At 60.6% G+C, this 85,035-nt stretch carries 58 protein-coding genes and 1 pseudogene (1 of these 59 running past the window's edge); 36 read left to right on the forward strand and 23 right to left on the reverse strand.

Annotated elements, in window-relative coordinates:
- Positions 1-721, forward strand: the 3' portion of a protein-coding gene (gene hemC / locus ACOERD_RS22360; protein ID WP_419740504.1) for a hydroxymethylbilane synthase. It extends 257 nt beyond the left edge of the window; only the last 721 of its 978 coding nucleotides appear in the window; the start codon falls outside the window, past its left edge; the stop codon is at positions 719-721.
- Between the two features lie 250 nt (positions 722-971).
- On the opposite strand, the gene ACOERD_RS22365 is transcribed toward hemC, so the two are convergent.
- From ACOERD_RS22365 to ACOERD_RS22390, 6 genes are read right to left on the reverse strand one after another with little or no spacing between them, the layout of a single operon-like run.
- Complete coding sequence (locus ACOERD_RS22365) at positions 972-2,243, reverse strand: aspartate aminotransferase family protein (protein ID WP_419740505.1); 1,272 nt, start codon at positions 2,241-2,243, stop codon at positions 972-974.
- A gap of 27 nt (positions 2,244-2,270) precedes the next feature.
- The gene (locus tag ACOERD_RS22370) at positions 2,271-3,380 is read right to left on the reverse strand and encodes a mandelate racemase/muconate lactonizing enzyme family protein (protein WP_419740506.1); all 1,110 of its coding nucleotides are present in this window, start codon (positions 3,378-3,380) and stop codon (positions 2,271-2,273) included.
- Positions 3,377-3,634, reverse strand: a complete 258-nt coding sequence (locus ACOERD_RS22375) for a cupin domain-containing protein (RefSeq protein ID WP_419740507.1) — start codon at positions 3,632-3,634, stop codon at positions 3,377-3,379. The genes ACOERD_RS22370 and ACOERD_RS22375 overlap by 4 nt, the downstream gene beginning before the upstream one ends.
- A 23-nt stretch (positions 3,635-3,657) precedes the next feature.
- Positions 3,658-4,764, reverse strand: coding sequence for a mandelate racemase/muconate lactonizing enzyme family protein (locus ACOERD_RS22380; protein ID WP_419740508.1), 1,107 nt, complete (start codon positions 4,762-4,764; stop codon positions 3,658-3,660).
- A complete protein-coding gene (locus ACOERD_RS22385; protein ID WP_419740509.1) occupies positions 4,761-5,339 on the reverse strand; it encodes a dimethylsulfonioproprionate lyase family protein in 579 nt (192 codons plus the stop codon). The genes ACOERD_RS22380 and ACOERD_RS22385 overlap by 4 nt, the downstream gene beginning before the upstream one ends.
- Positions 5,336-6,418, reverse strand: coding sequence for an alcohol dehydrogenase family protein (locus tag ACOERD_RS22390; protein WP_419740510.1), 1,083 nt, complete (start codon positions 6,416-6,418; stop codon positions 5,336-5,338). Before ACOERD_RS22390 ends, ACOERD_RS22385 begins: the two co-directional genes overlap by 4 nt.
- A gap of 137 nt (positions 6,419-6,555) precedes the next feature.
- On the opposite strand from ACOERD_RS22390, the gene ACOERD_RS22395 reads away from it, so the two are divergent.
- From ACOERD_RS22395 to ACOERD_RS22445, 11 genes are all read left to right on the forward strand, one after another.
- Complete coding sequence (locus ACOERD_RS22395; RefSeq protein ID WP_170379200.1) at positions 6,556-7,443, forward strand: MurR/RpiR family transcriptional regulator; 888 nt, start codon at positions 6,556-6,558, stop codon at positions 7,441-7,443.
- Positions 7,444-7,643: 200 nt separating this feature from the next.
- Complete coding sequence (locus tag ACOERD_RS22400) at positions 7,644-8,288, forward strand: DUF4129 domain-containing protein (RefSeq protein ID WP_419740511.1); 645 nt, start codon at positions 7,644-7,646, stop codon at positions 8,286-8,288.
- Positions 8,285-9,595 carry a hypothetical protein gene (locus tag ACOERD_RS22405; protein ID WP_419740512.1) on the forward strand — a complete coding sequence of 437 codons (1,311 nt, stop codon included), beginning with the start codon at positions 8,285-8,287 and terminating at the stop codon, positions 9,593-9,595. Before ACOERD_RS22400 ends, ACOERD_RS22405 begins: the two co-directional genes overlap by 4 nt.
- On the forward strand, positions 9,585-10,541 hold the full coding sequence (locus ACOERD_RS22410) for an AAA family ATPase (RefSeq protein WP_419740513.1): 957 nt from the start codon (positions 9,585-9,587) through the stop codon (positions 10,539-10,541). Before ACOERD_RS22405 ends, ACOERD_RS22410 begins: the two co-directional genes overlap by 11 nt.
- A 35-nt stretch (positions 10,542-10,576) precedes the next feature.
- A complete protein-coding gene (locus tag ACOERD_RS22415; protein WP_419740514.1) occupies positions 10,577-11,821 on the forward strand; it encodes a DUF58 domain-containing protein in 1,245 nt (414 codons plus the stop codon).
- The gene (locus ACOERD_RS22420) at positions 11,821-12,816 is read left to right on the forward strand and encodes a stage II sporulation protein M (protein WP_419740515.1); all 996 of its coding nucleotides are present in this window, start codon (positions 11,821-11,823) and stop codon (positions 12,814-12,816) included. The genes ACOERD_RS22415 and ACOERD_RS22420 overlap by 1 nt, the downstream gene beginning before the upstream one ends.
- The gene (locus ACOERD_RS22425; protein WP_419740516.1) at positions 12,813-13,706 is read left to right on the forward strand and encodes an RDD family protein; all 894 of its coding nucleotides are present in this window, start codon (positions 12,813-12,815) and stop codon (positions 13,704-13,706) included. The genes ACOERD_RS22420 and ACOERD_RS22425 overlap by 4 nt, the downstream gene beginning before the upstream one ends.
- Before the next feature lie 117 nt (positions 13,707-13,823).
- The gene (locus ACOERD_RS22430) at positions 13,824-14,627 is read left to right on the forward strand and encodes a hypothetical protein (protein ID WP_419740517.1); all 804 of its coding nucleotides are present in this window, start codon (positions 13,824-13,826) and stop codon (positions 14,625-14,627) included.
- 145 nt (positions 14,628-14,772) lie between these two features.
- Positions 14,773-17,958, forward strand: a complete 3,186-nt coding sequence (locus ACOERD_RS22435; protein ID WP_419740518.1) for an ATP-binding protein — start codon at positions 14,773-14,775, stop codon at positions 17,956-17,958.
- A gap of 376 nt (positions 17,959-18,334) precedes the next feature.
- A complete protein-coding gene (locus ACOERD_RS22440) occupies positions 18,335-20,074 on the forward strand; it encodes a sigma-54-dependent Fis family transcriptional regulator (protein WP_419740519.1) in 1,740 nt (579 codons plus the stop codon).
- 148 nt (positions 20,075-20,222) lie between these two features.
- The gene (locus ACOERD_RS22445) at positions 20,223-22,022 is read left to right on the forward strand and encodes an NAD(P)/FAD-dependent oxidoreductase (RefSeq protein WP_170553900.1); all 1,800 of its coding nucleotides are present in this window, start codon (positions 20,223-20,225) and stop codon (positions 22,020-22,022) included.
- Between the two features lie 101 nt (positions 22,023-22,123).
- Here ACOERD_RS22445 and ACOERD_RS22450 read toward each other — a convergent pair.
- A pseudogene (locus ACOERD_RS22450) lies at positions 22,124-24,070 on the reverse strand (cation:proton antiporter); the annotation flags it as partial.
- A 116-nt stretch (positions 24,071-24,186) separates the two neighbouring features.
- Between ACOERD_RS22450 and istA the strand changes: the two are divergent.
- Both istA and istB read left to right on the forward strand, forming a co-directional pair.
- Positions 24,187-25,695 carry an IS21 family transposase gene (istA, locus tag ACOERD_RS22455; protein WP_419737605.1) on the forward strand — a complete coding sequence of 503 codons (1,509 nt, stop codon included), beginning with the start codon at positions 24,187-24,189 and terminating at the stop codon, positions 25,693-25,695.
- A complete protein-coding gene (istB, locus tag ACOERD_RS22460; RefSeq protein WP_419737606.1) occupies positions 25,682-26,413 on the forward strand; it encodes an IS21-like element helper ATPase IstB in 732 nt (243 codons plus the stop codon). Before istA ends, istB begins: the two co-directional genes overlap by 14 nt.
- A gap of 179 nt (positions 26,414-26,592) precedes the next feature.
- Here istB and ACOERD_RS22465 read toward each other — a convergent pair whose 3' ends face one another.
- From ACOERD_RS22465 to ACOERD_RS22475, 3 genes are read right to left on the reverse strand one after another with little or no spacing between them, the layout of a single operon-like run.
- Positions 26,593-27,027 carry a hypothetical protein gene (locus tag ACOERD_RS22465; RefSeq protein WP_419740520.1) on the reverse strand — a complete coding sequence of 145 codons (435 nt, stop codon included), beginning with the start codon at positions 27,025-27,027 and terminating at the stop codon, positions 26,593-26,595.
- Complete coding sequence (locus ACOERD_RS22470) at positions 27,024-28,775, reverse strand: type I secretion system permease/ATPase (protein WP_419740521.1); 1,752 nt, start codon at positions 28,773-28,775, stop codon at positions 27,024-27,026. The genes ACOERD_RS22465 and ACOERD_RS22470 overlap by 4 nt, the downstream gene beginning before the upstream one ends.
- A gap of 60 nt (positions 28,776-28,835) precedes the next feature.
- Complete coding sequence (locus ACOERD_RS22475) at positions 28,836-32,573, reverse strand: beta strand repeat-containing protein (protein WP_419740522.1); 3,738 nt, start codon at positions 32,571-32,573, stop codon at positions 28,836-28,838.
- A 358-nt stretch (positions 32,574-32,931) separates the two neighbouring features.
- Between ACOERD_RS22475 and ACOERD_RS22480 the strand changes: the two genes are divergently transcribed.
- On the forward strand, positions 32,932-33,888 hold the full coding sequence (locus ACOERD_RS22480) for a LysR family transcriptional regulator (protein ID WP_419740523.1): 957 nt from the start codon (positions 32,932-32,934) through the stop codon (positions 33,886-33,888).
- An 18-nt stretch (positions 33,889-33,906) separates the two neighbouring features.
- Here the strand turns inward: ACOERD_RS22480 and ACOERD_RS22485 are convergent, their stop codons facing one another.
- Both ACOERD_RS22485 and ACOERD_RS22490 read right to left on the reverse strand, forming a co-directional pair.
- On the reverse strand, positions 33,907-34,608 hold the full coding sequence (locus ACOERD_RS22485) for a GntR family transcriptional regulator (RefSeq protein WP_419740524.1): 702 nt from the start codon (positions 34,606-34,608) through the stop codon (positions 33,907-33,909).
- A 78-nt stretch (positions 34,609-34,686) separates the two neighbouring features.
- The gene (locus ACOERD_RS22490) at positions 34,687-36,045 is read right to left on the reverse strand and encodes a formimidoylglutamate deiminase (RefSeq protein WP_419740525.1); all 1,359 of its coding nucleotides are present in this window, start codon (positions 36,043-36,045) and stop codon (positions 34,687-34,689) included.
- 82 nt (positions 36,046-36,127) lie between these two features.
- On the opposite strand from ACOERD_RS22490, the gene hutI reads away from it, so the two are divergent.
- From hutI to ACOERD_RS22555, 13 genes are all read left to right on the forward strand, one after another.
- Positions 36,128-37,336: an imidazolonepropionase gene (gene hutI, locus ACOERD_RS22495; protein WP_419740526.1), complete on the forward strand. Its 1,209-nt coding sequence runs from the start codon at positions 36,128-36,130 to the stop codon at positions 37,334-37,336.
- On the forward strand, positions 37,333-38,871 hold the full coding sequence (gene hutH / locus ACOERD_RS22500) for a histidine ammonia-lyase (protein ID WP_419740527.1): 1,539 nt from the start codon (positions 37,333-37,335) through the stop codon (positions 38,869-38,871). The genes hutI and hutH overlap by 4 nt, the downstream gene beginning before the upstream one ends.
- On the forward strand, positions 38,868-39,662 hold the full coding sequence (hutG, locus tag ACOERD_RS22505) for an N-formylglutamate deformylase (RefSeq protein WP_419740528.1): 795 nt from the start codon (positions 38,868-38,870) through the stop codon (positions 39,660-39,662). The genes hutH and hutG overlap by 4 nt, the downstream gene beginning before the upstream one ends.
- A complete protein-coding gene (hutU, locus tag ACOERD_RS22510; RefSeq protein WP_419740529.1) occupies positions 39,659-41,341 on the forward strand; it encodes a urocanate hydratase in 1,683 nt (560 codons plus the stop codon). The genes hutG and hutU overlap by 4 nt, the downstream gene beginning before the upstream one ends.
- A 126-nt stretch (positions 41,342-41,467) precedes the next feature.
- On the forward strand, positions 41,468-42,448 hold the full coding sequence (gene bioB, locus ACOERD_RS22515; RefSeq protein ID WP_419740530.1) for a biotin synthase BioB: 981 nt from the start codon (positions 41,468-41,470) through the stop codon (positions 42,446-42,448).
- Positions 42,445-43,578, forward strand: coding sequence for an 8-amino-7-oxononanoate synthase (locus ACOERD_RS22520; RefSeq protein ID WP_419740531.1), 1,134 nt, complete (start codon positions 42,445-42,447; stop codon positions 43,576-43,578). The genes bioB and ACOERD_RS22520 overlap by 4 nt, the downstream gene beginning before the upstream one ends.
- On the forward strand, positions 43,575-44,195 hold the full coding sequence (gene bioD, locus ACOERD_RS22525) for a dethiobiotin synthase (RefSeq protein ID WP_419740532.1): 621 nt from the start codon (positions 43,575-43,577) through the stop codon (positions 44,193-44,195). The genes ACOERD_RS22520 and bioD overlap by 4 nt, the downstream gene beginning before the upstream one ends.
- Positions 44,192-45,478 carry an adenosylmethionine--8-amino-7-oxononanoate transaminase gene (gene bioA, locus ACOERD_RS22530; protein WP_419740533.1) on the forward strand — a complete coding sequence of 429 codons (1,287 nt, stop codon included), beginning with the start codon at positions 44,192-44,194 and terminating at the stop codon, positions 45,476-45,478. The genes bioD and bioA overlap by 4 nt, the downstream gene beginning before the upstream one ends.
- The gene (locus ACOERD_RS22535; RefSeq protein ID WP_419740534.1) at positions 45,475-46,095 is read left to right on the forward strand and encodes a pimeloyl-ACP methyl esterase BioG family protein; all 621 of its coding nucleotides are present in this window, start codon (positions 45,475-45,477) and stop codon (positions 46,093-46,095) included. Before bioA ends, ACOERD_RS22535 begins: the two co-directional genes overlap by 4 nt.
- Positions 46,092-46,853 (forward strand): methyltransferase domain-containing protein, encoded by a 762-nt coding sequence (locus ACOERD_RS22540; protein WP_419740535.1) that lies wholly within the window; start codon positions 46,092-46,094, stop codon positions 46,851-46,853. The genes ACOERD_RS22535 and ACOERD_RS22540 overlap by 4 nt, the downstream gene beginning before the upstream one ends.
- 186 nt (positions 46,854-47,039) lie before the next feature.
- Positions 47,040-48,401: a glutamine synthetase family protein gene (locus ACOERD_RS22545; RefSeq protein WP_419740536.1), complete on the forward strand. Its 1,362-nt coding sequence runs from the start codon at positions 47,040-47,042 to the stop codon at positions 48,399-48,401.
- Between the two features lie 94 nt (positions 48,402-48,495).
- Positions 48,496-49,878: an aldehyde dehydrogenase family protein gene (locus ACOERD_RS22550; RefSeq protein WP_419740537.1), complete on the forward strand. Its 1,383-nt coding sequence runs from the start codon at positions 48,496-48,498 to the stop codon at positions 49,876-49,878.
- Positions 49,875-51,020: an iron-containing alcohol dehydrogenase gene (locus ACOERD_RS22555; RefSeq protein ID WP_419740538.1), complete on the forward strand. Its 1,146-nt coding sequence runs from the start codon at positions 49,875-49,877 to the stop codon at positions 51,018-51,020. Before ACOERD_RS22550 ends, ACOERD_RS22555 begins: the two co-directional genes overlap by 4 nt.
- 41 nt (positions 51,021-51,061) lie before the next feature.
- Here ACOERD_RS22555 and ACOERD_RS22560 read toward each other — a convergent pair whose 3' ends face one another.
- Both ACOERD_RS22560 and ACOERD_RS22565 read right to left on the reverse strand, forming a co-directional pair.
- Complete coding sequence (locus ACOERD_RS22560) at positions 51,062-53,467, reverse strand: YbcC family protein (protein ID WP_419740539.1); 2,406 nt, start codon at positions 53,465-53,467, stop codon at positions 51,062-51,064.
- 15 nt (positions 53,468-53,482) lie between these two features.
- Complete coding sequence (locus ACOERD_RS22565) at positions 53,483-55,033, reverse strand: proton-conducting transporter membrane subunit (protein WP_419740540.1); 1,551 nt, start codon at positions 55,031-55,033, stop codon at positions 53,483-53,485.
- Between the two features lie 116 nt (positions 55,034-55,149).
- Between ACOERD_RS22565 and ACOERD_RS22570 the strand changes: the two genes are divergently transcribed.
- The gene (locus ACOERD_RS22570) at positions 55,150-56,028 is read left to right on the forward strand and encodes a LysR family transcriptional regulator (protein ID WP_419740541.1); all 879 of its coding nucleotides are present in this window, start codon (positions 55,150-55,152) and stop codon (positions 56,026-56,028) included.
- Here the strand turns inward: ACOERD_RS22570 and ACOERD_RS22575 are convergent.
- From ACOERD_RS22575 to ACOERD_RS22600, 6 genes are all read right to left on the reverse strand, one after another.
- A complete protein-coding gene (locus ACOERD_RS22575; protein ID WP_419740542.1) occupies positions 56,022-57,755 on the reverse strand; it encodes a thiamine pyrophosphate-binding protein in 1,734 nt (577 codons plus the stop codon). The genes ACOERD_RS22570 and ACOERD_RS22575 overlap by 7 nt on opposite strands.
- A gap of 102 nt (positions 57,756-57,857) precedes the next feature.
- Positions 57,858-58,769 (reverse strand): SMP-30/gluconolactonase/LRE family protein, encoded by a 912-nt coding sequence (locus ACOERD_RS22580; protein WP_419740543.1) that lies wholly within the window; start codon positions 58,767-58,769, stop codon positions 57,858-57,860.
- Complete coding sequence (locus ACOERD_RS22585; protein WP_419740544.1) at positions 58,766-59,740, reverse strand: ABC transporter permease; 975 nt, start codon at positions 59,738-59,740, stop codon at positions 58,766-58,768. Before ACOERD_RS22585 ends, ACOERD_RS22580 begins: the two co-directional genes overlap by 4 nt.
- The gene (locus ACOERD_RS22590) at positions 59,737-60,663 is read right to left on the reverse strand and encodes an ABC transporter permease (protein WP_419740545.1); all 927 of its coding nucleotides are present in this window, start codon (positions 60,661-60,663) and stop codon (positions 59,737-59,739) included. The genes ACOERD_RS22585 and ACOERD_RS22590 overlap by 4 nt, the downstream gene beginning before the upstream one ends.
- Before the next feature lies 1 nt (position 60,664).
- Positions 60,665-62,134 (reverse strand): sugar ABC transporter ATP-binding protein, encoded by a 1,470-nt coding sequence (locus ACOERD_RS22595; protein ID WP_419740546.1) that lies wholly within the window; start codon positions 62,132-62,134, stop codon positions 60,665-60,667.
- Positions 62,135-62,138: 4 nt separating this feature from the next.
- Positions 62,139-63,152, reverse strand: a complete 1,014-nt coding sequence (locus ACOERD_RS22600; protein WP_419740547.1) for a substrate-binding domain-containing protein — start codon at positions 63,150-63,152, stop codon at positions 62,139-62,141.
- A gap of 224 nt (positions 63,153-63,376) precedes the next feature.
- Between ACOERD_RS22600 and ACOERD_RS22605 the strand changes: the two genes are divergently transcribed.
- Positions 63,377-64,567, forward strand: coding sequence for an ATP-binding protein (locus tag ACOERD_RS22605; RefSeq protein ID WP_170679929.1), 1,191 nt, complete (start codon positions 63,377-63,379; stop codon positions 64,565-64,567).
- A complete protein-coding gene (locus ACOERD_RS22610; protein WP_419740548.1) occupies positions 64,540-65,295 on the forward strand; it encodes a response regulator in 756 nt (251 codons plus the stop codon). The genes ACOERD_RS22605 and ACOERD_RS22610 overlap by 28 nt, the downstream gene beginning before the upstream one ends.
- 8 nt (positions 65,296-65,303) lie before the next feature.
- Here ACOERD_RS22610 and ACOERD_RS22615 read toward each other — a convergent pair whose 3' ends face one another.
- A complete protein-coding gene (locus ACOERD_RS22615; protein ID WP_419740549.1) occupies positions 65,304-66,314 on the reverse strand; it encodes a FecCD family ABC transporter permease in 1,011 nt (336 codons plus the stop codon).
- A 1-nt stretch (position 66,315) separates the two neighbouring features.
- Complete coding sequence (locus ACOERD_RS22620; RefSeq protein WP_419740550.1) at positions 66,316-67,266, reverse strand: ABC transporter substrate-binding protein; 951 nt, start codon at positions 67,264-67,266, stop codon at positions 66,316-66,318.
- Positions 67,267-67,480: 214 nt separating this feature from the next.
- On the opposite strand from ACOERD_RS22620, the gene ACOERD_RS22625 reads away from it, so the two are divergent.
- Both ACOERD_RS22625 and ACOERD_RS22630 read left to right on the forward strand, forming a co-directional pair.
- Complete coding sequence (locus ACOERD_RS22625; protein WP_419740329.1) at positions 67,481-68,611, forward strand: tyrosine-type recombinase/integrase; 1,131 nt, start codon at positions 67,481-67,483, stop codon at positions 68,609-68,611.
- Between the two features lie 62 nt (positions 68,612-68,673).
- Complete coding sequence (locus tag ACOERD_RS22630) at positions 68,674-69,720, forward strand: tyrosine-type recombinase/integrase (RefSeq protein WP_419740133.1); 1,047 nt, start codon at positions 68,674-68,676, stop codon at positions 69,718-69,720.
- 432 nt (positions 69,721-70,152) lie between these two features.
- Here ACOERD_RS22630 and ACOERD_RS22635 read toward each other — a convergent pair whose 3' ends face one another.
- A complete protein-coding gene (locus ACOERD_RS22635; protein WP_419737631.1) occupies positions 70,153-71,334 on the reverse strand; it encodes an ISNCY family transposase in 1,182 nt (393 codons plus the stop codon).
- A gap of 750 nt (positions 71,335-72,084) precedes the next feature.
- On the opposite strand from ACOERD_RS22635, the gene ACOERD_RS22640 reads away from it, so the two are divergent.
- The 3 genes from ACOERD_RS22640 to mobF all read left to right on the forward strand — a co-directional run.
- Complete coding sequence (locus ACOERD_RS22640) at positions 72,085-75,459, forward strand: hypothetical protein (protein ID WP_419740551.1); 3,375 nt, start codon at positions 72,085-72,087, stop codon at positions 75,457-75,459.
- A gap of 1,607 nt (positions 75,460-77,066) precedes the next feature.
- Positions 77,067-80,117 (forward strand): hypothetical protein, encoded by a 3,051-nt coding sequence (locus tag ACOERD_RS22645; protein WP_419740570.1) that lies wholly within the window; start codon positions 77,067-77,069, stop codon positions 80,115-80,117.
- 811 nt (positions 80,118-80,928) lie between these two features.
- On the forward strand, positions 80,929-85,035 hold a 4,107-nt coding region (gene mobF / locus ACOERD_RS22650; RefSeq protein ID WP_419740552.1), incomplete at its 3' end, for a MobF family relaxase.

The following is an 85,035-nucleotide window of genomic DNA, read 5'->3' on the forward strand; positions in this document are numbered from 1 at the left end:
TATCGACATCGCCGTCCATTCGACCAAGGATATGCCCGTCGAACAGCCCGCTGGGCTGGTGCTGGATACATTCCTGCCGCGCGAGGATGTGCGCGATGCGTTCATTTCCCCGCAATTCACCTCGATCCACGACCTGCCCGAGGGCGCCGTTGTCGGCACATCGTCCCTGCGGCGTCGGGCACAATTGCTGAACCGCCGCCCAGACCTGAATGTGGTCGAATTTCGCGGCAACGTGCAGACCCGCCTGAAGAAACTGGCGGACGGCGTGGCTGATTGCACCTTTCTGGCCATGGCCGGCATCCGTAGACTGGGGATGGAGGACGTCCCTGCCACCGCGATTTCGACGGACGATATGCTGCCCGCCATCGCGCAAGGCGCGATCGGCATTGAACGCCGCGAAACAGACAGCCGGGCCGCCGAACTGCTTGAAGCGATTCATCACGCTGAAACCGGTCAACGTCTGACAGCGGAGCGTGCGTTACTGGCCGGGTTGGACGGGTCTTGCGAGACCCCGATCGCCGGGCTTTGCGAAATCGAGAACGGCCAAATGCAACTGCGGGGCGAGGTTCTGCGCCCCGACGGATCCGAGGCTATTGCGGAAAATACAACAGGCGCAATCGAAGACGCCACCGAGATGGGCCGGGCAATGGCCGACACTCTGCTACGTCAGGCAGGTCCCGGTTTCTTCGATTGGAAAAAAAATATGATAAATTTACCTTAAGTGAAGTTCTTCACTGTGGCCTTTGCAAAGATGTGGCAGTAATAGGCCATACCGGTTGCAAGACTGGACAGCCTCGAAAGTATCGAAAGTATCGAAAGTATCGAAAGTATCGAAAGTATCGAAAGTTTTCAGATTGTTGGTGTTTTAACAAGTATTCGAGGGGGCGAGGCTACGCCCGGACTGCAATAGGTGAACGGGTCGCTGTCAATTTCGACAGCGGCCCGTTTTCTTTTGATCAGCACACCTTTTATCAACCCAGTGCCGCAACGGCCCGTTTCACCGCTTCGCGCGTTTGCTCCAGATCAGCCTCGGTCACCGCCAAAGACGGGTAGAGTTTGCCCGGAGATTTGAAAATCCAATTCTCCCGCAGGACATCATTGTAGAGCGTGTTCCGTTTGGGGTCGTCATGCCGTGCGCTGCGGTAGTCGCGGCAGGGGTTTGCCGTGAAATAGACATCAAACAGCGTTTCATCGCCGCAGATCTGATGGGGAATGCCCGCTTTGGTCAGCTCATCCACTTGCATCTGCTGCAAGGCCGCGCCTGTTGCGCGCAACTGGTCATATGTCCCCTCGCGCTGCAAAATCTCCATAGTTTTCAACCCGGCGACCGAGGCCACTGGGTTACCTGACAGAGTGCCCAACTGCATCAGCCATCCGGCCTCACCCACCTGCGATTTATCGAAATGCTTCATGATGTCAGCGCTTGCGCCCAGTGCTGCCAGAGGGAAGCCGCCGCCGGTGATTTTGCCCAGCGTGCAGATATCGGGCGTCACACCATACCGTTCCTGCGCTCCGCCATAGGCCAGGCGGAATCCGGTGACGATCTCATCAAAGACCAACAGCACATTGTATTTGTCGCACAGCGCGCGCAGACCCTGCAGATATCCCGGCATCGGGGGAATGATACGCTGCAACGGCTCGGCCATGATCGCGGCGATATCGTCATGTTCGTTCAGCAGAGTCTCAACGGCCTCAAGGTCATTGAAAGGCGCGATCAGCATCTGTTCGGCGACGCCTGACGGAATACCAGCACTGTCAGGCACGGCTTGCGGGAAATTCACCTCGCGACTGGGGGCGAGGCTCATCTGCGCCTCGGCGCTCATGCCGTGATAGCCGCCTTCGAATTTCAGGATCTTGTCCCGCCCGGTATAAGCGCGCGCCAGACGGATCGCGTACATATCCGCCTCGCCGCCCGAAGCGACAAAGCGCACCTGTTCACAGCAGGGCACGGCGTCAATGATCGCCTCGGCTAGTTCGACACCTTTGCTGTTATTTGCAAAGAAGGTCATGCCCTTGGGCAGTTGTTCCAGTACGGCCTCGAGCACTTCGGGGTGGCCATGACCCAAAAGCATCGGACCCGAGCCGATCAGGTAGTCGATATATTCGTTCCCATCCTCATCCCAGACGCGGCTGCCTTCGCCGCGTGAGATCATGATGCCGGGGTCGAAATTGCCGAACCCACCCGCCGGCAGAGCCGCCTTGGCTCGGTCGATCCATTCGGATTGAGTGTTGATCTTGAGCATATCACGCGATCTCCATCGTCAAGAAAATCAGAGTCTGTAAACGGCCGCCGGGGCGCCCAGAGCGTCTTCGTCGGGATGCACACCAAGGCCGGGCGTGTCGGGCAGATGCAGATGGCCGTCCACGTTGCGCGGGCCGCGCCCGCCTGCGATGTCGACGGTGATCATGTCCTGACAGGCCCAGACGGCGTGGCAATTGTCATCGGGGATGGTGGCGGCCAGATGCAGCGCTTCAGTATCGGCCAGCACGGACCCTCCGGTCGCCATGACGAACATGTCGATCCCATGGGCCAGCGCAATGTCCCGCATCCGCGCAGCCTTGGTCAGCCCACCGACCCGGTTCAGCTTGATCCCGAATATCTCGGCCAGACCATCCCGCGCAATCCGGGTGGCGTCCTGCAAGGTGACAAGAGACTCGTCCACCGAAACAGGTGACGCATGTTTCGACGAAATCGCCGCGATGTCGTCCAGCGTCTCGCCCGGCTGCTCGAACATCACGTTCAAGTCCTCACAGGCGCTCATCACCCTCAGGGCCTGTTGCCGGGTCCAGCCTCGATTGACGTCATAAAGGACAATCTCACCCGGTCGGCGGATGCTTTCCACATCCCGAACACGGGCGATGTCGCGTTCGACATTGCCGCCGATCTTGACCGAATGCGCGATATAGCCCCGGCTGCGATAGCGTTCGATGACTTCGCGCGTTTCTTCAACGGTCTTCGCCCCGACGGACGAGGCAATCGGGCGCGGCGTTCGGGAGCCTCCGCCCATCAGATCGGCGAAGGGCAGGCCCGCCGCCTGACCGGCGATATCCCAGCAAGCCATATCGATCGGGCTTTTGGCATAGAGGTGACCGGGCAGCGCGAGGTCCATCGCACGCTCAACCTCCAGCACCTTGCGGGGATCAAGACCCAGAATGAACGGAGCCATGGTTTCGATCCCGGCCCGGATACCCGGCCCGTGCGCAGGAACATAGGTGTGGCCCCAAGGGGTGCCTTCACCCCATCCCGTCAGGCCCACATCCGTTTCCACCTTCACAATCGTTGCGTCGAGATTTTCAAACTTCAGCCGTCCACCAGACAGCCAATATGAATGCTCCAGCGGCAGATCGACCTGAAAAACCGTTAGTCGAGTGATCTTCATTTCAGTTCCACTTCGACAAAGGACATGGAGTGGTCCCCCGCGTTGATCACATTGTGCTCGACCCCTTGGTCCCGGCGGTAGGATGTTCCGGCAGGCACTGTCACCTCATTGACCGTTCCATCAGGCAATTCCAAACGCATGTGGCAATCGGTAATGGCGGTGATCACATAGTCCATCGCATGGCGGTGCCAGCCGGTTTCAGCGCCGGGGGCAAAGTCAAACCGAGTTACTCGTACGCGCGCGTCGTCGATCATCTGGGTTGCTTTGGCTTGGTCTCTCAAAGGCAGAACTCCTCTACCGGTGCGCCGAGGCTTTCGAAATCCGGCACGACCCCCAACCCAAGCGTATCCGAGGCATAAAGCTTGCCATTCCGCGACTCCGGGCCGCCAATTCCGGTCGACCGGGTGTTGTAGTTCATCAGGTCAGTGGTGTTCTGAAGATACTCGGGCGGAGTCGAAGCCGCAAAATGCGCCACAACCGCGCTTGTGATCTCACCTCCCCAGGTGTCTTCACTGACCACAGGAATGCGGTTTTCGACCAGATAGTCCCGCACCCGCCGCGCCTTGCTGAGCCCACCGAGGTTCGAGATTTTCAGACAGCAGATCTCGGCCCCTCGATCGGCGACAATGCGTTGTGCCATTTGGATACCAGTCACGCATTCGTCCAGCTTCATCGGCTGTTCTGCGACACGGCGGACCTGCTGGCATTCCTCATAGGTGCGGCAGGGCTGTTCGAGGATGAAATCCAGATCTCGCGTGGCCCTCGCCACCCGGATCGCATTGTCGACCCGCCAACCCTGATTGGCATCCGCCATCGCCTTTTCGCCCGGCTGCAGCAAGGGAACCGTGCTGCGGATACGGTCAATATCGGTGGCCCAGTCACCACCAACCTTGATCTGAAACTGCCGGTAGCCTTGATCGCGATAGGCATTCATCTCGGCCACGGTCTCATCTACCGCCTTTTGCGGCGCGACCCGGTACATGGGTGCGCCATCCGTCAGCTTTCCACCCAGTAGCATCCAGACTGGCTGATCGCAGGCCTGCCCGAGGATATCCCAGCACGCCGCATCGAACGGAGCCTTCGCGTAGCCATGCCCCTGCACCAGATGGTCCATCAACTGCTCGATCCGGCCAACCTGACGCGGATCTTCTCCCAGCAAGTGCGGCGCGACCAGCCGCGCCAGCGCCACAACGCCTTCGGAATGCGCGACCATGTAGTTCTCGCCGCAGGGTGTGAACTCACCACAGCCTTGCAAGCCTGCATCCGTGTCGATGACCACGACCGAGGCCGTGGCCGTCTCGATGGCATTCCCCGCGCCCCAGACATAGGCGCCGCCGACATAGGGCAGCCCGGTCTGAAACACGCGGATCCGGGTAATCTTCATGCTGCGTCCATTCTGGGCAGATCGCCCATCCCTTCGCCACGCCAAAGCACGAAGGTCAGGATCGGCTGATCCGTCGTGGTCATCGCATGACTTTGCCAGCTTTCATGGCTGCGCGTCTGACCCTCGGCAACAAACGCCTCCTCCCCATCGACCTTGAACAGAGCACCCCCAGCCAGCGTCAGGTAAAGCTCCTCCGCCTGATGGCTGTGCCAGTCATAAGCAAGACCCGGCCCCCAATAGCCGACATAACCGCGCAGCTGGGTTGAATGAAAATGGCCGGTCGGGCCGAACAATTCGTAGTAGCCATAGCGACTTAGAAACTCGGCACCGACCTCCTCTTCCTTGTAGGTGTGTTTCCACTGGGCCAAATAGGCGGTCGCCTTGATCGCCTCGACCAAAGCCTGCGTCCCGGCACTTCCTGAGAGGGTCAGTTCGCGCACCTGATCCGCAGCAGGGATATGGTTCGGTTCCAGTTCCGACGCCGACAGGTCCGACGGCCACGCACCAAAGGCGGACAGATCGGGATGCGTTTGATGCACCAAACGCGCGGCCCGCAGCACATCATCCAAAGTCATGGGATCACCACGATATTGCCGGTGTGTTGCTTGGCGATGAACGCAGCTTGCGCTTCCCGAAGCTCCTCAAGCGGATAGGTGGCTGCCAAGGCCGGTTTGATCTCACCCGCTTCAATGTACTTCACAAGGTTCTTCATGACCTGCGGGTCAATCACAGTTGAGCCTGTGAAGGTCAGATCGCGCAGGTAGAACGTACGCAGGTCAAATTCGACCATCGGGCCAGCGATGGCACCCGAACAGGTGTAGCGCCCACCTCGTTCCAGAATGTCGATCAGCTTCGCCCAGTAGGGACCACCGACTACGTCGGCCACCACGGTGATCTTCTGATCGCCCAGCGCAGCACGCAGATTTTCCGGCGCACGCGGCAGGATCATGTCTGGACCCAGAGCGGCAACATCGGCGTGTTTCGCCTCGGACGCCAACGCGATCACCCGCGCACCACGCCGCTTGGCCAGCTGCACAAGTGCGCCACCAACACCACCCGAGGCCCCCGGCACCAGAACCGTGTCTTTGTCCGTGACATTTGCCCGGGTCAGCATGCCCTCGGCCGTGGAATAGGAACACGAGAAGGTCGCAAGCTCGGCATCCGACAGGTTTGATGTGATCGGCACCGCGTTGACGGCCAGCGTCGTTGCGTATTCAGCAAAACCGCCATCCCGTTCGGACCCATAGTAGCCCGTTTTGTCCATGTTGCTGGGATCATCCGGATCGCGCAGCCAGCCATCGGTGATCACCCTTTGGCCAATCCGCGCCACATCCACTCCCTCTCCTACGGCAGCAATTTCACCGCAGATATCGGCACCCTGAATGCGAGGAAAGGTAATCGGCGCGCCGCCCCAGGTCGGGTCATCCTCGCCCACCTCTTCAAACGCACCGCCCGTGGTCGCATCTGTGACGGTCTTCGAGTACCAGCCCGAGCGCGTGTTCACGTCCGTGTTGTTCAACCCGCAAGCGGCAACCTTGATCAACACCTCACCCGCAGCCGGCTCCGGGCGGGGCCAGTTTTCATGAAGCACCATCTGCTCCAACCCGCCGTGACCCATGGTCACCATCGCCTTCATTGTGTCAGGCAAACTCATCCAGTAGTCTCCTCAAATGCGCCGCAGGTCGGCAGAGGTGTTTCGGGGGCCACATACCGGCGTTTTAGATCATCTTGGTGCGCCCGGTGTGCGAATCTGCTCGACAGGCTAATTTCACAAGTGTACCACGATCAACAATGAATGACACAAATGTATCATCAATCGTTCTCGACCGTCTGGCCGAGGAATGGGAGGCCCTGACACCCGAGGCCCAAAAGGCCGCGCGCTATGTGTTGGAAAACCCCACAGATGTCGGCGTTTCGACCGTGCGTGAAATTGCCGAAGCTGCCAATGTCAAACCAAACACCTTTGTCCGCATGGCCCGGCAAGTCGGCTTTGAAGGCTATGAGGATTTTCGCGCGCCGTTCCGGCAGGCGATCCGGCAAGGGTCAGTCTCATTTCCTGACCGCGCCCGGTGGCTTCAGGACATCGGTAAGTCCGGCGAACTGGGCGGGCTCTACGCTGACATGATCGGCGCGGCGATCCGCAATATCGAAGAGACCTTTGCCAGGATCGACGCCAAACAACTGCAGGCCGCCGCCGAGGATATCTGGAACTGTCGCCAGATCTTTACGCTGGGCGTCGGGGTAAACAACTCGAACGCCCGCAACTTCACCTATCTCGCCTCGACCGGCATGAAGCAGTTTCACGCCATCCCCCGTTCCGGCTCGACCCCGGTTGATGATCTGGCTTGGGCGGATGAACAGGACGTACTCATTGCGATCACCTGCCACCCCTATCGGACCGAAGTGATCGAGGCGATCAAGCTGGCGCGCCAGCAAGGTATGACGGTCGTTGGCATCTCGGACAGCCCGGCCAGCCCGGTGATCCTGAACGCGCAGCACGGGTTTGTTCTGTCTGCGGACACGCCGCAGTTCTTCCCTTCGTCAGTATCGACCATTGCATTGCTTGAGACGCTTTTGTCCTTCGTGATCGCTGTTTCCAGCGATGAGATTGTCGATCGCGTCGCGCGGTTCCACCAGCGCAGGCATGAGCTTGGTCTCTATGCGGAAGAGCCCGAATAGTCACACCCGACCCCGCTCTAAAAACCTGTCATGAAATCGCCACATGGGCGCGACAAACACGGGTCGCGTGCCCGCCGTGGTCAATCCATGCGCGAGGCGCATTCTACCGATTGCGTGCCTGACGAGAGTGAACTAACGATAGCTCAATGCGTTTTTTGACGGCCTTATTTATATCGTTTCTTTTCTGCGCTCCCACACTGGTGACAGCGCAAGAAAAAGCGCTTTCCCCAACCGAGCTTAGCCCCTCGGGGCAGGACTATCTAAAGGCCGTTCGCTATCGCGGGATCGACACGGATGTAGTGTATTTTGACCCCACCCAACCGGCACCTCCGCTGGACACCAAATTCTCACCCACACCTGACGAAGAGTCTCAAACCGTCTCGCTTGATACCAACTGGACGATGGGGATCGTCTCGACCCTGGTTCTGGCCGTGTTGGCGTGGATCCTGTACCTCAGCGTGGGCCGAACGGCGGTTTCTTTCCGGTCAGGGGCGGGCAACGCAAAGCGCGACGGAAAGCCGTCAGTGGACACGCCCGAGACAGACGAGGAATTGCCCGATCTGGACACCATTCTAAGGCAGGAGGATCGCAACCAGGCCGTCGTTGGACTGGCGCAACTGGTCTTGATCCGCTGCCTCAGCGCCAATGAGGTGCTATTCAAGCGCAGCTGGACCCACCGCGAGGCGCTGCGCAGCCTGCCGCAGAGCCTCTGGTACATCCCCGACTTGCGCGCGCTGGTGCTGGAAAGTGAACGGGTGCATTTCGGCCACCGCTCTATCAGCGACCCCGACTTCAACGCGCTGCTGACGCGCATCCGCCCCATCCTGCGCGAGGTCCGCGCATGAGCGATACGGCCAACATTGCAGCGACCGAGCGGGTCCGGGTCGACTGGATCATCTTTGGTATCATCGGCGCGCTGTGCATCGGCATATTCCTCTATGTGATGGCCGGCCGGCAATATGCGCTGCGCGACTCCTCGACCGGGTTCGACGGGCTAGAGCTGTGGCTGCGCGATCAAGGCCACACCGCGCAAACCTTTACCGGAGGCTGGCCGCTGGACCGCAGCACCATCGGCCTGCTGATCCAACCCATCTACGACACCCACCCGGACGAGGACCGCGCGCGCGTGCAGACCAAGGAAGAGCTGCTGCTGCAAACGGATGAGTTCGATCAGACTTTGGACGTGATCCGCGAAAAGGCGCTCTCGACCCCCAGCCTTGTGATCTTGCCCAAATGGCGCTCGGGTCTGAGGTTGACCGGGTTGGGGCATCCTATCTTGTTGTCCCCCGAACAAGGGATCGAGGGCGTTCTACATGGGATTATTGGTTCGGATGTCGGCACAATCCGCTCGGCCCGCGTTCCGTTCACCGACTTTGACGTAGTCTCCGACGATACGCTGACCGCCCGCCTCTACGCGGCGCAGGTCTTTGACGGGCAAGGCTGCGAGCCGCTGGTGGGCCGTCAGGGCGCTATGGTTCTGGGCCTTTGCCCGCTGCCCGGCGACGGCGAGCAGAAAAAGGTCCATGTTCTGTCCGACCCGGATTTGTTGAACAACCATGGGCTGGCTCTGGGCGACAATGCCCGGATCGCGGCGCAGGTGCTGCTCGAGATTGCAGGCGAGAAGCGGATCATCATCGACTATAGCGACCGCAACTGGCTGACCGACCCGCAACAGCATGTCGCGCGCGAACGCACCTGGGACGATCTGAAACGCCTGTTCGAACCGCCGTTCCTGACCCTGTGGATCGGCGCGGGGCTTCTGCTGGCCCTCGCGGTCTGGCGCGGTGGTGTGCGCAGCGGGCCGGTTGCGGATCTGTCGCTGGGTCTCGGTTCAGGCAAACGAACTGCCAATCGGGTCCGTGCGCGGCTGATGCGGATGACCGATCAGGACGGTGCGCTGCTGTCGGATTTCATCGACACCCGCCTGCGCGCCCGCGCGGCGTCGGTGTTCGGCACCTCGCACGCCCTGCGTGGCACGCCCGAGGAAGCGTACCTCACCTATATTCGCGCCCGAAAACCGGACCTGACCGCAAAACTGGAAGATCTGATCGCATCTATCCGCGCCCTTCCCCCGCATCTGGGGCCGGAACATGCCATTCCCTATGTGGACCAATTTGAGTTGATACTGGAGCAACTTGCCGATGACGCTTGATGAATTGTTTTCCCATGCCGAAAGCCTCAGGGCTGAGATCGGCAAAGTTGTGCAAGGCCAGGAAGAGGCAGTTGACCTGCTGCTGACAGCGCTGTTTGCGCGCGGCCACGTGCTGCTTGAGGGGCCTCCGGGCACCGCCAAGACACTGCTGGCGCGCAGCTTTGCAGGGGCACTGAACCTTGAGTTCGGGCGCATTCAGTTCACACCTGACCTGATGCCGGGTGATGTTCTGGGCACCTCGATCTACAATTTCCAGACCAGCGAGTTTGTTCTGACCAAGGGCCCCGTCTTCAGCCAGATCCTGCTGGCGGATGAGATCAACCGCGCGCCGCCCAAGACCCAGGCCGCCTTGCTGCAGGCGATGAACGAACGCATGGTGACTATCGACGGCACCGACCATTCGCTGGGGTCCGAATTCATCGTCGTCGCCACCCAGAACCCGATCGAACAACAGGGCACCTACCCGCTGCCCGAAGCGCAGTTGGACCGTTTCCTATTCAAGGTAAACCTCAGCTTCCCGCCCGAAGACGTGGAACTGTCGATCCTTCGTCAGCACGCCAATGCACCGCTGGATCCCCTAGGCGCAACGCAAACGGTGCGCCCTCTGCTCGACGCTCCGACGATGGCAGCGGCCCGGCAGTTGATTGATGAGATCGTGCTGGATGACGACATTCTGGCCTATATCCTGCGTCTGGTGCGCGCCACACGGGAAAGCGCGGATATCGCCTTTGGCGCTTCGACCCGCGCCGCAGATGCAATCGCCGGGGCGACCCGCGCAACGGCGGCCTTGAACGGGCGCGATTTTGCCATTCCTGACGACGTCAAAACCCTGATCATCCACGCGCTGCAACACCGCATCGTTCTGTCCCCCGCGGCCGAGATCGAAGGGCGCGGGCCGCAGCAGGTGTTGGAGAACATCCTCAACCAGATCGAGGCCCCCCGCTGATCCGTCCCTCGCGCATATTGCTGGTGGCGGCCTGCGTGGCGCTTGGCCTGTCGCTGGTCGCCGTTGTCATGGGCGACGCAACTCGCACCGTTGCCGGGGTGCCGTGGGTGGTTCTGTGCGCGCTGGCCATAGGTGACCTGCTGCTGTCCTGGCCGCGCCGCCGTTCGGTCTCGGTCGAGCCGCCGGGTGATATCTTCGTGGGCGAACAGGATGAGGTCACCTTGACCGTCACTCCTGCGACCTCGGGCATGACCGGGCAGGTACACTGGCCCGAAGGGATCGAAGTACCGGCCCGGTTCGACCTGTCCAGCGGTCAGGCGCGTATTCCGTTTCGCGCCATTCGCCGGGGGACATGGCGCCTCTCGCATCTATGGCTCAGCTGGTCTTCTCGGTTCAAACTGTTCGAATTCGTCCCGAAAATCGCCTTTGGTCTTGAACTGGCGGTCGTACCCAACATCCGCCGTGTTCAATCGGGTGAGATCTCGACAACGGTTCAATCCCGCCTGTTCGGCGTAAAGGAAAACCGCGCCATTGGTGAGGGCACCGAGTTTCACCAATTGCGGGATTTCGTACCCGGCATGGATGCGAACTCAATCGACTGGAAGCGGTCGGCGCGACATTGGTCTTTGGTCGCCAAAGAGGTCCGGGCCGAGCGCAACCACCACGTGATCATCGCCTTGGACAACGGCTATCAGATGCGCGAGGAGATCGCGGGCCTGCCCAAGATCGACCATGCCATCACCGCAGCCCTTGCCACCGCTTGGGCCGCAGCCATCGGGGGGGATCTGGTCGGGCTCTATGCCTATGACGCCAAGCCGCGCATGTTCCTGCCCCCCGAACCGGGCCGCGCCGCGTTCACCCGACTGCGCAGCCGCACGGCCGAGCTGCAATATGAAAGCGTCGAGACGAACCACACCCTCGCCATGACCGAGCTGAACGGGCGCACTCCGAAACGCAGCCTGATCATTGTGTTTTCGGATTTCGTCGACACCACCTCGGCCGAGTTGATGGTCGAGAACATAAACGCGCTGGCCAAGCGGCACCTGATCGTTTTCGTCACCCTGAGCGATCCGATCCTCGAGGCGCAGGTCAACACGGCCCCGCAGGACATGAACGACGTGGCCGAGACCGTCTCGACCGGGCAGCTTCTGCGCGAACGCCGCCTTGTACTGGAACGGCTGCAACAGATCGGCGTGACCGTGATTGACGCCGAACCGGGCGAGATCTCGGCGCGGCTGATCTCAACCTATCTGGAAATCAAAGCGCGAGAGATGATCTGATGTCTGATGCTGATCTGATCCGCTCGGCCCGGTTCCGGCAGGAACGCGAAAGCGACTGGAGACGCTTGTCCGATCTCGTTGACAAGGCCGAAGGTCAGGGCCTGCACCGCATGAGCTTTCAAGAGGCGCGTGATCTGGCCGACCTCTACCGGCAGGCCACAACATCACTATCCATCGCGCGCGAAATCTCATTGGACCGTGGGCTGCTGGAATATCTCGAGGCGCTGACAAGCCGCGCCTATCTGAGTGTCTACGCCCCGCAACAGAGGCTGGGCGGGATCATACGCAAGTTCCTGACCAGAGGCGGGCCGCAAGCGATGCGGTCCTCCTGGCGCGTCACCTTTCTGGGGTTTCTGTGCATGGCGGCGGGTGCCATCGCCGGGTATTTCTTCTACTTCGACAATCCCGAATGGTTCTTTGTCTTCATGCCCACCGAACTGGCCGGGGGGCGCGGGCCGGATGCCAGTACGGACTATCTGCGCTCGGTGATCTACGGAGAGGAAGACGGGTCCGGGCTGGGGGCTTTTGCCACCTATCTGTTCTCACACAACACACGCATCGCAATCTTTGTGTTTGGGCTAGGGGCATTCCTCTGCGCGCCGACGGTTCTTTTGCTGTTCTATAACGGCTTGATTTTGGGCGTTTTTTACGCGCTACACATTGATCGGGGCTTGGGCTGGGACCTGTTTGGCTGGCTGTCGATCCACGGCGTGACCGAGCTGTCAGCGATCTGCATCGCAGGCGCGGGCGGGTTGAAACTGGGCCTCGCCGTACTGTTCCCCGGCCAGCTCACACGCCGCGCGGCATTGCGGGCCGCCGGGCATGACGCAGTGAAACTGGCGCTGATCGCCGCCATGATGCTGGTGGTTGCTGCGCTGCTGGAAGGCTTCGGCCGGCAGTTGGTACAGGACCGCACCACGCGCATCGCCATCGGCTGGGGGATCGGCGCGCTGTGGTTGCTGTGGTTCTGCATGGGCGGAAGGAAGCGGTCATGACGCAACCCAAGCTCGACCGCCTACTGCCCCCCGAAGGTGTGCCGCTCTATTTCCGGGTTGCGGGTGTGGGCGCGCGTATGGCCGCCCAATTCGCTGATATCTTGATCACCGGGGTCGGCGCCGTCGCCCTCTTCCTGCTTTTGCTGGCCATCGACGTTGTCCCGCCCGAGGCGCTGATAGCCGTTGCTGCCATGCTGTTCTTTGTCATCCGCATCCCCTACTACGCCGCGTCCGAGCTGGTGTGGAACGGCCAGACCATCGGTAAGCGCATGATGAAGATCAAGGTTGTCTCGGCAGATGGTCAAGCGCTGACGACGCAATCGCTTGTCGTTCGCAACCTGATGAAAGAGGCCGAGATTTTCCTGCCTGGCACGCTGGTTCTGACCCTGAATGCCGAGGCTCTGATCCCGTCTCTGATCTCGCTGGCCTGGATACTGGGCGTGGTTGCGGTGCCGGTGTTCAACAAGCGCAGCCAGCGGTTGGGGGACATTGTCGCAGGCACCTATGTGATCCACCTGCCTAAGCCGATCCTGCTGCCCGATATGTCCAAGGCGATCAAACCCGCAACTGCCACTCAGCCACGGTTCCAGTTTCTGACCCATCAGCTTGAGCACTACGGCACGTTCGAGTTACAGACACTCGAAGGGTTTCTGCGCGGCGCAGCACGCGCGACCGGGCCCGAGGCACACAAACGGAAAAAGGAAACCATGGCCGCAATTGTCGAACAGGTCCGGCGCAAGATCGACTATGCCGATGCGGTACGACCAGAAGACCAGCTTGCCTTTCTCGAGGCCTTCTACAAAGCACAACGCGCCTTTCTGGAACAGCGCCAGTTGTTTGGCGACAAACGCGCCGATAAATTCCACGCCGAGGCAGACAAACAAGGCTAACCACGCCTGTTGCAGATTTACCCAAGCGAGAAGCAGAAAAACGAAACTCGTCTTGAGGATGAACCCGTTCTAAAGGCTCTATCAGAGACAGAACACAAAAGTAGTTTGGAACAAAAAATGACAGATACAGCCAACTCCGAATACCCCGAGGCTCACATGCCTCTTGGCGTCGGCACCATTGTCGGCGAGACGTTTTCGATCTTTTTCAAAAAGATCCACCTTGTGCTTCTGCTGGGATTCATTCCGGCGCTGATCGAAGTCATAGTGAACAACTATGCGGTGGGGCAGTCTCTCGATGACATTGGCACCGCCGGTTTCGACAATACCGCCTTCTATTCTGGTGTGATCGTGTCGGCTCTGATCACATTGCTCGCATATGCCGTCACCACGGCCGTCATAATACAGTTCGCCTATGACGCAAAATTGGGGCGCGCGGCGCGTATTGGCAGTTATTTCTCGGCGGCTGTCGTCAACCTGCCTGCAATTGCAGTTCTGTCGATCGTAACCACGATCTTGTATTTTATCGGACTTGTTTTTCTGGTCGTGCCGGGTATCTGGATCTACGCCGTATTCTCCGTCATCGTACCGGCCATCGTGATCGACAGGGCCGGGTTCGGCGCGATGGGACGCAGCGCGACTCTGACCAAGAACTACCGTTGGCCCATCATCGGCGCGCTGATCCTGATGGGTCTATGTATTGTGCTGGTCGTAATGGTAGTCACATTTGCCTTTGCAGCCGCGTTCGGGTTCTCCGGAATTGCTGATCCAACGGCATCTTTGGGTCCCTGGGTCTTTTTTGAGGCCGCGCTTAACGCGATTGCCTATGGTTGGCTCAGCATCACCATCGCCTTGATCTTTGCCCGACTGAAAGAGATCAAAGAAGGCGTCAGCGTCTCGGATCTGGTGGACGTGTTCAAGTAAGTCCACGCCCGCAGTCCGGTCACAGGGCTGCGGGCATCCGCGCGTCTCTGCGTGACATTTTCGCGTACATTTCACAGGCCAATCACACCAACATGTCCGCAACGGCTGGCGGCGCGTGCTTTGCTGCTGTATCACTCCGGTGGTAATGCAGGATGGCGGGGTCATATCTACACAACAACAGGGCGATCTGGGGCAGCGGCGTCAGGTCTCGGTCCTGTTTGCGGATATGGTTGGCTATACGTCGATCGTCTCGAAACTGGACGAAGAACAAGCGTTGGAGTTTGTGCGCCTGGTCTATGACACCCTGTCGGGCGCTGTATCTCAGCATGGCGGCACGGTCCGCGATTTTGCCGGGGACAGCATCATGGCGCTGTTCGGCATCCCTGACGCGCTAGAGGACCCGGCCGAACGGGCCTGCCGCGCCGCCGACGCCATTCATCACGCTTTCCGCGCATCCGCCCAAAAGATTGAGGCCCGCTTTGGTGTGCGCCCTCAGATGCGGGTCGGCATCAGTTCCGGCACGGTTCTGATGGCCGCCGTACAGGGCGCGGACGGGCCGGCCACTGCGGTGGGCAGCACGGTCAACATGGCCTCACGGATCGAAAACCTGGCCCCATCGGGTGGTACGCTGATCTGCGACAAGACCCGCAGCCTTGTCGAATGGGTAACTGAGCTGCGCTTTGATGGGGAACATCAGCTCAAAGGTCTCGCTGCCCCTCAGAAACTGTGGCAACTACAATCCGTACGGGCCGATGCCTCGCGATTTGATGCCTCGGTAGCGCGTGGTCTCAGCACCTATGTGGGGCGTGACAGCGAGCTGACCCAATTGGCCGATGCGATGGCTCAGGCGCGCAACGGCGTTTCGGTGGTGGATCTGGTGGCGGAACCAGGCTTGGGCAAAACCCGGCTTGTGTTCGAGTTCCTCAACCGCCTGCCCCGCGATCAGATTGACGTCCTGACTGGCTATTGTTTTGCGGATCGGCAGCAGGTTCCCTTCCTACCAATCATCGAGATTGTCCGAACCGGTTTCCGCATCAAGGAGCAGGACAACCCAACCCGCATCGCCTACAAGATCGAAACCGGCCTGAAGGCTTGGGAGTGCTTTTCTCAACAGAACCTGGGCCTTCTGATGAACCTGCTTGGCCTGACGCCCCCTCCGGACGCATTGGACGGGCTTGACGGCGTTCTCATTGGCCTACGCACCCGTGAATTGCTGCCGGAACTGCTGAAAGCGCGATGCGCCAAGCAGCCCGTGATCCTGTTCATCGAAGACAGCCACTGGATCGATAGCGCCTCGGAAGAGTTGCTGCAGGGCATCGTCAACCGGTCGGACCTGACCAACCTGCTGCTGATCCAGACGCACCGCCCGGAATACACACCTGCGTGGCGCGACGACGACAAGGTTCGGACCATCGCACTGAAACCGTTGGTGACCGAAGATTTCGCCAACCTGGCGCGCAACCGACTGGGCGTAACCACTCTGCCTGCGGGGCTGGACAAGCAACTGGCTGAACGTGCCGGTGGTAACCCTCTGTTTGGCGAAGAAATCCTGACCTACTTGTTGGAGCAAGGCAGCCTTCGGGTCGACGCGGCGGAGGCGCATCTGGATATCGACATGGCGCAGGCCGACCTGCCGGCCAGCATGCTGAACCTGCTGACCGCCCGCGTTGACCGCCTGTCAACCAAGGATCGGGACCTGCTGCAAGCCGCCGCCGTAATTGGGCGACGGTTTGATCCGGGTCTGCTTTCACAATTGGCCAAAGACCCCGCTGAAACCGGTGACGCTCTGCAGCGACTTCAGGCTCAGGACGTGTTGTATCGCGACGAAAACTCGTCGGACTACGTGTTCAAGCATGTTCTGCTGCGCGATGCCGTGTATCAGAGCCTTGTGGCCACTCGCCGCGCGGGCCTGCATCTGGAAGTGGCCGAGTGTCTGGTCTTGCGCAACGCAAACCGCCTGCAGGAAGTGGCCGAAATGTTGGCCTACCACTACGGCCAGACGGACAAGACCGACAAAGCGTTTCGATATACGGCGATGGCCGGGGACAAGTCTCTGGGCGTCTATTCGCTGGACGAGGCCAACAACTACTACACGGCAGCCTACGCCCTTTATGAAAGCGATCCAGACTGCGCCTCAAAGCCCGAGTTCGCTGAGTTTCTGGCCAGCTTTGCGCTGTGTTCGAACATCTCGCTCAGGGTCAAAACGATCATTGACCTTGCCGGGTCCGTGCGCCCCATCCTTGAACAGGTGGGCGACAGCTCTCATCACGCGCTGTTCCTGCACCACTACGTGTCCTGTCTTGTCTGTAATGGCAAATACCGTGAGGCGCACTGGGTGCAACAGGATCTGACCGCCATGGCCGAACGTCTGGGCGATCCGGCCTCACGGGCCTATGCCATGGTGAATGAGCTTTCGGTGTCGATCTATTTCTCGCCGATTTCAAACGCCGAGTTCGAAGCCAAAGCGCGCGTGATCGAGGCCGAGTTGGAAAAGATCGACGACGCCTATATTCAGAACTTTTGCCTTGCCACCATCGGTTGGAATGAGCTGACACGCGGACGGGTGGCCCGCGCGCACGCCACTGCAGACAAGATGATTGCGCTGGGCAAAAAGACCAACGACCCGCGGGCTCTGGGTTATGGCACGGCGATGAAAGCCCTGATCGCCATGGTCGCCGATGACCACGAAAAGGCGCTGGCCATCGCGGAAGAGGCGCACAGGGCTTCAAAGGTCGAGTTCGAGCGCGCCATCGCCGAGGCCGCCCGCGTATCCGCCATGGTACCCACGGAAACACCAGGCGCGATCGAGATCATTGAGGCCCATATCGACAATTGCAATGAACACGGCTGGACGCTGTTCACCATGGGCCCGGCAACGATGCTGGGGGTTGCCTATGCCCTGAAAGGACGCATCGCAGACGGGCTACGGCAGATCGAACGAGCCGTTCAAAAGCGCACGGACGAAGGCACCAAAGTCTCGGCCGATTGGGCGCGTCTGTTCCTATGCGAAATGTACCTTGCAATCCTGACCGGTGAGGGCGGAGCGTCGGCTGGCGTCTTTCTCCGGAATTTCCGCTCGATCCTTTGGGTGCTGTTCTTTGGCGAAAAGAAACTGGTTGCTATGCTGGACGAGGTGCGCAGCAACCCCCAATTCGACGACAAAGGGCACTATATAGCCCGCTGCGACATGATCCTTGGGTTGCTCTACAAAGCCCGCAAGAAAAAGCAATTGGCCGTGCAACACCTGAGCAAAGCCCGTGTAATCGTTGAGACCGCTGGCCAATCCCCGATGCTGTCCAGGATCGACACGGCTCTGGCCGAGTTGGCCTAGAAGTTTATCCGAAATGTGCCAATATTTAAGGTCGCGGCGGACTGGAAGTGCGGAACTATGCCTGCAAGTTATTCAAAGGTATGTATCAAATGTGAAAAACAGTGCGTTAAACTATGAAAGTACCGAACTGAACTTGGTGTCTAGCGGAGCAAAGCCCAAGGTTAGAATGGTAGAATTCTCGTTTTGAAACACATCGCTGCAACTCATACAAATTTCAGAGAATGACAACTCTGAGCCCGAAGGGCCCAATGCTGCGCATTCAACGCAGGTCAGCTTGACGAGGCAAAGCGCCAAACGTTTCCCGGACGATATTTGAACATAGGCGCGAAGCCAACCTCATGCTATTTTTAAGAAGGATTTGTAGGACGGGAAGCTGTTGGATCGCCAGCACTCAAAAGAGATTGACCGTGTCTTAAGCGGGTTCGATACGGGGCGGGACCGACTTGTCGCGGATAGCTGGCAGCGATGTGTTGAAACCTACGGTATGGATCCCTCACGACAGGAACCCGCGCACATCCTCCCTGACACCAAATTCCGAGAACACCTGGAACAATCCGAACGTCTGATCGCAACCGCGCGTTCGGGGCTGCAATCGCTGTTTGCGCAGGTGGCAGGGCAGAACTACGTCCTGCTGCTTGCGGATGCAGATGGCGTCAGCGTCGATTTCTTTGGCGACCGGAACTTCGAGGACGAGCTTAGAATTGCGGGTCTTCATCTAGGTTTCAAGTGGACGGAAGAGTTGGCAGGAACGAACGGAGTGGGGTCGTGTATCGTTACGGGTCAGCCGGTGACGATCCATCAGAGTGATCATTTTTCTATCACGCATACGCCGCTGTCTTGCACGGCAGCGCCTATTTTTGACACCAAAGGAGCTCTTGCGGCTGTTCTGGATGTGTCATTGTTGCGTGGACCCTCACCAAAGGCGTCGCAAAATCTGGCCATGACATTGGTGACGAACTCCGCCCGTCGCGTCGAGATGGCAAACCTGATGGCATCGACGCGGCGTGATTGGGTCCTGCGCTTTTCAGCCAGCCCTGAATTTCTTGAGGTCGATCCCGAAGCGGCGGTTGCAGTGGACGGAAGCGGCAAGATCATCGGTATGACCTCGGGGGCCCGACGTGCGCTGGACCCTGACGGTTCGGGCCACCTGATTGGGTCGCAATTGCAGGACTGGCTTGAAATCAGCGTTGATGACATGCCCGAATTCATGCGCGGCAGACCGTCTGAAGACCGCGTTTTACACCTCAAGGATGGGCGCGCGCTCTATGGTCATGCCGTTGCTCCACAGACGCCGCAGATGACGGCAGCTCTGCGCAAACGGGAAAAGGCTCTGCCTGGCGCCCTTGGTAGCTTTGCAGGGCCGGATGCGGGCCTTCAGCAACTTTTGAACAAAGCGGCCCGTCTTGCGCCGACCAATCTGCCGCTTTTGCTGACCGGTGAAAGCGGGACGGGCAAGACCAAGCTGGCGCGCGCGATCCATATGGCTGATCCTGCGACACAGGATTTCCACACCGTGATCTGTTGCGATACGCCAACATTCAATTTCTGCCATGGTATCGAACCCGGCACACTGTTCCTGCGTGGCGTTGAAGACCTGAGCGAGCCTGCTCAGGCCTCTCTTTTGGCAGTGCTTGAGCGGCGGGCTGATCTGAGGATCATCGCCTCATGTCGGCAGCCCCCGGCGGGATTGCAGGGCAGTCTGCGCGAAGATCTGCTGCACCGGATTGCGGGGGCCACATTGTCTCTACCGCCTTTGCGCCACCGTGCGGATCTGGATTGGCTGATTGATCGTCTGCTCCGACGGTTTGCCAACCACGATATTCGCCTGTCGACCGCTGCCCGCGCGGACCTGAAATCACGGTTGTGGCGCGGCAATATTCGTGAACTGGAACATCTGCTGCACAGTTCGGTCGCCCTGTGTCAGGACAACATCATCGACTTAACGGATTTGCCCAGCCCGGCACTAGCCCCTACGCAAAAGCAGGACTCAGATGATCTGGAAACACTTCTGCGTGCTTGCGATTGGAACATGTCCCAACTGGCAAGGCGCCTTGGTGTGAACCGATCGACGATCCTGCGCCGTATGCGAAAAGCCGGGCTTAGACCGCCCGCTTAAACGCATATGTACCCGTGTTGCGCCCTTGTTGCGCGCGCAACAAGCAATGGCGTTTTTGGACCGCACCAAGTGTTTATGCGCCAAATCCGCTTGCCCGAAGGGTTTCGGATTTGCCAGCCTTCTGCTCCGTGGAGATAGGGAGGATGACATGCTCGACACAACACTCTCGGATCAGGTTCAGGGGTTTCTGGATGACTTCGGTTCGGCTTTGTCCAAAGGAGATATCGATGCCGCCTGCGAAATGTTCCAGGACGATTGTTTTTGGCGCGATCTGGTCAGCTTTACCTGGAATATTAAAACGGTCGAAGGTAAAGCGCAGGTGGCAGATATGCTGTCGCATCAGCTGGCCACAACCAAGCCGAGCGGTTGGAAAATAGCCGAAGGTGAAGTTCCAACTGAAGACGGCGGAATAACCACCGCTTGGATCGAGTTCGAAACCGAAGTGGCACGCGGCTACGGGTTGATCCGCCTCAAGGATGGCAAGATATGGACCCTGCTGACCACGATGGTCGAGCTGAAAGGTCATGAAGAACCCAAAGGGTTCAACCGTCCACTTGGGGCCAAGCACGGCGCGGGCAAACACAGGACCACATGGGCAGAAGAACGGGTGCAGGAAGAGGCTGAACTGGGCTACAAGACACAGCCCTACTGCGTCATCATCGGCGGCGGTCAGGGTGGTATCGCCATGGGCGCGAGGCTGCGTCAGCTGGGTGTGCCGACGATAATCGTTGAACGGAATGACCGGCCGGGCGACAGTTGGCGCAATCGCTACAAATCCCTCTGCCTGCATGATCCGGTTTGGTACGATCATCTTCCTTACATCAAGTTCCCGGAAAACTGGCCCGTCTTCTCGCCCAAGGACAAGATCGGTGACTGGCTTGAGATGTACACCAAGGTGATGGAGTTGAACTATTGGACGCGCACGACGGCCAAATCCGCCACGTTCGATGAAGACAAGGGCGAATGGACCATCACTGTCGACCGGGACGGTGAAGAGGTTGTACTGCGGCCCAAGCAACTGATCATGGCGACAGGGATGTCCGGCAAGAAACGCATGCCTGATTTTCCGGGTATGGATGTTTTCAAAGGCGAACAGGTGCATTCGTCGGAACATGAAGGCCCGGACAAATGGGCCGGTAAAAAGGTCGTTGTGGTGGGGTCCAACAACTCGGCCCACGACATCTGCGCGGCGCTTTGGGAAAACGATGCCGATGTGACAATGGTGCAGCGGTCCTCAACCCATATTGTCCGCTCGGACACCCTCATGGAAATCGGACTGGGCGATCTCTATTCTGAACGTGCGGTGCGGTCTGGCATGACGACCGAAAAGGCCGATCTAATCTTTGCATCGCTGCCCTATCGCATTCTTCATGAATTCCAGATTCCGGCCTATGCCGCGATGAAAGAACAGGACAAAGAGTTCTATGATGGCCTTGAAAAGGCCGGGTTCTGGCTGGACTGGGGCGATGACGACAGCGGGCTGTTCATGAAGTACCTGCGTCGCGGATCGGGCTACTACATTGATATCGGGGCCAGTCAGTTGATCATTGATGGTGAGATCAAGCTGAAACGCGGCCAGGTCACCGCGCTTGATGAAACCGGAGTCATACTTGATGACGGCACGCATCTGGATGCCGATCTGGTGGTCTACGCGACGGGGTATAATTCGATGAACGGCTGGGTCGCAGACCTGATGGGTCAGGATATGGCAGATCGACTTGGGAAATGCTGGGGCCTGGGTTCTGACACAACCAAGGACCCGGGGCCTTGGGAAGGCGAGCAACGCAATATGTGGAAGCCGACACAGGTTCCAAACCTTTGGATGCATGGTGGAAACCTGCATCAGTCCCGGCACTATTCACAGTTCCTGTCGTTGCAAATAAAAGCCCGAATGGAGGGTATCCCGACGCCTGTCTACGGCCTGCAAGAAGTATATCACCTCAGTTAAAGCACGCGCTTCGAACAAAAAGTGGACATCGCGCCATCGCGAAATGAAAAAACAGTTGTAGCGGTTCCATTCTAATTGATGAGCTTTCTTTACAGCTATCCTTAATCAGGAGAATCTTCATGCTCGTCCAGGTCCAAAACCGCAGGGTCGATCATGCGTTTGCTCGCGCTCATCCTGACTGAGTTCCGCATGGCTTTACTCCGCCGGAGCAATCTCCGAAAACGCGCTTCGTCGAGCACAAGCAATGTCGAAGGTGCCAACACCCGCACGTTCACGCGACGGGGCCGTTTCATTAGCATGGCCAATTGCCCAAACATTTCGCCACGACCTAACCGCGTGATGTGTCTGCCGAACTCCACTTCGACTGCCCCAGAAGCGATAAAAAACACACTCCGGGTCAATTCATCTTTGGAAAGGATCGTGTCACCCGCGTTGGCGTAACGGGTACGAAGCGCTCTACTGAGTTTTCGCAATGAAGCTTTGTCGAGATCAGAGAATAGTGGAAACTGCCTGACCAGATCCCGCCCCTTCAGGGCGATGTCCAGTACAGGACGCCCTTCGGATAAAGCACGTCGTGCCGCCACTTCCTGCATCAACACTGAATAGAGCTCTTCGCCTACCAAGCCATCCTCGCGCATGACCGCGTATTCTCGCTCCTCCAGTCGCAATGCTGTCCTTCGGATGAACCGCCGCTCCAGCTTTTCCGCATAACCTGGATATTGGAGCCGCAATCCTTCAAGCGCTGTCTCAACCGCCTCGGATCGGCGCTCCAACAGGTCGTCTAGCAACTCCGCAACCCGGCGACCGTGGATCCGGCGTATGCGACCACGGACAAACCCATCGAGATCTCGAAGGATCAGACGTTGCATGAGCAGTCTTTCGAACCTGTCCGCTGTTATACGAGTGAGCGGAAACGAGATTCGTAGGCGGTTGTGCAGGAAAACGGCGATCCGAAAAGACTTGCCATAGACGACAGATCGATTGGACGCGCGCTGATAGCCGATCCGCCCACCGGTCCTTGCGCCTTCAATGAGCCGATCCGCGTCTGACAGAATTTTTTCGCTGAGAACGGATGACATGGTGCGCTCTCGCATTCGGGCCAAAACTGAATCCCGCTCTGCACCGGCTAACGCAATAAGGCCAAGCGTGATCCGGTCACGATCCAGGATCTCCGCGCTGTCTTCGGCGGCTTTTACAGCCTCGTCGAGGCGTTCGCTAAATTGTTTGGCTTCGTTTCTTACAATTTGGTGGGTCAAGTCGTAGTTTTCCGCAGTGCGAGACACATCCTCGCGGACTGATTGCAAGGCGACTGCGACCACCTGGCGCGACAATGCCGTATCAAGCGGAGTGAGTTTGTCGAGTCCTAGCTTTGTGATCACCGTTCGCAAGGTTGTCCCTTGGACAATCAGTGTAAACAGCGTAAAGCCAGTGGCCAAAATGCCGACCAGACGCTTGGTTTCGAGCGGTACTTGAGTGCTTTCGGTGACTGCTAGTGCCAATGCCAAAGTCACGGCGCCCCGCAGCCCACCCCAAAGCATTGCGGTGCGATAGGGGCGTTCCACAACTGGCGACAGACCGATTGTCGTGAGCAAGGGCAACAAGCCGAACAAAACCGCCGCCCGCGCCAGTGTTGCGGCAAGAACCACTACCGCCAACAGGCCAAAGTCAGACGGTTGCACCCCTTCCAATAGTCTCGGTATTAACAATGCTGCAAGAATAAAGATCAGTGCTCCGGCCCAATGTGCCAAAAGATCCCATACTTCTTGCAGATTTACCCAAGCAACCGGTGACAAACGACCGGGGCCGGTGAGGTTGAGCGTTAGACCTGTGACCACTACTGCGATAACACCCGAAGCCCCGACGCTTTGTTCCGCAACGATATAGGCGAGGTACGGCAGCGCGACAGAAATTGAAATTTGCGCCTTGTCCCAACGGTCTACGAAAGCCATCATCCAAACCGCCAAACGCGCCATAAGCCAACCAGTGAGTGCTCCGCCAACGATCAACAGCGGAAACTGCCCCACGGCGTCACTTAGCGACGGATCAGGTGTAGAAAAGCGTGCAATTTTGACCCCCTAAGCGGGGAAATCGGCGTCCAAATTTGACCCCTCCCTATGGTTGTAGACATCCTTTTCATTGAGCAGTCGATGGAGAGGCAAGCGGGATGATTTGCGTGGAAACTATTAGAAAAGTGCGTCGCTTACACCTGATCGAAAAAAAGAGCATCAAGGAAATTTGCCGTTCGCTCAATTTGAGCCGTGCAACGGTTCGAAAGATAATCCGATCGGGAGTGACGGAGTTCAAATATGAGCGCAAATCGCAGCCATACCCGGTGCTCGGGCCTTGGCGCGCGCGTCTGGATGAAACGCTTGAGGAGAACGAGGCGCTTCCGAAGAAACACCGCAAGCGGATGACCAAAATCTGGAAGGAACTCTCCGATGATGGTTTTGGCGGCGGGTATGACAGTGTTCGACGCTACACAAAGAATTGGCGCATTGCGCACGGCCGACAACAGGCGCAGGCGTTCATCCCGCTGATCTTTGATCCTGGGGAGGCGTACCAGTTCGACTGGAGTGTGGAGACGGTTTTGATGGACGGTGCACTCACGACCGTGAAGGTTGCCCATTTCAAACTTTGCCATAGCCGCATGCCATTCTCCATTGCCTATCCGCGCGAGACGCAGGAGATGGTCTTTGATGCCCACGACGAGGCCTTCAAATTCTTTGGTGGAGGCTGCATCAACGGGATCTACGATAACATGACGACCGCCGTCGATGCGATCCTGTCGGGCAAGGAAAGAAAGTTCAACAAGGCATTCTCCCGGATGTGTTCTCATCATCTGGTGAACCCGATCGCCTGTACGCGCGCGGCCGGTTGGGAGAAGGGTCAGGTTGAGAATCTGGTCAAGGAGAGCCGCGCCTATAGTTTTACACCGCGTCTGGAGGTGGCCGACTTCGATGAATTGAATGCCCGGCTGCAAAAAGACGCGATCAAACGCGCAAAAGAACTGCGGCATCCGGAAAACCTGGAGGTGACGGTCTGGGAGGAGTTCCAGCAGGAAAAGCCGCTGCTGACGCATCTGCAGAAGCCCTTCGTCGGGTTCCGTGAAAAGACGGTCGCCGTGAGCCGAACCTGCCTGATCAACTTCGAAAGAAACAAATACAGCGTTGAGGCAAGAGCTGTTGGACGTCAGGTCCAGTTGCAGGTCTACGCCACGCGGATTGTCCTGCGCCAAGACGGTGAGATTGTCGGAGAGCACGAACGGTGCTTCGGCCGAGGAAAAACGATCTTCAACCCTTGGCACTATGTGCCCGTCCTCAAGCGCAAGCCTGGCGCTCTGCGCAATGGAGCACCGTTCCGTGACTGGGACCTACCACCGGCAATGACGCAGATCTGGACCCATCTGCGGGGCACATCCGACGGAGACCGGCAACTTGCCGATATTCTTTTCGCTGCTTACCAGCACGACATTGATGTGGTCGAGGCTGCCTGCGAAGAAGCTCTAAAATCTGGCCTGCGCAAGGCCGATGCGATCCTGAACATTGTCTCTCGGCGCACCAATCCCCCGCCGCCAAAGGCGATTGAGCCGCCTGCCCACCTGCAGCTGAAAATGGCACCGATCGCGGATTGCGCTCGCTATGACAGGCTTGGAGGCTCCCATGCAACTGCGTAAGGAAATTCTCGAACTTGCCCGTCAACTGAAGTTGCCAGGCATCGTCAACTGCTTTGACGAAGTGATGCAGGCCGCAGCCAAAAACAACTGGCGGCCCCAACAGGTCGTGGCCGAACTCCTCACGGCCGAACTGGCCGAAAAGACTGCGCGCTCGATCCGGTATCAGATGGGTGCCGCAAAGTTCCCGGTCTGCAAGTCCTTACCTGAGTTCGACTTCACGGTCAGCCCCGTCAACGAGGAAGTCGTGCGCAATCTTCATGACGGCGATTTTATGGACCAGGCCAGGAATGGCGTGCTGGTCGGTGGAACCGGATCGGGCAAAACGCATCTCGCAACAGCGATCGGGGGCCACGCGGTCAATAACCGCCGGCGGGTCAGGTTCTTCAGCGCTGTGGATCTCGCGAACAAGCTGGAGGCTGAACATCGCGAAGGCAACGCCGGGCGGCTCAGCGAGCAGCTGATCCGCGTCGACCTCGTGATTATAGACGAACTCGGTTATCTGCCGTTCGCAGAGTCTGGTGGACGATTACTCTTCCATCTCATCAGCAAACTGTACGAGCGAACGTCTATTCTGCTAACAACCAACCTCGCATTTGCTGAATGGCCGAGTGTGTTCACAGATGCCAAAATGACCACTGCTCTCCTGGATCGACTGACACACCATTGCGATATCATCGAAACCGGGAACGAAAGCTGGCGAATTAACCACCGCGACTAACCTCGAAATCGGGGAATAAATTCAAAACAGACAGCAGGTCAAACCTTCAGTCGAGCTACGCTCTCTTTTCGGTTTGACCTGCTGTCCACCCCCTCCTGAATCAACCTAAACACGACCCCCTCAACGCCCCTCTTAGCTCCAAGGGGGGTCAAATTTGGACGCCGATGGGGGGTCATTATTCAATGCCGATTGACACGGTCCTGACCGCTCATCTGCGCCAATAGGCGTGCACGGCGCACCGAAAGCTCACCCATCTGACTGCCGAGCACGTTCAGGTCAACGTCGATGTCGGTGCTGTCCAGCCGGATCAGAGGTTGACCTTCTTCGACAAATTCTCCGTCGGCAATCATGATGTCGCGGATGATACCGCCGTCCAGATGCTCGACCGTTTTGCGATCGCCTTCGACTACGAATGAAGCAGGGGCAACCACCGCCCCGTCCAGTTTCGAGGCGAAGGCCCAGTAGGCGCTGCCTCCGACAAAGGCCATCAGGGTGATCACGCCGACCCAGACATAGCGTCCGATCCGAGGGGAGGCGTCCGAGATGTCGATGAACTCTGCCTCATTCAGCGACAGCGCATTGCGAGAGGCGTTTTGCGGGACAATCTGTGTCATTGGGCTGCTCCTGTGATTTGCGTTTCGGGAACTGGCTGAGGGGTCGGGCGGGTGCCCTTGCCCGAGCTATCCAGAACATTGCGGCGATTGACTTTCAGCACGTCGTCCTTGTCGCCAAACTGGGTCTGGGACCCGTTGCGCATGACCATGACCTTGTTGGCGGCCTGCAAGGTTGCGGGGCGGTGGGTCATTACGATGGCGATGGAGCCACGGGCCTGAGTGGCCAGAATGGCATCGCGCAAGGCCTGTTCCCCTTCGGCATCCAGGTCCGAGTTCGGTTCGTCGAGTACCAGCACGAACGGATCACCATAGAGCGCGCGGGCCAGGGCCAAACGCTGTCTTTGACCGCCGGACAGGAAGAACCCCTGACCGATGCGCGTTTCATATCCTTCGGGCAGGGCGCTGATCATCTCGTGAATGCCAGCCTCCTGCGCGACGCGGAAAACCTCAGCGTCGTCGATGGCGACCGAAAAGCGCGCGATGTTTTCGCGGATCGTGCCGTCGAATAGCTCGACATCCTGCGGCAGGTAGCCGATCTGTTTGCCCAGATCCTCGGCGTTCCATTTCGACATCGGGCTGCCATCCAGCAGAACCTCACCCCGCTGCGGGTGCCAGATCCCGGCCAGCATCTTGCTCAGCGTCGTCTTGCCGGAGCCGCTATGGCCAATGACAGCCAGAACGTCGCCCGCGGCCAGATCGAAGTCGATACCCCGAATGGTGGCATTGATCGCGCGCGGCGGACCGGCCTGAGCGATTTTCACATCCAGCGTCTTGAAGGCGCGGGGCAGGTGCAGGTTGGGTGTTTCTTCGGCGAAATCTTCGGTCAGTGCTTTGATTTTGGAATACGATCCGCGCGCGGCCAAAAATCCTCGCCATTGGCCGATGAGCGGATCAATTGGCGCCAGCGCTCGCGCCAAGACGATGGTCGCGGCGATCATGACGCCAGCGGTGGATTCGCCGGTAATGGCAAGGGCCGCGCCCAAGCCCAGAATGGCCGATTGCAGGCCCATACGGATGGTCTTGGACAGAACCGAAAAGCCAGCGATACGGTCAGCCGCCCGTATTTTATGGGCGTGCGCGTCGATTTGCAGGGCGGTCCAACGACGCACCAGATCGGATTTCATGCCCAGCGCGTGGACCAGTTCGGCATTGCGATCCGAGGTCTTGAACAGCGCGTCCGAGCGCCCTCGGGTCTCGGCGGCGTTTCGCATCGGTTTCTGCGCGCGGGCGTTGTTGATCAGCGCCATGACGGTCAGGGTGACGGCTCCGGCAAGTCCCAGCAGACCCAGCAGAGGATGCAGGACATAGAGGACCAGCAGGTAAATGGGCATCCACGGCGCGTCGAAAAAGGCGGTCAGGGTCGAGCCCGAGATGAACTCGCGAAATCCGTTGACGTCGTCGACCAGATTCTCGGCGCTCTGTGCCTCGCCCTGAACCCGGCGGCGCATGGCGGCCCCCAGAACCGGCGCGCCGACGGCCATCTCGAACCGGGCAGCCAGACGGCCCAGGATGCGCATCCGCATCAGGTCGAGACAGGCGATCGCGACAAAGACGCCGCCCAGCAGAAGGGTCAGCGCGATCAGCGTGTCGACATTCTGGCTGGTCAGGACCCGGTCATAGACCTGCAGCATGTAAAGCGGCCCGGCCAGCATCAGCAAGTTGAGAAACAGGCTGAAGAAAGCGACAGCAACAAACCCTTTGCGCAACGAGGCCCATGCGGTTTGTACGGGGTTGGATTTCTGAAACATCGTCTTGCCCTTTTCCGGTTTGGCAAACGGGGCGGTATGAGCCGCCCCGTCCGTTTTCGATTAAGCGACGAAGTCGTCTTCGGTCAGGTCGGTGGTGTTGACGCCCGCCAGACGGATCGAGCCTTCGGTGCCGAACGAGATCACTGCGTCGTTGCCATCCTGTGCGACATTCACCGCGCCGCCGAAATCGGGACCGAAATCGCCAAACTGCAGCTGGTCGAGGCCAATCTCGAAGTCCTGGATCACGTCGTCTCCGAAGTTCGCGCCGAAGGTGAAGGTATCCGCACCTGCGCCGCCGATCAGGATGTCATTGCCAACCTCACCCGAGATCAGGTCATCGCCGTCACCACCGCTGAGCTTGTTGTCGAGATCGCTGCCGATGATGATGTCACCATCGTCCGACCCGATCACATTCTCGATCGACTGCAGAACATCGACCTCGATCTGGTTGTCGATGACGTCCTGACCGATGACACCGGTGCCGCCTGTGGCGTTCACGTCCAGCGTGGCACCTGCATCCACCAGCGTATCCTGCACGACCGGGCCATTTGCACCAGCCGGAGCGTTGTGCAGATGGATGGCCGAGACAACACCCGGGATCGGCGTGTTCAGGTCGGCCTCGTTCAGGCCCACAACGCTCAGCTCGCTGGAATAGGTCACCTCACCTGTGTTCAGGTTCTGGGTGATGACCAGAGAGGCCTCGCCGGTGGCTTCGCTGTCCGAGGTCGGCCCCGGTTCCTGCGCCGCGTCCAGACCGCCGCTCAGGGTGACGGTGCGGATGCCATGCTCGGTCTCGACACTGTCCACCAGCAGCTGCCCGCGGATTTCGCCGCCGGGGAAGTCCGATGTATGGATGTTGTAGTACAGGTTGCCCTGAAGCGCCTGTTCCACAAAGGCCGCACCATTGGCGATGTTCGCGCCGAACTGACCGGGGGCAGAGACCACGGCGTCCTTGACCGAGACATTGAAGCCCGTATCGCGGGTTGCGGTGCCATTGCCATTGGCGCCCAGGCGCACTTCGACCGCGACATCCAGGTCCGAGAAGTCGGCTGTGTCGATGCCGTCGCCACCGTCGATGAAGTCATTGCCCAGACCACCGGTCAGAACATTGTCCGCATCGCCCGCGATCAGAACGTCGTCGCCCGCGCCACCATCGATATTGCCGTTGGTAGTGCCCAGATCGACAAAGATGTCATCGCCTGTGCCCAGCAGGACGTTGCCGTTGATCACGCCTTCGTCGTCATTGACGATGGTCACGTCACCCGCATCCGAGGCGTCGATTGCATTGACCGTTCCGCGAATCTCACCTTCGTTCAGGATCGCCCCCAGAAGGTTCAGGCCACCGTCAACGCGGATACCTGCAGCTGCGTCCGAGGTCTCGGACCCTGCGATCAGGCCTTCGTTGACGACCACCCCGGCAAATCCGGCCTCAGACTGGCTGGTAAACAGGCGCAGGCCATCACCGACCTGATTGCCCTCAACCGCGTCGCCGCGACCTTGCAGGGTGCCTTCGTTCAGAATGGCCGCCGACACGATATCGCCTTCGACATCGCCGGTTTGCAGCGACACGGCCGAGCCGTTGTTGCCCAGACCCGCATCAACCAGACCGGTGTTGTTGAAGGTATAGTTGTCGGCAGTGCCATCGGCATAAACGGTGCCATTGCGCTGGTTGCCGGTGCCCAGGATTTCGCCTTCGTTGACGACCTCAAGCCCTTCGCCATCGATGTTCACCGCACGGCTGTCCGACGTGACTGTTCCACGGTTCACAAACGAGCCGCCGTTATGATCGCCGGTCCCGAAGTAGACACCGTTTTGCACGCCTGCGAATACGCCGCCTTCTTCGTTGACCAACTGGCCCTGGAAGTTGACGTTGTTCACCGCGCGGAACGCGCCGACGGTTCCGTTTGCACCTTCGGACAGCACAGTGCCTGCGTTGGTGATGGAGCCGGTGAACGTGCCAGCGTTGCCGACATTGCCGATGCGGATACCGTCGCCTGCGGCATTGGTACCCGCTGCCGCGTTGCCGCGACCCTGGATCAGACCGTCATTGTTCAGCGTGAACGCATTCTCGCCTGCGATCTCGGCGCCAAAGCCCGAACCTTCATTGCCTTCACCCGCATCGACGACGCCGGTTTCTTTGTTGTTGAAGGTGAAGTCTTGCGCAGTGCCATCGGCGTAGACGGTGCCGTTGCGCTGGCTGTCGGTGCCGACAATCTCGCCTGCGTTGTTCACTTCCAACCCGATGCCGTCGATGTTGAACGCGCGGCTGTCGGACGAGATCACCCCGCCTTCGAGGTTGTTGAACACACCACCGGTGTGATCCGCGCCTTCACCGGCGACCGGGTTGCCGAAATAGACGCCGTTCTGAACGCCCGAAATCTGGCCCGAGTTGTTGAACTCACCCTGGGAGGACACACCGTTGACGAAACGCACACCGGCAACGGTGCCATTTGCACCCTCCGAGTCGATAGTGCCCGAGTTGTTGATGACCGCATCAGTGACGCCGATGTTGCTCACATTGCCGACCCGGATACCGTCGCCTGCCGCATTGGAGCCCGCCGCCGCATTGCCGCGACCCTGAATGGTGCCTGCGTTGTCCAGCGTGAAGGAGGATGCGCCATCCGCAGTTCCGCCGATTTCAACGCCAAAGCCCGACCCTTCATTGCCTTCACCCGCGTCAATGGTGCCGGTGACCAGGTTATTGACTGCGAAATCATCGGCGGTGCCGTCGGCATAAACGGTGCCGTTGCGCTGGCTGTCCGTACCAAGGATATCGCCGCCGTTCACTAGGTTCACACCCGTGCCGTCGATATTCACCGCGCGGCTGTCGGACTGGATCGTGCCGAAGTTCAGAACATCCAGATCATGTGTGCCCTGACCGATATAAAGCCCATTTGCGGCACCCTCAATCACCCCGGTCGAGGTGTTCAGAATTTCGCCCTCGGCGCTTGCGCCATCCGCGATGCGGATACCGGCAGCTGTGCCTTGCGTGCTTTCCGATGTGATCAGCCCGCTGTTGACGATCTCGGTCTCGAGGATCGTGCCCTCGGCACCGTTGTTGATGCGGATACCGTCACCTGCCAGACCGGTGTTCGATGCCGCCTGACCACGGCCCTGAATGGTGCTGCCAAAGCCGTTGAAGATATCGGTTTCCACACGGTCACCAACCTCATCCCCGACCTGAAGCGAGATCCCGGCGCCCTGATTGCCTTCACCGGCATCCACTGTTCCGCCCGTGAAGTTCGAGATCGAGATATCCTCGGCGGTGCTGTTGGTATAGATCGTGCCGTTGCGCTGATCTCCGGTGCCAAGGATGTCGCCGAAGTTGCGCACATCAATGCCCTGGCCCTGAATATCCACGGCACGGCTGTCGGAGGAGATCACACCGTCACGGAAGTTGTCCAGGCTGCCCGAGCTTTCGGGTCCTGCAAACTGAACACCGTTGAAGTCGCCCGAGATCTCACCAAAGTTGCGCACGGCTGCGCTGCCGGTGACTTGAACGCCGGTCGCCAGTGCATCGGGGCCGTTATTCGCCTCGATCACGCCCGAGCGGAAGTTGAACACGTCAACATCCTCGCCCTGCGCCTGAACGGCCGCGACGGCGTTGTTGGTGACGATCTCGCCAAAGTTCAGCAGGCGGGAAAAGTCATTGGCCAGAACAAAGGCGGGCGTGTCATCCACGATCGTGTTCTGGAAGAAGTTGTTGAAAAGGGTTTGGCCGTCACGTGTGGTCTCTTGCGCCAGTGTTGACGTGGTCAAGAGACGGGCGCGCAGGCTTTCTACGAATTGGGACAGCATGGGTCACTCCGTCTGGTTTGTTGCGTGATGCAGGTGGCCCGTTCGATCGGGCAACCGACGCATCAAATCAGTAGGCCTGGCCCGTGGTCAGCGAAAATTCATGGTCCAAATTGGGGGTATAACCAACGCAAATACTCACGGATTTCGTGAAGTCTTCACTGGCCGCGGCCTTGATTTTAACGGCGATGCTATGGGAAAACGCGGGTCGCTCACTTATTTGATGACGACGTTTCACCTATTTGTGACGGGATGTGGGGGGCAAATCCCCCTCAAACCGCCGCGCGGGCTTCTGAAACAGGGAGGCCGCGCGTAGTGTCACAGGTACCTTGACCTATTTATTTGTTCGAATTGCCCCGCCATGAACCTCAGAGACCTGGAATACGTCATTGCCATCGCCAAGCACGGCCAGTTCAGTCAGGCCGCCTCGGCCTGCAACGTGTCCCAGCCTGCGATGTCCAACCAGATCAAGAAGCTTGAACAGGAGCTGGGCGTCGAGCTGTTCCTGCGCCTGAGCAATGAGGTCCGCCCAACCGCCTGTGGCGCGCGGATCGTCGACATCGCGACCCGGATGCTGAATGACGCGCAAAAGATCCGCGACACAGCGACCGAGTTCCGCGACCCCGAGGCGGTGCCTTTTACCATCGGCATGACGCCCACGTTGGCGCCGTACCTGACACAGTATTTCTCGGAGCTGTTCAGCACTTTGTTTCCGCGCATGCGAGTGACAATGATCGAAGACCTGCCGCAAAACATGTTGCAGATGGTCGAAGACCACACGCTGGACCTGGCGCTTGTCGCCAAGATCAACAATAGCGACGCGCTGGATTTCACCTCGATCTGGTCCGAGCCTCTGTTTCTGGCGCTGCGCGAGGGGCATCCGCTGCATACTCTGCCCTCGATTTCTGCCGATGAGGTGCCAGTGCATGATTTCATCCGTTTGCCCCATAGCTTCGGCTATGCGCTGGAAGATCGGTTGCCCAAGCAGGATCCCTCCAGCCGTATCAGTAAGCGCTTTGATCTGACCGCTTTGCGGTTCGAGACGATCTGCCGTCATATCTGCCACTCTGACGATTGCACGATTGTTTCCGCCCTGGCGGCCGAGCAGTTCAAGCGGGATAACTGGCCGCTTTGCTTTATTCCGTTCGAAGGACCAGGCCATCTGCGCGATCTAGGGGCGGCGACGCGGCCCAATTGCCCGCGCAAACCGATGCTGGCGCGGATCGGAGAATACATTCGCGAAAAACCCCCGATCGGAGTGATCCCGACCTATCGACCCGAGGAAGTTGATCCGCCGAAACAGCCAGCGACGGTCTGAGCGTTTTCGGCAAAGGGGTTAGTAGGTGGTCCGCATCTGATAACCTTGATGGAAGGTCATTCTGACGAATGTGACCGGTTTGCTTTGGAACCATGTCGTGCGTTCCAGTTGGAACAACGGTGTGCCCGGTGGCACTGACAGAAAGTCCTGCAACTGCCCGGTGGCCGGAACCGCCGAGAAGGCGATCTCAGCGTTGGAAAAGGGAACCTCGGACAGCAGCCATTCATTGGGGCCGGTGGTCAGAAAGCTCTCATTCACCACGTGAGGTACGGCATCGACGCTGATCCAGCGCTCTTCAAACTGAAAAGGGCGGTTGTCGGCGTGATGCATGCATTGAAGATGCAGGATTTGTGCACCTTCCTGCAGGCTCAGCTTGGCCTGTAGCCACGCTGGGCAATCGATCTGCGTACGGCTGACAAGCGCATAGCGGTACTCGGCATTCATATCCTCGATCGTCTGGCGGACAACGGTGATCGGCAGTTTGGCCTGTTTGACCGGTGTCGTGACAACCCGGGTGCCTCCTTTGCGCTTGCGGGTGATGATGCCCTGTTCCGCCAGCTCTCGAAGCGCGCGGTTCACGGTAGCTCGGGCGCAGCCGAACTCGGCGGCCAGTTCCAGCTCGGTCGGAAGCAAGCTTCCCTGAGGCCAGATGCGGCTTTGGATACGGTTGATCACCTCGTCACGGATATCCTGAAAACCGATGTTCTTCTGTTCCGCCACGATCTGATCCCGTTTCCTCAATAAGCTTATTCATAATATGCATTGCAGGCGACCCTCGCGTAAAGAGGATGCCTAGCGTTACAAGTGAGGCAATATCTCGGCTATGGCTTTTCTGTACCGCGCCACGATCTGGTCACGTGCCACATGTTGACCCTCCTTGACCTTGTGTCGCCCAGCCGACCAAAGGTCGGTCACCACTCTGTCTTGTGCAGCAAACACAAGCCCGTCCAGTAACTGTTCAGGTCGCAAAGTGCACAGCGCCGGATCACTGCTGTCGATGGCAACGAGGTCGGCCAAAGCGCCCTCAGCGATCTGCCCCGCGTTGCGTCCCAGCGCCTGCGCTCCCCCCATCGCGGCACCGCAATAGAGGGTTTGTCCGACGGACCCTTCGCCAACCACGAGCACATTGCGGGACAGGTCGCGCAGGCGTTGGGAGTACTCCAGCGTTCGAAGCTCCTCGGTCAGTGAAATCCGGACATTTGAATCTGATCCCACGCCGAACGCACCGCCTACAGCGAGGTAAACAGCGCCGTTGAACGGGCCGTCGCCCAGATTGGCTTCGGTGATTGGACAGAGGCCAGCGACAGCGCCTGACGCCGCCAATGCGCGTGTTTCTTCATCCGTCATGTGGGTGGCGTGGATCAAGCACCAATGCCCGTCAACAGAGGCATTACCCAGCAGCCATTCGACCGGGCGCGCGCCCAAGCCAGCCTGCACCTGTGCAACTTCCTTGGGCTGCTCGGCTATGTGGATATGAACCAAACCTGTGTGATGGCTCAGCACTTCTTTCAAATCGGCGGGTGAGGTCGAGCGCAGGGAATGCGGGGCAATTCCCACCCGGACATCCTCTGGCAATGCGGCGCTGGCCGCTTTGGCCTCGTCCACCAGTCGCAGGAAACGTGTCACGTCGTTGCCGAACCGCTGTTGCCCGGGTTCCAAAGGCACTTCTCCGACCCCGGCATAGGAGTAGAGGACGGGCAGATGCGTCAGGCCGATACCTGTTTCGACGGCGGCAGCCATGATGCTATCGGACAGCTCGGCCAGCCGCTCATAGGGTGCGCCGCCGGGTTGATGGTGCAGATAGTGGAACTCTCCGACCGAGGCGAACCCGGCCTCCTGCATCTCCATGTAGACTAGTGCCGCGATGGCCTGAATCTGACCGGGCGTCAGTTGTGCAGTGAAGCGATACATCACATCGCGCCACGTCCAGAAGCTGTCCCGCCCGGCGCGTCGGTATTCAGTCATTCCTGCCATGGCCCGCTGAAAGGCATGGCTGTGAAGGTTGGCCAGCGCAGGCAACAGGGTGTCGACCGTGACATCTGCGTCCTGCGCTTTGGCGGCTGCGACCACAGTGGCGATGTGCCCGTCCTTCAGATCCAGCCTGACATTTTCTGCCCAACCTGTTGGTAGCAATGCGCGCTTCGCGAAGATGGTCATTTGGCTCTCCATTTTATGGATAGACATAAAACATATTGGAATGTACTAGAAAAGAGAGAATTGCATCCAGTGCGAGAATCAAATGCCCACAACCCACATCCTGAAGGACTTGAGCGCCGCAACCATGGTAGAGAATGGCGCGCCTTATGGGATGATCGAGTCGGCGGCGATAGTGATCGAAGGCAATAAAATCGCATGGGTTGGACCGCAGGCCGAATTGCCCGAAACCTATGTCGGGTCGTCTGAGACGTCTTTCGCTGGGCGACTGGTCACGCCCGCTCTGATCGACTGCCACACGCATGTGATCCACGGCGGCCACCGTGCGGTCGAGTTTGAGATGCGCTTGAATGGGGCGAGCTATGAAGAGGTCGCCCGCGCCGGAGGGGGGATCATCTCGACGGTAACGGCCACGCGTGCGGCCAGTCTGGATGACCTAGTTGTGCAGGCGCTGCCGCGTGTAGATGCGATGCTGGCCGAAGGTGTCTCGGTCATCGAGGTGAAATCCGGCTACGGTTTGGATCGCGAGACCGAATTGACCATGCTGCGCGCCGCGCGGGCTTTGCAAGACCACCGTCCGGTGCGAGTCGTAGCCAGTTTTCTGGGTGCCCATGCCGTGCCGGTGGAGTACAAGGGCAATCCGGACGCATATATAAGTGAGGTTTGCATTCCAACCCTGCGCGCCGCCCATGCCGAGGGGCTGGTTGATGCAGTTGATGCCTTCTGCGAAGGGATTGCCTTTCTGCCCGACCAACTCGTGCCATTGTTTGATGTGGCGAGAGAGCTTGGCCTGCCGATCAAACTCCACGCCGAACAGTTGTCCAACCTGGGCGGCGCAAAGCTGGCGGCCAGCTACGGCGCACTGTCTGCGGATCATATCGAGTATCTCGATGACGAGGGTGCCAACGCGATGGCGCGCGCTGGCACGGTTGGCGTGATCCCGCCCGGTGCTTTCTATACCCTGCGCGAAACGCAATCTCCGCCCATTGATCTGCTGCGCAAGCACAATGTCCCGATGGCTTTGGCGACGGATTGTAATCCGGGATCTGCCCCAATGACCTCTCTGCTCTTGGCAATGAACATGGGCTGCACCCTGTTCCGTATGACACCCGAAGAGGCGCTGAAAGGCGTGACCCTCAACGCGGCCCGCGCGCTGGGTTTGCACGATTGCGGCCAGATTGCACCCGGCATGCGCGCTGATCTGGCGATCTGGAACGTCTCTCACCCGGCCGAGCTGTCCTATCGCATCGGCTTCAACCCGCTACACACTCGCATTTTCGGAGGCGCAGTTTGACCACCCTGACCCTTACGCCCGGCGCTGTTTCTCTGGCGCAGTTGGAGCAGGTGTTCCGAGACGAATGCGCCGTGCAGCTGGACCCGGCCTGCCATCCCGGCATTCAGGCGGCCCACGCGCGCATCGCGGATGCCGCTGCGGGTGAGGTCGCAGTCTACGGCGTCAACACGGGCTTCGGCAAGCTTGCCAGTGTCAAGATTGCGGCCGAGGATACGGCGACCTTGCAGCGCAATCTGATCCTGTCGCATTGCTGCGGCGTCGGCCCAGCGATCCCGCGAGCGCATGCGCGGTTGATGATGGTTCTGAAACTGCTCAGCCTTGGGCGCGGAGCCTCGGGCGTGCGGCTGGAGTTGATCACGCTGCTTGAGGCTATGCTGGCCAAGGGAGTCACCCCCGTGATCCCCGCGCAGGGGTCGGTCGGGGCCTCTGGCGATCTGGCGCCGTTATCCCATATGGCCGCCGTCATGATGGGCGCGGGTGCGGCCGAATTTGGCGGTAAACTCATGCCGGGGGCTGAGGCGCTGGAGGCAACTGGCCTTACGCCGGTGGAGCTTGGTCCGAAAGAAGGTCTCGCGCTGATCAATGGCACCCAGTTTTCGACCGCTTTTGCTTTGGCGGGCCTGTTTGGCGCGTGGCAAGCGGCCCAGAGCGCGCTGGTCACCTCGGCACTGACCACAGACGCGATCATGGGGTCCACCGCGCCGTTGCAGCCTGAAATCCACAGCCTTCGAGGACATCGCGGCCAGATTGAGGCCGCAGCCACCATGCGCGCCCTGCTGGCCGGATCGGTGATCCGAGAAAGCCACCGCGACGGCGATACGCGCGTGCAGGACCCGTATTGTATCCGCTGCCAGCCGCAGGTCGTCGGTGCAGCAATGGACGTGATCCGACAGGCCGCCACAACGCTTGAGCTTGAGGCGAACGCAGCCACCGACAACCCTCTGGTCCTGTCAGAGGCCGGGCTGATCGTCTCGGGCGGTAACTTTCACGCCGAACCGGTTGGGTTCGCCGCCGACATGATCGCGCTGGCCGTTGCCGAGATCGGAGCCATCGCTCAACGCCGTATCGCATTGATCGTCGATCCGGTCCTCAGCTATGATCTGCCGCCCTTCCTGACCCCCAATCCGGGGTTGAACTCGGGCCTGATGATTGCCGAGGTCACGACGGCGGCTTTGATGAGCGAAAACAAGCATCTCGCCAACCCCTGCGTGACGGATTCGACGCCGACCTCTGCCAATCAGGAGGACCACGTCTCAATGGCGGCCCATGGCGCGCGGCGTCTGGGGCAGATGGTGACCAACCTAGAGCGCATTCTGGGGGTCGAACTGCTCTGCGCGACGCAAGGGATCGAGTTCCGCGCGCCGTTGCCCACCAGCGAGACGCTACAAGATGTGATGGACCGGCTGCGCGCGGTGGTGCCGCCATTAGGTGACGACCGCTATACCGCGCCGGATATCGAGGCAGCCTATAACCTGATTTCCAGTGGCGAGATCGCGCATAGCACAGGTGTTGCCATGCCGGAGTTGGGCGCGTGACGGATCCGGTTGAGGTCACCCGAGGCGATAGCCCAATCGTTCTGGGTCTGCCCCATACGGGCACTCATGTACCGCCCGAGGTTCAGGCCAAGCTGAACGCGTGGGGCAGGGCGCTGACGGATACGGATTGGCACATCCACACGCTCTACGACGGGTTGCTGAACGGGGCGACGACGGTCCGAGCGACCTTCCACCGCTATGTGATCGACGCCAATCGCGATCCGTCGGGCGTGTCGCTCTATCCCGGTCAGAACACGACTACACTGGTTCCGCTGACCGATTTCGATGGGAATGGGATCTGGGATCAGCGGCCATCCGACAAAGACATCGCCGAACGCCTCGCCGCGTTTCACACGCCCTATCATGCCGCGCTGATGGCCGAGCTGGAGCGGGTCAGGGCGATCCACGGCATTGCCGTCCTCTATGACTGCCACTCGATCCGCAGCACCATTCCGTACCTGTTTGACGGAGTTTTGCCCGATATGAATCTGGGCACAAAAAACGGCACGACCTGCGCGCCTGAGATCGAGGCAACGGCCCATGAGTTTGCCGCTTCATCACCCTATAGCACCGTCTTGAACGGAAGGTTCAAAGGCGGCTGGACGACGCGCCACTATGGCCGCCCGGCGGAGGGTCTCCACGCCATTCAGATGGAGCTGGCCCAATCCTCCTACCTGACAACCGAGCGCCCGCCATGGTCCTATGACGACCGTAAAGCCGACCGTTTGCGCCGCTGGCTATTCGACATTCTGGACGCCGTCCAAGACACAGCATTGGAGCTTGCATCATGACCGACCCTCGCAAGAACACCCGTGATATCTATCCACCCACCGGGCTAGAGTTGAACACCAAAAGCTGGATGACCGAAGCGCCGCTGCGGATGCTGATGAACAACCTGCACCCGGACGTGGCAGAGAACCCGCATGAGTTGGTCGTTTACGGCGGCATCGGGCGCGCGGCGCGGACTTGGAATGATTTTGATACGATCGTTTCAAGCCTCAAGGATCTGGAAGAAGACGAGACACTGGTTGTGCAATCCGGCAAACCCGTGGCCATTGTGCGGACGCATACGGATGCGCCTCGGGTGCTGATCGCGAACTCCAACCTCGTGCCGCATTGGGCCACTTGGGATCACTTCAACGAGCTCGATAAGAAGGGTCTGATGATGTACGGCCAGATGACCGCTGGCTCGTGGATCTATATCGGGACGCAGGGCATCGTTCAGGGCACTTATGAGACCTTCGCCGAGGCCGGACGTCAGCACTATGGAGGTGATCTGACCGGGAAATGGATCCTGACTGGCGGTTTGGGTGGAATGGGTGGCGCGCAGCCCTTGGCAGCGGTGTTCGCCGGGGCCTGCTGTCTGGCTGTTGATTGCAATCCGGACAGCATCGACTTCCGCCTGCGCACCAAATACCTGGACGAAAAGGCCGAAACGCTGGACGAAGCGCTTGAGATGATCGACGGCTGGACCAAGGCGGGTGAGGCGAAATCGGTCGGCCTGCTGGGCAATGCTGCCGAAATCTTCCCCGAGATTTACGCCCGGATGCAGGCCGGTGGCATGCGCCCCGATATCGTTACCGACCAGACCAGCGCCCATGACCCGGTCAACGGCTACCTGCCGCTGGGCTGGACCATGGCGCAGTGGAAGGACAAACGCGAAAGCGACCCCAAGGCGGTTGAAACTGCCGCGCGCGCCTCAATGAAACAACATGTCGCTGCGATGGTCGATTTCTGGAACGCCGGCGTACCGACGCTGGATTACGGCAACAACATTCGCCAAGTGGCGCAGGATGAAGGGCTCGAGAACGCCTTTGCCTTCCCCGGTTTCGTGCCCGCCTATATTCGCCCTCTGTTTTGCCGCGGGGTTGGCCCGTTCCGCTGGTGCGCCTTGTCTGGCGACCCCGAGGATATCTACAAAACCGATGCCAAAATGAAAGAGCTGTTCCCCGAGAACACCCATCTGCACAATTGGCTCGACATGGCGCAGGAGCGTATCGCCTTCCAAGGCCTGCCTGCACGGATCTGCTGGATCGGTCTTGGGGATCGTCACAAGGCCGGGCTGGCCTTCAACGAAATGGTCCGCACCGGAGAGCTAAAGGCCCCGGTTGTTATTGGTCGCGATCACCTCGACAGCGGGTCCGTTGCCTCACCCAACCGCGAGACCGAGGCGATGAAGGACGGTTCGGACGCTGTTTCGGACTGGCCGTTGCTGAATGCGCTGGTGAACACGGCCTCGGGCGCCACATGGGTGTCTTTGCACCATGGCGGTGGGGTCGGGATGGGCTTTAGCCAGCACGCGGGCGTAGTGATCTGCGCGGATGGCACCGATGCAGCGGCCAAACGGTTGGAGAGGGTTTTGTGGAACGACCCGGCTTCGGGCGTGTGGCGTCACGCGGATGCGGGATATGAGGATGCCAAGGCCTGCGCCCGCGAACACGGGCTGCGGTTGCCGGGTATTCTGGGATAGACCTCGGTCAGCGATCAGCGAATTGATGCGTCATATTGAACTTGTGATGCATGCCGGGTTGCGTCGTGATTTTTTTGTAGATAATAAATCGACGCAACGAAAGCTGCCGAGAGTTTCATAGATAAAATGATCATCCCTCATTCCGGCTGGACCAAAAAATCCGCGCAAGCTGTTCATGATCTCCCGCTGATGGATCTGCTGTTCCGGGCGCAAACCGTCCATCGTGAGCATTTCGATCCCAACAAAATCCAGACCTCGAAACTGCTGTCGATCAAAACCGGAGGCTGCGCCGAGGATTGTGCCTATTGCTCGCAATCGGCCCGCAACGGCTCGACCCTGCCTGCCTCCAAACTGATCGAGGTGCAGCGTGTTCTGGCCGAGGCGAAGAAGGCCAAGGATGGCGGCGCGACGCGGTTCTGCATGGGGGCCGCCTGGCGCGAGCCCAAAGCGCGCGACATGGCGGCTCTGGTCGCGATGGTCGAAGGTGTCAAGGCCATGGGGATGGAGACCTGCATGACGCTGGGCATGCTGGACGACACACAGGTCGTGCAGCTGCGCGATGCAGGCCTTGACTACTACAACCACAATATCGACACGTCCGAGCGCTACTACTCCGAGGTCATCACAACCCGCACCTTCGCCGACCGGATCGATACGATGAACCGGGTGCAGGAAGCGGGGATCAAGGTGTGCTCCGGCGGCATTCTGGGCATGGGTGAGCATACGGGCGACCGTATCGACATGCTGTTGACGCTGGCCAACATGCAGCCTGCGCCGGATTCGGTTCCGATCAACATGTTGATGCCGCAGGCCGATACACCTCTGGCCGATGCCGAGCCGATCGATCCGATCGACTTTGTCCGCATCATCGCGACAGCGCGTATCCTGATGCCAACCTCTTACGTTCGTCTGTCCGCTGGCCGCAGTGAGATGAGCGATGAGATGCAGGCGATGTGTTTCTTCGCCGGTGCGAACTCGATCTTCGTGGGTGAAACGCTGCTGACGGCCGAAAACCCCGAAGAGGATACCGATATGGTCCTGTTTGCCAAACTTGGTCTGCAGGCCGAGAAAACCGGGGATCAGGCGAGCCGGGAAGCCGCTGAATGAAGGCTGTTGTTCGGCTCGAATCCATGCTCGACAACTTGCAGGCCCGGCATCGCCGCCGGGTCCTGACGCCTGCGTCGGGATTGGATTTCGCGTCGAATGATTATCTGGGCCTTGCCGGATCGCAGCTTCTGCAAGAGGCCGCGCAAGAGGCTGTGGCGCGCGGTGTTCCGGTTGGGTCTGGTGGTTCGCGTCTATTGCGCGGCAACCACGCCGAGCATGAAGCGTTGGAGGCCGAAGCCGCCGCGTTCTTTGAGGCCGAGGCCGCTTTGTTCATGGGCGGTGGTTTTCAGGCAAATCAGGCGATTTTCGCAACCCTTCCTGCGGCTGAGGATCTGGTCCTCTTTGATGCTTTGGTTCACGCCAGCGCGCATGAAGGCATGCGCTCTTGCCGGGCCGATCTGCGGTCGTTTCGGCACAATGATGTCGGTGACGCGCGTGAAAAGGCGCAGCAGTGGCGGACCGAGGGCGGCGCGGGCCAAATCTGGATCGCAGTTGAAAGCGTCTATTCGATGGAAGGGGATATTGCCCCTCTGACCGATCTGTTGGGTTTGGCGCGGGAACAGGACGCCGTTTTAGTCGTGGACGAAGCGCATGCGACCGGCGTGTTCGGACCTCAGGGGCGGGGGCTGGCACATGACTTAGACTGTCCTCTGTTGACGCTGCACACCTGCGGCAAAGGTTTGGGCGTGGCCGGAGGGTTAATCTGCGGCCCCAAGGTCATGATCGACACGCTGATCAACCGCGCACGCCCCTTCATCTTTGCCACCGCGCCGTCGCCTTTGAATGCCGCTTTGGTTCGTGCGGCCCTCGGGGCGCTGGCTACTCAGACAGGTATGGTTGAGGCGGCCCAGCAGCGCATTGGCCATGCTCATGATGCGGCGCGCGCCATTGGGATACCCAAGGCTGCGCTGAACAGTCAGATCATTCCGATCATTCTGGGCGACGATGCGCGTACGATGACGATGGCTCAGGGCTTGCAAACGCAAGGGTTCGACGTCAGGGGCATCCGCCCGCCAACCGTACCGCGCGGAACGTCGCGGTTGCGGATATCCATCACTGGCAATGTGGGTCACGCCGATATCTCGGCCTTGTTCAACGCTTTGGCCTCGCATCAATTGGAGGCCGCATGAGCGCGCTGATCATCACCGGAACCGACACCGGCGTCGGCAAGACTGTTTTCTCCGCCGGTCTGACCGCCGCCCTTGGAGCTACCTACTGGAAGCCGGTGCAATCCGGGCTTGAAGATGCGACCGACACAGACATCGTGCGCGATCTGTCCGGCGCCGAGGTTCTGCCCGAGGCCTACCGACTGAACATGCCCGCCTCGCCGCACCTGTCCGCCGAGGATATGGGGGTCGAGATCGACATTGCCCAACTGGCAATGCCGCGGGTCGATGGCCCGCTGGTCGTAGAGGGGGCAGGGGGGGTGATGGTTCCTCTGAACCGACAGGTGTTCTATCTGGACCTCTTCACGCAATGGAAAGCCCCGGTGGTTTTGGTTGCGCGCACGGCGCTTGGTACGATCAACCATACGGCTTTGTCCCTTATGGCCCTACGCAATGCGGGATGCGACGTCATCGGCGTTGCCTTCGTTGGCGACCCCGAACCAGAGGTCGAACAAACCATCGCGCAGATGTGCAAGACTCGGCATCTGGGGCGACTGCCCTATCTCTCTGATCTGAAACGTGAAAATCTGGCGGATGCGTTCCAGACCATCGACCTTGATGCGATCCGGAGGGCTCTATGACCCCGCTGGAATTCGACGCCCGCCACCTGTGGCACCCCTACACTCACGTGCTGGATCCCGGCCCGATGTATCTGATCACCGGATCCGAGGGCGTCTGGCTGACGCGTGAGGACGGCGGGCAGATGATCGACGCGATGTCATCTTGGTGGTGTACCGTTCACGGCCATCGCCACCCGGCCATTATCGAGGCGATGCAGGCCCAATTGGCGCAGCTGCCGCATGTCATGTTCGGAGGCCTGACCCACGCACCCGCCGTTGAGCTGGGCCGCAGGCTGATCGGAATGCTGCCCGATGGTTTGGATCGCCTCTTCTATAGCGACAGCGGCTCGGTCGCCATCGAAGTCGCGTTGAAAATGGCGGTGCAGTACCAGATCGCCAAAGGCCACGGCGCGCGATCAGAGTTCGCCACCATTCGGGGCGGCTATCACGGTGATACGTGGAAAGCGATGAGCGTGTGCGACCCGGTGAACGGGATGCACGGTCTGTTCAAGGGCTCTCTGTCCATCCAGCATTTCTTGCCACGCCCGGCCATTCGGTTCGATCAGGACTGGTCGGAGGATGCCTTCGAAAACGGGCTGAGGGCACTTGAACAGTTGCTGGACGAAAAAGGCGACAAGATAGCGGGGCTGATCCTGGAGCCTGTCGTGCAGGGTGCGGGAGGGATGTATTTCTACCACCCGAATTGGCTGAAGGGAGCGCGGGCGCTGTGTGACGCGCATGACGTGCTGCTGATTTTCGATGAAATCGCCACCGGGTTTGGCCGCAGCGGAGAACTGTTTGCCATGGATCACGCAGGCGTGGTGCCCGACATACTGTGCCTCGGCAAGGCCCTGACCGGAGGACACATTACACTGGCCGCCACCATCGCGACCGAGGCAGTTGCGCAGGGCATCGGCGAAAGCGAGGCCGGGGTGCTGATGCATGGCCCAACCTATATGGCCAACCCTCTGGCCTGCGCTGCAGGTGTTGCCAGTCTCGATCAATTGGTCCAACGCGTCTGGCGGGCGGAAGTCGCAGGGATTGCGCAACAGATGCAGGACGAACTCGCTCCGGCTCGCGAGTTGCCCGGTGTGGCGGATGTACGGGTTCTGGGCGCCATCGGCGTGATTGAGATGAAGGACCGTGTCGACCCTGCCGTGGCCCATGGCCTCGCCCCCAAAACCGGCGTCTGGTTGCGTCCGTTTGGCCACAATATCTATTGCATGCCGCCCTACATCATCTCGCCAGATGAACTAAGCCGCGTCACCGTCGCCATGGTCGATCTCGCCAGAGGTGCTGGATGAGGCATCAGTGGCTGGCACGCTCGAATAGCCCCGATCTGATACTCGTGTTTGGGGGATGGGCGTTGAGTCCGGCGCCGTTCTCCTGCCTCACAGGTGGGGAAAATGTGCTGTTCGTTGAGGGTTATACCCGACTGGATGACCCGCTGCCGGACTTGTCGCGGTTCGATCGCGTGGATTTGCTGGCCTTCTCTTTCGGCGTCGCCTCGGCCGCGCATTGGCTGAACCAAACGGGGATGCGCCCAGATCGCTTGGTTGCAGTCAGCGGCACGCTGAACCCTGCAAGTGCCGAGCATGGGATCGCGCCCGACATGATCCGCGCAACGGCGGATCAATTGTCTCAGACCAGCTTTGCCAAATTCTGCCGCCGCGCGGGCGTGAGCGGTGATGTCCCCGACTTGGATACCCCATCCGCTCGGGCCGAGTTACACGCGGTGATCGATCGTGGCCCAGCTGAAGATCCGGGTTTTGATCGTATTTGGATTCCCACCCGCGACCGCATTGTGCCAACAAAAGCGCAACAGGCCGCATGGGCCTCTAGCACTGATAGTATTCGAACTGTCGAAGGTCCTCATGTCCCGTTCCGCGCGGGGCAAAGCTGGGCGGAGTGGCTGGTATGACCGTGCAACTCTCGGACCGGGTTCAGCGTAGCTTCAGCCGTAGCTTTCAAAGCTATCACGACACGGCCTGCCAACAGGCTTGGGTGGCCGAGAAACTGGTGGAAGAGATGCGCCGACACGGCGCCCCGGCCAAGTTTGAACGCGGATTTGAACTGGGATGTGGAACCGGGCATTTCACGCGGCTTCTGCATCAGAACCACTGTTTCGGCAGCATCATCCTAAATGATATCGCCCCCGAAGCCCGCCAAACGGCTGATGAGCTAGGCGCGCAGTTCATCTGCGGCGATGCGCGGCGAGTGATCTGGCCTGAGAGAGCCGATCTTTTTGCCTCGGCGTCGATGATCCAGTGGATGGAAGATCCACAGGCGCTGTTGGAACGAGCGGCGGGGTCGCTTGCGCCGGGCGGCTGGTTGGTGATTTCGGGTTTTGGTTCTCACCAATACTGGGAACTCAGCCAAATCGGCACCTCGGCCCGTGCCCCCGGTTTGTGCGGCCCTGACCAGATGGCCGCCGCCGTTAGGGCGCATCTGGAGGTGCTTTCGACAGGCGAGGCCCTTCGTCCCTCGTACTTCCCCACGCCGCGACATATTCTGCGCCATCTGCGCAAGACCGGCGTCAACGGGCGCGCGCAGAGCGTCTGGACCAAATCCACACTCGCCCGGTTCGAGGCAGAGTACACAAGCCGGTTCCAGAGCAAAAACGGCGTCTCTCTCAGCTATCATCCCGTCTGGATCGTCGCGCGCAAGCCGTTGGTCTGAGGCCTCGCGGTTAGTACCTCGCGTCCGCCTTTTCAGCGTTTGCAGGCACTCAGGCGCAGATTGTGAAATCTCATACCGAAACGTCGCAATGATCTGTTGCGTTCGCGGCCACAGGTCGCCACGGTAGCATTTGAGATTTTGGCGTTGCTGTGGCCCGCCATCAGGAATTTGAAGAAGGGGGGCAGAATGACCGCGACACTTACATTCGAACATCTCAAAACACAGGTTTCAGCGGGTGAGGTAGACACCGTTCTGGTGTGCTTTGTCGACATGCAGGGCCGTCTGATGGGCAAGCGCTTTCACGCGGGTCATTTCGTTGCGGGCGCATGGGAAGAAACCCATTGCTGCAACTACTTGCTGGCTACTGATCTTGAGATGGGCACACCGGACGGCTACGCCTCGACCAGTTGGGAGCGGGGCTACGGCGACTATGTCATGAAGCCCGATCTTTCGACCCTGCGCCCGGTTCCGTGGCTTGAAGGTACTGTGATGGTGATGTGCGATATTCTCGACCATCACACGCATGAAGAGGTGCCGCATGCGCCACGGGCGATGTTGAAGGCGCAGGTCAACCGCTTGAAGGCCATGGGCTATGAGGCGATGTGTGCGACAGAGCTGGAGTTTTTCCTTTTCGAGAAAAGCTTTGACGAAATCCGCAAAAACGGCTTTCGCGATCTGGAGCCGATTTCCGGTTACAACGAGGACTATCATATCCTCCAGACCACCAAGGAAGAGCATGTGATGCGCCCGATCCGCAACCATTTGTGGGATGCGGGGATACCGGTTGAGAACTCGAAAGGTGAGGCCGAAACCGGGCAGGAAGAGCTGAACATCAAATACGCGCCTGCGATGGACACGGCCGAGTACCACTCGATCGCCAAGAATGCGGTGAAAGAGATCGCCTGGCAGCATGGTCATGCGGCAACGTTCCTGCCGAAATGGCATCACGACAAGGTCGGCAGTTCTAGCCATGTGCATCAATCCCTGTGGAAAGACGGCGCGCCTGCTTTTTTTGATGAAAATGATCCGCTTGGCATGTCGGATGTGATGAAGCGCTATTTGGCTGGCCTGCTGGAGTACGCCCCGGATTACACATATTTCATGGCCCCTTACATCAACAGTTACAAACGGTTCATGAAGGGCACCTTTGCGCCGACACGGATCATTTGGTCCGTAGACAACCGCACGGCTGGCTTCCGCCTGTGTGGAGATGGGACCAAGGCCATTCGGGTGGAATGCCGGATCCCCGGGTCGGACATGAACCCTTATTTGGTGATGGCTGGAATGCTGGCGGCGGGAATTGCCGGCATTGAAGAGGGATTGGAATTGCAACCTGCGGCAACCGGCGACGTTTACCAGGGCGATACGGGGATGATCCCCGGCAATCTTGGTGCGGCATTGGGTGCTTTGCGTGGTTCAGCCATGTTGCGGGCCGCAATGGGGGATGAGGTGGTGGATCACTACGCGCGGGCCGCTGAGGTGGAGATCGAAGAATTTGCGCGTGTGGTGACCGATTGGGAAGTTGCTCGTGGGTTTGAGCGCGCTTAGAGGGCAGGAGTGAGGGGCCAGCCCCTCACGCTCCCCGGGATATTTTTGGCCAGATGAAGCAGGGGATCCTGTTTTTTCGGAAAACGGAGTGACTATGGGGCAGATGTTGAAATGTGTCTCGCCGATTGATGGGTCGGTTTATGCGGAGCGGGAGGTGTTGTCTCGGGACGCGGCGTTTGAGGCGGCGGTTCGGGCGCGCGCGGCACAGGCTGGGTGGGCCGCGCGGTCTTTGCAAGAACGCATTGATCTTGTGATGGCCGGTGTCGCGGCGGTTGGTGCGATGAATGATGAGATCGTGCCGGAGCTTGCGCATATGATGGGTCGTCCCGTGCGCTATGGTGGTGAATTTGGTGGGTTCATTGAACGCGCCAGCCATATGGCGGAGATAGCCGAAAGCGCGCTCGCCGATATTGCGGTGGGCGAGGATGAGACGTTTCGGCGGTACATCAAGCGCGTACCGCATGGGGTGGTCTTTGTGGTGGCCCCTTGGAACTATCCCTATATGACGGCGATCAACACAGTGGCTCCGGCGCTGATCGCTGGGAATACCGTGATCCTGAAACATGCCACTCAGACGCTATTGGTGGGCGAGAGGATGGCGCACGCGTTCCACGCGGCTGGTCTGCCCGAGGATGTGTTTCAGAATGTCTTCCTCAGCCACGATGTGACCAATGATCTGATTGCCGGAAATGCGTTTGATTTCATGAACTTCACTGGCTCGGTCGGCGGCGGGCAGGCGATGGAACGTGCAGCCGCTGGCACCTTCACAGGCGTTGGAACCGAGCTTGGCGGTAAAGATCCGGGCTATGTTATGGAGGACGCCGATCTGGATGCCGCCGTGGATACTCTGATCGACGGGGCGATGTTCAACTCGGGTCAATGCTGCTGCGGGATTGAGCGGATCTATGTGCATAAAAGTCTTTTCGATGACTTCGTTTCGAAGGCGGTTGAGATCGTGAAGGGCTACAAGCTGGGCAATCCTCTGGACCCTGAGACGACGCTGGGCCCGATGGCCAATGTGCGTTTTGCCGATGAGGTGCGGGCGCAGATTTCGGAGGCGGTTGCCGCCGGTGCCGTGGCCCATATCGAGACATTCCCCGAGGATGACGGTGGTGCGTATCTGACGCCTCAGATCCTGACCAATGTCACCCATGATATGCGCGTGATGCGGGATGAGAGTTTTGGGCCGGTCGTGGGGATTATGAAAGTGTCCTCGGATGAAGAGGCCATCGCACTGATGAATGATAGCGAATTCGGCCTGACCGCCAGCCTGTGGACCCGTGACGTGGACCGGGCCGCGCGAGTCGGCGATCAGATCGAAACCGGCACTGTGTTCATGAACCGGGCTGACTATCTGGACCCGGGTCTGTGCTGGACTGGCTGCAAGAATACAGGGCGGGGTGGTGGCCTGTCGGTCATTGGGTATCACAACCTGACCCGTCCAAAATCCTACCATTTGAAGAAGGTAACATCATGAGCCTTGTTGGAAACTGGTCCTACCCGACCGCGATCAAATTCGGTGCTGGCCGCGTCAAGGAACTGCCCGAGGCGTGCGCGGCGGCAGGGATGAAGCGCCCTCTGCTGGTGACGGACAAGGGGTTGGCCGATTTGCCAATCACGACGGCGACGTTGGATATTCTTAAGGCCGCTGGTCTGGGCCGCGGTCTTTTCAGCGATGTGGACCCGAACCCGAATGAAAAGAACCTCGATGCAGGAGTCGCGGCCTACAATGCGGGCGGGCATGACGGGGTGATTGCCTTTGGTGGCGGCTCGGGGCTGGATCTGGGCAAGATGGTTGCCTTCATGGCGGGTCAAACGCGACCGGTTTGGGATTTTGAAGATATCGGCGATTGGTGGACCCGTGCGGATGCAGATGTCATCGCGCCGATCATCGCGGTGCCTACAACTGCCGGAACCGGGTCCGAGGTGGGGCGTGCCAGTGTCATCACTAATTCCGAAACCCATGCCAAGAAGATCATCTTTCACCCGAAGGTCCTGCCGACCGTGGTGATCTGCGACCCGGAACTGACCGTTGGCATGCCGAAATTCATCACCGCAGGTACCGGTCTTGACGCCTTTGCCCATTGTGTCGAGGCTTATTCCAGCCCGCATTACCACCCGATGAGCCAAGGCATCGCGCTTGAGGGGATGCGGTTGGTCAAGGACTATCTGCCGCGTGCTTATGCGGATGGCGCTGATCTTGAGGCGCGCGCGCAGATGATGAGCGCTGCTGCCATGGGGGCGACGGCGTTCCAAAAGGGGCTCGGCGCGATCCACGCCATGAGCCATCCGATTGGCGCAGTATTCAACACTCATCACGGCACGACCAACGCGGTTTGCATGCCCGCTGTGCTGGAATTCAACGCACCCGCCATTGCGGATCGGTTCCAACAGGCTGCCGCTTATCTGGGGATCAAGGGCGGCTTCGACGGATTCCAGAGCTTCGTGCAGGAGTTCAACGATGCGCTTGGGATCCCGTGTCAGTTGTCGGAACTGGGCGTGACCGAGGATCGGATTCCGGAACTGGTCGAAGGCGCGATAATTGACCCCTCATGCGGGGGCAATCCGATCGAGCTGACGAAAGAGAACCTGACGCAGCTGTTCCACGCCGCGCTTTAGGTGAGAGGCCCGGCGGGTGTCCTCGCTGGGCCTCTCAATTGCTACTCAGCCGCGATGGCGCTGATCTCGGCCCGCGCCATCGCGACCCATTCCAAATCTTTGGTGTAGCGCCAGGCCAGATCGCCGTTTTCATCCATGGCAATCAGGTGCAGCCAACGGTTGTCGAACAGCTCTTTCACGGTTTCGTTGCGTCTGAGGATGTCGTTCATCGCCTCCCGTGGGGCCTCAATGATGACGGACAGCCGCAGCGGATCGTGCTGGAACTGCCCTCCGTCATGTATGGATTGCCAAGGCAAGCCGGGGCGCAACGCGCCGCCATTGCCCTCAACCACGCCGATGCCGCCGACCACGTTGTGCAGCAGCTTGTTGCCGCCGCCGAACAGGCCAGGCGCGACGGTCGAGCCGTAATACTGCAGGCTGATCCAGCTGGCGACCACGACCGGAGCGGTCATGATCAGTTCCAGCACGCCAAAGCCTTCATCCGCGCGCCAGTCATAGCTGTGCAGGAAGGACTGACCCGCAAGACCCGTACCATCGGTCCGGGACCGCGGCGCGGCAATGAAGGCGCGACATCCGGCCAGCCCCCATTCGGGGCGCAACTCGGCCCAGTCGGTGGCGCGGCGGGCGATGTCATTGGCCCCTTTGGCACGCGGCAGACGCTCGGCGCGTTCAGACCGGGCCAGTTGTCCGGCCGAGGTCAGCCAGGTTTTCAACTGCGCGATTTGAGCGGTCCACTGACCCGTCGCCTGATCCTGATCGAACAGAGAGACTTTGTCGGTTGTGGTGTGGTGCATCGCCGCCAGAAACAGCGTGTCGGCCGGAATGTCGATCCCCTCGTCGCGCAGCCCTTCACGTACCGCATGATCGTTCAACAACCCGGCCAGAAGGCGGGCGCTGACGTCACCGGCATGACCGCCACATGCGCCACATTGCAGGGCGCTTTCATGGGGGTTGTTGGTCACATCTGCGCCATGACCGGCCAGCATCACGATGCGAGCGAAGTTGCTGGTCAGAGACATCGCCCCAAGGATGGCTTTGGCCGAGGCAACACGTGTCGGCAGGTCGATCCCGTCGTCAAGCTTCGGCGCAGGGTCGAACTTTGCGGCCCCGTAGCCCTTGCCCAGAGCGTCACGCAACAGTTTGCCCGCATAGACGGGACCCGTTGCCTCGACAAAGGCAAAAGACGAGACGGCGGCCAGTTTGAACCGGCCCCAGGCCCGTTTGGCCCGTGCGGTGTAGCGGCGGTTCAAGTCGGCCTGCGCGCCCTCGGCCGCGTGGGAGCATACGTTCGGGTTCAACAGGACCGGCCCCCGTATCTCGGTCACGTCTGACCCGGCTGCCTTGTGGGCGCTGGCGAGGCCGAAGAAGCCAGCAAAACCAATGGTTTCAATCCCGCTGTCCTGGGATTCTAGCGCGCGGCGGAAGACTTCGGAGCGGACGTCGATGCAAAAGGCCGCTTGCACCTCGGGGCGGCCTTCGACCTTGCGCGGCTGACCTGCGCTGAGGGTTTGCGCCAGCTTGCGTTGTTGCGCGCGCTCCGAGGCGTCCTGTAGCATCGCGTCGATCACCAGATCGCGGGTCGGGGTGATGGGGGCCTCATGCTGGGCAATGGTTTCAGCCCAGCGATCGGCAATCTGATCGTGGTAGAGGCCAAACAGAGCCTCTTCGAACACCATGCGAATGGCCAGCAGTTCGGTTGTGCTCGTATCCGTCTGCCCTTCCAATTCGGCCTGCCACAGCAGATATCGGGCATATTGCGCCCAACCGCCCAGTGTCATCAGCCAACGATGGAATGCCGTGCTGGCCGCCTCTGGGGTGACACCCAGTGCCTCAGAGGCGCGGCCAATCGCCCGCCATTGCGAGCGGTTGGTGCCAGCCACGAAGGCTCCGAACCCTTTCAGGCCGTGGATTTCCGGGGTCAGATCGCGTGAGGCGAACTCGCGCCACGCGCTATAGGCACCGCCTGTGCGGTTGGGTTGCCACAGGGCCTGACCCTGATCGAAATGGCTGGCGGCCCAGGCCCCGATCCGTTCGTCAATCAGACCGGGCCAGTCGATGCCGGAAACCTCGGCAGCCAGATCGGCAACCGTGGGCAGAGGGGACAGCTTCGCGGTCTCGGACCCGAGCGCGGCTTGCAGATCTTCAAAACTGGGCGTGTCAAAACGGCTTTCGACGCTGGCGAGGGCATCCCGCAGATCGACCTCAGAAATCTCTCCGCTTGCCAGCTTTTGCGCAAATGCAGCCCGGTCCGGCGTGATCCGGGTGCCCGCAACCCGTGCCAACCGGGCCGAGGTTACGGCCAGCGGCTCTTGCGTTTGTCCCAGAAACGGGTTCACCGCGACGTTGGAGGCAAGCGGGAATAACGGCGGGATTTGACGCACCGCGTCATTGGCCAGCGCGACCAGTTCCAGAAGGGCTGCGGGATAGCTTTCGTGCTTCATATACATTTTGAGAAACCCCTCTTACACGGTTTGGCGCTTGGACCATCCGTCCAGCAGCCGGTCAAAGATTGCGTTGGCATAGAGCCCGTTTGACAGATGCACCCGAATACCAGCCGCCGCCGGGTGTGAGGCCCATAGCGGGAAGGTCGATTGCGCCAGGGCGACCGCGCCAAAGCTGATCAGGGCGAGAATGATCAACGTCCACTCCAAAGGTCCGGGCGCAGGCGCTGCGGGCAGGGTGCCCTTGGTGAGATGCACTGCAATGATCTGCAGGACGAAATAGCTGATCGAAGTTACGCCAGCATAGACAACAGTGCGGCGGGTCAACGCGCCGGGTGCGGCATCAGCAAAGCCCTGCGCCAGCAGATAGGCGACGCCGAAGATCAGGATCACGCCAAGAGCAATCGCCTGAACGGATTTGCCGTCTACGCCGAAGGTCGTGGCGACGATGCCGTAGATCAGGATGCCGGTGGCAAAGGCCAGCAGCACGTTCCGCGCACTTGGCACAGCGACTGGGCCGGGCCGGCGAATTGCAGCAACGTTGCGCACGGCCTCGCCTGCGCTGAGAAACGCATGCGCCTTGTAGAGCGAATGCGCCACGATATGCAGCATTGCCAGCGGGAACAGGGCCAGCCCGCATTGCATGATCATGAAGGCCATCTGGGCAATGGTCGACCACGCCAGAGAGGTCTTCACCGCAGGTTGCGTCAGCATCACCAGACCGCCGAACAGCGCGGTGAACCCACCCAGCATAACAAGCAGCGCCATGATGCCCGGTGCTGCCAGCATCACGTCGGCAAAGCGGATCAGCAGGAAACCACCAGCGTTGATGACACCAGCATGCAGAAGGGCCGAGACTGGGGTCGGGGCCTCCATCACCTCGGTCAGCCAGCCGTGGATCGGGAACTGGGCCGAGGCCATGATGGCGGCCAGAGAGATCAGAAGGGCAGCGGCGATGGTCAGTCCGTAGGGTTCAGCCGAAGACAGGATTGAGGCAATGTCCGTGGTGCCATAGGTTGCGATCAACAGGACCACCGCGAGGGCCAGCGCGCCTTCACTGATACGTGCCACAACGGCCTTTTTCCGCGCCGCCCGCCGGGCGGTGGTCCGCTCGGGGTAGAACAGCAGCAGTTGGTGCAACAGCAGGCTGGTCGCAATCCACGCGGCCATCAATTGGATCAGGTTGCCCGACATCACAAGTAACAGAACCGAGGCGAGTGTTGCCGACATCCAGCCGGTAAACGCACCCTGATGGCCCTCGCCATCCATATAGGTGGCCGAGTAGCGTAGAACGATCCATCCGATGAAGCTGACCAGAACCACCATGATGGCGCTGACCGCATCAAGCCGCACGGAAAGGCCAACACCCCAGAACCCGATCAACCCCGAGGTGCCGGGGCCGTGAAGAACTAGCATCAGGGCCGACAGTGCGGCGCCTCCGAAAGCCGCCAATGCTGCCCATTCCGACAGTCTTGAGACGCGGTTTGGCCGCAGTCCCGGATTGCGGCTGGCATAGTAGGCCGATGCCAGCAAGATCAGCGGGCTAAGCAGGGGTAGAAACAGGTAGGTCATGATGCGCGTTCCTTGTGAGTCCAGCCTGTTTTGGCCGGTTGAGCAGGACATATTGCGCCTTCGTCAGTATGAAAAATACATTGTTATAGAGATTACGTTCTACTAATTAGAACGATATGCCTCTGAACTATCATCACCTGCGTTACTTCTGGGCGGTCGCCCATGATGGCAACCTGACCCGGACAGCCCAACGGCTGAACCTGTCGCAATCCGCGCTGTCTGTTCAGATCAAGGAGCTTGAGGAACGGCTGGGTCATCCTCTGTTTGAACGTCGCGGGCGCAAGCTGCATCTGACCGAGGCCGGGCGTATCGCGCTGGACCATGCAGACGCAATTTTTGCGACAGGGCAAGAACTTGTGGCCACTCTGCAGGATGAAGGCAACGCGCGCACGGCGCTGCGGGTTGGTGCGCAGGCGACCTTGTCACGGAACTTTCAGATTGGATTTCTGCGCCCGATGCTGGCGCGCTCAGATGTCGAGGTGATCCTGCGATCAGGCAATCCCAGCGAGTTGCTTGAGGGGCTGGAGACGCTGAATTTCGACCTTGTTCTCATGAATCATGAGCCTGCCAGTGACAGCTTGACCAGTTTTGAAACGCATCATCTTGCGGAACAGCCCGTCAGCATCGTCGGGACGCCGGCGCGACTGGATCCAAAGCGCCCGATCCGGGATCTGTTGGAGGAGCAGCCCTTTATCCTGCCCACCACCAATAGCAGCGTCCGCACGGCGTTTGATTCGATGGCCAGCCGCATGTCCGTCCGGCCTCAGATCGCGGCCGAAGTGGATGATATGGCCATGATGCGCCTGCTGGCGCGTGAAGATATCGGGCTTGCACTTGTAGCCCCGATCGTTGTGCAGGATGAGCTGTCCTCGGGCCGTCTGGTGGAGGCCGAGGAACATCCCCGCATCAATGAAAGCTTTCACGCCGTCACCTTCAAACGTCGTTTTCCCAATCCGCTGGTGCGGGAGTTGCTGACCTATAGCCTGCCTCAGTAGAAGTGGGGCAAGTTCTTTGCGCGCGCGACGCGGACCCAATTGGGCACGAAGGGGATGATCTTGTCTTGTGAGGGCACCATCATCTCGATGAAATTCGCGCCGGGATTGGCGATGGCGTCGGACAAGATGGGTTCGATATCGGCCTCGGTGGTGATCCGGGCGGTTTTGAAGCCGAACCCTTCGGCCACTTTGCAATAGTCGACCCGCCCGAAATCGGTGGTCCAGGGCTCATCCACATCGTCGAGCAGGATCGCCTCACCCCTGATCCAGCCGAACGTGTCGTTGCGGGTCAGAATGACGGTGATGTTCTTGCCGCTGCGCTTGAGGGTCTCCATGTCGCCGATGACGAACCCAAACGATCCGTCTCCGGTGAAGGAAATGACCGGGCCGTCATGGGCATAGCTCGCGCCGACTCCGGCAGGCACGGAGTAACCCAGTGCTCCCATGGAGTAGTTGGTGATGTAGCGCCGCCCCGGTTTGCGGAACGTCAGCAGCGCCGAAGGATAGATAGCGCTGACGCCGGGCTCAGACGTGACAATCGCGTCATCGGGCATGATCTGGTCCAACACCTGAGACAGCTTGACCGGTGAGATCGTGCCTTCGGGCATCGGGATGTTCGAGTTGAAGACCTTGTCCAGCGCGGTTTGTTTGATCGGGTTCAGGTCCAGTGGTGTCCGCTGAAGACCAGGATGTTCAGCGTTCAGGATTTCGACCATATATTCGATGGTTGCGCGGGCATCACCAACAAGGCCAACCTTCAGCGGGAAGGTGTTTCCAACATGCGCCTCGGCAATATCGAGGTGCAGGAAGTTTTTGGTATAGGGATCGCCATAGAGTTTCCAGTGATCCGTTCCGGCGCTGTCGGTGTTTGAACCGATGAAGAAGATCGTGTCGGCCTCAAGCAGGTATTGGTTCGAATACTCCATCCCGCCGCGACCGCCGATGACGCGCAAGGCCAGCGGGTGATCCTCGGGGATGATGCCTTTGCCGGGTGTGGTGGTGCCGACCGGGATTTGCAGCCGTTCAGCCAGTTCAAGGATTGCATCCGAGGCTTGTGAGATCAGCGCGCCCTGGCCACAGACAATCGCAGGTTTTTGCGCCGCCAACAGCACGTCGATTGCAGCGCGGATCTTGCTGTGATCCGCGACCGGCCGGTGCGCGGGATAGGTGCTGTAGTCCGGTTCGGCATACAGGTCGGTGATCTCTGCCTCTTCACCGAATATGTTGATCGGCACGCGGATATGAACGGGCGCTGGACGGCCCGAGGTTGCCACGCGAAAGGCCCGGCGGATCAGGAACGGGATATCGCGCGCATTGGTCAGCACGAAGCTTTCCTTGCAGATACTGTCATAGAGCCGGGTTTGATCGACCCCGGTCAGACCGTGCTTTTTGTCCTGATTGATCGGAATGTCCGAGCTGAAATAGATCACCGGCACCGAGCTGAGAAACGCCTCGCTAATACCTGGGGTGCAATGGGTCACACCGGGGCTGGGCGCTTCGAGCACGGCGGGGCGACCTGTGATCTTTGCGTAAGCCTCGGCCGCGAAAGCCGCGGTGCGTTCATCGCGGGTCAGCACGAACTCGATCCCGCTATTGGCGCGCCATTCCTTGTACCAGCCAATCGTTGTCTCACCGGGCAGACCGAAAACATGGGAAACGCCGTGAAGCTCCAGCATTTTCAGGATGATCTGCGCGCCATTCATGCGCGTCGTATGGGGCTGGTTCATCAGGTGGACCTTCGTTGGTGGCGTGTTTCGGGCAAACCCTTTTGAGGGGGTTTGCGCACATCGCCACCATGTCTAGGCGAGGATCGGAAGTCCAGAATTTGCTTAGCCGGCAGCGCCCTTGGTGTTCACGTGAACTGCGTAAACACTGGTGGTTGCGGTGATGAACAGCATATTGCCGCGCGGGCCACCGAAACACAGGTTCGCGACGGTCTCGGGCGTTTTCACCTTGCCCAGCAGCTCGCCGTCGGGCGAGAACACATGCACCCCGTCCGCCGCTGAGCACCAGACATTGTCGTATTGGTCTACGCGTAGCCCGTCGGGCAGACCCTTATCAATCGCGGCGAAATCGCTGGGTTTGCCAAGCCCGCCGTCCGGCTGGACATCAAAGACCTTCAGTAAAGAAGGAACGTCCGGGTCATGGCTGCTGCCGGATTCGGCGACGTACAGGCGGCCTTCATCTTTAGAGAATGCCAGCCCGTTCGGCTGCACGAAATCGCGTGAAACAATGGTGGGTTCCGGACTGTCCGGATCAAGGCGGAAGACAAAGCTGCCTTCCTGTTCGGGTTTGGCTTTGTGACCTTCGAGATCAGAGAGGATGCCGTAAGTCGGATCCGAGAACCAGATCGAGCCATCCGACCGTGTGATCACGTCGTTGGGCGAATTCAACCGGCGGCCATCATGACGGTCAGCCAGTGTTGTCAGTTGCCCGTCATGTTCGGTTCGTACAACCGAGCGGGTTGCGTGCTGGCAGGTCAGCAGTCGCCCTTCGCGATCACGCGTGTTGCCGTTGGAATAGTTCGAGTTCTGGCGAAACAGGCTGGTGCCGCCATGCGGGGTCCAGCGATACATGTGGGCATTCGGTATGTCCGAGAACAGCAACGTTTCATGCGCGGGAAACCAGACCGGCCCCTCGGTCCAGACATGGCCCGTCGCGATCCGTGCCAGCGTGAGGTTGGAGTGGATCAGGTCCCAAAACACGGGACGGATGACCTCATATGTCTGCGAATGACTCATGCGCTATATCCTTTTCGACTGGCCAGAGTGACCACACCCACAATCACAAGCCCGGTCAAAATCAGGCGAATTCCGGCGCCCAGACCGTATGAATTCAGCATCGATACGATCAGGAACATGAACAGTGCCGCCCCCCAGATGCCCGGCACGTTCGAATTGCCTCCGCCGATGGACGACCCGCCAATGACGACGACTGCAATGGACATCAGCATGTATTCGGTGCCCATGTTCAGGTTGGCCCCGCCCGAGAAGCTGGCCAGCAGAAACCCCGCCAAGGCGGCACAAATGGCTGAGTTGACATAGATGCCAAAGCGCACCGCGTTCACCGGGACCCCGCTGAGCCTTGCCGCGCGTAGGTTTTGCCCGATGGCCGAGATCCACCGCCCTGCAATTGCGCGTTCCAAAAGCAGCCATGCACAGACGGCCAGCGCAATGCCGACCCAGGCGACATTCGGAACCCCGAACGTCCCGCCCGAGGCGAACTCGGCCAGGGGTTCCGGTGGTTTGATGCGCAGCCCCCGGTTCGACCAGATCGCCAGTGATTGGTACAGGAACGAGGCGGACAGAGTTGCGATGATGGGCGGGATACGCAGTATCAGGATCAGCGCGAAGTTCACGATCCCGCAACCGATGCCTATTCCGATTGCAACCAGCAGGCCGGGCAGGATCAGCGCGGACTGCGTGTCCATGAACTTTAGCGCCAAAGTGGCGGCCAATGTCATTGTGGCTGGAACAGACAGGTCGATATTGCCGGGTCCGAGCGTGATCACCAGCATCTGCCCGATGCCGACAATAGCCGAGAAGGAGGCAAAGGTCAGCGCCGCATACAGCAGCGACCCCGCCCCGGATCCGGCCAGCAGACTGGTAGCGACAAAGGTGATCCCTGCAGCCAGATAGGCCCAGAGCCAGGGTTTCTGAACGAGTGCCCTCAACGGGTTCGGTCCGGTCTCAGGAGTGGTTTGGTCACTCATGCCGAGACCTCCTTGCGGACAAAGAACAGGCGCACGGCCAGAACGAGGATCAGGATCGCGCCCTGTGCACCGATCTGCCAATCTGGCGAGAGGCGCAGAAAGGACAGGAAACTGGCGGCAAGGGTCAGGGTCAGCGCCCCGATAACGGCCCCGAAGGGCGAGACACGACCACCGACAAATTCGCCTCCGCCAAGGATCACGCCCGCAATGGACAACAGCGTATAGCGCAGCGCGATATTGGCATCTGCTGCCGTGGTCAGGCCGACAAGGCACATGCCGGCCAGCACTCCGAACAGGCCGGCCAATCCATAGGCAGAGGCCCGCAGGCGGACGACCGACCAACCAGCGCGCTCCATGGCGCGTTCATTGCCGCCAACGCCCTGAAGGACCACGCCCACCCAGGACCGTTTGATCAACAGATGCACGGCAAAGGCCACGACCAGCGGAGCAATCACCGCAACCGGTACTAGCGGGGTTTTGAAATTCATTAGCGTTTTCAGCCACTCGGGCGACGCACCGCCGGGTGAGGGCAGTATCAGCACCGCCAGACCGCCCCAAACGAAAGACATGCCGAGTGTCACGACGATTGCGGGCAATCCGCGTATTTGGATCAAGGCCCCCAGCGCGGCATAGGCCAGAACCGCCGCGGACAGAATGCCATAGCCCAGCAGAGGCGTGTCATGCACGAATGTGGCCGTGACACAGGCGCAGAAACTGACAAAAGTGCCGATGGACAGGTCGATGTCGTTGACCATGATGATCATCATCTGCGCGATGGTCGCCAGGGCCACGGGGATCGCCAGATTGAACAGGAGGTTCAGGCCAAAATAGCTCATCGCGCGGGGTTGCAGGTAGAACACGGCCCCCAAAAGGACGGCCAGAGACAGAACGGGCAACAGAAGGCGTAAACGGTCGCTGGTCATCTCAGGCCTCCTGCATCTGGAAAGAGGCGTGCAGGATGTTCTCCTCGGTGATCTCGTCCCCTTCCAGCTCGGCGGCAATCTGACCGGCGCGGAATACGAAGACCCGGTCACATTCAAGGATTTCGTCGGTCTCGGTCGAGTACCACAGGAAACTGCGGCCTCTTGCGGCTTCTGCCTGGATCATCTGATAGACATCCTTCTTGGTGCCCACATCCACGCCGCGCATCGGGTCATCCATCACCACAATCGGCGCGGAGGAGGCCAGCGCGCGGGCAAACAGAACCTTCTGCTGGTTGCCGCCCGACAAGGACAGGATCGGGTTCAAAAGGTTGTCGGTGCGAATGCCTATACGGTCTTTCCAGGTCTGAACCATGTCCGCCTCGCTGCTTCGATCCACCATCACTTTCCGGCTGAACTCGGGCAGGGTAGTAAGCGAGAGGTTCCGCAGGATCGACCAGAGCGGCATGACCCCGTCGCGGGCGCGGTCTCCGGCGACAAAGACCACCTCGGGCTGGCGTGCGGATTTCCATTTTGGGGCGTAGTCGAAGTAGATTTGAGCCAGTGCTTCGGCCTGCCCGTGACCTGCAAGCCCGGCCAGCCCGACAATCTCACCCGCGCGGGCGTTTAGCCCATTTGCTGCCCGTACAACCTCGGCCCCGAGGGTCCGATCTGCCCGCCCGGCGCCCGAGGTGTCATCATCAGGCGCGACATGCCCCATCGCATCCACGATCGAGGCGCGCGTGAACTGGCTGGCAGGCTGGTCATCAACGATCTTCCCATCTTTCATGACGATGATCCGGGTCGAAACCTCGAAAATCTCACCCATCATGTGCGAGATGAACAGCACCGCGCCGCCCTTGGCGCAGAACCGTTTGATATGGTCCAGCAATTGTTGCGCGATGGCTGCGTCAAGGGACGAGGTTGGCTCGTCCAGAATAACAAGGGTGGGTTCTCGGTCACGGTCGGCAAAGGCGATAGCGATTTCTACCATCTGACGCTCGGCTATGGTCAGGTTTCCGACCGTTGCACGGGCGTGGATGCCATGGCCAGGAAAGACAAGATCCAACGCGTCGAGCATCTTTTGCCGCGCAACCCGCCGCCAGCCCTTGCGAGGCATGTTGCGATAGGGAATGCGCAGGTTCTCCAAAACGGTCAGGTTCGGACAGAGCGACAACTCCTGAAACACGCTGCGAATGCCTGCATTCTGCGCGTTTTGGCTGTTGCGCAGGGCGGGATCTGCGTTCCGATACTGAACGGCCCCCTGAGTCTGCGTCAGGCGGCCGTTGATCACATTCGCCAGCGTGGATTTCCCGGCCCCATTGTGGCCGACCAGTCCGACGCATTCTCCTGCGCCGATGCTCAACGTCGCATCACGCAGGGCAAGAACAGGCCCATAGGACAGATGGGCCTGCTCCAGAGAGACGACCGGAGCGGCGGTGGCTCCGGGTCCCGTATTCTCGTCGGTCTTCACGCGCTTACTGGGCCGACGCGATGACGTCCTTGGCCTGATCCTGCGTGTATTCCACGTTCGCGACCGAGCCTTTGGGCGTTGTTTTCAGGGCGTCTTTCAAACCGGCCTGATCGATTTTCAGGAAGGGTACGGTCAGGTCCTTGGGAACCTCTTGCCCATCCAGAATCTGCTGGGCGACCCAGAAGGCCAGCGTGCTGACGCCTGGCGCAATCGACAGAGAGGTTGTCTGATACCCGTTTGCGTCCTGCTCATCTGACCACCACTGAAGCTCGTCCTGACGGTTGCCCATCACGATGGTTGGCATCGTGCGATCCGTGGCCCCGATGGCCTGCGCGGCCCCATAGCCGTCACCACCCTGGGTCACGACGCCCACGATCTCGGGCAGGCTGGGCAGGATACCGGCGACGGCCTTTTGCGCCACATCCTGCGCCCAATCTCCATGGACCGAGCCCACGATCTCGAAATTGGTGTTCTTTACCTCGTCATGAATACCTGCGCTGATCTCGTCATCGACGAACACCCCGGCCAGACCGCGGATTTCCAGCAGATTGCCACCATCGGGATAGCGCTCGGCCAGGTATTTCACCTGCTCGCGCCCCATCTGCTGAAAGTCGACCGCAATGCGCCATGCGCAGGGTTCCTGAACTATGCCGTCGAAGGACACAACCGTGATACCCGCATCGCAGGCGGCTTTGACCGCACCATTGATTGCGGTGGGTGAGGCGGCGTTGATCACAATGGCATCATAACCCTGCAGGATCATGTTCTGGATCTGAGCCGCCTGTTCAGTGGCTTGATTTTCCGAGGTCGTAAAGGCGTCAGCAGCGGCGACAACACCATCCGCAACGGCCTGATCTCCGTTCTTCTGCCAGCTTTCCAGCATGGCTTGCCGCCACGAATTGCCTGCGTAGTTGTTCGACAGGGCAATGCGTTTGTCGGATGTATCCGCTTCGGCAGCCGGGGCTGTCAGGGTGATGATCCCGGCCGCAGCGCCGAGCAATATGGCCTTTAGTGTCATGTTTTCCTCCCAAAGCGGCCCAAGCGCCGCACGATTTTGGTGCCAGCCTGACGGGGCCGACGTGCCTAAAGTCTCTGAAGGGCACGCGCGGCGTAAGAGTAGGACGCGCGCATTCCTTGCGGGTTCCCGCAAATAGGCTGCGGCGACCCGCATGACACTCGATCCGCTGGTCGATATACTCGCCCATGCCGGTTGCGGCAGGCTGGCGCTGCGAAAGAGAACACATGGCCGATCTTGCCTATTATTTGCGGATTTCGAACCATCTGGCGGGCAATCTGGATATCAAATCCGCATTGCGGTCGGTCAAATCCGAGATCGTGCGCATTCTGGAAATTGACCATCTGGATGTCTGCCTGATCGACGAGGAAGGGCGGCTTAACACAAGCTATGAGGTCGGCCTGCGCACCAGTTGGAGCCGCACCCGCGCCCCGGTCGAGGTCTCGCCCGTGCGCGATATCCTGCGGGGAGATTGCGACTACATGTTGACCGGAAACGCGCCGGAGGACCCGCGATATGTGTTCGAAGGAGGGGACTATGATCCCATCCTCAAACACAATATGCGCAGCCGCGTGAATGTGGCGATGAAAGTGCTGGGCCGCACGATCGGATCGTTGAACTGTTCATCCCAAAAGCTTGATTTCTATGATGAACAAGCCGTCGAGCAAGTTCGCAATATTGCCGACATTCTGGCCCCGTATTTCTATGCTCTGCGTGCGAATGAACAGGCTCGGCGCGAGGCGATCATGCGGACCGAGGTGCAGGCGCGGGAAGAGGGGCTGCGGCTTGGGGCCCTCAGCCTGACAGACGCGCTAGAATTGGAACGCCAACGGATTGGGATGGATCTGCACGATCAGACTCTGGCCGACATGACGCGGATCAGCCGGGATTTGGAGCGGTGCGAAACGCCTCAGGACTTGGATGGGCTGCGCAGCAGTATGAGGAACTGCATTCAGGGCCTGCGTGAAATCATCGACACCTCGATTCCATCCCTGCTGGAGCTGTTCGGCTTTCAGCATGCCGTACGGACCCATCTTGAACGCGCGATTGACCCGGATGAAGGGGTCGAGATTGACGTTCGTGACCTGTCCGGCGGGATGGTCGACCGGCTGCCGCAAACCAAGCGCATCGCCTTGTTCCGTATCGCACAAGAGGCCATCAACAACGCGGTCCGGCACGCCTCGGCCAGTCGGATTGAGGTCGAGATTGTATGTCAGGACGGGCTGCGCCTTCGCGTGCGGGACAATGGGCGCAGCATGGGAGCGATTGAAATCCGGCAGGCCTCGGGCGGGCTGACGCATATGCGCACCCGCGCCCGGCTGATCGCGGCGCAGTTTGACATCCGCTACAATAGCGGGACCGAGATTACGGTCTGCCTACCAGCTTCTGAATGCCCGAAAACCGAGGTGTTGGCATGAAGGTTCTGCTGGTCGAAGACGATGCAATGCACGCGAACTACCTGCGGGAGCTGGTTCAGGATGCCTTGCCCGAGGTGACCGATCTGAGCCTCGCCTCGAACGGCCGGGAAGGGGAAGAGCAGGCCCGACAGAACGGTGTCGAGGCCATCGTCATGGACCTGCGCATGAAAGAGCGCAACGGGATTGAGGCCGCGCGGACGATTTGGTCGGAACGCCCCGCAACCCGCATTCTGTGTTGGTCCAACTACTCAGATGAGGCCTATCTGCGCGGCATTGCGCGGATCGTTCCGAAAGAGGCCGCCTACGGCTATGTTTTGAAGACGGCCAGCCCCTCACGAATGCATCTGGCCTTGCGCGCCGTTCTGATCGAGGCGCAGATCATGGTGGACCGGGAAATCCACCAGATTCAGCGAGAACAGAGCCGCTCGGGCGAGGCGCTGACGGAGGTTGAGCTGGCAATCCTATCCGATCTCGCCCTTGGGTTGCCCGACAAGACCATCGCGCTGCGTCGCAAGCTGGCCCTGAGGACGGTGCAGAACCGGCTGCTGTCGATCTATGAAAAGCTGGATGTGGGCGATTTGCCGGTGGATGCCAGCGATATCGCGATCAACAAGCGTGTCCGGGCGGTTTCAAAGGCCATGACCTCTCAGATACTGAACCGTGAGAGTATCTTTTCGGCGGAAAAAGAGCTGGGAAGCTGGCTTGAACGTCGGCAAAACCTGGGATGAAAGCCCAGCTAGTCAGATCGTGAGGATTTGAACAGGTAGAGGAACACGAACAGCGACCCGATTGAGGTTGTAACGATCCCCACCGGCAACTCTTGCGGGGCCAGAAGCAGCCGGGACAAGATGTCTGAAAGCGTCAGCAAGATGGCCCCGACGACGGCGGATGTGATCAAGAGACTGCGGTGGAGCGTTCCGGCGATGCCTCGGGCGATATGCGGAACCATCAGGCCGACAAACCCGATCACACCCGCCACCGACACAAAGCTGGCCGTGGCCAAGGCCGCGACCAGAAACATCCGAAACCGCAGGCCTTGCACCGGAATGCCCAGTGTTGAGGCCGTGAAATCCCCCGTCAGAAGCGCGTCAAGCCAGCGGCTGCGATAGAGGGAATAGCCCAAGATCAAGGCCAGTCCCAAAACGACAAGGGGGAAGGTCTCCCATCGGGCGAGACCAAGGCCGCCCAGCATCCAGAAAATAACGGAATGCGCGGCGCGGCTGTCGCCCGCGAAAATCAGATAGTTGGTGATGGCCGAAAACAGGAAAGATACAGCCAGGCCTGCAAGGATCAGCTTTTCCGGCGCGCTGGTACGCAGGCTCTGAACCAAGGCCAGAACAATGCCGGACGCGATCAGGCCTCCGCAAAAGGCCGCAAGTGGGAGGGTCCAGATGCCCAGAACATCGCCTGTTACAGTGATGACCAAGACGGCACCCGCAGCGGCCCCGGACGAAAGGCCAAACAGAAACGGGTCAGCCAAGTCATTGCGCGTTGTCGTTTGTAAAACGACCCCGACAACACCCAGCCCGGCCCCAATCACTGCCGCAAACAACGCGCGGGGCAGGCGCAGGTCAAAGACGATCCGGTGCAGAGGGGACATGTCGCCCTCAGTCGCACCAGTACCCAGTCCAATCGCGGTGAAAACCTCGGCCAAGGGGATCGGGGTAGTTCCGTAGATCGTCGACAGCAGCAAAAGGGCGGTCAGAATGACCGCCCCCAGCAGGACCGCTTGGCCCGTCTTCGTCATCTCAGCTGTTACCCCGGTGCATCGCCGTTGCCATCTTCTCGATCGCTTCGATGTTTGCCGGTCCCGGTGTCAGCTCTTCATAGCGCAGTCCGATCCAGCGCTCGTTTTTGACTGCATCGGTCTGCGACATCACCGGATGCTCCTGCAGGAACTTGAAAGTATCCGCCGCGCCGTTGCCGGTTTGATAGTCCAGCAGGACAAGGAATTCGGGGTTCGAGGCGGCGACGGCCTCCCACGAGGTGCGGCCCCAGCTGGTGTCCATGTCGTGGGTAACGTTGACGCCGCCCGCTGCTGCGATCATCGCGTCGGGAATCGCGTATTTGCCTGCGGTAAACGGCGCATCGGCCGGACCATCCAGCAGGAAGACACGGGGTTTTTCCAGATCGGCGGTTTTGGCCTCGATCGTGGCCAGTTGGTCTTTCCAGCCCGAGACCAGCGCGTTCGCTTTGTCTTCGACCTGCATGACTGTGCCGAGACGCAGAACGTCGTCAAACAGAAGATCCATGCTGGCTTCGGGGCGGTCTTTGTTCAGGTGGATGCAGCTTTCGGTCAGCACCATGGTCTTGATGCCAAAGGGCTCCAGCGTGTCGGGGGTGACGTCGCCGCCGGGTTTCATGCCGTAATACCACCCGGCAAAGAACATGTCGGGTTCGACCGCGACGAGGTTCTCGACCGTCGGGTATTTCGGAGCGAGCTCGGGAATGTCACCACGCTGCGCGTCGAAATCGGGGCTGGTCTTGTACCAGCCGGTGATGCCGGTCAGGCCAACGATGCTGTCCTGAAGACCCAGCGCAAAGGCCATGTCGGTCATGTTCATGTCATGAACCACGATCCGCTCGGGCTTGGTGTCGAACACCAGAGGTTCACCGCAATTGTCGACGGTGATCTCTTGCGCGGCAGCGCCGCCTGCCAGTGCGCTTAGGACCGCAGCGGACAAGAGTTTCTGTTTCATCAATCTCTCCTGTTAAGATGAAAGCTTTCGTTTTCGAATGTCCAGCGCGGGGATCACGCGTCCTTCGTGCTGGAAACACAAATAGTCAACACCAAAAGCCGCACCTTCGGTTCTAAATCACTGAAACAGTGCATGTTTTATCCTCTCTATGTCGAGGTTTCGGGCGAAACCCTGCGTGGTTTTGTCCGGGATTGCAACCGGATGGAGGGATATTATGCCGAGATTGACGGACGCGCGCGTGCGCGACCTGCGCGCCAGAAAAACCACACGCAATGTCAGAGACACCACCCTTGCGGGCTTTGGTGTCAGGGTTCTGCCCGGCGGCGGGAAGCGGTTCTTTTTGCACAGCCAGCACGAGGGGCAGCGTGTCTGGAAGATTTTGGGCGATCCGGCCACTATGTCGGTTGCCGAGGCCCGCGCGCGGGCGCAGGCCCTGCTGGTCTCGCTCCGGTCGGGGCAGCGCGACGGGGAGATGCTGTTTGAGAGCGTTGCGGAAGAGGCCTTCCGCCGCCATGGCCGACAGTGGAAGCCGGGCACGCTCATGGTCAACCGGAGCTATCTCAAGAACCACATTCTTCCGCGCTTCGCGGGGCAGCGCATTGCGGATATCACGCGGCAGGACGTGCGGGACTGGTTTGCCGCGATGCACGCAACGCCGGTATCGGCGGATCGCTCGATGCCAGTGCTGTCGGTCATCATGACGGTGGCCGAGATGGACGGGCTGCGCCCGGAAGGGTCCAACCCCTGCAAGGGGATCAGGCGCTACCGGCGCAGGAACAGGGAGAGGTTTCTGTCGGAGGCCGAGTTCGGACGCCTTGGCGCGGCGCTGTGCTGCGCGGCCCCATCCCCGGCCGTGCCGCTCATTCGGCTGCTGGCGCTGACGGGATGCCGGTCGAGCGAGATCAGGACACTTCGCTGGGCAGAGTATCGCGACGGGCATATCTTTCTGCGCGACAGCAAGACGGGTCCGCGCACGGTGTGGCTGTCGGAGGCGGCGCGCAGGGTCCTTGACGCGCTTGCCCGCACATCGCCTTGGGTGTTTCCGTCCGTCCGGGGTGCGGGCCCGATGCCGGGTGCGACGCTCACCCGGGCATGGTTCAGGCTGCGCGTGCAGGCCGGTCTGAGAGATGTGCGCCTGCATGATTTGCGGCACTCCTATGCAAGTGCGGCCATCGCGAGCGGGGAAACCGTTCTGGCAGCGGGTCGGCTTCTTGGGCATAACAGCCCCGAAACCACCCTCAAATACGCCCATCACACGCAAAGTGATGTGGAGAATGCCGCCGCCGCGATGGGGGCGGTTCTCGGAGGAACGCGGAGAGGAACAGGGGGAGGAACCCGGCCATGAGCAAGGTTCGGTTGACGGATGCGCGGGCACGGAGGTTCAGACCGTGTGCGCGGGAATATTGCGTGCAGGACAGCGCGGTGCCGTCCCTGAGCCTTCGGGTCTATCCCACGGGGACGAAGACATGGACCTGCACGGTGGCGGGACGCAAGGTCTCGCTGGGCCGGATTGAACTGATGCCCGCCTGCGCCGCGCGCCGGGAATGTCACCGGTTGCAGGTCGAGGGGGTCGCGCCGGTCCGGGACCTGCCCACCTACCGGGGCTTTGCGCTGGATGTGTGGCACAAGACATGGTCCACGCGCTGCAAGCCATCCACGGTCAGGGGGCGGGATCACATTCTGGCGCGGCAGCTTCTGCCCGCGTTCGGAGCGCTTCGGATTGACCGGATCACGCGACAGATCATCGAGGACTGGTTTGCCGCCTATAGCGCCTCTGCGCCCGGCGGCGCGAACCATGCGCTGAAACTTTTGCGCCAGAGCCTGAACTTTGCCCTTGAGCGCGGCCTCATCGACAGCAACCCGGCGGGTTTTGTGCTTCCGAACCGGCGCGCCAAGCTGACGCGGTTCCTGTCGCGGGATGAAATCGCGCGGCTGAACGCGGCGCTTGACCGGCACAGCGCAGGGCGCACTGGCGTGCAGGCTGACATCATCCGGCTTCTGCTGCTCACGGGCTGCCGCAAATCGGAAATCACCCATCTCAGGCGCAGCGAGGTCGATGGCAGCCGCCTCAGGCTGGAAGACAGCAAGACGGGTCCGCGGATTGTGTATCTCAGCGCCGAGGCCCGCGCCATCGTTGAGAGGCGCATGAGGGGAGCCGGGGCATATCTGTTCCCCTCGCCGCGCAACCCGGCGCGGCCCGGCTCGGGAGAGTTGAGGCTCTGGTACAGGATCAGACGGGAGATCGGCATTGAGGACGTGCGTCTGCACGACCTGCGACATTCCTATGCCAGCCAATCTGTGATGGCGGGTATTCCCCTGCCGGTGGTGTCGAAGCTCCTGGGTCACAGCCAGGTCACGATGACGCTGCGCTATGCCCACAGCGCAGACAGGGACGTCGAGGCCGCAGCCGAGCGGGTCGGGGCGCGCATTGCCGGGCTGTTGTGGTCTGGCTGAGCGCTTTGCCTGTCTTATGATGCGTGGAGGCGTCCGGTTTATTGGAAGCCCCTTCCAGTTTGCCATTCAGGGCGGGCCGTTCTGGCGGTTGGATCGTAATATGCCTGGTCATTGATGGGACCGTCTTGAAGGGCATATGCCTGGCTGGCCTTGGGTTTTGCCACAGTTCAGCCGCAGTTCTGACAATATTTTGACACTGTGGGAAATTTCTGCAACCTTTGATTGCGGCTCGTCAATAAACGCGGCGAACAAAGAGAGCAGTATGGGGATGGGGATTTTGCGCAGATCAGCGCTGTCGAGAACATTCTGAATTGTCCGGTGTAGGTAACATGCCAATTGTCCGCTTCAGTTGATTGCGCGGTGGCCCAATTCGGAGGGAGCCGTAGGCGACCGTAGATTTGGGCCACCGCGTTCGCGCCACGTCGAAGCGGGTCACGCGACTTTGTGTTTGCTATCCTCCTGTGTGATGGGTGATCCGTCAGGCTGGTAGCGGCCAATGCATCTCGGGCCGTGGAAGATGACCAGTTGACCATCGGGGTATTCGTGGACCCTGACCTTCGCCTTGACGAAATGATGACGGTGCCTGTCTGCCGCGATCTGCATGACCAGGCCCTTGTAGCGCACCGTATTGTCGTTGCCGACGACGCGGTCTTCCTGCACACACAGGGTGTCGCGCACATTGCCTGTAAACGGCACGAAGGCCGAGGTCGTATCCTCCGGCTCCTTTGCAAACAGGGCATTGTGTTCGGGAAGATAGACCTCTTTCAGGAACTGATTGGCCTCTTCAATGGTTGTGATCCCATGGGACCGCAGTTCCTGCGGCAATCGGTTCTGGAACGTGCCAAACATGCGTTCAGACCGTCCACGGGCCTGCGGTGAATAGGCCGGGATCAGCTCAATGCCGAGTTGCTGCAAGGCGCGCCCGACCTGGGTCAGATTGTCCTTGTCCACTTTGCCGCCCGCTTCGGGCGTATGCCAGTAATGAGAGCCCCGATCGGCATAGAGCGAGCAAAACAGACCTTGCGCCTCGATCACCTCTGTCAGCCCCTGAAAACTGCTCATCGTCCCTTCTTCCTCGACAAAGAATGCCGAATAAACCCGGTTGGTGGCATCGTCCATGGTGACGATCAGATCCCACCACTGACCCGGAACCCATTCATGGCTGGAGCCGTCCTGATGCAACATCATGCCAACCATCGGACGGCGGGGCCGCTTGCGCCGATGGGCACCTCGTCGGGGTGCTGCCTGAACCCGGCCGTGGCGCTGCAGTGTAAGCCGCACCCAGTTGTAGCTCTGTGTGAAACCATGGTGGGCCACCAGCTTCTCGTGGAAATGCTTCGGCGTGTAATCCCAGTACTTGGTATCAAACAGTTCAAGCATCTCCATGACCTTATCCGTGGCAACACGATTGTTGGCCAGTTTGCCAAGCCGACGGTCGTACAGACCTTCTGCACCATCCGCCTCAAATCGATCCTCCCAACGCCTGACGGTGCGCACGGATACACCCAGTATCTCAGCCGCCTGTTCTTGCGTCAGCTTGTTCGCGCTTCGCCGCGAATACACATCTTCAAACTTCATCAGTCGAACTTCCTGTAACACTTCTGCTCGGTTCATAACGCCTCCTCTCAGAGACAGAATAGAACCGGACAGATCGCATGTTACATACACCGGACATATCGCGTGTTAGCGACATTAGCGACAATCAGCGCTTGACAATGCGCAGTTGGGCGATATCGTCGCTCGTCGCTCGTCGCTCGTCGCTCGTCGCTCGTCGCTCGTCGCTCGTCGCTCGTCGCTCGTCGCTCGTCGCTCGTCGCTCGTCGCTTCATGTCTGTTGAGGGCCTGTCAGATTGGGGCGCGGTCTCACGGCGGGTAGAGCGCGCCCGGTTCGGGCTTTTCCGATATTGTGATCCCTGTCGTTGCGCTGGCGATTTTGTGCCTCGCGCAAGCTTTCGTTTGTGTTGTGCTGCATGTGTCCGGCAGACCTTGAGCCGGCATGCGGCTGCAGGCGCGTTGGCGCTCCAGCGCAGGGAAACCTGCACGACCTCGATACATCGCGCCTGTGCGGAATGGTTGAGGTTTCATTGCGTGTCAGTCGTCGCGGCTTCGGAGGCACGCTTTGCCACCCCCTTTGGCTCTCTGGCTGTCCTGCTGCTTCCGTCTTTGTTGGACAAGACAGAAAACAAAGCGTTTGCTGGCCCGATTGAGGCAGCCTTCGCTGTCTTTCGTCGCTGCTTCAGGCGCGCCCTCTGCCAATCCCTCTGCCAATCCCACTGTCATCAGGCTTCCGACTGCCCTTCATCCCCGCTCTGGCGGGCAAGACACATGCTGTAATCAACCCTTTCTTATGGAGACCCCCTCACCATGACCCAAGCACAACTTTCGACTGTATCGACTGGCGCGTCTGCGTCTCAATCCGTGATTGTATTCCCTGAAGGGGTTCAGGGTTTACTGGTTCCGCTTGGTCCGAACGTGATCGCACGCACCTTCCGGCAAGGTGATGACCTTGTGATTGTTTACCAGGATGGTCGCCAGGTTCAAATTGCCGGTTTTTTTGACACGGGTGATCGTGTTTTGGTCGCGCAGGACCCGGAGAGCGGGGATCTGTTCGAGGTCAGCCTCGCGCCGGACGGTTCCCTGATCGGGGTTGAGCCGAGGTCCGTTGCGGATATTGCGGAGCTACTTGGCGCGACGCAGGAGGAGGTTGAGGCGCTGTCTGCAGCCCATGGGGCGGATGCGGATGCCGGGTTTGCCGACAGCGATCACGTGACGCTTTCAACACAATCCGGTGTCGAACTGGCCGCAATCAATCCGGGCCTGGTCGCTGCGGGAATTCTCGGCGCAGGTGCAATCGCCGCCATTGCAACCAGTAGCGGTGGATCGAGTTCGAAGAGCGATGGCAACAACCCGACCCCAACACCGGACACAACATCGACAGAGACCACCGACCCAGGCACGACGCCTGCCCAGGGACCCGGCGGTGGTGATGCGGATAGCGACGCTGCGACTGTGACGGCGATTGACCGCGAGAATGCCTTGGGCGACATCGCGGCCTATGCCGAGGATCAGGGCAATACTGCGCCGACGGTTGATACCTACGCCACGGCGGGCGTGACGGGCGTGACGGCTGACAATCTTGCGGCAGTGAATGCGCGGGTTGCCGGGGTGGCGCGCGAGGGTGCGGACACGGTGTCTGAACTGGATGCACTGGTTACGCTGGCCAACGGCGATGTTGCGGCGGCTGCGGCTGCGGCAACAGCACTGGGGACCATCGTGGCCTATGCCGATGATCAGAGCAATCCTGCGCCGACGGTTGATACCTACACCACGGCGGGTGTGACCGGTGTGACAGCGGCCAATCTTGCGGCGGTGAATGCGCGGGTTGCCGGTGCAGATCGCGAGGGTGCGGACACGGTGGCCGAACTGGATGCGCTGGTTACGCTGGCCAACGGGGATGTTGCGGCAGCAGCGGCTGCGGCAACAGCACTGGGGACCATCGTGGCCTATGCCGATGATCAGAGCAATACTGAGCCGACGGCGGCGACCTACACCACGGCAGGTGTGGCCGGTGTGACAGATGTCAATCTTGCGGCAGTGAATGCGCGGGTTGCCGGTGCAGATCGCGAGGGTGCGGACACGGTGGCCGAACTGGATGCGCTGGTTACGCTGGCCAACGGGGATGTTGCGGCAGCAGCGGCTGCGGCAACAGCACTGGGGACCATCGTGGCCTATGCCGATGATCAGAGCAATACTGAGCCGACGGTTGATACCTACACCACGGCAGGTGTGGCCGGTGTGACGGATGCCAATCTTGCGGCAGTGAATGCGGCGATTGCAACAGGGGGCAGCAGTGCCTTTGTGCCCGATACTCTTGTGGAACCGACGGTCTTTGTTCAGGGCGTCGTGAACCGAGTGATATCCTCGTCGGAAACCGGTGATGGTGAAAACCAGACCTCACCAACAGATACAACATCTACAGAGACCCCCGATGGAACCGGCGACGGTGATGTGGGCGGGAACGCTGATGCAGCCGTGGCTGCGGCGACAGCACTGGGGACCATCGCGGATTACGCTGATGATGACGCCAACAATCCAGCGCCGACGGCGGCGACCTACGCCACGGCGGGTGTGACCGGTGTGACAGCGGCCAACCTTGCGGCAGTGAATGCGCGGGTCGCAGCCGCAGATCGCGAGGGTGCGGATACGGTGGCCGAAGTAGATGCGCTGGTTCAGCAGGCCAACGGGGATGTTGATGCAGCGGCGGCTGCAGCGACAGCACTGGGGACCATCGTGGCCTATGCCGATGATCAGAGCAATACTGAGCCGACGGTTGATACCTACACCACGGCGGGCGTGACCGGCGTGACGGATGTCAATCTCGCGGCAGTGAATGCGCGGGTTGCAGGCGCAGATCGCGAGGGTGCGGACACGGTGTCTGAACTGGATGCGCTGGTTACGCTGGCCAACGGGGATGTTGCGGCAGCAGCGGCTGCGGCAACAGCACTGGGGACCATCGTGGCCTATGCCGATGATCAGAGCAATACTGAGCCGACGGTTGATACCTACACCACGGCAGGTGTGGCCGGTGTGACAGATGTCAATCTTGCGGCGGTGAATGCGCGGGTTGCCGGGGTGGCGCGCGAGGATGCGGACGAGGTGGCCGAACTGGATGCACTGGTTACGCTGGCCAACGGCGATGTTGCGGCAGCAGCGGCTGCGGCAACAGCACTGGGGACCATCGTGGCCTATGCCGATGATCAGAGCAATACTGAGCCGACGGTTGATACCTACACCACGGCAGGTGTGACGGGTGTGACGGATGCCAACCTTGCGGCAGTGAATGCGCGGGTTGCCGGTGCAGATCGCGAGGGTGCGGACACGGTGGCCGAACTGGATGCGCTGGTTACGCTGGCCAACGGGGATGTTGCGGCAGCAGCGGCTGCGGCAACAGCACTGGGGACCATCGTGGCCTATGCCGATGATCAGAGCAATACTGAGCCGACGGTTGATACCTACACCACGGCAGGTGTGGCCGGTGTGACAGATGTCAATCTTGCGGCGGTGAATGCGCGGGTTGCCGGGGTGGCGCGCGAGGGTGCGGACACGGTGTCTGAACTGGATGCACTGGTTACGCTGGCCAACGGCGATGTTGCGGCGGCTGCGGCTGCGGCAACAGCACTGGGCGCTATCGCGGATTACGCTGATGATGACGCCAACAATCCAGCGCCGACGGCGGCGACCTACGCCACGGCGGGTGTGACCGGTGTGACGGATGCCAATCTTGCGGCAGTGAATGCGCGGGTTGCCGGTGCAGATCGCGAGGGTGCGGACACGGTGGCCGAACTGGATGCGCTGGTTACGCTGGCCAACGGGGATGTTGCGGCAGCAGCGGCTGCGGCAACAGCACTGGGGACCATCGTGGCCTATGCCGATGATCAGAGCAATACTGAGCCGACGGTTGATACCTACACCACGGCAGGTGTGACGGGTGTGACGGATGTCAATCTCGCGGCGGTGAATGCGCGGGTTGCAGGCGCAGATCGCGCGGGGCCGACGAAGTGTCCGAACTGGATGCGCTGGTTACGCTGGCCAACGAGGATGTTGCGGCGGCAGCGGCGGCATTGGATGCAGCAGCGGCTGCGGCAACAGCACTGGGGACCATCGTGGCCTATGCCGATGATCAGAGCAATACTGAGCCGACGGTTGATACCTACACCACGGCAGGTGTGGCCGGTGTGACAGATGTCAATCTTGCGGCGGTGAATGCGCGGGTTGCCGGTGCAGATCGCGAGGGTGCGGACACGGTGGCCGAACTGGATGCGCTGGTTACGCTGGCCAACGGGGATGTTGCGGCAGCAGCGGCTGCGGCAACAGCACTGGGGACCATCGTGGCCTATGCCGATGATCAGAGCAATACTGAGCCGACGGTTGATACCTACACCACGGCAGGTGTGGCCGGTGTGACGGATGCCAATCTTGCGGCAGTGAATGCGGCGATTGCAACAGGGGGCAGCAGTGCCTTTGTGCCCGATACTCTTGTGGAACCGACGGTCTTTGTTCAGGGCGTCGTGAACCGAGTGATATCCTCGTCGGAAACCGGTGATGGTGAAAACCAGACCTCACCAACAGATACAACATCTACAGAGACCCCCGATGGAACCGGCGACGGTGATGTGGGCGGGAACGCTGATGCAGCAGCGGCTGCGGCAACAGCACTGGGCGCTATCGCGGATTACGCCGAGGATGACGCGAACAATCCTGCGCCGGATGCGGCGACCTACACCACGGCGGGCGTGACCGGCGTGACAGATGCCAATCTCGCGGCGGTGAATGCGCGGGTCGCAGCCGCAGATCGCGAGGGTGCGGATACGGTGGCCGAAGTAGATGCGCTGGTTCAGCAGGCCAACGGGGATGTTGATGCAGCGGCGGCTGCAGCGACAGCACTGGGGACCATCGTGGCCTATGCCGATGATCAGAGCAATACTGAGCCGACGGTTGATACCTACACCACGGCGGGCGTGACCGGCGTGACGGATGCCAACCTTGCGGCGGTGAATGCGCGGGTCGCAGCCGCAGATCGCGACGGGGCCGACGAAGTGTCCGAACTGGATGCGCTGGTTACGCTGGCCAACGAGGATGTTGCGGCGGCAGCGGCGGCATTGGATGCAGCAGCGGCTGCGGCAACAGCACTGGGCGCTATCGCGGATTACGCCGAGGATGATCAGGGCAATCCTGCGCCGGATGTGGCGACCTACACCACGGCAGGTGTGACGGGTGTGACGGATGTCAATCTCGCGGCGGTGAATGCGCGGGTTGCAGGCGCAGATCGCGCGGGTGCGGATACGCGGGTTGAGGTCCAGAGCCTCGTGAATGCCACGCTTGCAACGCTGGCACAGGCGAAGATCGAGGCCTATGCGGAAGATGACGCGAACAATCCTGCACCGACGGCGCAGGATTACACGACCGTGGATGTGTTCGGGGTCAACGCCGTCAATCTTGCTGCGGTGAACGGGGCGGTGGCAGCAGCGACCCGGGAGCAAGTGGACAGCCATGCGGAACTGAGCGCATTGGTCGGTCAGGCGGTCCTCACAGGTGGGGCTGAAACAGCGGTGTCCATAATTACGGCGTATGCTGGTAGCCAGACGCAACCCGCCCCGACGGTTGAGACTTACGAGGCGGCGGGGATCAATGGCGTAACGCCGACCAATCTTGAGGCGGCGAATGCGGCAGTGGCGGCGGCGAATGCGGCGATTGTGCAGGCTCAAGCGGCCTCTCAATCGGTGTATGCTGCAATCCAGGAGGCCCTGGACAACACGGTCACCCGCACCCTGGAGACCGCCGCAAAAGTGGATGGAACACCTTACAGTGATGCTATCACCGGCAGCACGGGTAAAGACACGCTTTCGGGCTTGGCCGGCGATGACGTTCTTGGCGGCGGTGCCGGTAATGATGTTCTGTCGGGCGGTGACGGCAATGACGCTCTTTTGGGCGGTGCGGGCGATGACATGTTGGTCGGCGGGGCCGGTCGGGATGTACTGAACGGCGGCGCTGGCACCGATACGGCGGACTATTCCGGGTCTGTGGACGCCACCGGGGCCGCTGGGGGTGTGACTGTGGATCTTTCACAATTGCCCTTCAGCACGCCGTCCGGCGGCCATGCCGAGGGTGACGTCGTATCCGGTATTGAAAACCTGATCGGCTCTGCGGCGGACGACAGGCTGACCGGCGACGGAAACACCAACGTGTTCAATGGCGGTGCCGGCGATGACGTGCTCGCTGGCGGTGCCGGCAATGACACACTGACGGGTGGTGCTGGTGCGGACCAGTTCAGGGTCGGACCTGATGAGGACAGTGTCACCATCACGGATTTCAACACGGGCGAGGACCGGCTTTATCTTGATGTGGCGGAGGGCACGGCGCTGAACCCGCAGGTGGTGGACGGCACTCTGCGGCTCACGATTCCGGGCACACAGATCAGCCTTGCCGGTGTCACTGATGTGACTGCAGTGAACATCGAGTATTCGCCCGGGCTGACAGCGCTGGGGACCATCGCGGATTACGCCGATGATGACGCGAGCAATGATGCGCCGACGGCGGCGACCTACACCACGGCAGGTGTGACCGGTGTGACGGCTGCCAATCTCGCGGCAGTGAATGCGCGGGTCGCAGCCGCAGATCGCGACGGGGCGGACACGGTGTCCGAACTGGATGCGCTGGTTACGCTGGCCAACGGCGATGTTGCGGCTGCAGCGGCACCTGATGGCAGTTCTGGCAGTACATCTGGCGGCCAGACCGTCACGGGTACAGCGAACAACGACATACTCAGAGGCGGCGCGGGCAATGATACGCTCAATGGCTTGGCGGGCGATGACCAGCTGCTCGGCGATGCTGGAGGTGACCGGCTAAATGGCGGCGCGGGCAATGACACGGCTGTCTATGGCGGGGCGACAGGTGTCAGTGTGGACCTTGCGGCTGGCACGGGCACGGGCGGCGATGCGGACGGTGACCGGCTCAGCGGGATCGAGAACGTCAACGGCACTCTGGGCAATGACACGCTCAGGGGCGACAGCGGCGCCAACTATCTGGACGGCGGCATTCTGGGCGATGATACGCTTGAGGGCCGCGGCGGCCATGACCTGCTTCATGACGTTGGCGGCAATGATACGCTCTCGGGCGGTACCGGCAATGATGTGCTGGTCCCCGGCCCGGGTGATGACCAGCTCACCGGCGGCGACGGACGGGATATCTTCCGGATTGGTCGAGGCAATGGCACCAACCGCGTCACGGACTTTGACCCTGTGCAGGATGTGCTGGAGTTCCGGGAGGGGCTGTTTGCGGACCTTGCTGCGGTGAAGGCCGCGGCCACGGTGCTGCCGGAGAATGGCGGTTTGAGGATTGATCTGCCGGCGGTCGAGACCTTGGCAGCGGGCACGCTGACGGTGAGCGGTCTTGACAGCCCGGACGCGTTGACGGCCGCCAATGTGCGCATTGTGTCGGCGGACGTCGTCACCGGGGTTGCCGGGAACGGCACGGTGGCCCTTGCGGGCACGGCGGCGCAGGGCAGCCCGCTCACCGCAACGGTCACGGACGGCGACGGCACATCGACCACACCCTTTGTCAGCTACCAGTGGCAGCGCAGTGACGGGACAGGTGATTATGAGGATATCGGCGGGGCCGAGAGTGCAAGCTATACCCCTGGTCAGGCGGATGTGGGTCATACCCTCCGGCTTGTGGCCATCTATAGCGATGATGACGGCAATGACGAACAGGTGACCTCGGCCCCCACAGCCCCGGTCAGTAATGTCAATGACGCGCCGGAGGGCGTGCCCGTGATCAGCGGCCCAGCGAGCGGCGCGTTGACGGCGGGCGCGGTCCTGAGCGCCGACCGGACCGGTATCAGCGATGCGGACGGGCTACCGGGTGAGGCGTCCGGCTTCCGCTACCAGTGGCAGCGCAGTGACGGTGCAGGCGGGTATGAGGATATCGGCACCAACAGCGCCAGCTATACGCTGACAGACGCAGATGCGGGCCGGACCGTCCGGGTTGCCGTCCGTTACCAGGATGAGGGTGGCAAGGAGGAAGAGGTCATCAGTACGGCGACGAACGCGGTGGCAGTCCGCCCGGAAGTGGCAGCGCTGGGGACCATCGCGGCCTATGCCGAGGACCAGGCCAATCCAGCGCCGGATGTGGCGACCTACACCACGGCGGGCGTGACGGGCGTGACGGCTGCCAACCTGGACAGGGTGAATGTGCGGGTTGCCGGTGCGGAGCGTGAGGGTGCGGACGAGGTGTCCGAACTGGATGCGCTGGTTACGCTGGCCAACGGCGATAAGTTTGAAACGGGCACTGACGGTGATGACTTCCTGGTCGGCGGTGCCGGCAATGACAGGCTTTCGGGCTTGGCCGGCGATGACGCTCTGACGGGCTTGGCCGGCGATGACATACTTTCGGGTGGTGCCGGGGGTGACGCTCTGATTGGTGGTGCCGGCGATGACACTCTGATAGGCGATGCTGGCGGTGACACTCTGACGGGTGGTCCCGGCAATGACATTCTGATTGGCGGTGCCGGCGATGACACTCTGACCGGTGGGGCTGGTACGAACCGCTACCTGTTCCAGGGAGACGCGGAAGGGGATGATACCATCACCGATTTCGTGGGGGACGGGAATGATATTCTGGTCTTCGATGAAGAGGAATGGGGGGCTGGTGACGATGCGGCAGACCTGGAGGCACTGATCGCGGCTGTAGAGGTCAACGGTGACGGAGACCTTGTCATCACCCGGCCCGACAATAACGGCAGCATCACCCTGGAGGGGGATTATACACAAGATACAGATGTCTCAACTGTTCTGACCAACTCGACTGTCAACTTCGACCCGGAGGTGACGACTGTATGATGGCAGGCGAGGTAGCCGATGGTGCGCTCACCGGGGAGCATCGGGGAACACCCGATGCAGGGGAGAGAAGAGAGCGACCATCGGCGGCTACACTCGGTACGATACGGCAGATACTGGAACCAGTAAGACAACCTCAAACGTTCCAGGATGTGCTGTAAGCAAAGACGAAACTGCGAACGTCTTGTCGGTATCAGAATCTGCTGCGGATATGTCGGAATGGTAAGCTTTAACTGTTGTCCGCATACGCGGGGGTGAGTCAGGCCATCCGTCGCGCCTGGCGCTGAAGCTGCAGTGTAGCCTGCGCGGGTCGAGGCCTGCACATGGGTCCACACATGGACTGTCAGTTTGACTTTTGAACCTTCCATGGCGGGGGTATCGTCGATGCGGCTTTGGGAGTGAGCGGCGGCTATTTTCCGGAGCGTTTAGGTCAGATATGCATTGGATTCCACGCCGGGATGAAGACGTCGCCGTGCCCGGCCACAGGTTTTTCGGAGCGAACCGGGTTCATTTCAGGGGGACCCGCAAATTGCACAGATGTGGCCTGTGGTGTGCCGGCCATGTATGTTCACCATGGGGCATGCCCTGTTTTTCGACCGATGAACGCCAGAATGTGCAGATTGTCTCTCAGCAGCCAAAGAAGGGGTGGGCGGATGTGTTCAGAATCGGTGGGCGGATGTCACCGGATTGCGCGCCATAGCATCCCGGACCGGTTTGAAGCTGAAGCACAAACGACCTGGCCGCGCCGGAGGGCGCGGTGCCTGTTTGCCGCCGTATGGCCCGCTGCCGCTCTGCGCGTGCCGGAGGTGATCTGATGCTTTCGGGTCCGCGCCCGCTTGTGAGCGCCGAACAGACGTTCGGTTATTTCCTGCACGAGTATCTCGCCCGCAATGACAGTGCGCACCGCTCGGCAAACCGCTGGCACGGTGCGGGTGCGCAGGTCCTGGGGCTTGGGCCGCGCGTTGGCAAGCGCAAGTTCATCTCGATCCTGTCCGGCCAGGTTCCCGGCACGCAGATCACGCTGGGCCGGGTCATTGATGGCACACGCCAGCATCGTCCCGGCTGGGACATGACATTTTCGGCTCCGAAATCGGTCTCGCTGGAGGCGCTGTATCGCGGCAGGCGGGCGGTGATGCACGCCCATGATGCGGCGGTGCGCGCCACGCTGGACTGGATCGAACGCGAGCACCTGCAGACCCGGGGCTATGACCCTGCAACAGGGCGACGGCCACGGGAGGCTGCGGACGGCATGATCGCGGCAACATTCCGGCATATGGCAAGCCGCAACAATGACCCGCAACTTCACACGCATGCGGTGGTCGCGAACATGACGCGCAACAGGGATGGGGCATGGCGCAGCATCGAGCCGACATTGCTGAAGCGCAACCGGCGCGTGTTCGGCGCATGGTACCGCAACGATCTGGCGCGGCGCTTGCGTGCGCTTGGCTACGACCTGACCCCGACCACCGTGGGCGGGTTACCGAGCTTCGAGATATCCGGCTGGTCGCGGGAGTGGCTTGAGGCCTTCTCGACCCGGCGTCAGGATATCCTTCGGCACCTGGCGGACACGGGCCGGATCTACACGACCGCGAACGCGCAGGCGGCAGCGCTGGTGACACGCGGCAAGAAGGCGGAACCGGTACAAGGTGAACTTGTCCGCCTGTGGCACGCGCGTGCAGCGCAGCTTGGCCTCGTCGAGGACCGGCCATCCCGTGCGCGCGTGGCCAAAGAGGCTGTCCTGACACCGCTTGAAGCGGTCTGGCAAGCCATGGCGCACCTGGAGGAACGGCACTGTGTATTCCGGCGCACCGACCTGCTCGCCGCCGCGCTGGGGCGCGACCCCGGACGCCACTCACACGGGGACCTGGAGGAGGCCATCGAGCGCTTGCGCAGGGACCGGCATCTTGTGGACACAAAATCCGGTGATCTGACCACGCGCCAGACCCTGCGCGCGGAACGGGACGTGATTGCCGCCCTGCGGGCGGGACAGGGGCGCGCCGCATCACTTGCCGACGACCAGACCCTCAGGGCACGGCTTGAGGCCACGTCGCTGACAGCCGGTCAGCGGGATGCGGTGCGGACGATTGTGATGTCCGAGGACCGTCTGGTCGGGGTTCAGGGGTTTGCGGGCACGGGCAAGACCCGCATGCTGAGGGAGGTCGTCCGGCTGGCCGGGGACCGCCCGGTGATCGGGCTGGCCCCGTCCTCGGCTGCGGCCCGTATCCTTGCGCTCGAAGCCGGGATTGGCACAACCACGCTGCAATGGATGCTGGCGCGGTACGAACATCTCGGGGATGGCCCTGATCTTGAGGCGGCGCGCAACCGCTTCCGGGGGGCCGTGATCGTGGTGGACGAGGCGTCCATGATCGGCACGGTTCAGATGCGCGGGCTTCAGCACGTTGCGGAGCGGATCGGAGCGGCCCGCCTCGCCCTTGTCGGCGACAGGCTTCAGCTTCGCTCGGTCGAGGCGGGGCAGCCGTTCCGCCTGCTTCAGAACGCGGGGATGGAAACGGCGCGCATGGACGACGTGCTGCGACAACGCAGGCCGGACCTCAAGGCCGCTGTCACGCATATGATCGCGGGGGATGCGGAGCTTGCGGTTCAGGCTCTGGGCAGCGACGTACGGGAAATTCCCCCCGACAGGCTGGCGGAGACGGCGGCCCGGCTCTGGCTGGCGCTTCCTGCAGAGGCCCGCAGAAGAACCATGATCCTCGCCCCGACCCATGGGCAGCGCGAGGAGATCACCGCCGCGCTCCGCAAGGGGCTTGCCGAAGACGGGCTGCTCGCTGGCCGGACGCTTGCGATCGAGCGGCTCGTGGACCGCCGCCTGACACGGGTACTTGCCGCCGATCCCATGAGCTACCGCGCAGGCGACATCGTTGTTGCCAACCGTGACGTTTACGGGTGCCGGGAGGGGGAAGCCTGGCGGGTGACGGGCAGCGACGGGGAGCGGATCGCGCTGGAGCGGCGCGGGGTTACTGGCGGGTTCCGGCCCTCGGGCAACGCCGCGCAGAACCTGTCCGCCTTCGAGACGCGCCCGATCTCGCTGCGCGCGGGGGACGAGATCGTCTTCACGCGCAATCTCGGGAGCCTCGGGGTGGTGAATGGCGACCGCGGGCGGATCGAGGAGATCGGACGGGCGCGCCTGCGCATCCGGCTTGCCGACGGGCGGCGGCTGGAGCCGCTGACAAAGGATGACCGGCTGCGGCATATTGACCACGCCTGGACATCGACGGTGCATCGCGCGCAGGGCAGGACGACCGACAACGTGATCGCGGTGCTGGACGCGGACAGCATGATGACGGACCGGGCACTGCTTTACGTGGAGATGAGCCGCGCCCGTGACGGGTTCGTCCTGTTGACCGACGACACGGAACAGCTTGTGCACCGGCTGGAACAGGACACGGGCGTGTCGCATTCCGCGCTGGAGGCGACCGGACAGGTGCTGGATATGCCGCGCTCCGGCTGGGTGTCGCAGAAGGAACCCCTGCGTCCGGCGCTGCAGGACTGGCGCGCGCTTGAGGTGGAGGCGGACCGGGTCGGGATTGCGCCGTTCCTCATGGCCGGTGCCGATGCGCTGCTGGATCGGCTGCGTCGGCGTGCAGCCATCGAAGGCGCGCCGGGGGAGATCGCAACAAAAGAGATCGCGCGGATTTTGGCGGATCACGCGGCCCATATCCGGGACCGGGCGCGCGCCGCCATCGGGCAGGCCTGGCAGACCCTGCGGGCGCGGGCGGCACGCGAGGACAGCCACGTCGCCCTGCAGCCGGGGGCGGACGCGCTGCTGAAGCAAACCGGCGGGTTGCGCGGGGCGGGGCCCCTGCCCGAAGCGCTCACCACGGGCGTCAGAGACTGCCGCGCCCTGCTGCGCGGGCTTGGGGACCGGCTGGAGCGCTGCGGAACCCGGGTCAGCCAGCAGGTCCGGAGCCGGGAGGACAGGATTGGCCGGATCGAACGGGACTGGACATTGCAGCGGGTCATGGCGAAGACCACGCGGCAAGACATCGCGTTTCTGCCGGAAACGGAGGAATTGCTGGCCCGGACGCGCCGGGTTGCCGCGCAACATCCCGGAGCGCTTCCGAAACGCGTGCTGGATCATGTGGAGGATTGCGCGCGCGTGCAGGACCGATGGAAAAGGCTCGTGCATGTCGCGCGCGTGCTGACGGACAGCGCACGCTCGGTGCAGCCCGCCGATGAGACGGTTTGCGCGGCCATGGTCGAGGCGGAAGACCTGCTCGCCGATGACCGCTTGTCCTGCAAGGCGCTGCTCGAACCCGGGCTTCTTGCGCCGATGAAGCATGCTTTGAGCACGTTGAACAAAAGGCGCAGCGTGGAAGAGCGGGCGCAGGACCTTCGCAGAAGCTGGAAGATGCGGGAAGCGGAGGCGAAGCGGCAGGGGTGTCATCCGTTCCAGCTCGGAGGGTTCGATCACTTCATGGAACGGCTCACCGGCTTCGCGCACGACTTGCCCCCGGACCTTGCGGCCCTGCCGGAACTGGCGGCGCGGTATCGCCGGGTGCGGCAGGACCTCGATGCGGTGATCGCGTTCGACACCAGGCGGCGGACCGTCCTCATGCGGGCCGCGACCTGGCGCCCGGATACGCCGCTCGACCGAAGCCTTCTCACCGGCTACGGACGCTGGGCAAGGGCTGCCCCGAACGTGATCGAGAAGGGAACGCGCCTGATGGAAGATGCGCTGCTGGCACCGCAGGACCGCAAGACGCTGGGGAAGATGCTGGAGCGCATCACATCCGCGCTGGACGGTTGCGGTCTCGAGGCCTGGCGTCTCGGGCTATTGGAGCAGATCAACGACACGGCGGATGCGCGGGGGTGCCACAGGTATTTCGTGGAGGGCTATGACAGGGTCTTCGAAGGGCTGGGCGAACGGATGGTCGCGGGGCCGGGCGGCAACACGCTGGCA

This window comes from Ruegeria sp. (assembly GCF_965199275.1).
Classification (GTDB): domain Bacteria; phylum Pseudomonadota; class Alphaproteobacteria; order Rhodobacterales; family Rhodobacteraceae; genus Ruegeria.

Bases quoted from the DNA above. Each gene is read 5' to 3' on its own strand.
- ACOERD_RS22365 (WP_419740505.1), bottom strand. From the start codon at position 2,243: ATGCTCAAGATCAACACTCAATCCGAATGGATCGACCGAGCCAAGGCG.
- ACOERD_RS22370 (WP_419740506.1), bottom strand. From the start codon at position 3,380: ATGAAGATCACTCGACTAACGGTTTTTCAGGTCGATCTGCCGCTGGAG.
- ACOERD_RS22375 (WP_419740507.1), bottom strand. From the start codon at position 3,634: ATGATCGACGACGCGCGCGTACGAGTAACTCGGTTTGACTTTGCCCCC.
- ACOERD_RS22380 (WP_419740508.1), bottom strand. From the start codon at position 4,764: ATGAAGATTACCCGGATCCGCGTGTTTCAGACCGGGCTGCCCTATGTC.
- ACOERD_RS22385 (WP_419740509.1), bottom strand. From the start codon at position 5,339: ATGACTTTGGATGATGTGCTGCGGGCCGCGCGTTTGGTGCATCAAACG.
- ACOERD_RS22390 (WP_419740510.1), bottom strand. From the start codon at position 6,418: ATGAGTTTGCCTGACACAATGAAGGCGATGGTGACCATGGGTCACGGC.
- ACOERD_RS22395 (WP_170379200.1), top strand. From the start codon at position 6,556: ATGAATGACACAAATGTATCATCAATCGTTCTCGACCGTCTGGCCGAG.
- ACOERD_RS22405 (WP_419740512.1), top strand. From the start codon at position 8,285: ATGAGCGATACGGCCAACATTGCAGCGACCGAGCGGGTCCGGGTCGAC.
- ACOERD_RS22410 (WP_419740513.1), top strand. From the start codon at position 9,585: ATGACGCTTGATGAATTGTTTTCCCATGCCGAAAGCCTCAGGGCTGAG.
- ACOERD_RS22420 (WP_419740515.1), top strand. From the start codon at position 11,821: ATGTCTGATGCTGATCTGATCCGCTCGGCCCGGTTCCGGCAGGAACGC.
- ACOERD_RS22425 (WP_419740516.1), top strand. From the start codon at position 12,813: ATGACGCAACCCAAGCTCGACCGCCTACTGCCCCCCGAAGGTGTGCCG.
- ACOERD_RS22430 (WP_419740517.1), top strand. From the start codon at position 13,824: ATGACAGATACAGCCAACTCCGAATACCCCGAGGCTCACATGCCTCTT.
- ACOERD_RS22435 (WP_419740518.1), top strand. From the start codon at position 14,773: ATGCAGGATGGCGGGGTCATATCTACACAACAACAGGGCGATCTGGGG.
- ACOERD_RS22445 (WP_170553900.1), top strand. From the start codon at position 20,223: ATGCTCGACACAACACTCTCGGATCAGGTTCAGGGGTTTCTGGATGAC.
- istA (WP_419737605.1), top strand. From the start codon at position 24,187: ATGATTTGCGTGGAAACTATTAGAAAAGTGCGTCGCTTACACCTGATC.
- istB (WP_419737606.1), top strand. From the start codon at position 25,682: ATGCAACTGCGTAAGGAAATTCTCGAACTTGCCCGTCAACTGAAGTTG.
- ACOERD_RS22465 (WP_419740520.1), bottom strand. From the start codon at position 27,027: ATGACACAGATTGTCCCGCAAAACGCCTCTCGCAATGCGCTGTCGCTG.
- ACOERD_RS22470 (WP_419740521.1), bottom strand. From the start codon at position 28,775: ATGTTTCAGAAATCCAACCCCGTACAAACCGCATGGGCCTCGTTGCGC.
- ACOERD_RS22475 (WP_419740522.1), bottom strand. From the start codon at position 32,573: ATGCTGTCCCAATTCGTAGAAAGCCTGCGCGCCCGTCTCTTGACCACG.
- ACOERD_RS22480 (WP_419740523.1), top strand. From the start codon at position 32,932: ATGAACCTCAGAGACCTGGAATACGTCATTGCCATCGCCAAGCACGGC.
- ACOERD_RS22490 (WP_419740525.1), bottom strand. From the start codon at position 36,045: ATGACCATCTTCGCGAAGCGCGCATTGCTACCAACAGGTTGGGCAGAA.
- hutI (WP_419740526.1), top strand. From the start codon at position 36,128: ATGCCCACAACCCACATCCTGAAGGACTTGAGCGCCGCAACCATGGTA.
- hutU (WP_419740529.1), top strand. From the start codon at position 39,659: ATGACCGACCCTCGCAAGAACACCCGTGATATCTATCCACCCACCGGG.
- bioB (WP_419740530.1), top strand. From the start codon at position 41,468: ATGATCATCCCTCATTCCGGCTGGACCAAAAAATCCGCGCAAGCTGTT.
- ACOERD_RS22520 (WP_419740531.1), top strand. From the start codon at position 42,445: ATGAAGGCTGTTGTTCGGCTCGAATCCATGCTCGACAACTTGCAGGCC.
- bioD (WP_419740532.1), top strand. From the start codon at position 43,575: ATGAGCGCGCTGATCATCACCGGAACCGACACCGGCGTCGGCAAGACT.
- bioA (WP_419740533.1), top strand. From the start codon at position 44,192: ATGACCCCGCTGGAATTCGACGCCCGCCACCTGTGGCACCCCTACACT.
- ACOERD_RS22535 (WP_419740534.1), top strand. From the start codon at position 45,475: ATGAGGCATCAGTGGCTGGCACGCTCGAATAGCCCCGATCTGATACTC.
- ACOERD_RS22540 (WP_419740535.1), top strand. From the start codon at position 46,092: ATGACCGTGCAACTCTCGGACCGGGTTCAGCGTAGCTTCAGCCGTAGC.
- ACOERD_RS22545 (WP_419740536.1), top strand. From the start codon at position 47,040: ATGACCGCGACACTTACATTCGAACATCTCAAAACACAGGTTTCAGCG.
- ACOERD_RS22550 (WP_419740537.1), top strand. From the start codon at position 48,496: ATGGGGCAGATGTTGAAATGTGTCTCGCCGATTGATGGGTCGGTTTAT.
- ACOERD_RS22555 (WP_419740538.1), top strand. From the start codon at position 49,875: ATGAGCCTTGTTGGAAACTGGTCCTACCCGACCGCGATCAAATTCGGT.
- ACOERD_RS22560 (WP_419740539.1), bottom strand. From the start codon at position 53,467: ATGTATATGAAGCACGAAAGCTATCCCGCAGCCCTTCTGGAACTGGTC.
- ACOERD_RS22565 (WP_419740540.1), bottom strand. From the start codon at position 55,033: ATGACCTACCTGTTTCTACCCCTGCTTAGCCCGCTGATCTTGCTGGCA.
- ACOERD_RS22570 (WP_419740541.1), top strand. From the start codon at position 55,150: ATGCCTCTGAACTATCATCACCTGCGTTACTTCTGGGCGGTCGCCCAT.
- ACOERD_RS22575 (WP_419740542.1), bottom strand. From the start codon at position 57,755: ATGAACCAGCCCCATACGACGCGCATGAATGGCGCGCAGATCATCCTG.
- ACOERD_RS22580 (WP_419740543.1), bottom strand. From the start codon at position 58,769: ATGAGTCATTCGCAGACATATGAGGTCATCCGTCCCGTGTTTTGGGAC.
- ACOERD_RS22585 (WP_419740544.1), bottom strand. From the start codon at position 59,740: ATGAGTGACCAAACCACTCCTGAGACCGGACCGAACCCGTTGAGGGCA.
- ACOERD_RS22590 (WP_419740545.1), bottom strand. From the start codon at position 60,663: ATGACCAGCGACCGTTTACGCCTTCTGTTGCCCGTTCTGTCTCTGGCC.
- ACOERD_RS22600 (WP_419740547.1), bottom strand. From the start codon at position 63,152: ATGACACTAAAGGCCATATTGCTCGGCGCTGCGGCCGGGATCATCACC.
- ACOERD_RS22605 (WP_170679929.1), top strand. From the start codon at position 63,377: ATGGCCGATCTTGCCTATTATTTGCGGATTTCGAACCATCTGGCGGGC.
- ACOERD_RS22610 (WP_419740548.1), top strand. From the start codon at position 64,540: ATGCCCGAAAACCGAGGTGTTGGCATGAAGGTTCTGCTGGTCGAAGAC.
- ACOERD_RS22615 (WP_419740549.1), bottom strand. From the start codon at position 66,314: ATGACGAAGACGGGCCAAGCGGTCCTGCTGGGGGCGGTCATTCTGACC.
- ACOERD_RS22620 (WP_419740550.1), bottom strand. From the start codon at position 67,266: ATGAAACAGAAACTCTTGTCCGCTGCGGTCCTAAGCGCACTGGCAGGC.
- ACOERD_RS22625 (WP_419740329.1), top strand. From the start codon at position 67,481: ATGCCGAGATTGACGGACGCGCGCGTGCGCGACCTGCGCGCCAGAAAA.
- ACOERD_RS22635 (WP_419737631.1), bottom strand. From the start codon at position 71,334: ATGAACCGAGCAGAAGTGTTACAGGAAGTTCGACTGATGAAGTTTGAA.
- ACOERD_RS22640 (WP_419740551.1), top strand. From the start codon at position 72,085: ATGACCCAAGCACAACTTTCGACTGTATCGACTGGCGCGTCTGCGTCT.